This is a genomic window from Lysobacter enzymogenes, from assembly GCF_023617245.1.
Classification (GTDB): Bacteria; Pseudomonadota; Gammaproteobacteria; order Xanthomonadales; family Xanthomonadaceae; genus Lysobacter; species Lysobacter yananisis.
In genome coordinates this window covers 1-112,975 of record NZ_CP067396.1, presented here as the reverse complement: position 1 = coordinate 112,975, position 112,975 = coordinate 1, and the positions used below count along the sequence as shown (strand labels likewise).

The following is a 112,975-nucleotide window of genomic DNA, read 5'->3' as shown; positions in this document are numbered from 1 at the left end:
GGCCGTTGCCGGCGAGCGGGTCGTGCGCGTCTTCGTGGAAGTGCACGCCCGCCAGTTCGCCGCTGCGCAACAGGGCCAGCGCGGTGTCGGCGTCGCCCTCGCGCACGGCGTCGGCCAGCGGCGCCAGCCGCAGGCTGTCGGCCTGGCGATAGCCGCGGCGCAGGTGCACGCGGTTGGCGCTGAGCGGCGTCGGCGCCGGCAACACCGCGACCGCGTCGCCGAGCAGCGGACGCAGCGCCTGCGCCTGCGCCGCGGGCAGGCCGTCGTCGTCGCCGGCGGCATCGACGATCGCGGCGAGCACGTCGCCGGCTTCCACCGACGGCAGCTGGTCGCGGTCGCCGAGCAGGATCAGGCGCGCGCCGTCGGGCACGGCTTCGATCAGCTTGCACATCAGCGGCAGGTCGACCATCGACGCCTCGTCGACCACGACGATGTCGAACGGCAGTGGGTTGCGCGCGTCGTGGCGGAAGCGCGGGCGATCCGGCACCACGCCGAGCAGGCGGTGCAGGGTGCCGGCCTGTTGCGGCAGCGCCTCGAGCAGGCCGGCGTCGAAGCCGTTGCGCGGGTCGGCGTCGGTCTTGTCCGCGGCCTCGCCCGCCTCGGTCGCGAACGCAGGCAGCTCGCGCAGGCGTTCGGCCGCGGCGCGCAGGCTCTCGGCCATGCGCTCGGCGGCGCGGCCGGTCGGCGCGGTCAGCGCGATCCGCGGCGCCGCCACGCCGTCCAGTCGCGCCTGCGCGATCAGCAGCACCAGCAGGCGGGCGATGGTGGTGGTCTTGCCGGTGCCGGGGCCGCCGGTGGCGAGCAGCAGCGATTGCAGCAACGCCAGCGCGGCGGCGCGGGCCTGGCGGTCGTCGTCGCGCGCGTGCGGGAACAGCTGCGCGAACAGCGGCGCCAGCGCGGCGAGGTCGGCCGGCGGCGGCGCGAACGCCTGCAGCCGGCGCAGGCCGGCGGCGAGGCGGCGTTCGTACTCGCGGTAACGACGCAGGTACAGCAAGCCGTGTTCCAGCACCAGCGGCGCGGCGGCATCGGCAGCCGCGCCGGCCGCGGGCGTGGCGACCCAGCGCGACTGCGCCAGCGCGTCCAGCCACGCCTGCGGGTCGGGCCATTCGATCGCCGCCTCGCTCAGCGACTGCGGCTGGCGCGGGTCGAACGCGGCGTGGCCGCGCGCGATCGCCTGCGAGGCCAGCGCCGCGCCGGCCAGCACCAGGTCGGGCGTGTCGCGGTCGAGCCGGCGCAGCGCCTGCGCCAGCGCATGATCGACGGTGCGCAGCGCGCCGTCGCGGAACAAGGCGTCGAGCAGGCTCATCGCGCCGCTCCGGCGAACAGCGCGTCCATCGCCTCGATCAGCGCGCGCGGCGGCTTGGCCGCATGCACGCCGGCGCCCGGATCGGCGGCGTCGAGGCCGCGGCAGAACAGATAGCGCACGCCGCCGAAGTCGCGTTCGTAGTCGTAGTCCGGGCCGAGGCGGAAGCGCAGCCAGCGGTGCAGGGCGACGGTGTAGATCAGCGATTGCAGGTCGTACTCGCTTTCGGCCATGGCGCGCTCGACCTGTGCGGCGTCGAAGCCGGGCAGGCGGTTGGTCTTGTAGTCGAGCACGTAATAGCGGCCCTCGTGCGCATAGACCAGGTCGATCTTGCCGGTCATCAGGCCTTCCAGGCGCCGGCGCGAACCGAAGCCGCGGCGCTCGCGCACCTGTCCGTGCGCGTGCAGCACCGCCAGCAGCGCGTCCACCGGCGCGGCGTCGAGGCCGAAGTGGAACTCCATTTCGCTGCGCCGGGCCGGCTCGGGCACGTCGCACAGGCGCGCGCCCTCGGGCAGCGGCGCGACCAGGGTGCGACCGACCAGCGAGGCGAGCAACGCCAGGCCGTCGTCGATGTCGGCTTCGGCGTAGCCCTCGCTGCGCATGGCCGCGGCCAGCGCCTCGTCCTGGCCCGGCGGCGGCGCATCGCCGTCGCGCCAATCGCGCCACGCGGCGAAGTCCACGCGTTCGAGCGCGCTGTGCACGACGTTGCCGAAGCGGCTGCCGCCGAAGCGCGCGTCGCCGGGCAGCGGCGCGGCCGCGGCGAGGTCGGGCGCCGCCTGCGGTTCGTCCTCGGCGCCGCGCTCGTCCTGCGCGGCCGGGTCGAAACCGCTGTCTTCGTTGGTCAGCTGGGTGAAGCTGTAGACCCACCAGTCGCGCGCGGCGCGCGCGCGCGCCTCGCGCGCCGGCGGCACCGCGCCGGCCGCGGCCGGCGGCAGCGGCCGCGGCGGCGGCTCGATCGCGGCGGCGTCGATCGCCACGCCGGGCTCGCGCGCCAGCGCCGCGGGATCGGCCAGCATCGGCTGCAGCGGCGACAGCGCGGCGTGGTACAGCGGCCCGGTCGCGATCCACAGCGCATGGCGCGCGCGGGTCAGGCCGACGTAGAGCAGGCGCGCGTCCTCGGCGCGGGCTTCCTGCGCGGCGCGCTCGCTGGCGTCCTGCCACTGCGGCGCGTCCGGATCGAATACGTCGCTTTGCAGCTGCATCACCCGGCCGTGCTCGGGATCGGGGTATTCGCACCAGCGTCCGCTGCGCGGCTCGCGGCCCAGCGCCACGAACGGCAGGAACACCAGGCCGAACTCCAGGCCCTTGCTCTTGTGCAGGGTCAGGATCTGCACCCGGTGCGCGTCGGATTCCAGCCGCAGCTGCTGCTTCTCGTCGCTGTCGTCGGCCTCGGCGATGCGCAGGCGCAGCCAGTCGCGCAGGCCGTGCAGGCCGAGCGCGCGGCGGTCGGCTTCCTGCAGGGTCTCGGCCAGTTGCAGCAGATTGGTCAAGCGGCGCTCGCCGTCGCCCAGCGCCAGCAGCCGCGGCGCCTGTTGCGCGCACAGGTCGGCGAGCAGGGCCAGCGGGCCGTGGCGCTGCCAGCGCTCGCGCCATTGCAGCGCCTGCGCCTGCCAGCGCGCCTGTTCGGCTTCGTCGGCGGCGACGCGGGCGACCGCGGCGCCGTCCAGGCCGAGCAGCGGCGTCGCCAGCGCCGCGCGCAGGCGGCCGCTGTCGCCGGGATGCAGTAGCGCGTCGAACAGGGTCAGCGTTTCCATCGCCTGCTCGGTCGCGAACAGGCTGCGGCGGCCGGCGGCGACCGCGGCAATGCCGGCCGCGCCGAGCGCGCGCTGGATCGATGCGGCTTCTTCGTGGCTGCGCACCAGCACCGCGATGTCGGCCGGGCGCAGCGGCCGGCCCTGGATCGTGGCGCGGCCGTCGCGCGCGTCGGCGAGCCAGCCGTGGATCGCGGCGATGCAAGCGCGCGCGGCCAGCTCGCGCGATTCCGGCGAGCTCCACACCGGCGTCTTGCGCCCGTCGTCCGGCGCCGGCAGCGCGCGCAATACCAGCGCCGGCGCGGTCGCGCCGGCGCGCTGCAGGTCTTCGTCGGCGACCGCGCCGCCGGCCTCGACCTCGCGGAAGCGGATGCGCGGATCGATGAAGGCCGCCTCGCCGGCCTGGGCGTACAGCGCGGCGATCGCGCGCAGCAGCGACGGCCGCGAGCGGAAGTTGTGGTCCAGCGGCGGCGCCGCCTCGGCCTGCGCGGCGGCGCTGAGGTAGGTGTGCACGTCGCCGCCGCGGAAGCCGTAGATGGCCTGCTTGGGGTCGCCGATCAGGAACAGCCCGGCGCCTGCGGGCGAATCGTCCTCGCGCGCGGCTTCGCCGAACACCCGGCGGAAGATCGCCCACTGGCGCGGATCGGTGTCCTGGAACTCGTCGACCAGGGCCACCGCGTACTGCTCGCGCAGGCGCCGCGCCAGCGCCTCGCCGTGCGGCCCCTCCAGCGCGCTGGCGACATCGGCGATGAGGTCGTCGAAGCTCTGCACCCGCCGTACGCGCTTGAGCTCGGCCAGGCGCTGCGCCGCCGCCGCGCGGATGCGGTGCACCAGCGCCAGGCGCTGCCCCGCCAGCCACTGCTCGCGCTGCTGCGCGGCGTCGAGGTAGCGCGCGACCGCGTCGAACAGCGGCGAGGCCGGCACCTGCGCTTCCTTGCCCTTGTTGGCTTTCGACGCCAGCGCGGACGGCGCGAGCTTGGCCGCGCGCTCGTCCAGCGGCTGCGACCAGTCGCCGTTGGCGCACCAGGCCCGCAACTGCGCGCGCAGTTCGTCGGGCAGATGGGCGCGGTAGCTGTTGCCGTTGAGCGCCTTGCCGGCGATGGCCGCGGCCAGCGCGGCGAAGGCGTCGTCGGCGTGCGCGGCGAACGCGTCGCGCAGCGCGGCGCCGGCGCGGTCGAGTTCGGCCAGCGGGTCCTGGCTCGAAGCCGGCGCGGCCGGCAGCAGCAGCGGCGTGCGCAGCAACGCGCCCAGGTCGGCGGCCAGCGACGGCGGCCCGCCCGGCCATTGCAACGCCAGCAGTTCGGCTTCGCCGGCGTCGTTGCCGAACGCGCGCCACAGGTCCACCGCGATCTCGTCGAGCAGCTCGCGCTCGCTGCCGATCAGCTCGGGCGCGGCGAACGGCTGGCCGGTTTCCAGCGCGTGCTCGGCCAGCACGCGCGCGCAGAAGCCGTGGATGGTGACCACCGCGGCCAGATCGATCTCGCGCGCGGCGCGCTGCAGCCGCGCGCGCAGCGCCGCTTCGCCTTCGATGTCGGCCTGCGCGCGCACCAGCGCGCGGGTCAGCGCGCGCTCGGCATCGTCGTCGGCTTCGGCCAGCGCCGGATCGTCCGCGGCGATGCGCGCGGCCAGCAGCAGGCGCCGGCGCAGGCGTTCGCGCAGTTCCTGGGTGGCCGCGTCGGTGAACGTCACCGCCAGGATCCGGCTCACGCCGAGGCCGCGCTCGATCACCAGCCGCGCCACCAACGTGGCCAGGGTGTAGGTCTTGCCGGTGCCGGCGCTGGCCTCGATCAGGCGCAGGCCGTCGAGCGGCAGGTCGAGGAAGGGATCGCGCGCGGCGGGTTCGTGCTTGCCGGATTCGTGCTTGGAGGATTCGTGCTTGGAGGATTCGGACGCGCTCATGCGGCGTCCTCGTCGCGGCCCAGCACCACCGCATCGAACACGCGCTTGGCGATCGCGCGGAATTCCTCGCCTAGGTCGGCGTCGGCGAACGGATCGCGCCCGCGCAGCGCCAGGCGCACGCCGGGCTGGCCGCCTTCGCCCCAGTGGCGCGGGCCGCCGTGCCACTGCGCTTCGGCGCGGCTCCAGCCGTCCTTGTCCTGCATCGCCGCCTCGTACCACAGCCAGCCCGCGCGCGGCAGGAACGGCAGCGGCAGGCGCAGGCCGTAGTCGCGCAGGCGCAGCAGCGCGGCCAGCGCGGCGCGCGCCTGGCGCGGCGGCAGCGCGGCGCGCACGTGCGGGCCGGGGCCGTCGCTGGCCTGGGCGAATTGCGCCAGCGGGCGGCCGTCGTCGAGCGCCGACAGCACCAGCCAGTCCAGGCCGTGGGCGATCTGCGCGGGGCCGTGCAAGGTGTCGAAGCGCAGCCGCGCCAGGCCGCTGGGATACAACTCGTCGAGCTTGCCGAGCAGGCGGGTGCCGTCGACCTCGAGTTCGAACGGCCGGGTCTGCGCCGCGCCCTCGCGCCAGCGCGCGAACGCGTCGGCGTACGGCCGCACCTGGCCGAGCAGCGCGTCGAGCTGGCGCCGCCCCAGCGGCCCCGACGGCAGCAAGGCGCGCGCGCGCAGCGAGGCCTGCAGGCGCTCGCGATCGACCGCGCCGCCGCCGGCGATCAGGTCATCGAACACCGCGCGCTGCAGTTGCTGGCGCAGCAGGCCGCGGCCGGGCAGCACCAGCGGCTCGACGTCCTGCGCGGTCTCGATCTCCTCGGGCAGGCGCAGGCCCAGGCGCTGGCGCAGGAACGCGCTCGGCGGATCGCGCAGGAAACTGCGCAGGTCCTGGTAGTTCAGGCGCCGCTCGCCGCCGTCGTCCGGCAACGGCGGCAGCGGGTCCTGCAGCCACGGCCCCAACTCGCCGCGGCGCGCGGCGCCGGCGTCGACCGCCGGCCGCCATTCGCTGCGGTAGCTGAAACGGCGCGGCTCGGCCGCCTCGCCCGCATCGCCGCCGAACGCGGCCGGCGCGAACGGCTGCAGCGGCTGGCGCACCACGAACTGCGCGCGCGCGGCGGCCGGATCGGCGTGGTAGCGGGCGATCGCGTCGAGCAGTTCCGACACCAGCGGCGAGGGTTCGCGCTGGCTGCCGTCGCGCGGATCGGCGCCGAGGTAGCTCAGGTAGAACGCGTCCGACGCCGCGCCGAACAGCTGCAGGAACAGGAAACGGTCGTCGTCGCGCAGCGAGCGGTCGCCGTGGCGGCGCGCGCCTGTGCCGAGTTCCGCGGCGAGGCGGTTGAGGCCGCCGGCCGGGTCGCGGCGCGGGTAGTCGCCGTCGTTCATGCCGAGCAGGCAGATCGCGCGGAACGGGATCAGCCGCATCGGCACCATGCGGCCGAAGCTGACCCCGCCGGTCAGCAGCGGCGCGCGCGTGTCGGCCTCGGCCAGCGCGGCGCGGAAATGCGCGCGCACCACTTCCGGCGCGACGGCGCCGTCGAAGCCGGCCGCCGCGGCGTCGCCGGCGAAGGCTTCCACCAGCGAGCGCAGGCGTTCGAGCGTGCGCTGGTCGGCGCTGTCGCGCGGGCGCTCGGGCAGCAGCGCGCGCAGCAGGCCGAGCAGGCGCTGCGACCACTGCGCCGGGCTCAGCTCGGCGGCGAGGCCGCGCTCGAACCGCGCCAGCACCCGCAGCAGCCGGATCAGCGCGTCGAGCGCGTCGAGCGCGGCGCCTTCGAGTTCGGCGTACGGCGCCACGCCGGCGACCAGGGCGCCGTCGTCGTCGTCGCCGCCCGCGGCGTGGCCGATCAGCAGGCGGTCGAGCGCGAACGCCCAGGTGTAGGCGTCGTCGCCGGGCGCGTCGTGGCGGCCGCGATGGGCCGCGTCGATGCCCCAGCGCGCGCCGGCTTCGCCCAGCCACACCCGCAGCCGGTCGAGGCCGTCGCCGTCGAGGCCGGCCTGTTCGGCGATCGCCGGGGTCGCCAGCAGGTCGAGGATTTCGCTGAGGCCGAAGCGCGACACCGGCAGCGCCAGCAGGCGCAGGAACACTTCGGCCAGCGGTTCGGCGGCGAGCGGGCTGACGTCGGCCAGCGCGTAGGGAATGAAGCCCGGCCGCCCGGCCAGGCCGCCGAACACCGCGGCGATGTGCGGCGCATACGGATCGATGTCGGGCGCGAGCACGGCGATGTCGCGCGGTTGCAGCGGCGGGTCGAAGCGGCGGCCCTGCTCGGATTGCGGATCCAGCAGTCCCTGCAGCTGGTCGTGCAGCACCTGCACTTCGCGCAGGCGGGTGTGGCAGGCGTGGACCTGCACGCTGGCGTCGAGCCGGTCGATCTGCGCGCGCCACGGCTGCGCCGGCAGCGCGCGCCGGTGCAGCAGGTCGCGCTGCAGGCGCTGCAGCAGGCTGTCGCGCGCGGGGTCGTCGTGGCGGCTGTCTTCCGGGTCGGCGTAGGCGGCGATCTCGCCGGAGGGGTGCACCACTTCGTAGCCGCCGAGCACCGCCATGAAGTCGCGCCCGGCCGCGCCCCAGGCCTGCAGCAGCGGGTTGTCGTCCTCGCCGAACGCGGCGGCGTCGCCCTGGCGCAGGCGCTCGGCCAGGGTGCCCAGGTCGCCCCAGTACTTGCGCGTCGGCGTCGGCAGGTAGAAATGCAGGGTGCCGGCGCGGGCCTGGGTGGCGATCACCCGCAGCACGTCGGGCGAGATGTTGAGGGTGGCGAACGCGAACAGGCGCGGCGGCAGCCCGCGCGGGGCGTCGTCGCGCGCGCCGTCGCCGCCGGCATCCCCGCCGAATCGGTGCAGGTATTCGTCGATCCGGCGCGCGCGGTAGCGGCGGCCGCCGGCGACCTTGCGCCACAGCGCGGCCTGCGGGTCGCCGCGCTCGTGGCCGGCGTCCCAGGCCAGCAGCCAGTCGCGGCGCCAGGCCTGGTATTTCTCGAACAGGCCGGCGAGCTCGCCGGCCAGCGACCAGGCCTTGAGCGGGTCGTCGCCGTCGAGGTAGCCGCGCAGCGGCGCCAGCGCCGGTTCGCGCAGTTGCGTCGGCTGGGCCAGTTGCGCGTACAGCCGCCAGCGCAGCGCGGCGGCGTCGAGGTCGTCCTCGCCGCCGGCGACGTTGGCGCCGAGCGCGCGCTGGACGAATTCGCCCGGGGTCAGGAACTCCAGGTTCGCGGCGATGCCGTGCGCCTGCGCCAGGGTCGCCTGCAGCCAGCGCCGCATCGCCACCTGCGGGATCAGGATGGTGTCCGGTGCGAGCAGCGGCTGCCCCGGCGCCGGCGTGCGCAGCTCCTGCGCGAGCAGGCCGGCGAGCACATCCAGCGCATTGGAATGGTAGAGGCGGAAATCGGGACGCGCCGGCATAGGGCGCCATCTTGCCGTACCGCGGCGCGGCGCGCGCGCAGCGGATCGGGCGTGTGCGCCGGCGCGGCGCGCACATGACGCGCCGCCGTCGCGCCGCCGTTACGCGCGGTTACCGCGCGCCGCCCGGCCGGCGCCTGCGCTTCGTTGCGGTTCGCCGGCCGCCGCCGCGCAGCGGCCGGACCGGCCTTAAAAGGCGCTTAATCGTTGCAGGCTCGAATAGCGCTCGAGCACCGGCGTCGGCGCCGGCAACGCGCCGATCCGGTGCCGAACGAGCGCCGATCTCGCATCGAACCGCGGCGGTCAAGCAACTGATGCGGCGACGACGGCGCCCGTCACCGGCTAAGCTGCGACAATGTCTTGCGCTCCACCCCCGTTCAGGCGGGCTGGGCCAAGCTGCGCCGTTTTGTAGACGTCCGCCTTCCGCCCCACCGGATTGCCGCCCCCGCATGTCGAAGCAAACGCCCATCGTCCGCCTCACCGACCTGCGCCTGGACCGCGGCGGCCGCAGCGTGCTGCGCGGGATCAACCTCAGCGTGCCGCGCGGCAGCATCGTCGCCGTGCTCGGCCCGTCCGGCAGCGGCAAGTCGACCCTGTTGTCGGCGCTGACCGGCGAACTGGCGCCGGCCTCGGGCACGGTCGAAGTGTTCGGCCGGCCGGTGCCGCAGAACCCGCGCGAGCTGCTGGAACTGCGCAAGGGCATCGGCGTGCTGCTGCAGGGCAACGGCCTGCTGACCGACCTGACCGCGGCCGAGAACGTGGCCCTGCCGCTGCGCGCGCACACCAGGCTGCCGAACCCGGTGATCCGCCGGCTGGTGCTGATGAAGCTGCACGCGGTCGGCCTCAGCGCGGCCGCCGACGCGTATCCGCGCGAACTGTCCGGCGGCATGGCCCGGCGCGTGGCGCTGGCGCGCGCGCTGGCGCTGGACCCGCCGCTGATGATCTACGACGAACCGCTGACCGGCCTGGACCCGATCGCCTCGGGCGTGGTCATGAGCCTGGTGCGCCGGCTCAACGACACCCTCGGCCTGACCAGCATCGTGGTGACCCACCACGTCCACGAAACCCTGCCGGTGGCCGACCACGCCATCGTCATCGCCAACGGCGGCATCGTCTTCTCCGGCACCCCGGCCGAGCTGGAGCACAGCGACGACCCCTTGGTGCGCCAGTTCCTGCGCGGCGAGCCCGACGGCCCGATCGGCTTCGACGCCGCGCCGCGCAATTCGGAGGCCGCGTAATGGCGTTGTTCGATGTCGTCCGCTCGCTGGGCCGCGCCGGCCTGTTCTCGCTGTCGGTGTTCCGCGCGTCCAAGCCGACGGCCGACTTTTTCCGCGAGTTGATCCGCGAAATCTACAAGATCGGCGCGCGTTCGCTGCCGATCATCGCCGTTGGCGGCGCGTTCGTGGGCTTGTCGGTGACCTTGCTGGGCTACCGCGCGCTCGACACCTACGGCGCCGCCAACCAGGTCAGCGCCATGCTCGGCCTGGGCCTGTACCGCGAGCTCGGCCCGGTGCTGACCGCGCTGCTGTTCATCGGCCGCGCCGGCAGCTCGATCGCCGCCGAACTGGGCCTGATGCGCGCGACCGACCAGATCACCGCGCTCGGCCTGATGGCGATCGACCCGGTCGGCAAGGCGGTGGCGCCGCGGTTCTGGGCGGCGGTGCTGTGCGTGCCGCTGCTGACCGGCTTCTTCTGCAGCCTGGCGATCAGCGCGAGCTATTTCGAATCGGTGCACGTGATCGGCCTGGAGCCCGGGATCTTCTGGCAGGTGCTCAAGGACAGCGTGGATTTCTTCGACGACTTCCTCATGGCGTTCGTGAAGTCGGCCGTATTCGGCGGCACCGCGGCGCTGGTGGCGGCCTACGTGGGCTACCACGCCGAGCCGACCATCGAGGGCACCTCGGTGGCGACGACGCAGGCGGTGGTCAACGCCTCGCTGCTGGTGCTGATGTTCAACTTCGTGATGTCGGCGTTCTTGTTCAAGTAACGATGTCCCTTCTCCCGCTGGCGGGAGAAGGTGCCCCGCAGGGGCGGATGAGGGCACGCGGGTGATCGGAGCGGCGCGCTGCGCGCGGCCCTCACCCCAACCTCTCTCCCGCACGCGGGAGAGGGGCTTCAAGACGTTCGCTGTTGCCGTAGCAGACAAACCGTTTCCCCAGCCGCGTTGAACCGCGCGGGCTTTATCCCCAAGGTGGTGCCCATGTCCGTCCGCAGTCCCCGCATCGAATTCGCCGTCGGCGCGTTCCTGCTGCTCGCCCTGGCCTCGCTGCTGGTGTTGGCGATCGCCTCCACCAACGGCAAGTTCGGCTTCGGCCGCGACAATTACGAGGTCACCGCCAAGTTCACCAGCATCGGCGCGCTGCGCCCGAACGCGCCGGTGAAGATCGGCGGCGTCAACGTCGGCCAGGTCGCCGACATTTCGCTGGACCCGAAGAGCTACGCCTCGGTGGTCACCCTGTCCATCGACAAGCGCTACAACAAGCTCTCCGCCGACACCTCGGCCGGCATCTTCACCAGCGGCCTGCTCGGCGAGAGCTATATCGGCCTGACCCCGGGCGGCGACCCGGAAGACCTCAAGCCGGGCGACGAGATCTACCTGACCCAGCCGGCGATCGATCTGATCCAGTTGGTCGGCAAGTACATGTTCAGCGGCGGTGGCGCACAAGGCGGGGGCAACGGCACTGGCGCCGAACCCGCCAAGCCCGCCGACGCCGGCACCCCCGATTACCTCAAGGGCGAGCAACCCGCCCCCTCCAGCGAGAGCAAGCCATGAAGCGCATCCTGACCGCCTCCGTCCTCGCCTGCGCCCTGTTCGCAGGCGTCCCGTCCCTGGCCCTGGCCCAGGCCACCGCCGCCGCGGGCACCGCGCCGGCCGCCGGCACGCCGAGCGCGATGGTGCTGGGCAACACCACCCGCATCCTGTCGACCCTGGAATCGCGCCGCGCCGAGTTCAGCAAGAACCGCGCCGCGCTGAGCCAGTTCGTCACCACCGAGTTCAACCAGCTGTTCGACCGCGACTACGCCGCGCGCCTGGTCCTGGGCACCCACGGCCGCGGCGCGGCCGACGCCGACGTGGCGCTGTTCTCCGACGCGCTGACCAGCAGCCTGATGCAGCGCTACGGCTCGGCCCTGCTCGACTTCAACACCCGCCTGCAGGTGCGGATCAAGTCCGAGACCCCGCTGCGCGGCGGCGCCATCGTCAAGGTGTCGAGCGAGTTCCTGCGCCAGGGCGGCGAGCCGGTGCCGGTCGACTACCTGCTGCGCAAGACCGGCAACCAGTGGAAGGTGTTCGACGTGATGGTGGAAGGCGTCAGCTTCGTGCAGACCTTCCGCAACCAGTTCGACGCGCCGCTGAGCCAGAAGTCGATCGCCCAGGTCGCCGCCGACATCAAGGCCGGCAAGCTGCAGGCGCAGGCGAGCGGCAACAAGTGAGCCCGGCTCCGGCCAGCGTGCGGCGCGACGGCGAGACGCTGGCGTTCGCCGGCGTCCTCGACCGCGCCGCGGCGGCCGCGCTGTGGCCGCAGGCGCGGCCGCTCGCGCCCGGCGCGCGCCGGTTCGACCTGACCGGCGTGGCCTCGGTCGACAGCGCCGGCCTGGCGCTGCTGGCCGAACTGGCCGCGCAGGCGCCGGGCGTGGCCGTGGTCGGCGAGCCGACCGGGCTGGCCGAGTTGCGCGCCGCCTACCGCCTGGACGATTCGCTCGGCTTCGGCCGCTGAGGACCGCGCCGCCGGAACGCTTTCGCTGCATGCATCTCATCGTTGCGGTCGCCGACGCCCACGGACGTGGCCTGGCCGCCCCCACCGTTGTCCCGGAAGACTAGACTGCAACCATGCGCCCCCACGCACTCCCCCTCGCGCTGGCCTTGGCCCTGGCCGCGCACACCGTCCCGGCCGCGGCGCAGGACGCCGCCCCGGTCCTGCCGGGCGATCCGTCCGCGCTGACCATCGACACCGCGGCGCTGGCCGCGGCCGCGCAGGCCGACGCCGCGACCCAGGCGACCGACACCGGCGCACCGGTGCTGACCGACTCGGCGCGCGCGCTGGATGCGGCCGTTGCCGCGACCGACGCCGCCCAGGCCGAAGCCCTGGCCGGCGCGTCCGCCAGCGCCGACGCGCAGCCCGCGCCGGACGTCTCGCTCGACTACGCCCTCGCCCAGGTCGACCCGACCGCCGCGACGCCGCCGCCGGCCGAGCCGGCCGCGGCCGCCGACGACCCGCGCACCCAGGCCGAGCGCGACTTCGACGCGCTCTACGGCAACCCGCAAGGCGAGTACAACCCGGTCGCCGATCCCACCCTGCCGGCGCCGGCCAACGTGCCCGGCGGCTACGACCCGTGGGAGAAGTACAACCGCAAGATGCACCGCTTCAACAACGCGGTCGACCGCGGTGTGGCCAAGCCGCTGGCACGCGCCTACACCAAGGTGGTGCCGCGGCCGATCCGCCTGGGCGTCAGCAACTTCTTCAACAACCTCGGCCAGCCGGTGTCGATGGTCAACGCGCTGCTGCAGGGCAAGCCCAAGCAGGCGGCGCAGTCGCTGGGCCGGTTCGCGCTGAACACCACGCTGGGCATCGGCGGCATCTTCGACCCGGCCACCGCGGCCAAGCTGCCGAACCGCAGCGAGGACTTCGGCCAAACGCTGGGCGTGTGGGGCTGGAAGCGCTCGCGTTACTTCGAATTGCCGTTCTTCGGCCCGCGCACCGTGCGCGACGCGTTCGGCGCGGTCGGCGACGCCCCGTTGAGCCCGTTGCGCCGGATCGAACGCGACCGCATCCGCATCGGCCTGCAGGGCCTGCAGCTGGTCGACATCCGCGCCCAGCTGCTGCCGCTGGACAACCTGCGCGAAGGCGCCGAGGACGAATACGCGCTGGTGCGCGACTCGTGGATGCAGCGCCGCGACTACCAGATCTTCGGCGACCGCCTGGAGAAGAACGGCGACACCGCGTTGCCGGACTACCTGCAGGACGACAGCAACCCCAGCGTGCCGGCGAACGCGATGCCGGTGATGCCGACCGACGGCGCCGGCGTGCGCTGAGGCGACGCGACAGCGGATATGCGAACGGCCCGGATGCGAATCCGGGCCGTTTTGTTTTTGCGCGCCGCGGTGGAAGCGATGCGCGCAGCGACCGCATCAGCGCAACTACGATGAAACGTTCGCCGTTACCGTATTGGCGCGGTCGCGGCTCGCGCCGCTCCTACAGGGGCTTCGGCCGCTGGCGATGCGACCCATCGCCATCGTTCCGGCGAAAGCCAACCGAAGCGACGCGGCCACGCCGCCGCATTCTGAAGCGGCAAAACCCCAAACTCGTCATTCCGGCGAAAGCCGGAATCCATTTTGATGTTGCCGTTGCCGTTGCCGTTGTCCTTGGCTTGGACGCAACCTCGCCCGAGGCCCACGCCCCGCAGCCCCGGAGGGCGTGCGCATGGATGCGCACGCGCGCCATGGGGCAGGATGCCCCTTATGGCGCGGCCCCGCGCCCCTTTCGAGCCCTAGTGGCTCTTGATCCGAAAAAGAACAGGCCTTTTCTTTGGTTGCTGGTCTCTAACCTCAAGTGCATCACCTCAGTGAGGCACTGTGAATGGGTCAGCAGTATTCGCATCTGAGCGCAGAAGAGCGCGGGGCCATCATGGTCTTGATCGCCCAAGGGGCGAGCGGACGGCAAATCGCCCAGACGTTGGGTCGGGCGCAAAGCACAATTGCTCGCGAGTTGCGCCGTAATGGGTTTCGGTCCCATTCGGGGCCGCCGCTGCGCGGACGCCCTCGTTTCGACCCTGGCTACGATGCGACCCGGGCGGGCCGGCGGGCCCAGCGACTGCGGCGACGGGCGCGGGTGCGCCGCAAGCTGCGACGCGACACCGTGCTGTGGCGACGCGTGCGCTATTGGCTGGAACGGTGCTGGTCGCCGCAACAGATTGCCGACAAACTGCGGGATCTGTACCCGGACCGGCCCTGGCTGCGCGTGTCGCACGAAACGATCTATACCGCGATTTATGCGATGCCGCGCGGCGAATTGCGCCGCCAGGTGACCCGTCTGCTGCGGCAGGGGCGCAAGTCCGGCCGCCGCACGCGCCAGGGAAGCGACGCCCGCGGCCATCTGCCGGATCTGCCCAACATCCGCCTGCGGCCGCCGGCCGCGCATGAGCGCCTGATGCCGGGGCATTGGGAGGGCGACCTGATCGTGGGCGCGCACAACCGCTCGGCGATTGGGGTATTGGTCTGCCGCCGCACCTTGTACGTCAAGCTGGTCAAGCTCGCCGACGCGACCGCGCACACGGTGCTGGAGGCCTTCAGCTCGGCGTTCGAAGGTGTGCCGGAAAGTTTGAAGAAGACCTTGACCTACGACCAGGGCAAGGAAATGGCATCGCATCGGCAGTTGAGCGAACGCACTGGTTTAGCGATCTACTTCGCCGACCCCCATAGCCCGTGGCAACGCGGAACCTGCGAAAACACCAACGGCTTGTTGCGGCAATACTTTCCCAAGGGCACCGATCTGTCGGTGCATTCTGCGCAGCGCCTCAAAGAGGTGGCGTGGGAAATGAACAACCGCCCCCGTCGTAGCCTGGGCAGGCGCTCGCCCGTCGAGGTGCTCTATGAGGAACTCAAAAACCCGCGGGCGCAGGGTGATGCACTTGGACATTGACTCCGCCGCTACTTTCTTTTGTCGCGCTGACAAAAGAAAGTAGCTCGGCCGCTTGCGGACGAAACGCTTTTGATTGCGGCTTGTCGTCACTCGTTGCTTCGATAAGAGCAAGAGCAACAGCAAAGTCAAAATGGGTTCCGGCTTTCGCCGGAATGACGAGCTTGGGAGTTCGCAGCTTCGGGGTGCAGCGGCGGAGCTACGTCGCTTCGGTTGACCCCGACCCATCGCCCCCCGCCACCGCCGCATCATCAGCCACAGGCAAAGCCAGCGGCGCCGAAACGTCTTCGCCGTCGCTTTCATCCTCGTCCAGCGCCAGCTCCACCAGCTTCGCCGGCATCGCCTTGTTCGGCTTGACCCCGAGCTCGCGCAGCATTTCGGCCTGGCGGATCGCATTGCCTTTACCGCGCCCGAGCTTGTCGCGCGCGGCCTCCAGCGTCTTGTGCGCGCCGTCGAGCTGGTTCGCGGCCTTGTCCAGGTCGGCCACGAACGCGGCCAGCTTGTCGTACAACAGCGCGCCGCGCTTGGCGATCTCCTGCGCGTTGCGGCTCTGCGCTTCCTGCCGCCACAGGTGCTTGACCGTGCGCAGCACGAACAATAGCGTCGACGGGCTCACCATCAGCACGTTGCGGTCCCAGCCTTCCATGAACAAGCCGCGGTCGTTGGCGACGGCGAGCATGAACGCCGGTTCGATCGGCACGAACATCAGCACGAAGTCGAGCGAACGCAGCCCGTACAGCTCCTGATAGCGCTTCTCCGACAGGCCGCGCATGTGCTGGCGCATCGATTCGACATGCCGCTTGAGCGCGCGCGCGCGGGTGTCCTCGTCCTCGGCGCTGACGAACTGCTCGTAGGCGACCAGCGACATCTTGGCGTCGACGATCATGTGCCGGTCTTCGGGCAGGTGCACGGTCACGTCCGGGCGGCGCTCGCCGTCCTCGGTGCCGTGGCTCTCCTGCACGTCGTATTCCTCGCCCTTGCGCAGTCCGGCCGACTCCAGCACGCGCTCGAGCACCAGTTCGCCCCAGGCGCCCTGCGCCTTGTTCGAGCCCTTGAGCGCGGTGGTGAGGTTCTTGGCGTCCTCGCTGAGCGACTGGTTCAGCGCCATCAGCTGGCGCACCTGCTCGCCCAGCGCGGTGCGGTCGCGGGTTTCGTTGTCGTAGACGGTCTCGACCCGCGCCTGGAACTCGCTCAGCTTCTGCTGCAGCGGATCGAGCAGCTGGCCCAGGTGGCTGCGGTTCTGCTCGGTGAAGCGGCGGCTCTTCTCTTCCAGGATCTCGTTGGCGAGGTTGCGGAACTGCACGCTGAGTTCGTCGCGCACCTCGCGCAGCTGGGCGATCTTCTCCTGCGCCTGGTTGCGCTCGGCCTCCAGCTGGGTGCCGACGCGGCCGAGTTCGACCGTGCGCCGGTTGAGGTCGCCGGCCAGCGCGTCGCGTTCGCGTTCGAGCTGCTCGAATTCCACGCGCAGGCGCTGCAGGGCCTGCTGTTCCTTGTCGAGTTCGGCGCCGCTGCGGCCGATGGCCTCGCGCAGCAGGCCGCTGTCGCGCACCAGCTGGCCGCGCTGGGCCTCGAGGTCGTCGAGCCGCGCCTGCAGCTCGGGAATGCGCGCGCAGCGCTCGGCCAGTTGCGCGCGCTCGGTATTGGCGGCATCGAGCCGGTCGCCCAGCTCGGCGCGCGCGGCCGCGTGCGCGCGCGCGGCGCCGGCGCGGGCCAGCAGCCAGGCCAGCGCGGCCCCGAACAGGGCGGCGACGAGAATGGCGGCGGCGGCGAGGGTCGGGGACATCGGGACTCGAGGCGGGGGCGGGGGCGGGCGGAAAGAGGGGGGAGCGGGCCGTCCGTGCCCGGGCCAGCGCGCGGCGGCGGTGGCGGCAGGCACCCACGGGGCGCCTAGTCTAAAGGCCAGTCTAAACGGGTGAGTCTCAGGTCCTGCGACCGGCGCCGGCGTCGCGCGGCGTCGCATCGACTGCGATTTCGGTCACAAATAATCAGCAAGATCCACATTCGATATTCCATACGGAACAGCATTGCCGCCCGCGCCTGTGCCAATCTTGGCCGCAGCCGCCGGGTCGCCGCAGGCCCGTTCCGCACAAGCGAAGGCCCGCCCATGGACCCGCGAGACCCCCGACTGTACGCCGACCCGCGCGGCGTCTGGCGCGACGACGGCGCCGGCCGCGTGCACGGCATCCGCTGGCGCGACATCGACGGCATCGACGGCTACGCGATCGACGCCGCCGACCGCCGCCTGGTCTACCTCGCACTGGGCACCGCCAGCGGCGAGCGGCTGGAACTGCGCACCGACTGGCCCGGCTACCAGGACGTGACCCGCGCGCTCAGCGCGCACCTGCCGGGCCTGGACGTGGACGCGCTGCGGCGGCTGGATCAGGCGCGCCCGGAGGATCCGCCGGCGATCCTGTGGTGGCGCGATTGAGCGGACACGGCCGAGGCGGCGCGTTCGAAACGACGCTACCGACGCCGCGGGTCCGATCCGCCGCGCCTCAGTCCAGCACGCGGCAGAACACCGCCTTGAGGTAGCGCGACTCCGGCACCTGCGCCAGCCACGGGTGATCGGCGCCGGCGCCGGCCACGCGCAGCACCTGCACGGTGCGGCCGGCATAGAACGCGGCGCGGCGCAGCATGTCGAGGAACTGGTCCTCGCTGACCAGGCCGGTGCACGAGAACGTCGCGAACAAACCGCCGGGCTTGACCACGCTCAGCGCCAGCTTGTTCATGTCGAGGTACTTCTTCAGCGCCGGAATGACCTGCTCGCGGTCGCGGGTCATCTTGGCCGGGTCGAGGATGACCACGTCGAAGCGCTCGCCGGCATTCCCCATGTCGCGCAGGTACGGAAAGATGTCGGCCTGGACGAACTTGACGTGGGCGCCGTTGAGCTTGGCGTTGCCCTTGGCGATGTTGATCACGTCGGCGTCGATGTCCACGCCGATCACTTCCTCGGCGCCGCGCGCCTTGGCGTAGACGCCGAAACCGCCGGTGTTGCAGCACAGGTCGAGCACGCGCTTGCCGGCGACCTGCTGCGACAGCCATTCTCGGTTCTCGCGCTGGTCGGCGAAGAAACCGGTCTTGTGCGCGCCGGCCGGGTCGGCGCGGAACTTGATGCCGTATTCGGTGATGACCGCCGGCGGGACCGCCTCGGTGCCGCGGAAGTCGAAGCTTTCCTGCTTCTGCACGTGCTCGTCGGCGAAGGCGTAGAAGCGGCAGCCGGGGAACTGCGCGCGCAGCGCGTCGTAGATCCATTCGCGGTGGCGGAACGCGCCGGCGCTGAAGTACTCGACCACCAGCAGGTCGCCGTAGCGGTCCACGACCAGGCCGCTGATGCCGTCGCCCTCGCTGTGGACCACGCGCCAGGCGTCGCTGACCTCGTCGAGCCGGAGCACGTCGCGGCGCAGCGACACCGCCGCGGCGATCTTGCGCGCGAACCAGTCGGCGTCGACCGCCACGTCCGGATCGTTTTCGAGCATGCGCAGGGCGATGCGCGAGTGGCCGTTGTAGAAGCCGCGGCCGATCCATTCGCCGTCCACGCCGATCACCTCGACGATGCTGCCGGGCTTGGGGCGCTGGGCCGGCTTGTCGACCAGGCGCTGGAAGATCCAGGGGTGGGTGGATTTCCAGGCGTTCTTGAGGCGTACGGTGGGGAGTTCGGTAGTCATCGCGCCATTCTACCGGGCCCGGCGCCCCGGGCCGGAATGCGAACGGCGGCCCAATCCCGCCGGCGGGACAATGAAGCCCACCGCGGCCGGCTTGTTTTGCCCGCCGCCGGTGCCAATCTGGTTCCCATGCACCTGCCCACCGACGCCCCGATCCCCGACACCCCGGCGCAGCGCAAGACCGACCGCGCGCGGCTGACCCGGGCCCTCAACGCCAGCCTGGCCTTCGTGCTGGCGCTGGCGGCGGTGTACGCCGCCCAGGGCAGTTTCGACATCCGCCCGTTCACGGTTTCGCCGTGGACCGCCGAGGGCCTGCTGGGCCTGCTGACCGCGCCGCTGCTGCACGGCTCGATCGAGCACCTGGCCGCGAACGCGACCTCGCTGCTGTTGCTGGGCACCCTGGCCGGCGCGGTCTATCCCAAGGCCACGCTGCGCGCGCTGCCGGTGGTGTGGCTGGGCTCGGGGCTGGGGGCATGGCTGCTGGGCGAGCCGGGCAGCCATCACTTGGGCGCCAGCGGCCTGACCCATGGCCTGATGTTCCTGGTCATGACCCTGGGCCTGCTGCGCCGCGACCGCCCGTCCATCGCCGCGGCGATGATCGCCTTCCTGCTCTACGGCGGCATGCTGCTGACGGTGCTGCCGCGCGAGGCCGGCGTCTCCTGGCAGGCCCACCTGGGCGGCGCCGTGGCCGGCGTGGCCTCGGCGTTCGCCTTCCGCCTGCGCGACCCGCTGCCGCCGCGCAAGCGCTACAGCTGGGAAGACGAAGAAGACGCCGAGCTGGTTCCGGTCAACGACGAACTGGAACCGCCGAGCCCGCGCAACGTGCCGGTGCTGTGGAACCGGCCGGATCCGGGCGACGTGCACAGCGGCGTGGTGCTGGAGTTTCCGCGGCGCGATCCGCCGGCGGGGCCGCAGTGAGGGCGATGCGCGGCTGACGACGCAGGCACGGCCCGCGTTGTCGTAGCGGTGCCCGGCGGATTGGATGCCGATGCGCGCTCGCGTCGTCGGCTCAGCGCGCCGGCGGCGGTTGCGATTGTCTTGGCGGGATAAACCTTCGAATCAACCTGGATTCCGGCTTGCGCCGGAACGACGGTGGCTGAGCGAATTCGCAGCCACTCGCCCGCGACGAGGTCCCGCGCAGCGCTCACACCGGCGCGACCTCATCCTCCATCCGCACCACATACCGCACCGCCTCCACCCGCACCGCGCGCAGCGGCGCTTCCAGCTCGCGCGCGGCCTCGCTCCACTGCGGCGACTGGCACTGCAGGTTCAGGCAGCCGAAGCGGCGCGCCGCGTCCAGCGCCTGGCCCAGCAGCGCGGTCTCCACCCCGCGTTCGAGCCACGGCTCGCGCACGTAGGGATCGTCGAGCTGCAGGCAGTAGGCGCGCTCGAGCATGGAGAAGCTGGCGGTGGCGCTGGCGTAGCCGATCACCTCGCCGTCGGCTTCGGCCAGCCAGGCCCAGGCGCCGAACGGCGGTTCGAACAGCACCTCCATCAGCTCCAGCGCGTCCGCGCGCGGCGGGCCGTAGGGGCGGCGTTCGAGCGCGCGGCGGTCGCTGTGCTCCTGGCACAGCGCGATCAGGGTCGGCGCGTCGGCGCGGGTCACCGCGCGCACGCTCAGGCCGGCGGGCGCGGCGAGGGAGGGTTCGGAACGGGTCACGGCGAGCTGGGGGTTCATCGCGGGTTTCCGGTAAGCGGCGGAGGGGGGAGCGCGGCGACGCGGTAGCATCGGCGCGGAACACCGCGGACGCGGCGGCCTGCGCTGCGGGCGCGGCCATCCTGCGCGCCGGCTTTTAAGAACTTTTTAATCGTGCCGGCGCACAGTGGCTGCGGACGATGCGGCAGATCGCCGCAACCCCCTTGCCGCGTCACCCATTCGAGCGACACCCATCCGAGCGACACCCATCCGAGCGACACCGAGACACGACCGGGCGATGAACATCCTGCTGGTGGAAGACGACGCGATGCTGGCCGAGGCCGTGCGCACGGGCCTGGGTCACGACGGCTGGCGGGTCGACTGGGTGGCCGATGCGCCGCTGGCCAAGACCGCGCTGGTCGATCACGACTTCGACGCGGTGGTGCTCGACCTCGGCCTGCCCGGCGGCTCCGGCCTGGGCGTGCTCGGCGCGCTGCGCAACCGCTACGACGCCACTCCGGTGCTGATCGTGACCGCGCGCGACAAGCTCAGCGAGCGCATCGCCGGGCTCGACGCCGGCGCCGACGACTACATCGTCAAACCCTTCCAGCTCGACGAACTGTGCGCGCGCCTGCGCGCGGTGATGCGGCGCAGCCAGGGCCGGGTCTCGCCGGTGCTCAGCTGCGGCGCGGTGGTGCTGGACCCGGCGCGGCGCCTGGTCACCCGCGACGGCGAGCCGGTCACCCTCAGCGGCCACGAGTTCCGCACCCTGACCCTGCTGCTCGAACGCCAGGGCCGGGTGGTCACCCGCGAACAATTGGAGGAAGCCGTCTACGGCAGCTCCGGCACGATCGAGAGCAACACCATCGCGGTGTACGTGCACCAGCTGCGGCGCAAGCTCGGCGAGCAGTTGATCGTGACCGTGCACGGCTACGGCTACCGCGTCGGCGGCGGGCCGAACTGACATGGCCGCCGTGCGCACGCGTCTGCGCCCGCAACTGCGCGCCCGTCCGCGCGCGGCCTCGGCGCGTGCGTCCGCGCCGCGCGGCGGCCGCCGATGAGCGCGATCGACGGCCGCGATGCCGGCACCGGCGACGGCGAGCGCGAAGCGCGCTGGCGCGAGCGCGAACGCCAGCTCAACAGCTGGCGCGAACGCTGCCGCCAGTCGCGCGAGTTCCCGGCCGGCCGCTCGCTGCGCTGGAAGCTCACCTGGGTGCTGTTCAAGGCGGTGCTGCTGGCCTGGTTCGTGTGGCTGAGCTGCCAGATCTGGCAACTCGGCCGCGAGCACACCGGCATGCTCGACAACTCCCTGCGCGAGATCGCCGAACAAGTGCTCGGCTCGATGCCCGAGGGCCTGGACCGCCTGCCCTCGCGCGATCCCGCCCGCGCCACCGTGCCGGTCGATGCCGACCGCAAGATGAGCTTCCAGGTCTGGGCCAACGGCCGCAACGTGGTGTACTCCGCGGCCGCGCCGCTGCAACCGCTCAATCCCGAATTCAAGGACGGCTTCGCCCGCCGCGTCATCGACGGCGAACGCTGGCAGGTCTACACCCTCACCGACAAGCCGCGCGGCCTGGTGGTGCAGGTCGGCCGGACCAAGCGCATGGCGATCGAGGAACTGCAGAACTGGATCGTCGGCAGCCTGCTGGCCGCGGCGCTGATCCTGGTGCTGTTCGCGCTGGCGACCTGGCTGGTGATAGGGCGCTCGCTGCGGCCGATCACCGCGTTGCGGCGGATTCTGCAGGAACGCCAGCCGCTCGACCTGACCCCGCTGCCGACCCATCCGCTGCCCTCGGAATTCCATCCGCTGGTGGAGGCCTTCAACGGCCAGCTCGAACGCGTCGACGCGGCCGTGCAGCACGAGCGCCGTTTCATCTCCGACGCCGCCCACGAGCTGCGCACGCCGCTGGCGGTGCTGAGCACCCACGCCGAACTGGCGTTGCGCGCGACCACGCTGGAAGCCAAGAACGCCGCACTGCAAAAGCTCAACGCCGGCGTGCAGCGCAGCGCGCGGCTGTCGGAACAGTTGCTCGACCTGGCCCGGCTCGACGCCGGCGAGGAAAGCGTGCGGCTGGCGCCGCTGGACCTGTCCGACCTGATCGTGCTGGTGATCCGCGACTTCGAGACCCTGGCGCGCGAGCGCCGCCAGCGCATCAGCCTGCGCGCCGAACCGACCCGCCTGCTCGGCGACGTCGACCAGCTCGGCATCCTGCTGCGCAACCTGATCGACAACGCGGTGCGCCATGCCGGCGCCGACGGCCAGGTGGCGGTGAGCTGCTCGGCCGAGGCCGGCGGCGCGGTGCTGCGCGTGGCCGACAACGGCCCCGGCGTGGCGACGGACGATTGCGAACGCATCTTCGATCGCTTCTACCGCGCGCCGGGCAGCCCCGACGGCGGCAGCGGCATCGGCCTGTCGCTGGTCGCGCGCATCGCCCAGACCCACGGCGCCAGGATCGAATGCGGCCAGGGCCTGGAGCGCGGCGGCGACGACCCGCGCGGCCCGGGCCGCGGCTTCGAAGTCTGCGTCCGGTTCCCGCCGGTGCCGGCGTGACCGGCCCCTAACCCCCTGTAGCAGCGGCGCAAGCCGCGACCGCGATAGCGCGGATACGACGCCGGCCCTGTAGACCTTACGCACCCGTGGGCTAACAGCGCCGGACATCGCAGCGGCGCGACCGCGGCTTGCGCCGCTCCTGCGCGGGCTACCGCTGCTGCCAAGGCGTTGGCAGCAGCCCCTGCGCATCCTGACCCGGTTTCCACGCCCCGGGACTGCGATGAACCACGACGGCCGCCACGACTTCGACTTCCTCCACGGCCACTGGCAGGTGCGCAACGAACGCCTGCGCGAGCGCCTGGCCGGCGGCGACGACTGGGAGATCTTCCACGCCACCCAGAGCTGCGAACCGGTGCTCGGCGGCTTGGGCAACGTCGACGCCTTTCTCAGCGACTGGCGCCGCGACGGCGGCGAGGACACCTTCCAGGGCATGACCCTGCGCCTGTTCGACCTGCAGCGCAGGCGCTGGAACATCTGGTGGGCCGGCAGCCACGACGGCGTGCTGGAGCCGCCGGTGAGCGGCGGCTTCGCCGACGGCGTCGGCGTGTTCGAAGGCGAACTCGAACACCACGGCCGGCCGGTGCGCGCACGCTTCGTTTGGAGCGCGATCGGCGCCAACACCGCGCATTGGCACCAGCAGTTCTCGATCGACGGCGGCGCCAGCTGGGAAACCAACTGGCACATGTGGCTGCGCCGACGCGACGCGGGCGGGCGCCTGCCGCACGAGGACGCGGTGATCGAACTGCGCCGCTACACCCTTAAGCCCGGCCGCCGCGACGAATTGATCGAACTGTTCGAACGCGAGTTGATCGAGCCGCAGGAAGCGGTGGGCATGCACGTGATCGGCCAGTTCCGCGAACTCGACGAACCCGACCGCTACACCTGGGTGCGCGGCTTTCCCGGCCATGCCGCGCGGGTCGAGGCCTTGCAGGGGTTCTACGGCGGCCCGACCTGGAAGCGCCATCGCGACGCCGCGAATGCGACCATGATCGACAGCGACGACGTGCGCCTGCTCAAGCCAGCGCGGCCGCGCTCGGCGCTGCCCGCGGCGCAACGCGAGCGCGCGCCGGTCGGCGCGTCGGCGGACGCGGACGGCATCGTCTGCATCGGCGTGTGCGAGCTGGACGCGCCGGCGCAGGCCGGTTTCCTCAAGCGCTTCGAACGCGACTTCGCCCCGTTGTTCGAACCGGCCGGGCTGTCGCTGCTCGGCGTCTACGTCAGCGACGACACGCCCAACGGCTTCCCGCGCCTGCCGGTGCGCGAGGGCGAACCGGCGCTGGTCTGGTTCGCGCGTTGCGCCGACGCGCAGGCGCCGCGACGGCTGGCCGAGACGCCGCAGTGGCGCGCCGCGGTCGCCGACGCGCTGCGGGCCGGACTCCGGCGCGCGCCGCAGCTGCTGCGGCTGGCGCCGACCGCGCGCTCGGAACTGCGCGGATGAAGCGGTATCCCGACGTTGGCGCGCTTGAGCGCGACGGCGCGACGCGGGATCATGCGGCATGCGCCGCGCCGACCGCCTGTTCCTGCTGATCCATGCCCTGCGCGGCCGCCGCCAGGCCATCACCGCCCAGCAGCTGGCGCAGACGCTGGAAGTCTCGCTGCGCACCGTCTACCGCGACGTCGCCGACCTGCAGCGTTCGGGCGTGCCGATCGAGGGCGAGGCCGGCGTCGGTTACGTGCTGCGCAAGGGCGCGGACATTCCGCCGCTGATGTTCAGTCCCGACGAACTCGAAGCGCTGGTGGTCGGCACCCGCTTCGTGCGCGCCTTCGGCGGCGAGCGCCTCGGCCGCGGCGCCACCGCGGCCTTACTGAAGATCGAAGCGGTGCTGCCGCCGGAACTGCGCGAGCGCGCCGCCCGCACCCGCATCTTCGCCCCCGAGCTGGCCGGCCGGATCGAATCCAGCGGCCTGATCGACGCACTCTACGCCGCGGTCCAGGAGCATCGGGTGCTGCGCCTGACGTACCGCGACAGCGGCGCGCGCGCCAGCGAGCGCGAGATCGAACCCTTGTGCCTGTCGTTCTGGGGCGGCAGCTGGACGCTGGGCGCATGGTGTCGCCTGCGCGAGGATTTCCGCAGCTTCCGTCCGGACCGCATCGCGACTCATGCGGCGACCGGGGAGGTCTTCGCGGCGGACGAACGGCGCGGGCTGCAGGCGTATCTGCGTTCGGTGGGCGGGGCGCTGCCCGATCGTTGGAAGCGGTGAGAACGGGGTGTTGGAGCCTGTGCTGCCAATCCTCGTAGAACCCGGATCTTCGACCGTCATTTCAGCGAAAGCTGGAATCCACTCTGTTGTTGTTGCTGCTGTTGCCGTTCGCCTGGACGCAACCCCAAGCGAAGCACACGTCCCGCAGCCCCAGAGGGCGCGCGCATGGATGCGCGCGCGCGCCATGGGGCAGGATGCCCCTTATGGCGCGGCCCCGCGCCGGGTGCTGGACTTAGTGGCTTGTGACCTTAAACAAGCGTTTTTCTTTGGCTACTTTCTTTTGTCGCGCTGACAAAAGAAAGTAGCTCGGCCGCTTGCGGACGAAAGCTCTTGATGGTGGCTTGTCGTCGCGCGACACATCGGTAGCGGCGAAAGCAGCAGCAACGTCAACATGGGTTCCGGCTTTCGCCGGAATGACGGCCGTAGGGTTGCGTATCCGACTGTACGAGCGGCGCAAGCCGCGACCGCGCCACGGCAGACACAGTGAAAGTTTCGGCGTAGTTGCGTTGTCGCGGTCGCGGCTCGCGCCGCTCCTACAGTCGGATACGTAGCTCAAACGACAGAGCCGAAACCCACCTCGCCAACGCCTAGCCCCTCACTTCGCCGGCAACGGCAACGCCTTGAACTCCTTCACCGTCCGCAACACCAGACTGGAGTTGATGTCCGCGCCCCCCGCCTGATTGAGCAGACGATCCAGCAAAAAGCGCGAGAGATGCTCCAGATCGCGCACCACGATCTGCAGCAGATAATCCATGTCGCCGGTCAGCGCGTAACACGCCACCACCTCGTCCCAGTCGCCGACGAATTCGGCGAACGCCGCCACCGCCTCGCTGTCGTGGCGGCCCAGGCGTACGCGCACGAACGCCTGCAGGCCCAGGCCCAGCCGCGCCGCGTCGACCTCGGCGCGGTAGCCGCGGATCACCCCCTCGCGCTCCAGCCGCTGCACCCGGCGCAGGCAGGCCGAGGCCGACAGGTGCACGCGCTCGGCCAGTTCGGCGTTGGTCAGGCGGCCGTCGCGCTGCAGCTCGGCCAGCAGGACGATGTCGGTGCGGTCCAACTCGATGGTGGCCATTTTCGGCGGCTCCGGGGCGATACACGCAAGGATGTTGCGCCAAACCGGGTTTCAGGCGCAACAACGCAAACCTATTGCGCCCGGGCGCGGCTAAAGTCGTCGTATCGGTCCGATCCGGGCCGGCCATGAGGACGTCGGCCCGATCCAGGCCGGCCCAGGAGCGAGTCGGTATGAACACCACCCCGCAACGCGTCGAACACCAGCTCACCGACAAGGGCTACGTGCCGGTCTACACCACCGCCGTGGTCGAACAGCCGTGGAGCTCGTATTCCAGCGACGACCATGCGGTGTGGGCGCAGCTGTTCGAGCGCCAGCAGAAAGTGCTGGTCGGCCGCGCCAGCGACGAGTTCCTGACCGCCCAGCGCGCCATGCACATGACGCCGGACCGCATCCCCAAGTTCGACGACCTCAACCGCACCCTGCGCGCGCACACCGGCTGGGAGCTGATCGGCGTGGAAGGCCTGCTGCCGGAGCTGACCTTCTTCGACCACCTCGCCAACCGCCGTTTCCCGGTGACCTGGTGGATCCGCAAGCCCGAGCAGATCGACTACCTGTCCGAGCCGGACCTGTTCCACGACCTGTTCGGCCACGTGCCGCTGCTGATGAACCCGGTGTTCGCCGACTACATGCAGGCCTACGGCAAGGGCGGAGTGAAGGCGCACGGGATCGATCCCGATGCGCTGGTGCACCTGACCCGGTTGTACTGGTACACGGTGGAATTCGGCCTCATCAAGCAGGCCGACGGACTGCGCATCTACGGCAGCGGCATCGTTTCGTCGAAGAGCGAATCGATCTACAGCCTGGAGTCGAACGCGCCCAACCGGATCGGTTTCGATCTGGAGCGGGTCATGCGCACGCGCTACCGCATCGACACCTTCCAGAAGACCTACTTCGTCATCGACAGCTTCGAACAGCTGATGCGCGCGACCGAGCCGGACTTCACCCCGATCTACCAGCGCCTGCGCAAGCACGACTCGATCCCGGCCGGCGACGTGCTGGCGAGCGACGCGGTGTTCAACCGCGGCACCGGCGAGGGCTGGCTGACCGACGGCGACGTCTGATCCGCAAAATCGCGATTCGCCCGCATCCCTTCCTGGAGGAGCGACGCGAGTCGCGACCGCGACACCGCGCCGACGACGCGAACCTCGCCGCCCATCCGTCACGAGCGGCGCCGCCGTCGTCTTCGAAAGCCGCGCGCTACACTCGCGGCCGATGAACGACGAAAACCCGAGCCAGACCCCGCACATGGGTGCGGGCCGCGACGCCGCCGCGCAGACCTCCAGCGGCGTTCCCTATCGCCAGATCCGCGCCGTTTACGACGACGCCACGATCCGCGTCTACCAGGCCTTCAACGACCCGATCGCCGACGCCGCGCTCGCCGCCGGCCGCTTCGTCGCGCCGTTCTCGCGCTCGCGCATGACCTGGATCAAGCCCTCGTTCCGCTGGATGCTGTACCGCGCCGGCTGGGGCTTCAAAGACGACAACCAGCGCCGCATCCTCGCCATCGACATCGCACGCGACGGGTTCGAGTGGGCGCTGGCGAACAGTTGCTCCTCGCATCCGGATCCGGCGATGACGCCGGCGCAATGGCAGCGCCATCGCGGTGCCACACCGGTGCGGATCCAGTGGGACCCCGAGCGCAGCCTGCGGCTGGGGCCGCTGGACCATCGCTCGATCCAGATCGGCCTGGGCGGCGAAGCGGTGCCGCGTTACATCGACGAATGGACGCAGCGGATCGAAGACGTCACGCCGCTCGCGCATCGCGTGCACGATCTGGTCCAGGCGGATCGGTTGGACGAGGCCGCGGCGCTGTTGCCGGCGGAGCGGCCGTACGTTCCCAACACCGTGGTCTGAGCGGGCGCGGCGTTCGTAGGAGGGCCTTCAGGCCCGATGCTGTTCGCTCCGCGCACCGCGACCTGAGCCGGAAGCATCGGGCCTGAAGGCCCTCCCACCACAAACAGGCCGCAACTCAGGCCGATGCCAGGTCGGTCTGCGGCGCGCGCCGCTGGCCGGCGAGGAAGCGCGCGGCCCAGCCGACGAAGTAGCCGGCGCTGAAGCCCGACACGACCAGGTCCCAGCCCATCGCGCTGTCGCGCAGCTGCGGGTGGGTCGCGGCGAACACCTGCAGGAGGTAGTGGGCGCCGAAGATGCCCAGGTTGCGCAGCAGCGGCAGCGCGCTGCCGGGCTGGCGCACCAGCCGGCGCTGGTGATCGAAGGCGAGCGCGGCCGGGTCCAGCGACCACAGCCCGAGCACGCCGCCGACCGCCGCGCCGGCGATCCAGTGCAGCAGGTTCGTCGGCGCCGCGCCCAGGTGCACGACCAGGCCGTACAGGCCCCAGGCGATGAAGATCGCCGGCACCGCCCACACCCGCGCCAGCGATTGCACTCCGGTGCGCAGGCGGCGCAGGCCGAGCGCCAGCAGCACGGCGAACAGGACGAACACCCAGGTCGGGGTGGCTTGCAGCAGGTGGCTCAGGTGCATGGCGGCTCTCCGGTCGCAGCGGCGGCGGGCTTGGGCGGACGGTCGCGGGCTCGCGATCCGATGGCGCCCATGCTCGGCCGCGGCGCGGCGCGGGCGCAGTCCCGGCGGTCATCGATGCGGCGTGCCGGAAGTCACTGCGATGCCGACTCCGATGCACCGGACTGGCACCCGACAGGACGGAGTTATTGACCTAAGACGTCACATCGCCCGCGCGCGGATGACGTGCCACGGCGCTTCCCGCCCACCCTGGCGCGGCGGAATTTTTTATGAACCAGTTCACGTTTTAGTATTCGACGATCACGCCGCACTAACAAATCAATCTGCGATGTGAATCACGTTCTGGCATGGATTGTGCGTTGTCTGGCCGGAGCGCCCGGATTCCCCGGCGCCGACTCCCTTCGGACACCATCCATGCGCAAGTTCCCGACCGCTCTCCTGGCCGCTTCGCTGCTGGCCGGCCTGCCGCTGCTGGCCCAGGCCGAGTCGCAGTACTCCACCGGTACCGCGTCGCCGATCACCGCCACCGCCCGCCTCGATTTCCAGATCACCGTGCCGAAGATCCTGTTCCTGCGCGTGGGCGCCGGCGCGGACTACAGCAACACCGCCACCATCAACCAGATCGCCTTCGCCGTGCCGGCCGCCAACCTCGGCAGCGGCGCCGCCGTCGCCGCCACCGCGGCCTCCGGCGACCTCGGCAACGGCGGCGTCACCGCCAAGCTGGTCGGCAACAACGGCACCATCACCCTGTCGTCGTCGACCGTCGGCGCGCTCGGCAACGGCGCCGGCGACAGCATTTCCTATAGCCAGATCCAGACCTCGGTGGCGACCAACACCACCGCCACCGCGCTGCCCGCGCCGGCCCTGGCCGACGGCGCCGTCACCAGCAGCACCGTCGCGCCCGGCGCCGGCGGCAAGGTGGTCAACCTCGACGCCAAGTGGACCTACGCCTACCTCAACGGCGCGGTGGTCGCGCCGGGCACCTACGGCGGCGTCAACGCCAACAACAGCCGCGTCACCTACACCGCGTCGATGCCGTAAGCCGCATGCCGGCCGCGCGCCGGCCGCACCACCAACCGATGCGCCCCGCGCCGATCCGGCGCGGATCCGGCGCCGCCGACCGCGGCGGCGCCTTCCCCGGAGACTTCGCCATGACCGCACGCCTGCGCGGCTGGGCCCTGCTGCTGTCCGCCGCCGCGTTCGCGCCCGCCGCGGGCGCGTTCACCGCGACGATCAATCCCGGTTCGCGCGGCATCTACCTGCGCGTCGGCGACGGCATCTACACCGGCACCTACACCGGCAACGGCACGCCCGGCAACGGCGGCGGCGTCGATGTGGTGTCGACGACGGTGCCGGCGGCGGCGCTCGGCAACGGCGTCGATCAGGTCATGACCACCACCGCCTCCTCGGGCGTGAGCAACTACGACGGCTACGCGTTCTGCAACGTGCCGGCGCAGATCTACGTCGGCGGTTTCTATCGCCGCAGCGGCAGCGGCGGCGCGGCCACTCTGACCGCGACCGTGCCGGCCGGCCTCACCAACGCGCAGGGCCAGAGCATCGCGTTCTCGCAGATTTCCTGGACCAGCAGCGGCAACGGCGACACCGGCGGGCAGCCGATCCCGGCCGGCACCTTCCAGCCCGGCACCCAGGCGCTGGCCAGTTTTCAGATCAACACCTGGCGCGAGAGCTGCCACACTTTCCGCTACGCCAACGATGCCGTGGTCGGCGCCGGCACCTACACGGGCAGGGTGGTCTACACCTTGAGCGCGCCGTGAGCGCGCGCGGGTGGCGGCGGCTGGCTGTAGGAGCGGCGCGAGCCGCGACCGCGGCGGTCGGCCTGCGGCGGAAGTTGCGCGGCGAGCGTGAAGTTTCGCGGTCGCGGCTTGCGCCGCTCCTACAGGGGGCGGCCGTGGCCACGCTGTGGCTTGCGGCGACGGCCGCGTCGGCGGCGACCCATCGCGTCGACGACAGCGGCAGCCAGGTGATGAACCCGAACGTGCAGATGCGCTGGGACGCGAACGTGCCCGGCGCGCGCGGCCGCGGCGTCGCCGGCGCGCTCGAGGTCGCCCTGCGCCTGGACGTGGCGGCCTGGCGCGGCCGCAACGGCCGCATCTACATGACCCTGCCGGCCTCGCCCTCGGGCCCGCTGCAGGTCGCCTGGACCACCCAGGGGCGCTTGCTGCCGGGCCGGCTGGTCAGCGGCGAGCGCGCCCTGGTCTACGCCGGCCCGATCGGCGAAGACGCGCTGCGCGACCGCCTGCGCCTGGACCTGCAGGCCGACGGCCAGCGCCTGGACCGCGCGCAAACCCTGACCTTCTCCTTCGAAATCGACCTGGACGAACCCTGATGCGCTCGCTCGTGCGCCGTTTCGCTGTGCTCTGCCTTCCGCTCGCGCTGCTGCCGGCCGCCGCCGGCGCGCAGGGCTTCTCCGCGCTGGTCTCGCCGCCGCGCTTCGAAGACCGGGCCAAGCCCGGCAGCGTCTATCGCAACGTGGTGGAGATCACCAACGTCTCCGCGCGCGCGGCGCGCTACACGCTCAAGACCGCGGACTGGACGATGGACGCCCACGGCGCGGTGGCGTTCGACACCGCGCTGGCGCCGGGCAGCTGCCGGCCGTGGGTGGGACTGGAAGCGGCGCAGATCGACATCGCCGCCAACGGCAAGCGCCGCTACCGCTTCGAAGTGGCGGTGCCGGCCGACGCCCCGGCCGGCGAGTGCCGCTTCGCGATCCTGCTGGAAGGCGAGCCCGAAAGCGCCGGCGGCGCGCTCGCGCTGCCGGTGTCCGGGCGCATCGGCATCATCGTCTACCTCGCCGTCGGCGAGGCCGCGGCGCGGCTGCGCGTGGTCGAGACGACCACCGCGCAGGTCGACGGCCAGCGCGTGCCGGTGCTGCGCGTGCGCAACGAGGGCAATGCGCACACCCGCCTGGAAGGCCTGATCGACGGCATCGACGCCGGCGGTCGCCGTTACGGCCTGCAGCCTTCGAGCCTGCCGATCCTGCCCGGCGAAACCCGCACCCTGGCGCTGACGCCGCAGGCCGACGACGCCGATTCGGCGCCGCCGGCGCTGGCCTATCCGCTGCAGCTCAAGGGCGCGCTGGAGTGGGACCGGCAGACCCTGCCGCTCGACCTGCGCCTGACGCCTTGAGCCGCGCGCGATGACCGCCCGCGCCCGTCCGCCGCGACCGCGCCGCCTCGCCGTGGCGCTCGCGCTCGCCCTGTGCGCCTGCGCCGCGCCGGCCGCGGCGCAGGACGGCGCGGCCGCGGCCGACTACCGCGACCGCATCATCGCCCCGCAGGCGCTGGCGCCGCTGCCGCCGGACCCGGAGGACGCGCTCGACGACAGCGGCCTGCCGCGCTCGCTGCGGCTGAGCCTGGACTACGCCCGCAACGAACGCGGCGGCGAGGCCTACGACGAACGCGGCCTCAGCCTCGGCGGCTATTGGGAAACCGCGGACTGGGGCGCGTTCTCGCTCGACGCCGCCGCGCTGCGCAGCGACCGCGACGGCGGCCGCGACTGGGGCGGCGCGGCCACGCTGTGGCAGCGCGGCGTGTACCTGGAAGGCGGCTGGCGCGGCGACAACGGCCTGGGCGTGATCGCCACGCCGGCGCCGGAGTTGCAGCGCAACCAGTACCGCTTCTTCCTGCCGACCGTGGCGATGGCCGGCGCCAGCAGCCAATGGACGCGCGCGGACGACGGCCGCAGCGTCTACGTCGCGTTCGGACGCGCCGGCGTGTTCGCCGGCACCCGCACGGTCGGTTTCGAACTGGCCGACGGCGACGTCGCGGCGCTGGGCGCGCAATGGCGGCCGGCGCCGGGCTGGACCGCCTCGGCGGCGTTGCTGGGCAGCGACGGCCGGATCGCGCCGGACGCGCGCGGCGACGCCGCCTACCTCGCCGGCGCGACCCGAGCCGGACACTGGGCCGCGCGCTGGAGTTCGGGCGCCGACTCGGTCCAGTTCAACCTGCTCAACAGCCACGGCCGCGACGGCAACGCCAGCGGCGGCTGGATCGACGCCAGCGCGCGGCGCGGGCGCTTCCGCCACGACGCCGGCGTGTTCTCGCTCGACCCCGGCCTGGCCTGGGGCGCGCTGCCGATCAACCAGGACGTGCGCGGCGGCTATTACCGGCTGGGCTACCAATACGGGCGCTGGCTGTGGAACGCGAGCCTGGACGAGATCCGTTCGATCCGCGGCGGCGGCTTCGACGGCCGCTACGCCACCGCGTTCGCGCGCTACCAGGCCAGCACCCGGCTCGGCTACGGCGCCAGCGCCAGCCTGCGCCAGGCCGAGCGCGGCGGCGACGCGTATTCGCTGCAGGCCTTCGCCGACTGGCGCAGCGACTGGGGCCAGACCCGGCTGCAGCTCGACCGCGCCGACGCCGGCGGCGGCGAGCGCAGCTGGCAGGCCAGCCTCGACCAGGCACTGCCGCTGCCGGAAGGCCAGCACCTGTCGCTGTCGCTGGCCTATGCCGAACTCGGCCAGCGCGCGCGCCAGGCCACCCGCAGCGCCAGCCTGTCGCTGTACGGCGGCCTGCGCCTGGGCCAGCGCTGGAACCTCGACGGCAACGCGCGCTGGACCGACGGCGACGGCCCCAGCGCGCTGCGCGGCGGCGACGTCAACCTGAGCCTGACCGGCCAACTCGCGCGCGGCTGGTCGCTGAGCGCGGCGCTGTTCCAAAGCCGCGGCTCGCAGCGCTCGCCGTTCCTGCTCGACCCGCTGGCCCTGGATTCGCCGTTCCAGCGCCTGCCGCGCGAACGCTCCGCCTTGCTGACCCTGCGCTACGACTGGCAGGCCGGCCGCCCGCTGCCGGTGCTCGGCGCCGCGCCGGACGCCGCCAGCGGCGACATCGCCGGCGTGGTGTACCTGGACGACAACGGCGACGGCGTGCGCGCCGCGTCCGAACGTCCGGCCGCCAACGTCACCGTCCTCCTCGACGGCCGCTGGGCCGCGCGCACCGACAGCAGCGGCGCATTCGCCTTCGCCCGGGTGAGCGTGGGCGAACACCGGATCCAGGTCCTCGCCGACAACCTGCCGCTGCCGTGGACGCTCGACGAAGCCCCGACCGCCGTGCGGGTGTCGGTGCGCGACGCCGCGCGCGTGGACATCGGCGCGACCCGGCCGCGTTGAGGCGGCGCGAGCGCGACCGATCGCGACTCGCGTCGCTCCTACACCGGGATACCGACCTGCGCAGCGCTCGACGAAACCGGCCGAAGCCTCTGTAGGAGCTGCGCAAGCTGCGACCGCGAAAACCGGCCTGCGGCGACAGCCCCGCCGCGAGCGTGAGAGTCGGCGGTCGCGACTCGCGTCGCTCCTGCAAGGCGACGCCGAAGCTACGCCGTCGCCAGCACCGGCCGGTTGCGCGCTACCGCCGCGGTCGACAACAGCCGCCCGGCGAGATCGCGCGCGGCGACGCGCAGTTCCGGCACCGCGGTGATCTCCCACAGCTGCGCCCGCAACAACGGCCCGATCGCGTACAAGCCGCGCACGGCCACGTCCTTATGGTCGAGCACTTCGAACCGCGCCGAGGCGCGCAGCCCCAGGCCCAGCGGATCGGCCGCGACCAGCCCCGATTCGCGCAGATGCGCGATCAAGGGGTGGGTGGTGCGCTCCACATCGGTGTCCAGGCCGGTCGCGCGGATCAGCACGTCGAAGCGTTCGCTGCGCAGTTGCTGGCCGCCGCGCTCGCGGATCAGCGCCTCGACCGCGTCGTCGCCGCGGCGCGCGCGCAGCAGGCGGCCGGCGCGGATCTGCAACTGCCCGGATTCGCGCAGCGCCTGCAGTTCCTCGGCCAGTTGCGGCGCGATGCGGTGGCGCAGCGCTTCCCAGTACGAGCGCAGGTGGCGCAGGAAACCGCCGCGCTGCGCGGCCGGCATCCCGGCCCAGAAACCCTGCAGGTAAGGACGCAGCGCATCGACCAGGCTGCGCCAGTCGTCGATCACCGGCGCCAGGTTGCGCAACGCGCGCAGCAGTTCGCGCGGCGCGTGGCTGTCGAGCGCGTGCAGCACCGCCGGCGGCAGCGCCACCGGCGCCGGCGCCGCGTCCTCGTGCGCGCGCGGCAGCAGGCCGTGGCGCGACAACGCCACGATCGGGCCGCGATGGCCGCGCTTGCGCAGCGTGGTCACCACGTCGGCCATGGTCAGGCCGGTACCGACGATCAGCAGGCGCGCGTCGGGCGCGATCGCGTCGATGGCGCCGTCCTGCCACGGCCAGCCGATGTAGCTGGGATGCACCGCCAAACGCGGGCCGACCCCGGCCAGCGGTTGCGGCGGCAACGCCCCGACCGCGAGCACGACTTTATCGGTCAGGAAGTCGCTGCCGTCGGCCAGGTGCACGCGAAAGCCCGCCGAGGCGCGCTCCACCGCGATCGCCTCGTGGCGGATCTGGCTGAAAGCGGCGGTGCTGCCGGCCACCGCGGCCTGCAGCTGCGCGTGCAGGTATTCGCCGAACAGCAACCGCGGCAGATAGCTGCCGCGCGCGCGGTCGATGAGGTTCAGCCAGTCGGCGAAACCGCCCGGCGCCTCGGGCGTCGCGCCCAGGTCGCTGGCGCGCACGTTGAGCAAATGCTCCGGCCGCGCCTCGCCGTAGGCGATGCCGCGGCCGTAGCTTTCCGGCTGCCCGACCAGGCACAGCTCCACGCCGGGACCGGCGTTGCGGGCCAGTTCGCTGGCCAAGGCGCTGCCGCTGAAACCCGCGCCGACGATGGTGATGCGCATGGGGCTGCTCCTGCATTGAAGTGAGGAGCAGACGTTCTAGTGGATTGCGTGCGCGCAGGTGTAAAGCGACGGTTACCGGTTCGTAAAGCGCGGGGCACGATGCGGAAGATCGTCATGACGATTCGCCATCACCGCGGTCGTCAAACTGCAATGTGCGTCGCATGCGCGCCGGGAACTCGGCAATTTCCGCTCCGCAGCGGGAATTGCGACGCGGGCGGATCGGACAGCGTCGGGCCTGAAGGCCCTCCCACAACAGCCACGTGCGCTTGAGCGGATCGCTCCTGTGGGAGGGACTTCAGTTCCGACACTTTTGTTTCAGAAGCGATCAACATCCGACGCGGGCGGATCGGACAGCGTCGGGCCTGAAGGCCCTCCCACGACAGCTGCACGCGCTTGAGCGGATCGCTCTTGTGGGAGGGACTTCAGTCCGGACGCTTTTGTTTCAGCGGCGATCGACATCAGACACACGCGGACCGGAGAGCGTCGGGCCTGAAGGCCCTCCCACGACAGCCGCATGCGCTTGAGCGGATCGCTCCTGTGGGAGGGACTTCAGTCCCGACGCTTTTGTTTCAGCGGCGATCAACATCCGACGCGGGCGGACCGGAAAGCATCGGGCCCGAAGGCCCTCCCACAACAGCCGCGTGCGCTTGAGCGGATCGCTCCTGTGGGAGGGACTTCAGTCCCGACGCTTTTGTTTCAGCGGCGATCGACATCAGACACACGCGGACCGGAGAGCGTCGGGCCCGAAGGCCCTCCCACAACGGCCGTCACTTCGGCCCGGCCAACTGCTTGGCCGTGCCGTACGGCCAACCGTCGAGCGTGCCGCGCTTGATCCAGTCCAGCAGCATGCGCAGATAACCGTCGGCGGTGCGCGTGTGCTGGCGCTCGCCCTGCGCGTTCTTCGATTCGTATTCCAGGATGCCGTGATCGGCCTGCGGGAACACCACGCTAGTGATCGGGCGGCCGGCGCGGCCGAGCGCGGTCAGGCGCTTTTGCGTTTCCCCGGACGGCGCCTCGATGTCGTCGCCGCCGAGCACCCACAGCTGCGGAGTCTTGAGCGTGCGCAGCACCGGCATCGGGTCGTAGTCCCAGCTGACTTCGTAGTCGTATTTCTTGAATTCGGCCATGACCTCGTCGCGCGTGTGGGTCGCGACCAGGCCGCTGTACTCGCCCTTGACCGCTTTCCACCACGGCTGCGTTTCGTACTTCTTGCGCACCGTCGCCAGCTCGGTCCAGCCGCGCTGGCCGCTGCTGGACGCGATCAGGCCGGTGGCGTCGGTGAGTTCGCGCGCCTTGCGCAAGGTCGCCGCGTCGCCGAAACCGGCCGCGCGCAGGTCCAGCACGACCTGGTCGCGGTCCTCGGCCAGCACGCCGTCGGCCAGGCCGAAGCCGACTTCGACGAACTGCGCCTGCGCCGTCTTGCTCGCCGCCAGCGGCGCGATCCAGCCGCCCTGGCTGCCGCCGAGGTAGCCGATCCGGCCGACCCGCTCGCCGCCCACGCGCAGCGCCTCGCGCAGCGCGGCGACGGCGTCGTCGGAGAGCTCGTGGAAGTTCTGCGTGTACTTGCCGCTGGAACCGCCGGTGCCGCGCTTGTCGTAGACGAACACGCCCACGCCTTCGCTCGGGAACAGATACTGCTGGTAGTACAGATCCACGCCGGAGTAGTTCTCCGAGCCGTGCACCATGACCACCACCGGCACCTTGTCCTGGCCGGCCGGCAGCACCAGCCTGCCGCGCAGTTTCACGCCGGCGCCTTCGAAAGTGGTGTCGACGACATCGAGCTCGACCGGCTCGCCGCGATGGCCGTCGAACACCACGCCTTCGCCGCAGCGGCCCAGTTCGACCTTCACCGTATCGGCGCGGTCGCTCCAGCCGACGGTGGCGACCAGCGCGCCGTCCTTGCGGGCGAGCTTGCCGGTGCGGCCGTCGAGCAGGCGCCAGCGCAGCGCCGAGGGTTCGTCGATGCGGCCCAGCGTCAGCGAGCGGCCGTCGTCGAGGCGATAGGCGCCGACGTGGCAGCCCAGATCCGGGCCCGCGGCGGCGGGCGCCGGCGCGGCGGCGTGGACGGCGGCGGCCGCGGACAGCGCGGCGGTCAGCGTGGCGAAGCGCAGGGCGGACGGGATCATGATGCGTGGCCGTGAATGAGGAAGTCATCGGGTGTGATGCATCCACCCTGGCCGCGGTTGCAACGCGGCGGCCGTCTTCGCCCTCAACGCTGTGCACTTTCCTTTTTCGCCGCGTTGTGCTGTGCGCCCCAGCGCCGGTCGGCCCACAGCTTGGCCGCCAGCGCCACGGCCAGCGGCCCGAACCAGGCTAGCTGCTGCAGGGTGGCGCCGCCGAGCATCGGCAGCAACCGCGGCAGCCCGATGCCGAGGAAGGCGATGTGCACGGCCACGCCGTTGCCGATCATCGCGTTGTAGTGCTCGATCATCCACCAGCGCGGCCGCGCCGCCAGCGCGTCGCGATTGCGGCGCTTGCGCAGCATGCTCGCGCCGATGCCCAGGCCGATCGCGGAGAACCCGATCGGCAGCGGATGGCCCTTGGCCAGGCCGAGCGCGAGCATGGCCGCGCCGCTGGCGAACGACAGCGCCGCCAGCGCCACGAACACCGGGCCGGTGTAGGCGCGCACGTCGCGCTTGTCGGCGATCGCGCGCCAGCCGCTCCACACGCCGGTGGCGGTGATCACCAGCAGGTACGCCAGGAACGCGGCGGTGACCGGGTGGCCGCGGTGCAGCGCATAGCCGGCCATCGGCACGCCGGTGACGATGATGCCGGCCATCGCCAGCGCGAACGCCTGGCCGGCGCGGCGATGCAGCGCGCCGCCCTTGCGGCTCAAACCGGCGCCCCAGAATCCGCCGAGCGCGATCGCGCCCAGGCCGATGTGCAGCCACTTCACCACCGCGTACGCGTCCGCCAGTTCCATCCTCGCCGCTCCTGCCGGCGCACCGGGCCGGAATGGCGCCATGCTCGGCGCGCGTCGCCGTGCGCGCAGCGCCCGGCGGTCATCGATGCGCCGTGCCGGAAGTCACTTTCGGCGCCGGCCCCGTTGCCACCGCGGCGCGCGCCGCGCAGCATGGCCGCATGCCGATGCCCCCGCCGCTGCGCACGCTGTTGCAACCCCTGAACCTGCCGGCGGTGCTGAGCTGGCTCGGGGTCGGCCTGTCGCTGCCGTACGACCGCGCCACCCAGGGCCCGCTGGTGTGGACGGTAATGGCCGTGTTCCTGTTCGCCTTCCTCGGCGACGAACTGGTCGGCACCGCGCGCGCGCGCCGCGGCTTCTGGTTTTCGCTGCAGGCGATCACCGCGCTGGCGATCTGCTACCTGGCCCCGCGCGGCGGCGCGGCGCCGGCGCTGCTGGTGATCCTGGTCGCGCAGTTGGCGATGAGCTATCCGCTGCGGCGGGTGGTCGCGATGACCGCGGCGCTCAACCTCGCCCTGTACCTGATCCTGTCCACCGCCGGCAACCGCGGCGCGCTGATCATCACCCTGTGCTTCATCGGCTTCCAGGGCTTCGCCGTGCTGGTCGCGCACTACGCGCGCGGCGCCGAACAGGCGCGCGACCGCCTGGCCCTGGTCAACGCCGACCTGCTCGCCACCCGCGCCCTGCTCGCCGACAGCGCCCGCGACGCCGAACGCCTGCGCATGGCGCGCGAGCTGCACGACGTCGCCGGGCACAAGCTCACCGCGATGATGCTGAACCTGCGCGCGCTCGCCGCCGAGCCGGACCTGGCCGAACGCCGCGAAGTGCAGGTGGCGCAGCAACTGGCCGGCGAACTGCTCGGCGACATCCGCAGCGTGGTCCAGGCCTTGCGCGATGCGCGCGGCCTCGACCTGGCCACCGCGCTGCGCGCGCTGGCCGCGCCGCTGCCGCGGCCGGCGCTGGAGCTCGATCTCGACGACGAACTCAACCTCACCGATCCCGCCCTGGCCGAAACCCTGCTGCGCGTGGTCCAGGAAGCGCTGACCAACGCCGCCCGCCACGCCGACGCCACGCGCCTGCGGGTCGCCCTGCACCGCGATGGCGCCGCGCTGGAACTGCGCATCGCCGACGACGGCCGGGTGCGCGCGCCGCTGCGCGAAGGCAACGGCCTGTCGGGCATGCGCGAACGCGTGGCCGCGGCCGGCGGCGAACTCGATTTTTCCCTCAGTCCCGAAGGCGCCATGCGCATCCACGCCCGCTTCCCCTTGCAACGGCCCTTGCCCGGACCCCGTGCGCCGACCGCGGCGACGCCGGCATGAGCGCCGCGCCGATCCGCATCGCCCTGGCCGACGACCAGGCCCTGGTCCGCGCCGGCCTGCGCGCGCTGCTCGAACGCCTGGGCCTGCAGATCGCGTTCGAGGCCGACGACGGCCGGGCCCTGCTCGAGCAACTGGCGCAGACGCCGGTGGACGTGGTGCTCAGCGACATCCGCATGCCCGGCATGGACGGCATCGACGCGCTGCTGGCCCTGCGCGAACGCGGCGACCGCACCCCGGTGCTGCTGCTGACCACCTTCGACGACAGCGAACTGCTGCTGCGCGCCACCGAAGCCGGCGCGCAGGGGTTCCTGCTCAAGGACGCCGCGCCGGAAGACCTGCGCGAGGCGATCGCCAGCGTCGCCGCGGGCGCGACCCTGCTGCAGCCGGTCAGCACCGAACCGGTGCGCGCGCGCTACCGCTACCACGCCGACGACGCGCCGCGCGCCTTGTTCACCGAGCGCGAGGTCGCGGTGCTGCGGCTGATGGCCGGCGGCTACTCCAACAAGGAAATCGCGCGGGCGATGTTCCTGGCCGAGGGCACGGTCAAGAACTACGTGTCGGTGATCCTGGAAAAACTCGATACGCGCGACCGCACCCGGGCGGTGTTGAAGGCGATCACGTTGCGGGTGATCTGAGCGGCGGGTCGCGCCGGCCGGCGCGGGTTCGCGGACGCGGCTCGCGCCGCTCCTACAGCCGGATACGAAGCCGCCGAAGCCCCTGTAGGAGCAGCGCGAGCCGCGACCGCGACGCCGCACCTACGACGCAAACCGCTCCCGACAAGAAAATCCGTCGCCCATGTCACGCCGCCCCCGGCTGGATCGTCGAACCCGATGTAAGCCCCTTACATCCACCAGGACGATCCCCATGAGCACCCCCGAAGCGATCAAGTTCGAACGCGAAATCCCCCAGGTCCTGAGCCAGTTCGGCGCCGCCCACGGCGCGGTCCAGGCCGCCGCGGACGCCAGCGGCCTGCCGCGCGCGATCTACCACCTGATCCAGTTGCGCGCCTCGCAGATCAACGGCTGCGCGTTCTGCGTCAAGATGCACACCCGCGAGGCGCGCCAGGACGGCGAGAGCGACGACCGCCTGGACCGGCTGGTGGTGTGGCGCCACGTCGCCGACTTCAGCCCGGCCGAGCGCGCCGCGCTGGCCTGGACCGAGGCGCTGACCCGGGTCGAGGACGACACCGACTACGGCGCGCTGCGCGCCGCGTTGCGCGCGCACTACGACGAAGGGCAACTCGCCGCGATCGCCTCGCTCGCGGCGATGATCAACCTGTGGAACCGCCTGCAGGTATCCAAGCACTGACGCCTCCGCCCGGCAGTGCAGCGACGCCGTTATCCTGGCGCCGGCCCCACCTTCGCTTTCGCATCGACGCGCCATGACCGCCGCCCACGACGACCGACTCTTCGCCCAGCACGCACCGATGCTGACCGGCCTGGCTTACCGCATCCTCGGCTCGCGCGCCGACGCCGAGGATGCGGTCCAGGACACCTACCTCAAGTGGCGCGAAGCCGGGCGCGAGGCGATCGACAACCCCGCCGCGTGGCTGACCACCGCCTGCACCCGCCGTTGCATCGACCTGCTGCGCGCGGCCCACCGCACCCGCGTGGACTACGTCGGCTCGTGGCTGCCCGAACCGATCCAGGCCGAGTTCGCCGAGGCCGGCGGCGACGGCGGACCGGAAGCGCACTGGACCCTGGCCTCGTCGTTGTCGACCGCGTTCTTGCTGTTGCTGGAGCGGCTGACGCCGAAGGAGCGCGCGGCCTACCTGCTGCACGAGATCTTCGATCAGCCCTATGCCGAGGTGGCGTCGATCCTGGAGATCGAGGAAGCCGCCTGCCGCAAGCTGGTGCAGCGCGCGCGCGGCAACATCGAGCAGGCCAAGGTCCGCCACGTCACCCCCGCCGAGCAACAGGACCGGTTGCTGGCCGCGTTCGAGACCGCGATCGTGCAGGGCCGCACCGCGCCGCTGGCCTCATTGTTGTCGCAACAGATCGCCCTGCACGCCGACGGCGGCGGCAAGGCCACCGCGGCGGCGCAAGCGATCCACGGGGCCGACGCGGTGCTGGGTTTCATCGCCTCGGTGCTGCACCCGGCATGCCGCGAAGATCGCTGGACCTTCGTCGACCTCAACGGCTCGCGCGGGGTGATCCTGGAGCGGGCCGGACGGATCGAGGCGGCGATCAGCTTCGGTTACGAGGAAGGCGGGGCGTTGCGGGATATTTTCATCATGCGCAATCCCGACAAGCTGGCGCGGTTGGAGGCGGTGCGGATTCGGTGAGGGTGGTGGACGAGCGGGGCGGTATGAATCGGCGAAGGATCAGCGAAGGATCGGAGGGAGTCTGGCTTGCTTTGGCTTTGGCTTCGATCTTTGCTTTAGCTCTAGCCGCTGCCGTTGCCGTTGCTCTCGCTCTTGGCTTGGACGCGATCCCGAACGAGGCCATGGTTCCGCAGCCCCGAAGGGCGCGCGCATGGATGCGCGCGCGCGCCATGGGACAGGATGTCCCTTATGGCGCGGCCCCGCGCCGGGTGCTGGACTTAGTGGCTTGTGACCTTAAACAAGCGTTTTTCTTTGGCTACTTTCTTTTGTCGCGCTGACAAAAGAAAGTAGCTCGGCCGCTTGCGGACGAAAGCTTTTGACGGTGGCTTGTCGTCGCGCGACACATCGGTAACGGCGGAAGCAACAGCAAAATCAAAATGGGTTCCGGCTTTCGCCGGAATGACGGGCGTAGGGTTGCGTATCCGACTGTAGGAGCGGCGCGAGCCGCGACCGCGGCAACGCAACTACGACGAAACCTTCACTGTGTTTGCGATGGCGCGGTCGCGGCTTGCGCCGCTCCTACAGGGGGCGTGCCGCGGTGGGCTCTGCGTTTGCGTGTTCGTTCGGGTGACGACAAGCGAAGATCAAGAGCTTCCGTCCGCAAGCGGCCGGGTCACTTTCTTTGTCTTAAGCCACAAAGAAAGTAACCAAAGAAAAGGCCTTGTTTTTTCGGATCAAGAGCCACTATGGCTCGCAGCGGCGCGGGGCCGCGCCATAAGGGGCATCCTGCCCCATGGCGCGCGCGCGCATCCATGCGCGCGCCCTCCGGGGCTGCGGTGCTGCGACTCGGCGTATCGGCGTATCGGCGTATCGGCGTATCGGCGTATCGGCGTATCGGGGAGCACCCGCAACGGCAAAAGCGAAAGCCGGGGCAAACGTAAGGCAAAAACCGAGGCGAGGGTTGGTTCCGACGCTCGGCGGAATCCAGTTCATCGCCTCGCTTCGCAACCGATCCGCGCTTCAAGCCGCCGCGGATTCCTCAGCGGGAGCCTCTGGGTCGCTTTCTTCTTCGGGCGTCGACTCGTCCGGCGCCGAGCGCTCCGGCGATGCCGCTTCCGGCGCGGCGTCGGGTGCGGCATCGGCGCCGAGCAGGTCGATGCGCCGCTCGCTGCCGTCGATGGCAACTTCGATCAAGCGGTAGCTCCAACGGTCGGCCTCGCGCGTGCCTTTGACGTAGATCCGGCCGCTGCCCTTGGGGCCCTTGATCGGCAGCGACAGGTCGGCCTCGCCGCTGTCGTTGTTGGTGGTCAGCGAGCCCTGGAAGCCCATGCCGGTCTCCAGCGGTTCGCCGAACGCGGCGCGTACGTCGGGGTTGGCCTTGGCCAGGTCCATCGCGTGGCGCACCGGTTCGCTGCCGCTCATCAGCCCCGATACGCCCTTGATGCCCAGCCCGATCAGGCCGGCCAGCGCCAGCGCGGCGAACAGCAGCACGCTGAGGCAGCCGGTCGGCACGAACCATTTCCAGTTGCGGCCGAACCAGCCGGGATTGGGACGATCGTTCATTGCGCACTCCTTTCGCAGTGGAAGCCGTAGTGTCGCCCGCCGCCGCGGCCGGCACCACCCGGCGCCGGTCAGGCCTGGCCGATCGACGCCAGCGCCGCGGCGCGCGCATGCAGCGCGGTGGTGTCGAACAACGGCAGGTCGACGTCGTCCGCGCCGAGCAACAAGCCGATCTCGGTGCAGCCCAGGATCACGGCCTGCGCGCCGCGCGCGGCCAGGCCGTCGACGATGCGGCGATAGCCCTCGCGCGAAGCGTCGCGGATCTGCCCGACGCACAGCTCGTCGTAGATCACCCGATGGACGAAGTCGCGCCCGTCCGGTTCGGGCACCAGCACCTCCAGCCCGTGACGTTCGACCAGGCGCCGGCGATAGAAGTCCTGCTCCATGGTGAAACGCGTGCCGAGCAGGCCGACGCGGCTCAGGCCGGCGGCGCGGATCGCCTCGCCGGTGGGATCGGCGATGTGCAGCAGCGGCAATTGCGCAGCCTGCTCCACCGCGTCGGCGACCTTGTGCATGGTGTTGGTGCAGATCACCAGCAACTGCGCGCCGCCGTCGCGCAGCGCGCAGGCGGCGCGGCCGAGCAGGGCGCCGGCGGCGTCCCAGTCGCCGGCGTGCTGCAGGCGCTCGACCTGGGCGAAGTCGACGCTGTACAGCAGCAGGTGCGCCGAATGCAGGCCGCCGAGGCGCTCGCGCACGGTCTGGTTGATCAGCCGGTAGTACGGCAGGGTCGATTCCCAGCTCATGCCGCCGAGCAGGCCGAGGGTGCGCAGGTGGGGTTCGCTCATGCGGCGAGTATAGGCGGGGGTGTCGCGGGTCGGGCGGAAAGCGTCGGGCCTGAAGGCCCTCCCACAAAAGCGGGCCCTCGGGCTGCGCAGGCTGTTGTGGGAGGGCCTTCAGGCCCGAGGCTTTTCTATCGGCCGCGCAAAACCCTTCAAGGCTTAGCCGCCGCGCCGAACGTCTCGACGAAGAAATTCCCGCGATTCCACGCCGGCCGCGCATCCTCGCCGGCGATCGCTTCGCCGATGCGCGCGTTGAGCCGCGCCAGCCGCGCCGCGTCGGCGTACTGGATCGGCTGCGAGGCGTCGTCGCCGGGCTGGTGATAGTCGCCGCGCAGGAACGCGCCGAGCTGGCCCCGGGCCGCCTCGCTGCCCGACAGGCCGCCGATCAGGTACACCGCCGGCACGCCGCGGCGGATGAAGGCGTACTGGTCGCTGCGGATGAAGATGCTTTCTTCCGGCATCGGGTCGGCCGACAGCGCCACCCCGGTCTGCGCGGCCGCGCGCTGCAGCACCGCCTGCAGCGTGGAATGCTCCACGCCGATCGCGATCGCATCGCTGGTCGGCGCCAGCAGCACCGGCATGTCCATGTTGACGTTGGCCACCAGGGCCGCGCCGGCCGGGGTGGGATGGCCGGCGAACCAGTGCGCGCCGAGCAGGCCCTTCTCTTCGCCGGTCAGCGCCACGAACAGCAGCGAACGCTTGCGCGGCGCCGCGCCGCGCTGCAGCTGCCGCGCCGCCTCCAGCATCACCGCCACGCCCAGCGCGTTGTCGAGCGCGCCGTTGTAGATCGCATCGCCGCCTACCGGCGCGCCGATGCCGAGGTGGTCCAGGTGCGCGGTGAACACGACATGCTCGTCGGCCAGCGCCGGTTCGCGTCCGCGCAGGCGCCCGACCACGTTGCGCGAACTAGCCGGTTCGAGCCGGTTGCGCACCGCCAGGCTCAGCGTGCCGGGCAGGTCGTAGCCGCGCAGCCGGCCGCCGCGGGCCTGGCGGAACAGCTCGGCGGCGCTGCGGTCGCCGGCATCGAGCACGGCACCGGCGCGCGCGGCGGCGACCTGGGCGACCACGCGCAGCTGCGGGAAGGTGTCGAGCGCGCCGCCGTCGGCGCCGCGCAGGCGCATGCCGGGCTTGTCCCACTGGCGCGCGCTGCGCTGCCACGGGTAGCGCTTTTCCTCTTCGTCGGTGGACACCATCACCGCGCCGACCGCGCCGCGCCGCGCCACCGCGGCGAGCTTCTCGCGGGTAGAGCTGTAGAACGCGCGGCGGTCGCGGTCGAAGCGCGCCGGCGCGCCGTTGAAGAACACCGCGATCTTGCCGCGCAGGTCGATGCCGGCGAAGTCGTCCTGCTCCAGTTCGGGCGCGTAGACCGCCTGGCCGACGAACGCAGCCGGCGCGGTCACTTCGGCCTGGCCGCTGGCGAAGTCCGGCAGCGGCAGGTAGTCCTCGCGAAAACGCAGTTCGACCGTGCCGAGCGCGCGCTCGATCCGGAACGCGCCGCCGCCGTCGATGCGCTGCGCGCGCAGCAGCGGCACCGCCTGGAAATAGCTGCCGTCCTCGCCGCCGGGCTCCACCCCCATCGCGCGCAGGCGCTGGGCCACGTACAGCGCGGCCAGATCGTAGCCGCGGGTGCCGGTTTCGCGGCCTTCCAGCAGGTCGTCGGCGAGGAAGCGCACATCGGCTTCGATCCGGCGCGCCTGCGCGTGCTGGCCTTCGTCGGCGGACGCGGCCGCCGGAGCCGCCGGCGCGGCGGCGCGCTGGCATCCGGCCAGGGCGAGCAGGGCGCAACCGCACAACGCAACGAGACGGCGCATCGGGCCTCCGGCGACGGCGCGACGGGCGCGCACTGCCGGCGACGCTAGCACCCGCCGCGGCGCGCCGCCACGCCGGCCGCGGCGCGTTCACCGACGTGGCGGAGCGCCAAGCCGGTCGCACAACCGCGCATGCGCGCCGCAACCGTGGCAGTTCCGGCGGCCGCGCCGCGTTGGTACAAGCACCTTCCCGCTTCGGAGCCGCGCCATGAACCTGCTGCCCTCGCCCATCGTCGCCGCCTACTGCCAAGGATTCTTCGGCGCCGACGGCCCGGCCTATGTCGAGCGGGTGAAGCGCTCGGGCTTCAACACCGTCGTGCTGGCGCTGGGCCACGTGCATTACCGCGACAGCAAGCCCGACACGTACTACGGCGATGTCTACTACAACAACACCGAGATCGTCGCCAACGGCAGCTACGTCGGCCCCGCCGGCTGGGCCGGACTGATCGGGCAGCTCAAGCAGGGGCCCGACGCGGTCGAGCGCGTGCTGTTCTCGATCGGCGGCTGGGGCGTGGGCGATTTCGCCAACATCGAGCGCCTGATCGCCGAATTCGGCACCGGGCCGCAGAGCCCGCTGTACCGGAATTTCCTGGCGCTCAGGCAACTGTTCCCGGCCATCGACGCGATCGACCTGGACAATGAGGAAGGCCTCGACCAGGCCAGCATGGTCGCGTTCTGCCGCATGCTCGGCGCGATCGGTTTCCAGGTCACCTTCTGCCCCTACAACGATCAGGCCGGCTGGATCGACTGCCTGGCCGAACTCGAATCCAGCGACCCGGGCCTGGTCGTCGGCTTCAATCTGCAGTGCTACGCCGGCGGCGGCGGCAACGATCCGGCCGACTGGATCCGCGCCTTGCGCGCGCGCCTGGGCAACGGCTTCCCGGCGAGCTTCGTGATCCCCGGCGTCGACACCGGCGGCGGCCCGGCGCAGGTGCGCGCGCAATTCGCCGGCTGGGCCGGCGACGGCATCGGCGGCGGCTTCCTGTGGACGTTCGAAGGCGCCGGCCCGCAGCCGCGCGACTATGCCCGCGCCATCGCCGCCGGGCTCGGCGCCGACGCCTCGGTGGCGGCCTGAGCGCCGGCGCGGCTCAGACCCGCAGCACGTAGAGCGCGAACAGACCGGCCAGCAGGCTCAGCCACAGCAACGCGCCCAGGACCAGCCAGACGTAGTTGAGCGCGCTCAGGCGGCGGTTGCCGTCGCCGTCCGGGTCGCCGCAGGCGAGATTGGCCGCGCGCTGCAGGCGCAGCAGGCTCAGGCCGACCGGCGCCAGCAGCACCAGGCTGGCGACGTCGGTGAACGGCGAGCCGATCTCGCGCGAGCTCAGCCGGTCGAGCGCGCTGCTGGCGATCTGCGAGACGACGTAGATCGTCGCCACCGCGCCGGGCGCCCAGTCGTGGCGCTCGCCGCGCGCGCGCACGGCCGCGTCGATGCGGCCGGCCAGGGCGTGGGCGAAGAAGATCGAGAAGATCGCCCGCGCCACCGGCCACAGGGTTTCGCCGGGATGGCGGCGGCGGTAGCGCGCCCACTGCATGTAGAACCAATACAGCTGGTAGAGGCCCAGGGTGAAGAAGAACAGCAGGCAGAACTTGAGCGGCGCGACCACGTAGAACTCGTTGCCTTGCCCGCTCGGCGCGGGCACGACCACGTCGCTGGCGGGCGGGGCGTAGACGTTGTCTTGCATGCGGCGGCGCTCAAGGGGACAGGCGCCAGGATAGCGCGGCGGCGCAGCGCGCACGCCGCGCGCGCGCCGGTCGCGGCGGAATCAGTCGAAGAAGATCGACACGCCGATGCCGCCCTGCCAGTCCGGCGCGGCGTCGTTGAGCCCGGCGTCGAGCGAGGCGTCGAGCTGGATCGTCGGCGTGGCCATGAACGTCACTCCGGCGCCGGCCACGCCGGTGTCGGGCGCGCGTTCGGTGCGGGTCCAGCCGGCCTCGACATAGCCGCCCCAACGCGCGCCGAACGCGCGGCTCAGGCTCGGCGAGAACGTCCACGCGTCGGCGCCGCCGCTGCGTTCGACATTGAGGTACAGCGAACCGGAGGTGGCGTCGTCGAAGTCGTAGGCGACCGTGGCGCCGAGCGCGTACTGGTCGCGACCGTCGCTGAAGTCGCGGTCGCCGGTCGCGACCGCGGCGCTGCCGATTAAGCCCCAGCTGAATTTTTCGTGGCGCGACGGCAGCGCCAGCTTCAGCGCCAGCGCGGTGTCGCCGGCGCCGCGCGCGCTGTCGCGCTGGCCGCCGCCGCGCTGGCGCGCGTAGTTGTACGGCGAACCCGACAGCTGCAGTTCCAGCCGGTCGGTCAGGCCCAGGCGCAAGGTGGTGGCGGCGCTGTAGCCGGTGCTGCGCACGCCGCCGCTGCGGTCGCGCTCGAAGTCCGGCAGGCCCTGTTCCCAGGCGAAACCGCCGCGCGGCAGGGTGCCGGTGGAGAACGCGATGCCGGGCCGGTCGAACGCGGGCGTGTCGGTTTGCGCCTGCGCCAGCGCGGGCGCGACCAGCGCCGTCGCCAGCCACGCCAGCGCCGCGCGCCGCGGACTCAAGGCTTGATCCACTGGCCGCCCTGCATCTGGCAGGCCTGTTGCACCGTCGCCAGTTCCTGCGCCGAGCGCTTGTAGTAATAAATCCGCGCCTGCGTGCCCCTGGGGTTCTCGCACACGCCGCCGGCGCCGGTGGGGCAGGCCGCGACCACGCGCGCATCGGCCTGGCCGCCGACTTCCGCCAGGCCCGGCACCTCGCCGTTGCACTGCTGCTTGAGCTGATCGGCGGCGACGTTCTGGTCGGTCTCGGTGCACTCGTTGATGACCATGCCGCCGACTTGGCCCTGGATATGGCAGGCGCTCTTGGCCTGCGCGAGGGTCGGCAGCGAGGCGATCGCCAGCGCGGCGAGAACAAGGCAAAGACGTTGCATGGCGGGCTCCGGTCGCAAGGGGAGACCACGACGACGCGACGGCGGAGGCCGCGGCCGCGCTGCGTGGACGCGGCGCCACTGTAGCGCGGGACGGCGGCGGCCGGCATGGCGCCGCGCGCGAACCGCCGAGCGCGCCGCGCTCAGGGTTCGACCGGCTTGGGCTTGGCGTACCACAGCGCGTTGACGATGACCCAGCGCTCGCCGAACTTGCCGAGATGGAAGAAGTCCACGAACCACGGCGTTTCCGCGCGCGCGACCGCGACGTTGCCGGCGACGTCGAGCGCGGCGCAGCTGCGGTTCCACTGCGCCTTCGGGGTTTTCAGCGCGCCCTGGCGGGTCAGTTCGACCAGTTCGTCCTTGCTCATCCGGCGCAGGCCGAGCGTCTCGTCGGCGGTTGCGCCGAGCACGCGGCGCTTGGCCAGGTCGGGATGCAGCGAGCGCGCCACGCGCGCGGGATCGCCTTCGAGCTGGCCGTCGAGGTAATCGAAACAGGTGGCCTCGATGGCCGCGCGGGTGGCCGGATCGATGCCGGCGGACGCGGCATCGGCGGGCGCGGCGAACGCGGCGGCCAGGACGGCGACGGCGGCGAGGTGGCGCAACGGAGCGTATGCGGTCATGGACGAGTGCCTGTTCGCGGCGCGACCCGGCCGATCCGGCGCGTCGCGGCGCCACGCTGACGCGACGCCGGCGAGCATGTCCGCAACGGCGGGCGGATGCATATGCCGTTGGTTATCCCCGGCGGATGGTCGGGAAGCGGCGTTCGCGCCCGCTCAATCCTCCAGACCCGCCTCGCCGGCGGCGAACGAATCCATCCCCGCGTCCAGCTCGAACCCCGCCGCGAACAGATCCGACTGCGCCAGCGCCTCGCCTTCCTCGGCGAATCCCGACAATCCCACGCCCACCAACCGGTACAGCGTGTCCGCCGGCAACTCGACCCGCAGCCGCAATGCGCTGGCGATGTCGGCCAGCTCGCGCTCGCTCGCCGGCGGCTGCGGCGGGGTCAGGCTGCGGGTCAGGATGCGGAAGTCGGAGGTCTTGAGCTTGAGCACCACGGTCCGGGCGATGCGTCCGGGCCGGCGCTGCAGTTCGCGCCGGTAGCCGGCCCAGGTCTTGCCGGCCAGCGCGCGGATCTCATCGCCGGTGCGCTCCAGCGGCACGTCGCGCTCGAAGGTGTCTTCCGAGGAAATCTGCAGGGTCGGCCGCTCGGGCTCGACCGGGTGATCGTCCAGGCCGTAAGCCAGTTCGTGCAAACGCCGGCCCCAGCGGCCGAAGCGCTGTTCCAGCGCCTCGCCGCCGAGCGCGCGCAGGTCGGCGACGGTGGCCACGCCCACGTCCGCGAGCTTGCGCTCCATCACCTTGCCCACGCCGGGCAGGCGTCCGACCGGCAGCGGCGCCAGGAACGCCTCGACCTGGTGCGGCTTGACCACGAACAGGCCGTCGGGCTTGTTCCAGTCCGAGGCGATCTTGGCCAGGAACTTGTTCGGCGCGACGCCCGCCGAAGCGGTCAGTTCGGTTTCCTCGCGGATCGCGGCGCGGATCGCTTGCGCGGTGGCGGTGGCCGAGGGCAGGCCGGTCTTGGTCGCGGTGACGTCGAGGTAGGCCTCGTCCAGCGACAAAGGTTCGATCAGGTCGGTGTGGCGGGCGAAGATTTCGCGCACCTGGCGCGAGACCGCCTTGTAGCGCACGAAGTCCGGCGGCACGAACACCGCCTGCGGACACAGCCGCTCGGCGCGCACCGCCGGCATCGCCGAGCGCACCCCGAACACCCGCGCCTCGTAGCTGGCCGCGCACACCACCGAGCGCGCGCCGCGCCAGGCCACCACCACCGGACGGCCGCGCAGCGAGGGCTCGTCGCGCTGCTCGACCGACGCGTAGAACGCGTCCATGTCGATGTGCAGGACCTTGCGCGGAGGGACGGACACGGGCGGAGACGGGCGCGGGCGAAATGGCGTGGCGTGCGGATGTGCGCATGGTAGCCGGTCCGCCCGCGTCCGCCGCCGCGCGCGGCTCAGTAGGTCGGTTCCAGCACATCGCCGTCGTTGAGCCCGGCGCCGTACTGGCCGTTGCCGAAGGAGTACACAGTCGGATCGTCGAGCGCGGCGAGCAGGTCCTGGTAGGCCTGCGGCACCGAGGCCTCCCAGGCCGAGGTCTGGCCGAGCACGATCACCGTGTCGATGTCGTAGTTCCAGTCCTGCAGGATCGTGGTCACGGTGGCGACATCGGCGCTCGCGAACTGCGTGCCGTCCTGGTCGGTCACCGACAGGTGGATGCCGATCACCTCGGTGCCGTCGTTGTTGCGCGCGCAGATGCCGATGCAGGAACTGAAGGCGGTGAACTGCACGGTGGGCTGGGTCTCCTCGCCGACCGGCGCCACGTTGGCGTTCGCGCTCCAGCGGCGTTCGGGAATCGCCAGCGGGGTGGTGCAGGGTTCGATCTGGTAAGCCATGACACGCTCCGGTAACCGCGGCGGGATCGCCGCGCACCGACGCTGGACGCCGGCGCGGCGCCGCGCCATGCGGGCCGGGTCCGCAGGCGGCGGCCGCGGGCGCGCGCATTCACGTGGCCGGCGCAGCGGCGTTCATCGCAGACATGGACCTGCATGCCACGCCGCTTCCGCCCGCCGCCGCCGCCGCCGCGGCCGCCCCGCCTTGTTTCGCCGGACTGCCGACGCCGGACGGGGAAAACTTCCATGCGCTGTGCGAGTTCTGCCAACGCCACCGGGTGCAGACGCTGGCCGCGTTGCCGTGGGCGGCGGCGGAAATCGCCGAATCCTGCGGTTTCGCCGCGATGCTGCGCCTGGTCCATCGCCACGGCGGCCGCCGCGTCTACCTGCCGCGCGGCCGCGGCGCCTGCGCCTCGCGCCTGGGTCTGGACGCGGAGTTGGACGCGGCCGTGCACCGCCGCCTGCTCGACCGCGCCAGCGCCGCCGGCACCATCGAAATCCCCTCGGCCTGGGGCGTGTTCGTGGCCTTGCGCCGGGTCGCGATCCGCGCCGCGGTGCGCGCCGGCTGCGACCAGCGCGAGATCGCCCACGCGTTCGGAGTCACCGAGCGGCATCTGCGCCGCGAGGTCGACGCGCTGCGGGCTTGAAGCGCGCGCGCGGACGGCCGTCGGGAGACACGCGGTCTGCACGCCCCGCGTCGCTGTCGCCCGGCGCCGGCCGCTGTCTCCCAAGCTGAACAGCGACGCGCGCGCACCACGCCCGGTCACCGACTTCGGCGACAATGGCGCCCCCTCGCCGCCAGCGCCCGAGAGCCATGTCCGCCGTACCCACTCCCAGCTCCGCCATCTCCCTGACCCGCTACCTGATCGAAGAACAGCGCGCCGGCCGCATCAACGCCGACCTGCGCCTGCTGATCGAAGTGGTCGCGCGCGCCTGCAAGTCGATCTCCATCGCGGTGGGCAAGGGCGCCCTCGGCGGCGTGCTCGGCGATGCCGGCACCCCCGGCTCGGCCAGCATGAACATCCAGGGCGAAGCGCAGAAGAAGCTCGACGTGCTCAGCAACGAGATCCTGCTCGAAGCCAACGCCTGGGGCGGCCACCTCGCCGGCCTGGCCTCGGAGGAAATGGACACCTCGCACCCGATTCCCGACGTCTACCCGCGCGGCAACTACCTGCTGCTGTTCGATCCCCTCGACGGCTCGTCCAACATCGACGTCAACATCTCGGTCGGCACGATCTTCTCGGTGCTGCGCGCGCCCGACGGCGTGACCCAGGCCGAAGACAAGGACTTCCTGCAGCCGGGCACCGCGCAGGTCTGCGCCGGCTACACCACCTACGGCCCCAGCACCATGCTGGTGCTCACCATCGGCCACGGCACCCACGCCTTCACCCTCGACCGCGAGGTCGGCAGCTTCGTGCTGACCACGCGCGACATGCAGATTCCGGCGGACACCCAGGAATTCGCGGTCAACATGTCCAACCAGCGCCATTGGCAGCCGCCGATGCAGCGCTACGTCGGCGACCTGCTCAGCGGCAAGCAGGGCCCGCGCGGCAAGGACTTCAACATGCGCTGGGTGGCCTCGATGGTCGCCGACGTGCACCGCATCCTGACCCGCGGCGGCATCTTCAGCTATCCGCTCGACGCCAAGTGCGCCGACAAGGGCGGCAAGCTGCGGCTGATGTACGAAGCCAACCCGATGGCGATGCTGGTCGAACAGGCCGGCGGCGCGGCCAGCACCGGACGCCAGCGCATGTTGGAAGTGCAGCCCACCGGCCTGCACCAGCGCGTGCCGGTGTTCCTGGGCAGCAAGCGCGAAGTCGAGACCGCGGTGCGCTACCACCACGAGTTCGACGCCGAGCAACCGTAACGTTTCGCGCAAACCGCGGCGGCCGGCGTCCGCCGCCGCGGTTGCGTCGCCCTTCGCGCGACCGATGCGCTGCGAATTTCGCGATCCCGGCCGCCGCGCCTGCCACGATCCAATGCGCCCGCCGCGCACCCGCGCCACTACCTGTAGCTATCGCAGCCGCCGCGCTGCGAACACTCCGCCGAAAACGCACTAGGACGAGACGACCGGCCGTCGGTGGCCGGCTTTCGCGAGCCACTGCGTTGGAGTAAACAACAGGGAATGTTTGCGCGTTTTTTTTGCGCCCGCGGGGACAGATCATCATGGCCAACGGTATCCACAGCGAGCGGGCGCAGCGCTACGCCGCGCCTGCGCTAAACGTCGCCAAATCTCCCGCGAGACGCGGCGAGCCCGCGCGCGAGCTGCTCTACCTCAGCCCCGGCGGCGCCGGCCGCATGCACGCCCTGGCGCCGCTGCAGAGCCTGGGCTGGAACCTGCGCCGCGCCAACGACGCCCGTGCCGCGCTGCGCCAGCTGCAATCGAGCCCGCGCCTGCCGCACGCGGTGCTGATCGATTTGCGCGAAGGCTTCCAGGCGCGCGATCTCGACGAACTCGGCCCGGCCCTGGCCGCGCACAACGCCGGCTGGATCGCCGGCATCGCCGCCGCCCAGCTCGAACACGAAGCCACCCGCCGGCTGATCCGCGACTACTGCTACGACTACGTCACCCTGCCGTGTCCCGAGGCGGTGCTGCACACCGTCATCGGCCACGCCTACGGCATGGCCGCGCTGGCCTGCGGCGCCGGCGGCCACGGCGCGGACGGCATCGGCGTGGACGGCATGATCGGCCAGAGCGAACCGATCCGCGCGCTGTGCCGCAGCCTGCACAAGGTCGCCGGCACCGACGCGCCGGTGTTCATCGCCGGCGAGACCGGCACCGGCAAGGAACTCGCGGCGATGGCCGTGCACCGGCACTCGCCGCGCGCGCGCCAGCCGTTCGTGGCGATCAACTGCGGCGCGATCCCGCAACACCTGGTGCAGTCGGAACTGTTCGGCTACGAGCGCGGCGCCTTCACCGGCGCGCAGCAACGCAAGCTCGGCCGGATCGAGATGGCCCACGGCGGCACTTTGTTCCTCGACGAGATCGGCGACCTGCCGCTGGACAGCCAGGCCTCGCTGCTGCGCTTCCTGCAACAGGGCACGATCGAGCGCCTCGGCGGCCACGAACCGGTGCCGGTCGACGTGCGCATCGTCTCGGCCACCCACCACGATCTCGACCGCGCCGTCGTCGACGGCGGTTTCCGCGCCGACCTCTACCACCGCCTGTGCGTGCTGCGCCTGCAACAGCCGCCGCTGCGCGAGCGCGGCGGCGACATCGACCTGCTCGCCGACCACGCGCTGCAGCGCTACGCCCAGGAGACCTCGCGCGGGATCAAGGGCTTCTCGCCGTGCGCGCGCCAGGCCATGCACCGCCATCCCTGGCCCGGCAACGTGCGCGAACTGATCAACCGGGTGCGCCAGGCCGTGGTCATGGCCGAAGGCCGCTACCTCACCGCCACCGACCTGCACATCGGCGACGCCTGCGGCGGCGCGCCGGTGACCCTGGAACAGGCGCGCGACACCGCCACGCGCGAAGCGATCGAACGCGCGCTGCAGCGCAACCGCGGACGGCTGGGCGAATCGGCGCGCGAATTGGATGTGTCGCGGGTGACGCTGTACCGGCTGATGCAGCGGTTGGGCATGCGCGGGGCCGAGGAAGTCGCAGGCGAAGAGACGGCCGCCGGCTAAGCTGTGTCGGTGCAATCACCGACACAGGGAACAGGATGGATCCTCGCATCTCGGTCAACAAACTCGGCGAATACATGACGGCCACGCCGGCCCGGCGGCGGCAGATCGTCAGGGACCAAAAGCACGTACCGGCGGTCAAGGCCGTGCGCTACCAACATGCGCGCGAGGCCATCTCCGGCCTGATCGCGTCCGGCCTGGCCGACGGCGCGCGCGCGCACGGCATCGCCCAGGCGCTCAGGCGCGAGGCCGGCGGCTCGGAGTTCGAAACCCAGGACCGCGCCCATTCCGCCGACGCCATCGACTCCTTCGTCGAACTCAGCGCCGGGTTCGACCTCGATTCGCTGGTTCCGGTCGCGGCCGATGCGCGGTGCGCGGACGGGATCGAGCTGGCCGGCGTGCGCGTCGTCGCCCGCCCCGATGCGCTGCTGCTCGATCCGCAGTCGGGCGAAGCGGTCGGATGCGTCAAGCTGCACTTTTCCAAGAGCCAGCCCCTGAACGAGACCGGCGCGAACTACGTCGCCGCCGCGCTGCAGGCGCACCTGGAACGCAAGCTGTCCGCTCCCGGCGTGGTGCGGCCTTCGCGCTGTTACGTGGTGGACATCGCCACCCGCAGGATCTACACCGCGCCCAAGGCCAGCAAGCGCCGGCTCGACGGCCTGACCGCCGCCTGCGCGGAAATCAAGGACCGCTGGGACAGCCTGTGAGGTAAAAAACGGGGCGGAAACCCTCCGCCCCGTCCCCGGGCACCGTGCGACGTCATGGCCCGCAAGCGAAACCGCGCGGCGCGCTCAGAACGAGCGCGATCCGCGCAGCGAGAACACGAAGTTCGGCGCGTCCGGGGTCAGCCCCGCGGCGAGCTGGCCGTTGAAGGTCCAGCCCGAAGGCAACACGTAGCTGGCGCCGATGTTGAAGGTGGTGGAGTTGCTGGAACTGCCGGCCACGCGCCGCTTGCGCGCGCCCGGCGCGGTGGTGTGGGTGGCGCCGGTGGTGGCGCTGGCGACGCTGAAGCTCACCGCCGAGCGATCGTTGAGCGCGATCGCCAGGCCGCCGCTGAGCTGCACCGTGTTGCCCAGCGCGACCCGCGCCGGCGAGACCTGTTCGGCCACCGGCGAGATGTCGTCGAAATCGCGCGGCTGGTTGTAGGTGTAGCCGAGGTTGCCGAACAGGATCACCGGATCGTAGGTGCGCAGCGCCGAGACGTTGAACGTCGCCGCCCACACCCCCGAGCCGGTCGGCAGGTCCTCGGGGATGTTGAGGTTGTTGTTGTCGGCGTCGGGCTGGACCAGCTTGAGCCCGAACGGATCGCGCCCGGTCGGCGCGCGCACGCGCAGGCTGGTGACGATGTCGGGCCAGCGCTGGGATTCCTTCACCCACTGGTAGTACGCCGCCACGCTGGCGTCGCCGAGCCCCTGCGAGCGCATGCGCACTTCGCTGACCACGCTCGACGCGCCGCCGGCGCCGCCGCTGACGAAACGCGAATCGCGATACACGTAAGGCAGGCTGGCCTCGACGCTGAGCCGGTCGCTGAGGCCGTAGCGGCCGCTGAGTTCGACCGTGCCGATGCTGGCCTTGGTCTGGTCGAGGTTGATGCTGCCGAGGAAGATCGCGTCCAGCGCCAGGAAGCCGCTGAGCGCGAGTTGGCGCCGATCGTAATAGCTGTAGCTGATGCCCGCGTCGAAGGTGAAGCGGCGTTCGAACAGCGGCGCATGCTCGCGCACCACCAGCGCCTTTTCCTGTTCGCGGCGCTGCGCGTCCTCGTCGCGCTGGGCCTGGCCGATCTGCACCGGCGCGGCGCCGTCGCCGCTGTTGCCCGGGTCGGCCTGGTCTTCGCCGCGCGCATCGTCGGCCGCCTTGCGCCGCGCGTCCTGCGCCAACTCGCGCGCATCGCGCGGCGCGCCCTGCTGCGCGCCGTCGGGCGCCGCGGTCTGCGTCGGGCCCAGGCCGCGACCGCGGCCGGCCAGTTCCAGTTCGTCGACCTCGCCGCGCAGGCGCTCGATTTCGGCGCGTTGCGCGGCCAGTTCGCGGCTCATCTCGAGCATGCGCTGGTGCAGCGACGCGAACGGAGGCGGCGACGACGATGGGTCGGATGCGGCTTCGCCGGACGGGGCTCCGTCGGACGCAGACGCGCCGGCGGCATGGGCCGGCGCGGCGAGCGTCGCGGCCAGGATGAGGGACAGCGGTGCGGCGCGCATGATCGGGCCTCCTTGCATGCCGGCGTCGAGGGGATTCAGCGCGGCACGCCGCGCAGGCCGGCGAGCGCCTGCAGCAAGCCGAGTTCGCGCCCCAATTGCGGGGTCATCGGCGCGGTCGCGATCTGCAGCTGCAGGCGGTTGCCCGCGGCCACGCCGTCGCCGGCGATGCGGCCGCTCTGGGCGATCCCGCCCAGGCCGCCGTCGAGGCGTTGTTGCAGCGACACTCCCGGCGCCTGCACGCCGACCGCGGCGGCGCCGTCGAGGAAGGTCACCTGCGCGCGCAGCGCGCCGGCGGCGCTGTCGCTGTGGGTGCGGCCGTTGAAGCCGCCGGCGTCGGCGGCCAGGCCGGCGGCATCGACGAATTCGATCGCGGCCAGGTTCGACAGGCGATTGCCGTCGCCGGCGATCTGGGCGAGCTGGCCGATGCCATGCATGCGCACCGACTCCGCGCCGCTCGCGGCGGCCGCCGACGCGTCCGCGCCGACGCCGGCCGCGGCTTCGCTGCGCGCGTCGCTGCGCACGCTGAAGCCGGCGCCGTCGCGCAGCACCAGCAGCGAGCCGCTGGCCATCGCCGCGCCCTGTTGCGGCGTGGCCACGCTGGAGATCAGGTCCACGCGCAGGCCGACCAGCATCTGCGCATCGAAATAGCGGCCGTTGAGCGCGGCCAGGGTGGCGTCGTCGACGAGGTCCGCGCGCAGCGGCGGCAGCGCCGCAGCGGGTGGGGTCGCGGCCGCGAGGGCCAACAGCAAGGAAAGTCGGAGCGATGGACGTTTCATCGGGCACCTCAACAAATCGCTGGACATCAGAACCAGTCGGACAGGGTCAGCGCGTATTCGGCGGCGCGCGGTGCGGCGGTGGCGCGTTCGAGCGCGTCGCCGCGTCGTCGCAGCGCCGGCGAACTGCGGTCGCCGACCAGATAGGAATCCGCGCGCATCGGCCGGTCGCCGACCACGGCCAGGACGATGCCGTTCCAGCCGCGCTCGAATTCGGCCTGCGGCATCACCCGGTGGCCCAGCGCGGGATCGGCGACGAACACGCGTCCGCCGGCCGCGCCCTTGATCACGACGAAGTGGCGGTAGCCGCGCAGGTCGAGCAGGGCGATCACCGGCATCTGCAGCCGGTACAGCGCCTCGGCGTCGATGCGGAAGCCGTGCGCGCGCATGCCGATGCCTTCGACGTAGCGCTTCATGTCCAGCATCGAGAAACCGTTGCGCACCACTTCGCGCGGGTCCGCGCCGGCCATCATCTTTTCGATCAGCGCCGGTTCGTCGACGTCCAGGCCGTAGCCGTAGTGCAGCAGGCTGGCCAGCGCGGCCGAGCCGCAGCTGAAGTCGTAGCGCTGGCGCAGCAGTTCGCGGTAGCGCAGATCGCGCAGGCTGCGCATCGGTTTGCGCAGCGGCGTCGCGGTGGCGCCGGTGAGCCGGGTGAGATCGACCGCGCTGTAGCGCTCGCCGGGCGCGGCGGACGGCTGCGCCGGCGCGGCGCCGGCATGGGCGAGCGCAAGGGCGATAACGAACGAAGCGGCGCGGGCAGGGGAGGCGGACATGGCGGGGCATCGACGGGAAAACGGCGGCAAGGCCGCGATGGCCGTCGCGCGGCCATCGCGGTGCGGCGGGGGGAGGTCAGTCGCCGCAACTGGTGCAGCTCGGCGGCGGCGGCGGCGGCGGAGCGCAGGCGCCGCAGGACGCGGTCGCGATCGCCAGGCCGTTGTGCTGCAGATTGCCGACGCCGGAGGCCACGTTGACGCCGATGTTGCCCTGCGCGCCGGACAGCGCATTGCCGCCGAGCGAGGCGTACAGGTCCAGGCTGAGGCGACGGCCGTCGCTGTCGAGGACGTTGGCCAGCGAACGCTGCTCGCTGTCGGAGGTCGCCAGCGCCACCGTGCCGGAACTGTTGACCGAGGCGGCCATGCCGTTGCCCTGGACGTTGCCGACGCCGGCGGCGACGTTGACGCCGATGTTGCCCTTGGCGTTCGACAGCGCGTTGCCGTCGAGGGTGGCGCGGTAGAACGTGTCGTCGGTGTTGGTGGCGGCGAAGTTGCCGAGCGCGCTCTGCGCGCCGAACACCATCGCCGAGGCGAACACCTTCTCGCCGTCCACCGCCGACAGCGCGGTGTCGTTGCTCTGCGCGTTGCCGACGCCGGCGGCGACGTTGGCGCCGATGTTGCCCTGGGCGTTGGACAGCGCGCTGTCGCCCAGGCGCGCGTCGTGGTCGCCGTCGCCGAGCGAGCCGTTGCTCAGGGTGTGCTGGTCCTGGTCCACGGTCGCGGCCGATTCGGACGCGACCCGGATCTGGCCCTTGACCGCGACGCGGCCGCCGACCTGGATGCGGTTGCTTACCGAGGTGTCGCTGTGGATGCGGGCGTCGTCGCCCTCGGCGAAGGCCGGCGAGGCCAGCGCCGCGAGCGCGAGTGCGAGCAGGGAATGCATGAGTTTCATCGGGGTTCTCCGTCGGGAGCGCGGCCGCGGCGGCGCGTGCCGCCGCGGCCGCGCGCGCGTCATTGGCAGCTGCCGCAGGACGCGGTAGCGATGGACAGGCCGTTGTGCTGGGCGTTGCCGACGCCGGCGGCGACGTTGGCGCCGATGTTGCCCTGCGCGCCCGACAGCGCGCTGCCGGCGAGGGTGGCGAAGGTGTCCAGGTCGCAGGCCGCGGCCAGTTCGTTGAGCCAGGTGTGCTGCTCGCTGTCGGAGGCGGCCTTGGCGATCGTGCCGGAGCTGTTGACCGAGGCGGCCATGCCGTTGCTCTGCGCGTTGCCGACGCCGGCGCCGACGTTGACGCCGATGCTGCCCTTGGCGCTGGACAGCGCGCTGCCGTCCAGGGTGGCGTCGTAGTAGGTGTCCTGCTGGCTGGAGGTCGCGTAGTTGAACGCGGTCTTCTGGTCGTTGAACACCATCGCCGAGGCGAACACCTTCTGCCCGTCCACCGCCGACAGCGCGGTGTCGTTGCTCTGCGCGTTGCCGACGCCGGCGGCGACGTTGGCGCCGATGTTGCCCTGGGCGTTGGACAGCGCGCTGCCGCCGAGGTGGGCGTCGTGGTCGCCGTCGCCGAGCGAGCTGTTGCCCACGGCGTTCTGGTCCTGGTCGACGGTCGCGGCCGATTCGGACGCGACCCGGATCTTGCCGCGCACGCCGACGTGGCCGCCGACATGGATGCGGTTGCTCACCGAGGTGTCGCTGTGGATGCGGGCGTCGTCGCCTTCGGCGTACGCGGGCGCGGCGACGGCCAAAGCGAGGGCGAGCAGGGTCAGTTGCGCTTTCATGATCTCTCTCCTGAAGGGTGGTGGGTGTCGCGACTGCGTTCCGCCGTTGTGGTTGTTATGGAGCGCTCCCCGGCAGTCGGAGCACGATGGCGTTGACCGACGCGTTGCCGGTCCCCGCCGTCTGGTTGAGTTGCAGCACGCCCTGGCCGCCGCGCAGGGCGTCCGCGGCGATGTCGGCCTGGCGCGCGCCGGGCGCGGCGCGGGTGGGCGCTGCCTCGGCCGGCGGGCCGGCGACGGCGGCGAGCGCGGCATCGTCGAGCGCGCTCGCGGCGCCGCGCGCGAGCGCGAACCGGTTGAGCTGGGCGTTGCCGGCGCCGGCGGCCTGGTTGAGCTGGAGCAGGCCGTGGGCGCCGTCGAAGGCGCCGGCGCCGATGCGCGCCTGCGCGTCGCGCGACAGCGCCGCGGGGCCGGGACGTTCGACCCGCTGTCCGGCGCTTGCCGAAGCGATGGCCAGTCCACCGGGCGACAGCGACAGCGCGGCCTGGTTGGCCTGGGCGTTGCCGGCGCCGGCGGCCTGGTTGATCGCCGCGCGGCCGTCGAGGCCGCGGCCGGCCGCGCCGACCTCGGCGCGGTCCAGCGGCGCGCCCTGCGCGCGGCCGTCGCCGGCGATCGCGGTCGCCAGCAGGCAGCCGGCGAGCCACAGCGGCGCGTGGCGCAACGGGCGGTGGCGCGCGTTCACCGCCCGCTCCCGGGCGGCGGTGCCAGCGCCTGCATGACCGCGCCGGTGAGGGTGTCGCCGAGACCGGCGGTGGCGCCGACCACCGCACCGCCGACGCTGGCGCTGGCGCCGAGCGGCGCCGACGCGCCCGGCCCGGCGAACGTCGCGCCCGCGCCGGTGGCGGCCGCGGGCACCAGCATCGCGCTCGCCGCATCGGCGGCCGCGGCGACGCCGAGGCCGCCGGAGCCGTGCTGGCCGAGTGCGGCATCGTCGAGCGGCGCCAGCGAACGCGTCAGGGTGGCGTGGAACACCTGGCCCGGGAACGTGGTCGCCTCGGTGCGCACCGGATTGTCCTGCGCCGGCAGCGCGCGATAGGCGATGCGCGGGTGGACGGTGCGGGCGATCACCACGGTGGGGTCGGCGCCCGGTGTGGGGTCGGCGCCGGGCCCGGCCGCGCGCACGCCGGGCAGGGCGGCGGCGAGGACCAGCGCGGCCAGCGCCGAAGCGTGGCGGTGGCGGCGGGCGGCGCGGATTGCGGCGACGCGGGGGACGGACGGATACATGGCGGACTCCGAGACGGGGGATGCTCGAAACGCCGGAAGCGGGGCAGTCGCGGCCGGCGAGAGGTCCTACGCCAGACCCGTGCCAACTTTGCAAACGATTGAATCGAAAGCGCTTTTGCGCGCGGGGCCGACACCGGGCCGGCGCCGCGCGGGCAAAGCGTTGCGCCGGCGCAACGCGCCGCGGCCGCGCCGACGCGCGGTTTTCCCCGGTCAGCTTCGGCGCGCGCGACCGCGCAGCGCAGGCGCAGCGGGCCTTTCGTCGCGTGCGTGCGGTCGCAACATCGCGGCCGCTCGGGCGACGTTGCGTTTCCGCAACCTCGCGCGCACGTGCGAGGATCGGGACTTCGCTTGCCTTCGCCCGCCCACGCCATGTCATCGCCCGCCGACGCCGTCCACGAACCGCTGCCCGCCGCCGCCGCCGGCGGCGACGATTTCATCGAGGTCTATCCCGAGGCGCTGACGCGCGAGCAGTGCGAGCAGTTGGTGCGCCGCTTCGACGCCAGCCGCGACAGCGAGCCCGGCCGCGTCGGCGGCGGGGTGATGCCCGACCTCAAGGACAGCCGCGACCTCACCATCACCGGCCGCGACGGCTGGAAGGACGTCGAGCAGACCTTGAACCTGGCGGTGTTCCGCGGCCTGCTGCAATACCTGCGCCGCTATCCGCACACCATGATCGCGCCGCTGATGCTGGAAACGCCGGGCGCCGACGGCAAGCGCCACCGCATCACCGCCGAGCGCATGGCGCAGATGGACGACAACGCGCTGTCGCCGGTGGCGCAGACCGTGTTCCGTCCCGGCGCGATCAACCTGCAGCGCTACACCGCCAACCGCGGCGGCTATCCCTACTGGCACTGCGAGCTGTACCCGCGCGACCCGCACGCCGACACCCTGCACCGCCACGTGCTGTGGACGATCTACCTCAACGACGGCTTCGAGGAAGGCGAGACCGAGTTCCTCTACCAGCGCCGCAAGATCGCTCCGCGCGCCGGCGACCTGCTGATCGCGCCGGCGGCCTTCACCCACACCCATCGCGGCAACCGGCCCAAGGGCGGCGACAAGTACATCGCCACCAGTTGGATCCTGTTCCAGCGCGCCGAACGGCTGTACGCCGGCGGCTGAGCATGGCGACGGCGATCGCTCAGCGTCCGCCGCGGCCGAGCGCGGCGTAGACGGCCGGCGCGCGCCGCTTCAGCGCCGCGGCATACGCCGCGCCCAGCAGCACGATCGCCAGCAACGCGATCGCGATGGTCCACGCCGCCGCGCCGCTGCCGCCGGTCAGCAGCGGCAGGTTGGCCAACATGGTCGCCAGCAACGCCGACAGCGCCGCCGCGCTCAGCGCCGGCGCGACCCGCGTCGCCAGCACGCCGCCGTCGCTGCGGGCGCGGAAGAAGCCGATCACCGCCAGGCTGGTGAGGATTTGCGCGCACACCAGCGCGATCGCGCCGAACGCCGAAGTCGCGCCGATGGCGATGCGCAACGGGTCCTGCTCGACGAGACCCAATGCCGACAGCAGCAGCACCGACACCGTCGCCTGCACCAGATTGGCGACGTAGGGGGTTTCCTGCACCGGATGCATCTGCGCCAGCTCGGCGCGGATCGCGCCGTCGCGGCCCAGCGCGTAGAGATAGCGCGACACCACGTTCTGCATGCCGACGATGACGGCGAACAGGCTGGTCAGCAGCAGGCCCGACATCGCCTCGGCCAGGCCCGGCGGGACGAAATGCGGCACCATCGAGAACCACAGCCGGCCCGGATCGCGCAGCGCCGCCTCGACCACCCGGTGCGGGCCGTACGCCGAGATCAGCGCCCACGCCGCCGCCGTCGTGGTCGTCGCGATCGCCAGCACCGCCGCGTACAGCGCGCGCGGCACGGTGCGCTGCGGGGAGCGCGCTTCCTCGGCGTAGACCGCCGCCGTCTCGCAACCGCAGAACGAGGCGATCGCGAACACCATCGACGCGCCGAAGCCGGCCGAGAACACCTGCGACAACGCGAGCGGCTGCGCGCTCAACCCCTCCGGGCCGCCGCCCTGCGCCAGCACCGCGATCACGAACGCGGCCATGATCGCGAACTCCGCCAACGCCAGCAGCCCGAGCAACCAGGCGGCGAACGCCAGATTGCGCTGGCTGCAGAACGGCACCACCGCGCTGACCAGCAAGGCGCAGAACCACCACGGCAGGCCTTCACCCCACAGCCGCTGGCCGAGTTGTTCCATGAAGAAGCCGATCATCGCGTAGCAGCACAACTGCAGCGCCATGTACGCGCTCACCGCGAGCCCGGCCGCGACCAATCCGGCCGACGGCGACAGCCCGCGCGCGACGCAGGCGTAGAACGCGCCCGCATCGACCACGTGCCGCGCCAGCGCGGCGAAGCCGATGTTGAACACCAGGTACACCGCGCCGGCCAACAGGAAACAGCCGACGATGCCGATGCCGTTGCCCAGCGCGAACGCCACCGGCACGCCGCCGAGCAGGCCGACCATCGGTCCGGTGGTGGCGAACACGAAAGCGAGAATCTGGACCCAGCCGACCGCGCCGGCTTTCAAGCGTTGCGTCGATGTATCGCTCATCCGTCCCCCTGGCCGTCCGCGGCGTGCCTGCGCGCGGACCCATCGGACAGCGATCCTCGCGCACGTTGCGTCCGCTAGCCACCATCGACGACGGCGATGAGCAGATGCACTGCATTTATCGTGACTAAGCGACGCTATGCGGACACGCAGTCGGTGTGCGCGGATTTATAAAGGCACCAAAACGCCTCAGAAAAGCATAATTTTTATGCTTTATCGCTGTCCGCAACGACCCGGCCGCGGCATTCGCCGAAACCGATCGGAACGTATCCCGGCGCGCGCGCCGTCGCATTCAGGCTTACCTCGTCGCCATCTTCGAGGAAGCTGCGCAGCTCGCCGTTGGCCAACGTCAGCGGTTGTCGGCCGCCCCGGCTGCGCTCCAGCAGGCTGCCGCACTCGTCCTCGCCCGGGCCGGACACGGTGCCGCTGCCGAGCAGGTCGCCCGGCTGCAGGTTGCAGCCGTTGCTGGTGTGGTGGGCGATCATCTGCGCCGCGGTCCAGTACAGGCGGGCGGCCGCGGTGCGGGTCAGGGTTTGCGCGGGCGCATCGTCGCGGCGCATTCGCGCGGTGCGCAGCGCGATCTCGAGTTCGATGGCATAGCCGCCATGGCTGCGGTCGCCGGGATCGTCGAGGTAAGGCAGCGGCGCCGGATCGCCGTCGGGCCGCGCCGGCGCGGCGACCGCGAACGGCGCCAGCGCCTCGGCGGTGACCACCCACGGCGACACCGTGGTCAGGAAGCTCTTGCCCAGGAACGGCCCCAGCGGCTGGTATTCCCAGGCCTGCAGGTCGCGCGCCGACCAGTCGTTGAGCAGGCACAGCCCGGCGATGTGCGCGTGCGCCTCGGCGATCGGCACCGGCTCGCCGAGGCGGTTGCCGCGGCCGATCCACACGCCCAGTTCCAGCTCGAAGTCCAGCCGCCGGCTCGGCCCGAATTCGGGCTCGGCGTCTGCGGCGGCGAGCCACTGGCCGTGCGGACGCCGCACCGGCGCGCCGCTGGCGCGCACCGAGGACGCGCGGCCGTGGTAGCCGATCGGCAGGTGTTTGTAGTTGGCCAGCAGCGGCCGGTCCGGGCGGAACAGGCGGCCGACGTTTTCGGCGTGATGGATGCCGGCGTAGAAATCGGTGTAGTCGCCGATGCGCATCGGCAACTGCAGCGCGCAGTCGTCGGCGCGATGCAGCCACGGCCGCGCCGCGGCCGCGCAGGCCTCGTCGCTGAGCAGCCGCGACAGCGCCAGCCGCAACGCCGCGCGCGCGGCCGGCGCCAGCGCGAACAGTTCGTTGAGGCTGTCGCCGCGCAACGCCGGCACGGCGTCCGCCGGCAGCGCCCCGGCCGCAGCCGCCGCGCGCAGATCGAGGATGCAGTCGCCGATCGCCGCGCCCGCGCGTGCCGCCTCGCCGGGCGGGGCGAATACGCCGTAGGGCAGGTTCTGGATCGGGAACTGGGCGTGCTCCTGCGCGCCTTCGACCCAGCTGCGCAGCGCGGGATCGTGGCTGGCGTCGATGCGCGGCCGGCTCACGCCGGCACCTGCGCGGGCGCCAGCCGGGCCTTGTCCAGGTCCGACCAGCATTCGTCGTAATCGAGCTGCGACAGCGGCGTGCGCACGGCGAAGCGGGTCGGGCGGATCACCCGCCGGCTCTCGAACATGAAGGCCATCGCGCCGTCGATCTTGTGCGGCGCCAAGTCCGCGGCGATCGCGCGCTCGTAACTGGCCCGGTCCGGGCCGTGGCCGCTCATCTGGTTGTGCAGCGACGCGCCGGCCGGCGCGAAGCCGCCGGCCTTGGCGTCGTACTCGCCGTGGATCAGGCCCATGAATTCGCTCATCACGTTGCGGTGGAACCACGGCGGGCGGAAGCTGCGCTCGGCCACCATCCAGCGCGGCGGGAAGATCACGAAGTCGATGTTGGCCGTGCCGGGCGTGTCGCTGGGCGCGGTCAGCACGGTGAAGATCGACGGGTCGGGATGGTCGAAGCTGACGGTGTTGATCGTATTGAAACGGCGCAGGTCGTAGCGATACGGCGCCAGGTTGCCGTGCCAGGCGACCACGTCGAACGGCGAATGCGGCAATTCCATCGTCCACAACCGGCCCTGGAACTTCTGCACCACCTCGGTCGGCTCGTCGCGGTCTTCGAACCAAGCCAGCGGGGTTTCGAAATCGCGCGGGTTGGCCAGGCCGTTGGCGCCGATCGGGCCGAGCTCGGGCAGCCGCAACGGCGCGCCGTAGTTCTCGCAAACGTAACCACGCGCGCTGCCGTCCAGCGGCTCGACCCGGTAGCGCAGGCCGCGCGGCAGCACCGCGATCTGCTGCGGTTCCAGCTCGATCCGGCCCAGCTCGGTGTCCACCCGCAGGCGTCCCTGCTGCGGCACGATCAGCCATTCGCCGTCGGCACAGGAAAACGCCCGCCCGCGCATCGGCGCATTGATCGCGTACAGGTGGATGCCGATGCCGTCGCCGGCGGCGACATCGCCGTTGCCGCCGTAGCTGACCAGGCCGTCGATGAAATCGGTCGGCGCCTGCGGCAGCGGCAGCGGGTCCCAACGCAGGCGGTTCGGCGAGGCCGGTTCTTCGTCGAACGGGCCCGAACGCAGCAGGGTGTCGCGCGCGTAGGGCACGTACGGCGGATGCTGCGCGGTCGGCCGCAGCCGGTACAGCCAGCTGCGCCGGTTCTCCGCGCGCGGCGCGGTGAACGCGCTGCCGGACCATTGCTCGGCATACAGGCCGAACGGCACCCGCTGCGGCGAGTTCTGCCCGAGCGGCAACGCGCCGGGCACGGCCTCGCTGCTGTGGTGGTTGCCGAAGCCGTTCGCGTAGTTCATGCCGGTTCCTCCTGCGCGGGCCGCGCGACACGGCCGGCCACGGCGATGGCCGCCAGCACGGTGTCGGCGTCGCCGATGTGGTTGATCAGGATCAGCACCAGGCGCGCGTCGGCGCGGCGGCTGGCGGCCTCGTCCAGGCCCTGGTGCAATTCGATGAGGCGCTGGTAGACCTCGTCCGCGCGCGCCAGGTTGGGTTGCAGATTCAATGCGCTCATTGCGGCCTGCCTTGCGCGCGCGCCAGCGCGGCGGCGACCGCGACGCGGTCGGGCCGGCGCCAGCGCGCGCAGACGTAGTGATCGGGACGGATCAGGTAGGCACTGCCGGGCCGCAGCGCATAGCGCGCGCGCAGCGCGTCCAGACCCTCGGCGCGCGCGCCCAGGTCGTACAACTCCACGTCCTGCGGCGGCTCGCCGCGCCAGCCGTCGGCCAGCAAGACGAAACGATCGCCGAGCGCGCGCAGCAGCCAGCCCTCGCCGAGCGGCGCGTCCAACGCCGGCGAACCGGGCGCGACGCCGCCGTCCCAGTCGTCGGCGTCGGCGGTGTTGAGCGGGCTGTCCGGGTAGCTCACCGCGGTCGACAAGCGTCCGGAATTGACCAACGGACGGGCGAACGCGCAGTCGCGCGCCAGTTCCAGCACCGCGTCGCGGTAGGCGCGGCTGGCCGCGCACTTGGGGGTCATGAAGTCGGTCGAGCGCGAGGAGTGGGCGATGTTCTCGTCGGCGGTCAGCACCGCTTCGAAGTCGTAACTGTGCAGCAGCGCCGCATCCGCCGCGCCGCGCAGCACCCGGTCGAGCTTCCAGCCCAGATTGTCGGCGTCGGCCAGGCCGCCGTTGCAGCCGCGCGCGCCGAACGGCGAGACCAGGTGCGCGCTGTCGCCGGCGAACAGCACCCGACCGTGCACGAAGCGCTGCATGCGCCGGCACTGGAACGTGTAGACGCTGTACCACTCGCGGCGGAACTTCGCCCGTGGCCCGAGCATCGCGCGCACGTAGCGCTCGACGTTCTCCGGCTGCGCCGCGGCGGCGCGGTCGATGTCCCAACCGAGCTGGAAGTCCAGGCGCCACACGCCGTCGGGCTGCTTGTGCATCAGCGCCGACTGGCCCGGATTGAACGGCGGGTCGAACCAGAACCAGCGCTCGGCCGGACCCTCGCCTTCGTCCATGCGCACGTCGGCGATGAGGAAGTTGTCCTCGAACACGCGGCCTTCGAAATCCAGGCCGAGCCGGTCGCGCACGGTCGAACGGCTGCCGTCGCACGCGGCCAGCCACTGGCAGCGGATGCGGTATTCCTCGTGCGCGCTGCGCACGGCGATCTCGACCGCATCCTCGCCCTGCGCGACCGCGGTGAGCCGGTGGCCCCAGCGCAGGTCCACGTTCGGCAACCGCTGCAGCGCGTCGATCAGGATGTCCTCGACGTGATACTGCTGCAGGTTGATGAAGCCCGGCCGCTGCTGGTCTTTGACCGGCAGCACGTCGAAGCGGTACACCGGCTCGCTGTCGGCGCCCCAGAACACCTTGCCGACGTTCCAGGTGACGCCGCGATCGACCATGGCCTGGCCGACGCCGAGGCGGTCGAAGATGTCGAGCGAGCGCTTGGAGAAGCAGATCGCCTTGGACCCGGCGGCGACGAAGTCCAACCGCGAGAGCACCACCACGCGATGGCCGCGCCGGCCCAGGTCGAGCGCCAGCGCCAGTCCGACCGGCCCGGCGCCGACCACGACCACCGCGTGCCGCTCGAGCGGTTCGCGGCTGGCGCGCGCGCTGGCGCCGATTTCGCGCCACACCGGAATGCCTGCGACGTTGGCCATGGCGTCAGTCCTGCAGTTGCGCCCAGACCTCGCGGTCGCGCTCCATCGTCCAGATGCGCGGCCAGTCGATGCCGTCGAGTTCGTCCCACACCCGCTGCACGTCGAACGGCAGGCAGTGTTCGAAGATCGGCCAGCGCCCGAACTTCGGCGCGAGCGCATCGTGGGCGGCCGCGAACGCCTCGCGCAGGCCGCCGCCGGCGGCGTGCACGCGGCCGACCTGGGCGATCATCGTGCGCAGGAATTCGCGGGTCTGCTCGATCGCCGCGTCGCAGGCCTCGGTCCCGCGCGCGACCCGGCCGCGGCCGCCGACCAGGATCTGCGCGCGAAACGCCTTGACCCGGTCCAGCGTCGCCCCGCTCCAGTCGAAGTGGAACGCATCGCCGGTGTACAGCGCCGCCTCGGCCTCGACCAGGTCGCCGGCGAACAGGGTCTTGCTCTTGTCGTGCCAGACCACGATGTCGCCGGCGGTGTGGCCGCGGCCGCAGAACTGCAGTTCCAGCGCGCCGCGGTCGCCGCCCAGTTCGATGCGGTGGCGCTCGGCGAAGGTCTGGGTCGGCCAGGTCAGGCCGGGCACGCCTTCGGCTTGCTTGAACAGGCGCGGCATCCGGCCCAGTTCGCTGGCCCAGTCTTGCTCGCCGCGTTCTTCGATCAGCTTGCGCGTGGTCTCGCTGGCGACGATGTGTTCGGCATCGAAGGCGCTGGCACCTAAAACGCGCACTGCGTGGTAGTGGGTGAGCACCAGATAGCGCACCGGCTTGTCGGTGTGCTCGCGCAGGCGCGCCAGCCAGTCGCGCGCCGCCGCGGGCGTGGCGCGCGCTTCGATGCAGACCAGGAAATCCTCGCCCTCGAACGCGCCGACGTTGGGGTCGCCCTCGGCGGTCAGCGCGTAGACGCCGTCGGCGAGGACTTCCAGGGTTTCGGTCTTCGCCGCCAGATCGGTGGACGAGGCGAAAGGCTTGCTCATGGGATCGCTCCGAAGGATTCCGGCGCCGCGCCGGCCTGCGCCGAGGATGCGCGCGCCGCGGCGTGCCGTCTGTCCACAGATCGATGGACAGCGCCGGCGCGGCGCGCTTATCGTCGCCCGGTCTTCCGCCGGCCGGACCGTACATGCGCAGCCGCGATCTCGACGCACCGCTGGACCCGGAACTCGGCGCGAGCGTGCTGGCCGCGGCCGGCGGCGCGCGTTTCGGCGCGGTGCTGCTCGGCTCGGCCCGGCGCCTGGACGCGGTCGAGGAAGTGTTCGCCTATCGCGTCAGCGCCGACGCCGCGCCGCAAGCCCTGCTCTCATGCAGCGACCGCGAGGACGCGCAGGAGCGCGCCCGCGGCTATGCGCAGCGCTACTACCGGCTCGATCCGCTAAACCGCGGCGACGCCGGCCAGGCGCGCGGTTTCGTGCGGGTCGTGCGCGCCGCGCAGATTCCCGCCGGCGACTACCGCGACACCTGCTTTCGCCGGCCCGCGTTCGCCGACAAGGTCTGCTTCGGCTGGCAGCGCGGCGACGAGCGCCTGGTGCTGAATTTCTATCGCGGCCCGCACGCGCGCGGCGAGCCGGCGCGCGCGCTGGCGGCGCTGGGCTCGCTGGCGATGGCCGCGCTCAGCCGGCGCGAGCCGCCGCCGCCCGCGCCGGATCCGCTCGCGCGCCTGGAAGCGCGGCTGCGCGCGGCCTATCCGGCGCTGAGCGCGCGCGAGCGGCAGATCGTCGCGCGCACCCTGAGCGGGCGCAGCGCCGCGCAGATCGGCGCGGAGCTGGCGATCGGCGCGGCCAGCGTGCTGACCTACCGCCAGCGCGCCTACCGCCGCTGCGGCCATGCCGGCGCCGGCGAATTCCTCGCCGCCCTGCTCGACTGAGCGCACGCCGCCGCCGCGCTGGCGCGCAGGGACAGGCGCGCGGGCACGCAAAGGCGAGACCGCCGGCCGCGTCGCCGCGACCATCGGCCCGACACCTTGGCCGACCTGCTGCCGCCGCCGATGCATAGCGACGAAACCCCCACTTACTACACCGCGACCAAGAAATACGACCTGCGCTTCCCGTCGCTGGAACAGGACATCGACGCCGACGTGGTCGTCATCGGCGGCGGCTTCTCCGGCATCAACACCGCGCTGGAACTCGCCGAGCGCGGCGTCACCGACGTGGTGGTGCTGGAAGCGCGCCACCTGGGCTTCGGCGGCACGGGACGCAACGGCGGCCAGATCATGGCCGGCATCGGCCACGACCTCGACGCGATCAAGAAGGACGTCGGCGAAGACGGCGTGCGCGCGATCTTCGCCATCAGCGACCAGGGCGCGGCGATCATCCAGTCGCGCATCCGGCGCTACGGCATCGACGCCGACTTCCACCACGGCTACGGCTACCTCGGCTTCAACGCGCGCCAGGCCAAGACCCTGCGCGCCTGGGAAAAAGAGTTCAAGGCGCTGAGCCCGGACCAGGACATCCGCTACCTGGAAGGCGCGGAAGTCCGCTCGATCATCGGCTCGCAGGCCTACGGCAGCGCGCTGCTGCACATGGGCGGCGGCCACGTCCACTCGCTCAACCTGCTGCTCGGCGAAGCGCAGGCGCTGGCCGGCCACGGCGCGCGCATCTTCGAACACAGCCCGGCGCTGCAGGTCGAGTACGGCGAACGCATCCGCGTGCGCACCGCCAAGGGCTCGGTGCGCGCGCAGAAACTGCTGTGGGCCTGCGACAGCTTCCTCAACGGCCTGGAGCCGGAGCTGCACCGCTCGACCATCAACACCTACGCCTTCCAGCTGATGACCGAACCGCTGCCGGACGAGCTGATCGAACGCATCAGCCCTATCCGCGGCGCCTACAGCGACATCCGCCCGGTCATCGATTATTTCCGCGTGACCCGCGAGAACCGCCTGCTGTTCGGCTCCGCCACGCCGATCGTCGAACACATCCCGCGCGACCTGAAGCAATGGAACCGGCGGCTGATGCTCAAGGTGTTCCCGTACCTCAAGGACGTGGCGATCGACCTGGCCTGGGGCGGGCCGATGGCGCTGTCGCCGAACCTGTTCCCGCAGATCGGCTCGCTGCCGGGTCGGCCGAACGCGTTCTTCGTCCAGGGCTATTCCGGGTTCGGCGTCACCCCCAGCCACATCGTCTGCCAGGTGCTGTCCGAAGGCATCCTCGGCGGTTCGCCGCGCTATGCGCTGCTGAGCTCGGTCTCGCGCGCCAGCGTCCACGCCAAGGACCAGCTGCGTCCGCTGATCTGCACGCTCGGCAAGAGCTGGCACCAGCTGTCGGGCTATTGGAACGGCCGGCGCTGACTTTCTTCTTCACTTCCCGAGGCAATCGCAACATGAGCATGACTCCGATCGAACGCGGCCTGAGCATCGAGGCGCTGGACCCGTGGGGCACCGTCGCCGACCTCGGCTCGCAGCCGCTGGAAGGCGAGGTGCGCGCGTACGGCCGCATGACTTACGGCGCGCCGACCGATGCGCTCAGCGCCGGCTACTTCGGCGCCACCCGCGGCAAGTTCCGCCTGGTCTATCCGTTCGCCGAGCACGCGGTGGTGGTCGCCGGCGAAGTCGCGCTGACCGACGAATCCACCGGCACGACCACCCGCTACCGCGCCGGCGACGGCTGGTTCGTCGCCAAGGGCACCTCGACGGTGTGGGAGATCCTCAGCGACGAGTTCGTCAAGCACTACGTCGCAGTCGCCTGAGATCGCGGCGGCGCGCGCCGGCCGCGCCATCGCGCGCAGTCCCGCGGCGGCCGGACTCCCGGCGCCGCGGGTTCTTCACCTTTCGATTCCTACGAGACGATGCCATGGCCCGACCCGACCTGCTGCCCGAAGTCGCCGCGTTCCTGCAACGCGCGCACGGCCATTTCATCGACGGCCGCGCCGTGCCGGGCGACGGCGCGCGCCTGGCGATCGTCGATCCGGCCACGGCCGAGCCGATCGCCGAAGTCGCCGCCGCCGGCGCGGCCGAGATCGACGCCGCGGTCGCCGCGGCGCAGCGCGCGTTCGCCGGCGACTGGGGCCGCGCGATGCCGGCGCAACGCGCGCACTGCCTGCTGCGGCTGGCCGACCTGATCGAAGCGCACGGCGACGAGCTGGCGCAGATCGAAACCCTGCAGTCGGGCAAGCTGCTGGGGCTGGCGCGCGGGTTCGAGATCGCCCAGGCGGCGGCGTTCCTGCGCCACTACGCCGGCGCGGCCACCCGCCTGCACGGGGAAACCATCGCGCCGTCGATTCCCTCGTTCCACGACGAGCGCTACACCGCCTTCACCCGGCGCGAGCCGGTCGGCGCGGTCGCCGGCATCGTGCCGTGGAACTTCTCGATCCTGATCGCGGTGTGGAAGTTCGCCTCGGCCCTGGCGACCGGCTGCACCAGCGTGATCAAGCCCAGCGAGTTCACCCCGCTGACGATGCTGCGCATCGCCGAGCTCGCGCTCGAAGCCGGCATCCCGCCCGGCGCGCTCAACGTGGTCTGCGGCGGCGGCGACAGCGGGCGCCTGCTGTGCGCGCATCCGGGCATCGCCAAGATCAGCTTCACCGGCTCGGTCGCGACCGGCCTGCAGGTCGGCCGCGCGGCGTTCGACGGGCGCCTGGTGCGCACCACGCTGGAACTGGGCGGCAAGAACCCGGTCGCGTTCCTGCCCGACGTGCCGATCGAACGCATGCTCGGCGGGATCATGGAAGCCGGCTTCCTGCACCAGGGCCAGATCTGCGCCGCGGGCGAGCGCTTCTTCATCCACCGCTCGCGCATCGACGAGACTCTCGAAGCCCTGGCCGCGACCTTGCGCACGCTGCGCATCGGCGACCCGATGGACCCGGCGACCCAGTTCGGCCCGCTCGCCAACCGCCCGCACCTGGACAAGATCGCCGCGCTGTTCCGCCAGGCGCGCGGCGACGGCACCCGGATCGTCTGCGGCGGCGAAACCCTCGACCGGCCCGGCTTCTTCGTCGCCCCGACCGCGCTGCGCGTGGACCGCGCCGACGCGCCGCTGCTGCACCAGGAGACCTTCGGCCCGATCGGCACCTTCCTCGCTTACGACGACGAGGACGAACTGCCGGACCTGCTCAACGGCACGCCGTACGGCCTGGCCGCGAGCGTGTGGACGCAGGACATCGCCAAGGCGCTGCGGCTGGTGCCGCAGGTGCGCGCGGGCACCGTGTGGATCAACATGCACACCCTGCTCGATCCGGCGGTGCCGTTCGGCGGCGCGAAGCAATCCGGCGTCGGCCGCGAATTCGGCGCGGCGTTCGTCGACGACTACACCGAACTCAAGTCGGTGATGATCCGCTACTGAGCCGCGGGCCGCTCGCGCGGCGGCCTCCGTCCCGCCCCGGCGACATAGGACGGGTCAGAAAAACGCGCGCGAAACGGCTGAACATGGCGATTTTGCTGCGTCGCGGTATGCGCGGGCGGCGAGCCTTCTTCTAGGCTCGCAAGGGCCGCATGTTCGCGGCGACGCAGCGGAGACGGCGCGTGTTCCAGCAGGTCTGCAGTACCCACGACATCGATACCTGGAGCCGCTCGCTGCAGGGCGTATGCGGCCTGTTCGAGACCCAGCCCGCGCACGAGCATTCGCTGTTCATCGGCGACCTGCGCTACCGCGATTTCGCCGAACTGCGGCTGGCGCGCATCCGCACCAATGCGGCGCGCCTGCTCTACCGCGCGCCCGGCGGCGACCGCCTCGACGATCGTTACTGCTTCCTGGTCATGCAGACCTACGGCCGCTCGCGCATCCGCCAGGACGGCGAGACCACGGAATTGAGTCCGGGCAGCCTGGCGCTGATCGATCCCACCCGCAGTTGCGAGATCCTGCCGCAAGGCCTGATGGAGCACGCGTCGCTGCACCTGGAGCGCAGCCGCGTGTGCCGCAGCCTGCGGGGCGCGGCGCGCAGCTTCGGCAAGATCGGCGCCGGCAGCCTCAGCGCGCGGCTGTTGCGCGGCCTGGTCGAGCAACTCGCCGACAGCACCCTGCCCGCGCACGCGACCTGCGGCGAGGAAGGCGCCGCGCTGCAGGAAGCCCTGCTGCAGCTGCTCGCGCCGGCCTGGAAAGCGGCGCGCCCGCATGGCGAGGCCGATGCCGAAGCGGGCACTCCGGCGGCGGCGTTGCGCGAACGCGCCTGCCGCCTGATCGACGAATGCCTGCCCGACCCCTGTCTGGGCCCGAAGCTGGTCGCGCGCCAACTCGGCACCTCGCTGCGCCAGCTGCACCGGCTGTTCGAGGAAAGCGACGAAAGCGTCAGCCGCTACATCCTGCACCGGCGGCTGGAACGCGCCGCCAGCAACCTCGGCGATCCGGCCCTGACTTCGCGCTCGATCACCGAGCTGGCCTATCGCTGGGGCTTCACCGACTCCACCCACTTCAGCCGCATCTTCAAACGCCGCTACGACTGCTCGCCGCGCCAGTACCGCAGCCGCGCGCTCGCGGTGGCTGCGGTGTGAGCGGTGTGAGCGCCACGGCGCTCACACCTCCTCGAGCAAGCGCGCCAGCCGCGCGTAACGCTCCGGCCGGTGGCTGCGCAGCCACAGCGCCAGGCCGAGCCCGGCCAGACCGACCCCGAGCATGCCCAGCGGGATCAGCGTGTTGAACACCGATTCGCCGCCGGTCAGCAAATGCATGTTGCGCACGATCAGCGCGACCCCGACCAGCATCGCCGCACCGCTCAGCGCCGGCGCGATCAGGCGCTGCCACAGGTTGGTGTGGCGCGGCTGGCGGCGGAAGAAGCCGATCACCGCCAGCGAGGTCAGCGCCTGCACGGCGAGGATGCCCAGCGCCGCCGGCGCGCTGCCCAGCGGCAGCACCAGGGTCATCGGATCGGCGCCGGCCAACCCGCACAGCAGCAGCAGCGCGACCACCAGCGCGGTCAACGCATAGCCGGCCAGGTGCGGGGTGCGGTGGCGCGCATGGGTGCGCGCGAACGCGGCCGGCATCAGCCCTTCGCGCGCCAACGCGAACAGGTAGCGCGAGAGCGTGTTCTGGAAGCTCAGGATCACCGCGAACAGGCTGGTGATCAGCAACACGTTGATCGCGTCGCCGAGCAGCGGCCCGACCAGCAAGCCGGCGCGGTCGAACCACAGCCCGCCGGGGTCCTTGGCCGCGGCCGCGAGCACCTGCGAGGGCCCGAAACTGACGATCAGCAGCCACGAGGACAGGGTCAGCGTGACCGCGATCAGCACCACCGCGATATAGGTCGCCGCAGGCACCGTGCGCTCGGGCTCGCGCGCTTCTTCGGCGTAGATCGCAGTGGTCTCGAAGCCCATGAACGAGCCGGCGACGAACACGAACGTCGCGCCCAGCCCCGGCACCAGCACGTGCTCGGGCTGGAACGAGGCCAGGCTGAAGCCCTCCGGCCCGCCGTGCGCCAGCACCGCCACGTCGAAGACCACCACCACCGCCAGTTCCGCCAGCATCAGCAGGCCGAGGAAGCGGCCGTTGAACACCACGTTGCGGATGCTGCACAGCTGCACCAGCGCCGCCACCGCCAGCCCCACCACCCACCACGGCAGCGCCAGCCCCCAGCCGGCCAACGCGTTGGCGCCGAAGAAGCCGATCAGGCCGTAGCAGGCGAACTGCAGTCCGGCGTAGGCGACGATGGCCAGGAACGCCGCGGCGGTGCCCAGCGGCCGGCCCAGGCCGTTGGCGACATAGGCGTAGAACGCGCCGGCGTTGCGGATGTAGCGGCCCATGGCGACGAAGCCGACGCTGAAGACCAGGTAGATCGCGCCGGCGATCAGGAACGCCGCCGGCACGCCGATGCCGTTGCCCAGCAGGATCGCGGTGCTGACCACGCCGACCAGCGCGGTCAGCGGGCCGTTGGTGGCGATGACGAAGAACACGATGGTCCACAGGCCGAGCGCGTTCTGGCGCAGGCCGGCGGGAGAGGATGGGGGTGCGGTCATGCGCGGCGGACCTCGCGGGCAGGGGCCGCCGGCGGTCGCGGCGGCGGTGGAACGCAGGCCGCGCGATGCGACGGCGCCACCGATGCTGCGCAGCCGGCGCAACGGCTTCTAGCGTCTGCCTGCCAGCGCAGTTGGCTGCCAGCGCCAACGGCGCGCCGCGCATATCGGCACGGTCGGGCGCCGACGTGCGCGGACGCGTGGGGCAGGCGTGCGGGCCGAGGCTGCGCGCACGCACGCGGGTCGGCGCAGGAGCGCGCGGCCGGGCCGGCCAGGACGCAGGACGCGAACGCAGGAACGCGCAGTCAACTGTCCTGGCGCGCAGACGCAAGAACCCGGCGCGCGGCTTTGGACTAATCGCACGGCGGCCATGTCCGCCGCGTCCGCCGCCGGGAGAATCCGTCATGCCCCACACCTCGCTCCGCCGCGCCGCGCTGCGCTGCGTCGCTTCCCTGGCGCTGTTGTCGTGCGCGCTGCCGGCCGCCGCCGCGGGCCTGCCCGATCCGGGCGACTACGCCGCGCCGCCGCCGGGCGTGCGCATCCTCGCCCTGTACGCCCAGCACAACTGGGCCGACGCGTTCTACGCGCGCGGCGACAAGGCCGTCGACGGCCTGGACCTCGAGCTCGATGTCGCCGTGGCGCGCTACATGCACTATTTCCAGGTCGGCGGCCGCACCGCCGACGTCGAGGTGATCCTGCCCTACGCGCGCCAGCGCATCGGCCTGGACGGCTACCGCGAGCGAGGCCTGGGCAATCCCAGCGTCGGCGCGACCCTGTGGACGCGCGCCGACCAGACCCGCGGCGAATACCTGGGCTGGGCCGCCTACCTGTCGCTGCCGCTGGGCCAGCACCGCGACCGCGGCTTCGCGGTCAGCGAGGACCGCTACGCGTTGGACCTGGAAGTCGGCTATGTGCGCAAGCTCAACGACCGCTGGTCGCTGGACCTGATCGGCCAGGCCGAGTTCTACACCGCCGACCGCAGCACCGACGTGCGCCGGCGGCCGATGCTGCGCGGCATCGGCCACTTGAGCTATCACGTCTCCGACAAGACCCGACTGGCGCTGAGCTTGCGACAGACCTTCGGCATGCGCGAGCGCCTGCACGGCGAGCAGCTCGCCGGCGCGCGCAACGACACCAATGCGATGCTGACCTGGGCCTACCAGGCCAACGACGCCGCGCAGGTGCAGGTGCAGTACGCGCACGACCTGCGCGTGCGCGAAGGCGTGCGCGCCGACGCGCTGCAGGCGCGGCTGGTGCTGGCGTTCTGAGCGCGGCGGCGGCGGGGCGGCTAAGCGGCTCCGGCCGCTCCGCGGCGCCGTCCGGGCCAGCGCACGCGCGGTCGCGCTGAAGCGCGCGGTCGCGCTGAAGGCTTCGGCCCGCGCCCGCGACGGGCGCGGCGGACTCAGGGATTGCGCGGGTGGTTCAGCACCAGCCAGTACAGCCCGACCTGCTTGACCGCCCAGACGAACTGCTCGAAATCCACCGGCTTCTGGATATAGCTGTTGACCCCGAGCGCATAGCTGGCTTCGACGTCGAACGGCTCGGTGCTGGTGGTCAGCACCACCACCGGCAGGGTGCGGGTGGGTTCGTGGGCGCGGATCGCCTGCAGCACTTCGCGGCCGTCGACCTTGGGCAGGTTCAGGTCCAACAGCACGATCGACGGCAGATCGTTGGGATCGCGGTCGGAATAGCGGCCACGGGCGAACAGGTAATCCAGCGCCTCGGCGCCGTCGCCCATCACCACCAGCCTGTTGGCGATCTTGGCCTCGTCGAAGGCGAGCCGGGTCAGCTCGACGTCGTCGGGGTTGTCCTCGACCAGCAGGATCTCCTTATGCATCTGCGTTTTCCTCGCCTCTCGACACGAGCGGCAACTCCACTGTGAACGTACTGCCCTGGCCGGGCTCGGACTGGGCGAGCAGGCGCCCGCGGTGGCGTTCGGCCACCCGTTGCGCGATCGCCAGCCCCAGGCCGTGGCCGCCGCCCTGGTCCGGCCCGTGCAGGCGCTGGAAGGGCTCGAACAGTTTGTGAGCATAGCGCATGTCGAAACCGCTACCGCGGTCACGCACGGTCAGGGCCAGGACCCCGTCGCGCGCCTCGCCGGCGACCTCGATCCGCACCGCCGCGTCGGCGCCGGCCTCCACGCCCGAGAATTTCCAGGCGTTGTGCATGAGCTGGGTCAGCATGACCTTGAGCAGGCGCTCGTCGCCTTCGACCTGCAGCCCGGGCTGGACCTCGATCTGGCCGCGGCGCGCCGGGTCGGCGTCCTGCAGCTCGGCGCCGACCCAGTCGGCGAGCAGGCTCAGGTCCACCGGCGCGATCCGCATCTCCGCGCGGGTCACGTGCGACAGCTCGGTCAGCATCGCCAGCAGCCCGGTCATGCGCGAGGCGGCGGCGCGGATGCGCGCGAGATAGTCGCGGTCGGTGTCGTTCAGCCGCTCGCCGGCGCGGTCGGCCAGCAGCGCGGAAAAGCTTTCGATCGAACGCAGCGGCGCGCGCAGGTCGTGGGCGACCGCGTCGGCGAACAGCTGCAACTGGCGATGCGAGGCGTCGAGCGCGGCGCCGTGCTCGGCCACGCGCGCGCTCAGCGCGATGCCGGCCTCGCGCTCGCCGCGGATGTCGCGCATGTGCGAGATGAAATAGCGCGCCGCGCCGTCTTCGTCGCGCATCACCGCCACGTTCAGCTGCACCCACAGCTCGGAACCGTCGCGGTGCAGGTAGCGCTTGTGTTCGTCCACCGAGGCCAGCTCGCCGCTGACCAGCGCCGCGACCAGGTTCTGGCTGATCGCCAGGTCGTCGGGATGGGTCACTTCGCTGTAATGGTGGCCGCGCAATTCCTCCACGCGGTAGCCCAGCATCGCGCACAGCGCCGGATTGACCTCCAGCCACACGCCGTCGAGCGAGACGATCGCCATGCCGATGTTGGACGCCTTCATCGCCTCGCGGAAACGCCCGTCTGCGGCCGCAAGATCGTCTCCGGCAGGCAGCGTGGGCGGCAGGGGATGCGGCAGATTCATCGGTTTGGAGCGGAGCGTCGGCCATCGGCGGCGAATTGACCGGGAAGTGTAGCCAATGCGGTCGTGATGGCAGGGTAGACGACGCACACGGCGCGGACACGGCCAAGTCCCGCACAATCGCCGCCATGGACTTTTCTCAGATCGCCTTCCTCCTGATCCTGGGCGCCGCCCTGTACCTGTTCGTCAGCGAGCGCCTGCGGGTGGACGTGACCGCCATGCTGACCCTGCTGGCGCTGGTGCTGACCGGGGTGCTCGACGCCAAGCAGGCGCTGTCGGGCTTCGCCAGCGAACCGGCGATCATCGTCGCGGCGGTGTTCGTGATCTCCGGCGGCCTGGCCGCGACCGGCATCACCGAGCGCCTGGGCCAGTGGATCGGCCGCGCCGCCGGCCACAGCGAGGGCCGCGCGATCGCGGTGACGATGCCGGCGGTGGCGGCGCTGTCCTCGTTCACCCACCACGTCATGGTCACGGCGATGATGCTGCCGATCCTGACGAGATTCGCGAAGTCGCGCGGGCTGTCCGCTTCCCGTCTGCTCATGCCCATGTCGTTCGCGGCCTCTTTAGGAACAACCCTGACCTTGGTCAGCGCGCCGGCGTTCCTGCTCGCCGACAACCTGATCGAGCGCACCGGCGCGCCCGGGCTGGGCATCTTCTCGATCACCCCGATCGGCCTGGCGCTGGTGGTGGTCGGCGTGCTGTACATGCTGGCCGCGCGCTGGATCCTGCCCAAGCGCAGCGGCGAACACGGCGACGACGGCTACCTGCGCCTGGACCGCTACCGCACCGAACTGCTGGTGGTGGAAGGCTCGCGCTGGAGCACGCGGCCGCTGGCCGAACTGCAGAAGGCGCTCGGCGACCGCTTCGTGCTGACCGGCTGGCTGCGCGACGGCCTGCGCCGCCAGGACCTGGGCCCGAGCAGCCCGCTGATCAGCGGCGACATCCTGCTGGTGGAAGCCTCGGCCGACGCGCTGGCCTCGCTGCACGACGATCCCGGCCTCGACCTCAACGCGGTCGCGCGCTTCGGCGAACACGCCCAGGGCGACGGCGAGGCGCAGCTGGTGCAGGCGCTGGTCGCGCCGGGCTCGGAGTTCGTCGGCCGCAGCGTGCGCGAGCTCGACTTCGCCCGCCAGTTCAACGCGGTGATCGCCGGGCTGTGGCGGCGCCAGGGCGCGGTCGCTCCGCGGCTGGCCGACGCGCGCCTGCGCGAAGGCGACCTGCTGGTGCTGTGGGGCCGGCCGGCGCGCTTCGCCGAACTCGCCGCGCACCACGGCTTCCTGATGCTGGTGCCGTTCGCCGGCGAAGCGCGGCGACGGCTGCGCGCGCCGATCGCGCTGGCGATCCTAGCCGCGACCGTGGTCGCCGCGGCGACCGAATGGCTGCCCGCGCCGCTGGCGTTCCTGCTCGGCGCGGTAGCGATGGTCGCCACCCGCTGCGTCGACGTCGAACAGGCCTATCGCGAGATCGACGTGCGCATCTTCGTGATGATCGCCGGGGTGATCCCGCTCGGCGTGGCGATGGAGCAGACCGGCACCGCGCAGTTGCTGGCGCAGGGCATGCTGCACGTGATCGCCGGCTGGCCGCCGCTGGCGATCCTGCTGGTGATGTTCACCGTCGCCGCCTTGCTGACCCAGATCCTTTCCGACGCGGCGACGACGGTGTTGTTGGGGCCGATCGCGATTTCGCTGGCGCAGTCGCTGGGGCTGCCGGCGACGCCGTTCGTGGTGTGCACGGCGTTGGGCGCGGTGGTGGCGTTCCTGACCCCGATCGGTCACCACGGCAACCTTCTGATCCTCGGCCCGGGCCAGTACCGCTTCAGCGACTTCCTGCGCATCGGCTTGCCCTTGACCGTGCTCATCGCCTTGGTCAGCGCCTGGATGGCGCGCTGGCTCTGGCTCGGCGGTCCGTTCTGGCCGGGCGGCTGAGGCAGCGCCCGCGGGTCGATCTCGCCGGCGACCAGGCTGACCGTGCCCGCGCCGGTCGCGGCCTGCGCCGCGACGCAGGCCAGCAGCAGGGCCAGGGCCAGCCAGCGCCCGCGTCGTGGCGAGCGGGTTGGGGCTGCGACCGAGGTCCTGGCGATGGCGGGCATGCGCATTCCTTGGCAGCCGCCCTGGCGCGGCAACGGCCACGTTAGGGGCGCTCGCGGCACGGTTGATCCGTCTAAAGTCGTGGTGGCGATAACGGTTACAGCCGGCGTTCATCGAATCGGCGCAGCGGTGGCGCGACGGCGAGGGCGCCCCACACGGGTGCGGCGCCGGAGGGCTCGACTATCGTCCGGTGCGCGGCGCGGACGGACGCGTCGCCCGGAGCGGCGCCCATGCCCACGACTCGCCCGCCGCGGGCCGGACCCGCGTCGCGAGCGTTTGGTCAGAAATTTCCTACAGCGCGCCTCGTGTTCCCCCGAGGGTAAACAACTGCGCCATGCGTCACTTTATGCGCGCCCCGGCAGCACGATCCATGCGCCGCTAACGGACGCCGCTCACCACCGCTGTCGCTCGCGCGATCAGCCACACGATGGATCGCCGCCCTGAGCACGCGGCGAAGCTGGGCCGGGGCCTTTTCGTTCGCCATCCACGCGGGGCGTCATGATCTTCACGGTGCAACTCAACGAATCCACCTACCACGGCCGCACGCTGTCGTGCGACGTCGCCGACGAGCGCTTCGCCGATGCGGCCTCGGCGTCCGCGGCGGCCAAGGCCGAGGCGTTCGATCTGTCGATGCAACTGCGCGTGGCGGTGGCGATCCGGATCTTCGAAGACAGCCGCATCTACCTGTCGCACATCATGCCCGCGCCGCCGCGCTGACGCGCCGTACAGGTTTCGTCCACAGGCAGTTCCTGTGGGAGGGACTTCAGTCCCGACGCTCTTCGCTCCGCTCGCCGCGCATCCGCAATGCGAGCCCGATGCCTCAAGGCTTTGGAATTCTTTCGCGCGATCGCGCTTTGCCGAATTCGCCGAAACGCGCGTCCTGCGCAGCGTGCAACGACTCCGACGCGACATCACAACGCCGCCGCGCCGAACGCGCGCGCACTTAGACGCGCATCCCACTTCATCGACGCCGTCCGCCCGCGAGCCGCGCGCGAGGTGGGGGGGTGCGTGTGCCGCCGCGTTCGCTGCAATGGGGAATAGCTGCAACGGATGTGCCTTCACTCGTCGTAAGACGCATCCGCTGGACACGCTCACGCTCCCTGCCGTTGTGCAGTAACGCCAGGTGCGCGGCCGCGGCCGCGCACCGGCGCTTCGCGTTTCTTTCTCTTTTCGCTTTGCATGACCCGGAGACCCAATCCATGTCCATCAAGCACAAGGTGCTCACCGCATCGATCCTGCTCGCCATCACCGGCACCACCGCGACCGCGCTGGTGACCGCGCAGCGCGACCGCGACGCCGGCAACGCCGCCGCGGGCGCCAACGCGCAGGCCGCGGCCACTGCCGCCGCCGCGCGCAACGCCGCGCATGCGCCGGCCGCGCGCGCCAACCTCGAACATCCCTTCGCCGACGCCGCGGCGCGCTCGGGCGCGACGCCGGCGGCGCAACTGGAACGCCACCCCGCGGTCGAGCGCGCGCGCGAACTGCTGCAGGCCGACAAGGCGCGCAATGCCGCCGCCCGCGGTCTGTCCGGCGCCGGCGCCGACACCGCGCTGGCCGCGGAGCGCTACCAGCCGCGCGATGTGATCGTCGAAGCCGACGGCAGCGAACACGTGCGCTTCCAGCGCGACTACCAGGGCCTGCCGGTGATCGGCGGCGACCTGGTCACCCATGCGCGCAACGGCCTGCTGACCTCGATCAGCAAGACCCTCGACCTCACCCTCGGCGACGGCGGCGCCGCGCCGAAGCCGAAGCTGTCCTCGGCGCAGGCCATCGCCGATGCCGGCGTGCATTTCGCCGGCCGCTTCCTCGAACAGCCCAAGTCGCGCATGGTCTATTTCGCCAAGGACAACCAGCCGACGCTGGCCTTCGAGGTGACCTTCCGCGGCCTCAACAAGGCCCAGCGCCCGGTCCACGAACTGCTCTACGTCGATGCCGGCAACGGCGACCTGCTCGGCCGCGACAGCCGCATCTACAGCGCCGAATCCACCGAGGCCGAGGGCTACACCATCACCCGCGGCAAGGTCACCATCACCACCGCCAAGGTCGGCGCCGAGGAAAGCGACGGCCGCGGCGCGGGTTATCTGCTGCGCGACGACAAGCGCGGCGGCGGCACCACCCACAACACCGGCGGCACCGTGGTCGACCTGATCTTCGGCGGCGGCGACTTCAGCGCGCCGGCGATGTTCGATGCCGACAACATCTGGGGCAACGAGCAGATGACCAACATCGAGCGCACCGGGGTCGAGGCGCACTACGGCGTGGCGCGCACCTGGGACTACTACAAGAAGTTCTACGACCGCGTCGGCATCTTCGGCGACGGCGTCGGCGTGCAGAGCTTCGTCAACGTCACCTTCAGCTATTTCGGCATCTTCGACCTGGGCGGCACCAACGCGTTCTGGGACGGCGACGCCAAGCGCATGGTTTACGGCAACGGCGACTTCGGCGTGTCGAATCCGGTGGTGGCGATCGACGTGGCCGGCCACGAGATGTCGCACGGCGTGACCCAGGCGACCTCGGGCCTGCTGTACTCCGGCGACGCCGGCGGCCTCAACGAAGCCACCTCCGACATCCACGGCACCCTGGTCGAGTTCTTCGACAACAGCCCGAAGGACCCGCCGGATTACCTGATCGGCGAGAACGTGAACCTCGACGGCACGCCACTGCGCTACATGTTCAAGCCGAGCCTGGACACCGACGCCGCCGGCAACGGTTCGTTCGACTGCTACCCGGCCGCGGGTTTCACCGAGGAAGATCCGCACTACACCTCGGGCGTGGGCAACCACTTCTTCTACCTGCTCGCCGAAGGCCAGAAGGTGCCGAAGTCGCACCGCAAGACCGTGCTGGCCTCCGACCTGGTGTGCAACGGCGCGACCGGGCTCAAGGGCCTGACCCCGACCGTGGCCGGGCAGATCTGGTACCGCGCCAACACCTTGTACCTGACCTCGCAGTCGAGCTACCCGGATGCGCGCGTGGCGACCCAGACCGCGGCCCAGGACCTGGTCGACCGCGGCCTGCTCAAGGCCAGCGCGGTCAAGACCGTGGCCTGCGCGTGGGAAGCGGTGAACGTCGGCCTGCCGGAAGGTTCGGACGCGGCGCGCTGCAAGCAGTAAGCGACGGCGCCGGAGCTACGCGATCCGGCGCTTCGTCGGTGAGTGGGATCGAAAACGCGAGCGCCGGGACGTTTCCGTCCCGGCGCTTTTTTCGCACGCCAGCCCCTGTAGGAGCGGCGCGAGCCGCGACCGCGAATCGCGGACGGCGACGCAAGCCCGATGCCATGCGGTCGCGGCTTGCGCCGCTCCTACCGGCAGACTTCGCGCCGTCTCTCGATCAACGCTGCCGCGGCATGGATTGGAAGTACCAGCCGTCGAACGAGCCGTTGTGGCCGCAGAATTCCGACGCGGGATGCGGCTGGCCGCGGACGTCGAGTTCCTGCACGCGCAAGGCGTTGCCGATGCGGGTCAGTTGCAGGCCGGTGCCGTCGGCATCGCCCTCGGCGCGCGCGAGCACGCGTTCGTCGCTGCCGCTGCCGCGGAGGTCCGCGTCGCACACCCAGCGTCCGTCGATCGGATGGGCCGCGTTGCCGCGCACCCGGTACACGCCCTGCGCGTCGCGACTGATTTCCAGGCCGCCGGCGAAGTTGTTCCAGTCGCCGACCAGACCCTTGCGCGGGAATTCGCGGATGCGCTGCAGGTCCTTGAGCCGGCTGTCGAGCTGCTCGCGCAGCACCTTCGCGCGTTCGCCGCGCTCGGCCTGTTCGTAGGCCGCGTCGCGCACGCCGACGAACCAGCGCTGGTCCTCGCGCAAGCCCTTGACCGCGTCGCCGCTGAAGCGCGGCAGCAGCTTGGCGTAGAGGTGGGCGATCGCCGAATCGGTGCGCGCGGCGGCCGGATCGGCGCAGATGCCGCGCTCGACCGGGGTCTTGGCCTTGGCGCAGTCGAACGAGGGATGCGCCTTGCCGTCGTCGAAATACGCCTGGGCGGAGAAGTCCACCGTATCGACCTGGTCGCGCGCGACCCGGCGGTAGCGCGAGCCGTCGTCGATCTTGGCGTTGCACGCCGTCATCCGCGCGTCGCCCCATTGCAGCTCGGCGCCGCATTGCAGCAGGTAGCTCGGTTGTTTCGACGGCGTGCGCGGTTCGCAACCGTTCGCGCCGATCGAGCAGCCTTCCGGATCGAACTCGACCCGGCCGTCGACCACCCGGCCCTTGAACAGGTTGGTGCCGCCGGTGTTGCTGGCGCGCCAGTTCCACGCGCCGCGGATCTGCGCGCCGCGCTGCTCCAGTTGCAGGCTCTGGCACCACAGCTCGCCGTCGTAGCGCTGGCAGGCCTGCCAGGTGCCGTCGAACGACGCCGGTGCGGCCGGCGCGGCCTGGGACAAGGCCGGCGCGGCGAACAGCGCGGCGACGGCGGCGATGCGGAACAACGAAATCGTCATGGAGCGTCCTGCCTCAGGAATAGAACGGAATGCGCTGCAGCTTGTACACGCCATCCACGCGCTTGAACACGCGCTGGCCGTGGAGGTCGTCGTTCTCCAGCAGGTACTCGCCCTGCTCGATCGCGCCCGGCGCCTGCACTTCGCCGTTCTCGTCCTCGCCCGAATCGCGCTTGCGCGAATACGCGCGCACGCGGTTGGCCTTGAGCGCGGCGCGCACCGAGGCGGTAAGGATGCGGTCGTACTTGGCCGCCACCTCGGCCGCGTCGCGCGCGCTGGCCGACTGCTGGCGCTGCTGCGCGTCGCAGGGGTCGTTGCCGGGCAGGCAGCTGCTGCCATGGCTGAAGTCTGCGAACGGGCGCGCGGTCATCTTCGCCACCGCAGCGCGGTCGTCGGCGGCCACCGCCTTGCGGAAGTCGGCGATGAAGATCTTGAAGTCGCCGTGGCGGTCGTAGCGGTAGGCGTTCTTGTCCTTGGCCGGCGCGGCCGGCGGCGGGGCCTGCTGCGGCAACGCCTGCGCCCAGTCGCGGCGCATCTGCGCGATGCGCTGCTGGTAGGCGCTGCGGATGCAGGCCGGATCGCGGCATTCGTTGCGGCCTTCGAGCCAGCGCGCGTTCTCGGCCGCGATCGGATCGAGCTGCTTGCCGGTCTCGCCGTCGACGCCGCGGGTCTCGGCGCGGATCTGCCGGTAGAGCTCGTTCATTTCGCTGTCCAGGCGCGACAGCTCGGCGTCGGCGCAGATCGTCTTTTCGACCTGGGTGCGCGCGCGGCGGCAATCGAAACCGGCGGCCTGGCTCAGGCCGGCGACGGCGAGCAGGGCCAGCGCCGCACCGGCGCGCAAAGCGTGGGATCGGAACATGCGGAATCCTTGCAGGGGAAGGGAAACGCGAACGGCCCGGCGCGATCCGCCGTGGCGGGCATCGCGCAGGCGGGCGGCGGGCGGTCGGGCGGAAGACGGCGGCGGCGTGGGCATCCTTGCGGGGGCGTCCTTACGAAAGCGTTCTCGGCCGGTGCGCCTTCGCTGGCGCGCTGTGGATAAGCGAGGACTCGGCGAATGCGGCGGAGAACCCCGTGCTGTGGATAAGCCCCGCTGCTGTGGATAAGCCCGGCACTGTGGATAAACACGTCCCCGGCCGATGCGCTGTCGTCGCCTGCGTCGCCAACCAGACCCGGCGGTCGCGGATCGGCCGCCGCGCCCGGTCCGCGGCGCGCAGCCGCATTGTCGGCCACGCCGCGCGCGGGTGCCAGCGCGCGGGCGCTGCGGCCAGAGTCGGCCACATGCCACGGCGCGACCGCCGCACGCTCACGCGATCGGCTGGTACTGGAACAATCGCTCGCCGATGAAGTCCAGGAACACCCGCAGCTTCGGCGACACGTGCCGGTGCGCCGGCCACAGCGCCCAGAACTGTCCGCGCTGGGTCTCGAATCCCGGCAGCACCCGCTGCAAGCGGCCGGCGGCGAGATGCTCGCGGACCAGGAAATCCACCGAGTAGACGATGCCCAGCCCGTGCACCGCCGCCTGCACCGCCGCTTCGCTGTTGTTGCACACCAGCGCCGCCGGCAGGTGCGGCGCGGTCTCGCCGGGCGCCAGCCGCAGCGACCATTCCTGCAACTTGCCGCTGTTGGCGAAGCGGAAATGGATGCAGTCGTGGCCGGCCAGGTCGGCCGGCGCGCGCGGCTCGCCGCGCCGGGCCAGGTAGTCGGGCGCGGCGCACAACATGAAGCAGAACGGGCCGAGCCGGCGCGCGCGCAGGCGCGAGTCGGGCATGTCGCCGCTGCGGATGGCGGCGTCGAAACCGCCGTCGATCACATCGACGATCTGGTCGTTGAAGTCCAGCTCCAGTTCGACCTCGGGATAACGCTGGCGGAACTCGCCCAGCACCGGCATCAGGAAGCGATAGCCCACGGTCGGCAGGCCGATGCGCAGGCGCCCGCGCGGCGCCTGCATGGCGTGGGTCAGCGCGGCCTCGGCGTCTTCGAGTTCGTCCAGCAGCGGCTTGCAGCGCTCGTAGAACTGGCGGCCTTCCTCGGTCAGCTGGACGTTGCGGGTGTTGCGCTGGAGCAGGCGCACGCCGAGCTGCTGTTCCAGCCGAGCCACGCTCTTGCCCACCGCCGAGGACGAGACCCCGAGCTGGCGCGCGGCGGCGACGAAGCTGCGCGCATGGGCGGTGCGGACGAAGGCGAGCAGGCTGCCGAGCTTGTCCATGCGGCGATTCTCGACGGGTGGGGTGGCGGCCATTATGTCCGTTCGCTCCGCAAAGCTTGAACCGGAGCGGTGTTTTTCGCCGATTGCGGCCTGCCTAAGCTGTGGCACCGCCCCCACGGCCCAGTCCCATGCCTTCATCGAATCCCGCCGCCGCGCCCGCGCGCGGCCGCCACGACCGTTTCTGGATCCTCGGCGCGATCTGCCTGGCCGGGCTGGTCCTGCCGCTGAGCTTCACCGCCCCGCCGGTGGCGATCCCGGCCATCGCCGCCGAACTCGGCGGCAGCCCGGTGGCGCTGAACTGGATGACCAACGCCTTCATGCTGGCGTTCGGCAGCTGCCTGATGGCGGCCGGCACGCTCGCCGACACCTACGGCCGTAAGCGCGTGTTCGCCACCGGCATCGTCGCCTTCGCCGCGGTCTCGCTGCTGCTGGCGCTGGCGCCGAGCTTGGCCGCGTTGAATGCGCTGCGAGTGCTGCAGGGCGTCGCCGCGGCGCTGGCGCTGGCCGGCGGCAACGCCGCGCTGTCGCAGGAATTCCACGGCCCGGCGCGGATCCGCGCCTTCAGCCTGCTCGGCACCGCGTTCGGCCTGGGGCTGGCGTTCGGGCCGAGCCTGGCCGGCTGGCTGGTGCAGGCGCAGGGCTGGCGTTCGGTGTTCCTGTCGAGCCTGGCGATCGCGGTGCTGGCGACCGTGTTCGGCCTGCCGCGCATGCGCGAGTCGCGCGATCCCGACGCCGGCGGCCTGGACTGGCGCGGCAGCCTGAGCTCGACCGCGATGCTGGCGCTGTTGACCATCGGCGTGTTGGAAGCGCCCGAACGCGGCTGGGGCGATCCGTGGGTGCTGGCGACGCTGGTCGCTTCGGCGCTGTCGCTGGCGTGGTTCGTGCGGATCGAAACCACGCTCGCACGCGGCGGCGCCATGCGACCGATGCTCGACCTGAGTCTGCTGCGCTACCCGCGCTTCGTCGGCGCGCAGCTGCTGCCGATCGGCACCGGGCTTTGTTATCTGGCCCTGATCGTGCTGCTGCCGGTGCGGCTGATCGGCATCCACGGCCTCGGCACGCTCGAGGCCGGATTGATGATGATCGCGCTGTCGGCGCCGATGCTGGTGGTGCCGATGCTGGCCGCGGTGCTGAACCACCGCGTCGCCGCCTCGACCCTGTGCGCGGCTGGCCTGTTGCTGGCCGCGGCCGGCTTGGCGTGGCTGGGCTGGGCCGCCGGTCGCGGCGAGGTCGCCGGGCTGATCGCGCCGATGCTGTTGATCGGCACCGGCTCGGCGATTCCGTGGGGCCTGATGGACGGCCTGGCGATCAGCGTGGTGCCGAAGGAGCGCGCCGGCATGGCCGCCGGCGTGTTCGGCGCCAGCCGGGTCTCGGGCGAGGGCATCGCCCTGGCGATCGTGGCCGCGGCGCTGGCCGGGCTGCTGCAGTGGCGGCTCGGCCAGGGCGGCGCGGCCGCCGGCGAAGCGCTCAACCAGGCCGCGCAACGGCTGGCCACCGGCGACGCCGGACGCGCGCAGGCGCTGTTGCCGCAATTCGCGCCGGCGGCCTTGCGCGCGGCCTACGACAGCGCGTTCGCGTGGCTGATGTATGCCTTGGCCGGCGCGACCGCAGTGGTGGCGTGGGTGGTGTATGCGTTGCTGGGGCCGGTGGCGGAACCGGCCGCGCAGATGGCGGCGTCGGCGGAAGCCCTGTGCGAGGACGGCGCGCGCTGAAGCTGCTGGCGGTCTGACAAGAAAGCGTCGGGGCTGAAGCCCCTCCCACAGCAGCGGCCCCAGCCACGGCGGCGGCCCCAGCCACGGTGGCTGCTGTTGTGGGAGGGGCTTCAGCCCCGACGCTCTTGTTCCCGGTCGCGACGATCGCGGCCCTCAGAACAACTCCATCTGCGGCGTAGGCTTGCGCGGCGCGACGAACCGGCTGGTGTCCAACGCCGGCAAGCGCCCGAACCCGTGCCGCTTCCACGCCTTCTGGAAACGCTGCTCGATCAGCTGCGCGAACGGCCCGTGCCCGCGCATGCGGTGGCCGAAGCGGCTGTCGTAGTCCTTGCCGCCGCTCATCTGCTGGATCAGGCTCATCACGTGCTCGGCGCGGTCGGGGTAGTGCAGGCGCAGCCAGTCGCGCCAGACCTGCTTGAGTTCGTGCGGCAGCCGCAGCAGCACGTAGCCGGCGGCGCGCGCGCCGGCCTCGTGCGCGGCCTCGAGGATGCGCTCGATCTCGCCGTCGTTGATCATCGCGATCACCGGCGCCACCATCACGCCCACCGGCACCCCGGCCTGGGCCAGCGTGCGCATCGCCTTGAGCCGCGCATGCGGCGCCGAGGCGCGCGGCTCCATCCGCGCCGAGAGCTGGTTGTCGAGCGTGGTCACCGAGAAATACACCGACACTAGGCCGCGCTGCGCCATCGACGCCAGCACCTCGACGTCGCGCACGATCGAGGCGTTCTTGGTGATCAGGCTGAAGGGATGCGAGCAGGCGTCGAGCACCTCGATCACCCCGCGGGTGATGCGGAAGCGGCGCTCGATCGGCTGGTAGGAATCGGTGTTGATGCCGAGCGCGATCGGCGCGCACTGGTAGCCCGGACGCGCGAGTTCGTTCTGCAGGCGCTCGGCGGCATTGGTCTTGGCGAACAGCCGGGTCTCGAAGTCCAGGCCCGGCGACAGTTCCAGGTAGGCGTGCGAGGGCCGGGCGAAGCAGTAGACGCAGCCGTGCTCGCAGCCGCGGTACGGGTTCACCGACTGGCCGAAGGCGATATCGGGCGAGTCGTTGCGGCTGATGATGCTGCGCGCGGTTTCCTCGGTCACGATGGTGTCCGGGCGCGGGGCGAGGTCGGCGTCCTCGTAGACCGAGCCCCAGCCGTCGTCCTCGCCGTGGGCGGTGCGCATCGCGAAGCGGCCGTCGACGAAGCTGGCCGCGCCGCGGCCCTTGATCGCTGTCGGCTGCATCGACAGCCGCGCTTGGGAGAGCTGGGTTTTGCGCGCCGAATCCATGCGTCCCAGGCTACGCCGGCGGCGTCGCAGCGGACGCGACAGGAAAGCTCGGGCGCTGAACCGCTCAGGCGGGCCTGTGGATAAACATTCGGGTCGGGGTTGTGGACAACTCGGCCCGCAAATAAACGCATTCAGCCTTATCGACAGCAGTTATCCCCAGCCGGCCCCGTTCAGGAAAACCCGCGCCAGCCATCGCTTTGCGCAGGTTTGCGCACAGCGCTGCCCACTACTTATCCCCAAGCTTGCCGGTGTTCTGTTTCTCGCGCCGCGACGCGACGCTGGTGGAGTTTCGAGCCTTGATGCGGGAGCGGCGCAAGCCGCGACCGCGAGGCTGCGGACTCGCGGCGGTGGTCGCGGTCCGCTAGGTTTTGCGCGGCGAAGCGGGAGCCAAGCAAAGCTTGCGGCGTTTGTGTGGTGTCGCGGTCGCGGCTCGCGCCGCTCCTACAAAAGCGGCGGCCGCAGGGGCTCAGTCGATCGCGAAGGTCGCGTTGACCGTGGCGTTGACGCTGATCTGGCCCACCGCCAGCGCCCCGCCCTCGCCGCCGCCTTCGCCGCCACCGCCGCCGCTCTGCTGGACCACGTTCTGCAGCGCCTGCCCGCCGAGGTTGCCCCAGCCGCCGCCGCGCCACCAGCCGCCGGAATAGGACTCCGAGGCGCTGTAGACCACGCCGCGGCGCACGCCCAGCTCGCGCGCCAGGGCATCGGCCTTGTCCTGCGCGGCGCGGATCGCCAGCGCGCGCGCCGCGTCGCGATGCTTGCGCAGTTGCGAGGTGCGGAACTCGATCCCGTGCACGTGCTGCACGCCGTTGGCCAGCAGCCCGGCCAGCACCGGTTCGAACGCATCGACCTTGGCCAGGCGCACGCCGATGCTCTTGCGCACGATGTAGAACTGCGGCCGCAGCTTGCTGGCCAGGTCGCGCTCGTAGCTGTATTGCGGCTCGATGTTGAGGTAGTCGGTCTGCACGTCCTTGTCGGCCACGCCGTGCGCGCGCAGGAACGCCAGCGCCTTGGCCACATCCTTGTCGTTCTCGCGCCGGGCCTCGTCCAGGCCGGCGGCGCGCGACTCCACGCCCACGCTCAGCAACACTTCGTCCGGCGGCACCTTGACCTCGGCCGAACCGGACACGCTGATCAGGCGCGCCTGCGACCCGGGCGCCGCCGGGTACGCAGCAGGTACGGCGGCGGCAGGCACGCCGGCGGCCGATATGGCGGCGGCCGGTATCGCGGTGAGCAGGGCGGACAACAACAACCAGCGGGCGAGACGCGGCATGGGCTTGGTCCAGGTGGATGGCAGGGTCGGTCATGGGCCAACGCATGCAGGGCGGCGGCGGGGTCGAGGCAGGGCGGGGCGAGCCGGATGGTGACGGCGTATGGGCGGTGTCGCGGTCGCGGCTTGCGCCGCTCCTACAGGGGGAAACGTAGCTCGCGCTGGCTCTCTGTAGGAGCGGCGCAAGCCGCGACTGCGAACCCGCAAGCTCGCGCCGGCCGCCGCGATCCGCCCAGCGCCTTTGCGCCAACCCGAAACATCCCCGATCGCCGGGGCCCAGCCAGACCCGCCCCAGCGTCACGCCCGGATCGCCCGCGCGCATGCCGCGAACACCGCCCGAATCCACACTTCCGGGTTCCACGCCGCCGGGCTAGCCTAGCCCGGCGCCGGCCGCGGCCGCGCCACCGTCCGATGGAGCTCCCCGTGCCCGACTCGCTGACCGCTGTGTGGCAGGACCTGATCCACATTCCCCACATCGGTTTCTACCTCACCGCCGGCTGGGCGGTGTACCTGGTCTGGCTGGGCACCTGGATCGTGCTGCAGAAGCGCGAGCCGGTCGCGACCCTGAGCTGGTTGTTCAGCCTGGCCCTGCTGCCCTACATCGGCTTCCTGATCTATTTCTTCTTCGGCCCGCAGCGCATCCACCGCCAGCGCCTGCGCCGGGTGCGCGCGCGCGCCGCGCTGCCGCCGCCGCCGCCCGGGCTGACGCCGTCGCCGGAAGCGATCGAACTCTCGCGCCTGGGCCAGGCCACCACCGGCCTGCCGCCGACCACCGCCACCGACGCGCGCCTGCTGATCGACGGCGGCGCCAAGTACGCATCGCTGCTGGCCGACATCGCCCAGGCGCGCGAGCACATCCACCTGGAGTACTACATCTACCAGCCCGACGGCATCGGCACCGCGCTGCGCGACGCGCTGGTCGAACGCGCCCGCGCCGGGGTCAAGGTGCGCCTGCTGCTCGACGCGGTCGGTTCGGGCAGCACCTCCCAACGCTTCCTGCGCCCGTTGATCGACGCCGGCGGCGAGGCGGCCTGGTTCCATCCGATGAAGCTGCGCTGGTTCTGGCACCGGCCGTGGCTCAACCTGCGCACCCATCGCAAGATCGTCGTCATCGACGGCCGCGTCGGCTACACCGGCGGCATCAACATCACCGACGAGGAAGACGAACGCGCGCGCAAGGACGCCTACCGCGACCTGCACCTGCGCCTGGAAGGCGACGTGGTGCGCGAGCTGGAACTGGTGTTCATCGAGGACTGGTGCTACGCCACCGGCCAGCCGCCGCTGAAGCAACTGCACCTGGCGCCGCAACCGGGCACGATCGCCGCGCAGGTGGTCAGCTCGGGGCCGGACTCGAACTGGGAAGCGATCCACCGCGTCCACGTCGGCGCGATCCACGCCGCGCGTCGGCGGGTGTGGCTGGTGACCCCGTACTTCGTCCCCGGCGAAGCCGCGCGCATGGCCCTGACCTCGGCCGCGCTCGGCGGCCTGGACGTGCGCCTGCTGGTGCCCAAGCTCAGCGACAGCCGCCTGGTCACCTATGCCGCGCGCTCCTACTTCGACGAGTTGCTCGAAGCCGGGGTCAAGATCCACGAATACGGTCCGCGCATGCTGCACACCAAGGCGCTGCTGTGCGACGACGAGAGCGTCATCATCGGCTCGGCCAACTTCGACCACCGCAGCTTCCGGCTCAACTTCGAGATCTCGGTGATGTTCTACAACGCCGACGTCGCCGGCCGGCTGGCCGCGCTGATCGAACAGGAATGCTCGCGCGCCCCGCGCGTGCGCAACGACCGCAATCGCTCGCTGTGGCGCGTGCGCCTGCCCGAAGCGCTGGCGCGGCTGGTGTCGCCGCTGCTTTGAGCGGCAGGTTGCGCGGCGGCGGCCTTCGGGCGGCGGCTGGGCGGGCGACGGGACCTCACCCTCGCGCCGACGATTGAGGGAACGCGGTCGCGGCCTGCGCCGCCGCTACCGTCGGGTCGCGCGGCATCGCCTGCTCCGGCCGTGCGCGATGCCACGCCCGCGCCCTGTAGGAGCGGCGCAAGCGGCGACCGCGCCGCCCCGATCTCGCGCCGCCTCCCGCTCCCGCCGCCCCTCGTCCACCGCGCCCCAACCGCCACTCCACCCCGATGTGCCGACGGTCGCAGCCGCGCCTCGCCCCGGCTGTCGCCTGCATCGGCCCGCGCTACACTCGACCCGGGCCCGTCCGAGGCCCCGGCCGGACGCGAGCCAGCGACCGGCCCGGACAGGGGAACGCCGATTTCGTCAGGGAGCACGCCGTAATGCCTTGGGTTTATCTGTTGCTGGCCATCGCCGCCTTCGGGCTGGCGCTCAAGACCACGTCGCCCGGGCTGATGGCGATCGGCCTGATGGCCGCGCTGGGGCTGTTGATCGTCGGGGTCATGGGCCTGCTGGCGCGGCGCCTGGACAACAGCAGCCGCGACGTATCCTCGATGATCGACCCGGCCGAACTGCGCCGCCTGCGCGAGCAGGCCGAGGCGCGCAAGCTCGCCGCCAGCCAGTCCGAGCCGCCGGCGCGCTGAGCCGCGCCACGGCCGGTTCCTCTTCCACGCGCCGCGCCGGCCCGCGCCGACGGCGGCCAGATTGCGTACTCGCCGCGCTCCGCGGCGCGCGCTAGGCTTTGGCCATGACCGTCCTGAGCGTCAACGTCAACAAGATCGCCGTGCTGCGCAACTCGCGCGGCGGCGCCGAGCCCGATGTGGTCCGCGCCGCGCGCGCCTGCCTGGACGCCGGCGCCCACGGCATCACCGTGCACCCGCGTCCCGACGCGCGCCACATCCGCGACTACGACGTGTACGCGCTGGCCGAACTGGCCCATGCGCGCGGCGTCGAATTCAACATCGAAGGCAATCCGTTCGCGCCGCCGCGCGCGGGCTATCCCGGCCTGTTCGAACTGTGCCGGCAGACGCGCCCGGCCCAGGCCACCCTGGTGCCCGACGGCGACGACCAGCTCACCTCCGACCACGGCTTCGACTTCCAGCGCGACGCCGACGCGTTGCGCCCGCGCATCGCCGAACTGCGCGAACTGGGCTGCCGCATCAGCGTGTTCGCCGACGCCGACCGCGACGGCATCGAACGCGCGGCCGAACTCGGCGCGCAGCGGGTCGAGTTGTACACAGGTCCGTATGCCGAAGCCTTCGCCGCCGGCGATGCCGACGCGGCGCTGGCCGCCTTCGCCGACGCGGCGCGCCGCGCCCAGGCCGCCGGCCTCGGGGTGAACGCCGGCCACGATCTCAGCCAGGCCAACCTCGGCGCGTTCCTGCGCGCGGTGCCGGACGTGCTGGAGGTGTCGATCGGTCACGCGCTGATCGGCGAGGCCTTGTACGACGGCCTGGACGCGACCGTGCGCGGCTACCTGGCGGTGATCGCCGGCGCTCGCTGAGCGATTCGCATCGGGGCCAGGTTCGGCGATCGCCCTGTCGGTTTCTCGTTGTGTCGTTCGCGAGCGCGTGTGGATAAGCGTGCGGCGCTTCGGTGCGACATTGTTTTTCGTCGCGGCAGTTGGCGTCCGCGGTGGTTCGGATCGGCGACGTGCGGTCTGTGGATAGCTTCGGATCCGGTCCGAGGTCGCGACAGAAACCTGGGCCGTTCGCTTGCGCGGCCTGTGGACAAGCCCGATAGAGCGCAGCGGTCGCGGACGGCGAGGCCGATACACGCTCGGGAAATCGCAATCTCATCCACCGTTCTCGGCGGGAACCAGTTCGAATCCGTCGCGCTCGGGCGACGCGAATCGCTTCGGCGAATCTCGCCTTGTGGACAAGTCTGGAGCGCACGCGCGTCGCACGCGATGGCTGCGATGTTGCCGGTAGGCGTCCGGTGCTTGTGGATAAGCGCCGGCACTCGTCGCGGGCGTCGATGAAGATTGCGCGTCTGCGCGCCGTCGCAAGCCCGGTCAAGCGACCTGTGGACAAGCACGTATCCAACCGAGCAACCGCAGCGATGTTTCGCGCGGCCATCGGCCTGCCGCACCTACTGCGCGAACGCCTGCGACTCGCGGCGGCATAGCGAAGCCGCCCACGTCGGCGACACGGTGATGCAGACCGTGCAGAGCCCTGTGGACAACCGCACCCGACATCGCGCACACCCTCGAGCGAGAGCCGGGGCCATCGCGGTCACGCCAGATTCGGACAAGTGTCGCCTGCGAGTTGCGATACCCCGCTCACGTCGCAGCCCGGCGCGCTTCGTCCACAGGCGTTCGGGTTCGTGGCGTCTTGTGGACAACTCTTGTCATAAGTTTTCCAGGCCGTTCATGAAAATGCTTAATTCCAGGCATTTCTCTGGCCTATCCGTACGCTTGGATCGATGTGGACAACTGCGTGGGTTGCGCGCGGGGATGCGCGCCATCGACAGATCGATGAGATCGAAGCCGCGACGCCATACGTCCATGTGTGGACAACTCGCCTCTGTCGCTGCGGCGGCACTGGCCCGGATCGCCGTTCGCCGCGTTTCCATCCGCGCACATCGGGCGTGAACCCCGACGTTGGCGCCGATCTTCAACGATGCCGATCTTGTCGCCGATTCGAGGTTTTCCACGGCGATGCTCGGTCGGCGCTGTGGACAACTGTCGGTGGCAGTTCAGAGCGTCTGGCATGCCCGGTCGCAGGTCTTTCTCCATGACAAATCCATTGCGAGCGTGTCGCGCGACACATCGTGCTTGTGGAAAACCGGTTTGCGGCGGTGGCGGCGACGGCGGGCGTCGCGCGAGGAGCGCTGTTGCTCCGCGTTATCCCTGCAGACGCCATGTGTGCCACGACCGCGCGATTGCGAGCTTGCGTCGTTGGTCGGGGTTCGTGGTCGCGGCTTGCGCCGCTCCTACAACGACTCCATGCGGATTCTTTGCGGCTTGAGTGGCGAACGGAAGCGCGTGGTGGAGCGTTCGTGCATGTCGCTGCCGCGCCCATGCCGCCGCGAAGCATGTGGATAAGAGCGCCTCGCGATGCGAGCCGCCTTAGCGCATGCGAATCTTCGGCAATCTCTGGAACGCGCGGATCGGACATCGCTCGCCGGTATCGCATGCGCGACGGTGGACGCACCCGTTCGTGCGGCGCATTCGCGCTGTGCATAAATCTCGCAGGCGCACACTCGATGCCGCACCGCGAGGGCTGTGGATATCGACTGTGGACAATTACAGCGACGCGGCGTCGATCCAATGCCCGCTGCAAGCGCTCGGCATCCGCTCCTTCGCTGTGGATAAACCGCAACGTCGACAAAAGAAAACGGCCGCCTTTCGGCAGCCGTTTTCCCTAACGCCGACGCAGCGCGCGCTCGGCGCCGCGCAGGTGGGCGACTACTTGGTCGAAAGATTACGGATCCCGGCCTCGTCGGCCGCCGCCAGCGCCTGGGCAAAGGCCTGGTAGTCGGCATCGGCGTTGGCATCCACGGTCAGCACGGTTTCGGGGTTCTCCGCGGCGAGGGCGGTCAGCGCTGTGGACAACTGCGCCCGGGTCAGCGCGCGTCCGTCCAGGACGAAGCTGCCGTCCTGCTGCACGTTCAACTCGGCTTTCGGCGACGTCCGTTCGGGAGCCGGGGTGGGCACCGGCAGGCTGAGCTTGAGCTGCCCGGTCACCGCCGGCGCGGTCACCATGAAGATGATCAGCAACACCAGCATAACGTCGACGAGCGGGGTCACGTTGATTTCGGCCACGGTGTCGCTGCCGAAGCGACCAGCGGGGGAATACGCGGTAACGGCCATGAGCTACCTCCATCCTTGGGGCGGGATACCCGGCTCCACGTTAGGCCCGGCGCCGGGCGGCGCGCAAGCACGAGGCGAGGGCGGGGAGGCAGAACCGCGCCGACGAGGTTTATCCACAGACGGCGGAGTTATCCCCAGCCCGGGCCGCGTTAGTTGACCGTCAGCGCGAACGAGGTCGCCTCAAGGCCGCCGGCCATCCTTCCGCTTCCGACTTATCCACATGTCGCGGCTTATCCCCAGCCAGGCCGGCTCAGCCTTCTCGGCAATAGGTTTCACGTTTATCCGCGCCCGCTCCCGGACCCGGCTTATCCACAAACCTGCCGCGACTTTCCGCCGGCCGATGCAGAAAAAAAACGCCGCCCAGACGGGCGGCGTTTCACGACGGTAAGCGTCGGTTCCGAACGGATTACTTCTGGACGAAACCGATCTTTTTCATGTCTGCGTTTTTGGCGTAAGCCAGCACCTTGGCGAGGACGCCGTATTCGGCGTCGTCGTTGGTGTCGATTTCTAGCAGAGGTTGGTTGGTGGGATCGCGCTGCACCGTTTCGTTCATCAGCCCCGGGATCGCCGTGAGCGGCGTGGGGTTGTTGTTCCAGAACACCTGGCCGGTCGCGTCGATGCGCAAGGCGATCGGCGGCGGCGGCTCGGAGGTCTGCGGCGGCGGGTTGAGCGTCGGCTGCGGCAAGTTGACGTCGATCGGATAGGACACCGTCGGCGCCGTGACCATGAAGATGATCAGCAGCACCAGCAGCACGTCCACGAGGGGCGTGACGTTGATGTCCGAAATCGCGCCGCTATCGGAGGAGTTGTTGCTGAAAGCCATGTTTCCAGTCTCCGATTAGCGTTCTTTGATCGCGACGAAGCCGACCTTACGCATGCCTTGCTTCTGCGCGATGGTCACCACGTTGTTGATCGTGCGGTACTTGGTGGTGCGGTCCCCGCGGACGTTGATCGACGGCTGCGGGGTTTTCTGCGCTTCGACCGAAAGACGGCTCTCAAGCTGGTCGGCGGTGATCGGCTCGTCGTTCCAGTAGATGTGTCCGTCTTCTTGAATCGACAGCGTGATCGGCGGCGTCTTCGGCGCTTCCTCGACCTTCTTCAGCGTGGCCTCGGGCAGCTTGATTTCGACCTTATGCGTCATCAACGGCGCCGTGATCATGAAGATGATCAGCAGCACCAGCATCACGTCCACGAGGGGCGTGACATTGATTGTGGCCATCGGGCCGCCGGTGTCGCCTGAACTAAAGGCCATGTCCGAACTCCAGGAGCTACGCTAAAGGGGAGACGTGTTGCGGATTAGCGCTTGTTCGACACTTCGCCGACGCGCGAGCCGGTGGCGAAGAAGTCGTGCAGATCGTGCGCGAAGGTGTCGAACTTGTTGTTCGTCACGCGGTTCAGACGCACGAAGAAGTTGTACGCGAGCACGGCCGGGATCGCGACGAACAGACCGATCGCGGTCATGATCAGCGCCTCGCCCACCGGGCCGGCGACGGCCTGGATCGACGATTCGCCCGAGGCGCCCAAGCGCAGCAGGGCGTGGTAGATGCCCCACACGGTGCCGAGCAGACCGACGAACGGAGCGGTCGAACCGACGGTGGCGAGCACGGTCAGGCCGGCTTCCAGACGCGAGCTTTCGCGGGTCACGGCCTGACGCAGGGCGCGATCGACGAACTCGGAACGGTTCAGCGACTCGACCAGGCGCGAACCTTCGTGGCGCTGGTGGTGAGCGGCGGCCTGGGCGGCGTCCAGGGCGATCTTGGAGAACGGCTCGCTGCGCGGCTGCTCTTCCATGTAGCGGATCGCGTCCTGCGCGTTCGGGGTTTCCCAGAAGGTGCTGACGACGCGGTCGGAGGAACCGCGCAGGCGCAGGTTCTTGACGAAGTTGATGACGATCCAATAGACCGACAGAACCGACATCAGCGTGAGCGTGATGAACACGATCCAGCCGACGAGGTCGAAGTTCTGCAACAGATGCGAGAAGCTCATCTGCTGGAGCGCTTCAGCGTTGGAGCCTCCGGCGGCGGCGGTGGTGGTTTGCTGCAGCATGACGCTTACCTTTGAATGTCGTGGAAAGGAAGAAAGGTTTTACGCGGAACGAACGGCACAACTAGCAACTAGCGATCCAGCCGAACCCGATCAGTTCGGCGGGACGAAATCGACGGGGACGCGGACGCGGCTGGCGACCGGCTGACCGTTTTTCATCTCGGGGTTGAAGCGCCACTTGCGTGCGGCATCCATGGCCGCGCGGTCCAGATTGCGGTTACGGCTGGACTTTTCGACCTGCACGTCCAGCACGTTGCCCTGGCCGTCGATGCTGATCACGAGGACTACGGTACCGCCCACGCCCTGGCGGGCTTCGGTCGGCGGATACTTCGGCGGGTTCAGGCGGCGCGAGGACGGGTCCACGCTGGAACCGATGTCGCTGGCGGCCGTCGGCGGCGCGGGCGGCGCCGGCGGCGGAGCCGGCGGATCGACCGGGCTCGGATCGAGGTTCTCGATCGGCGGCTGTTCCGGCGGCGGCGGCGTCGGGGTCGGACGCGGCGGCGACAGTTCCTTCGGAGGCTGCTTGATCTCCTTCGGCGGCTCCGGCGGCGGGGGCGGCGGCGGGGGCGGCGGCGGCGGCGGCTTGATGATGTTCACCATCGTCACCTCCTCCTTGTCCTGCTGCTGGGCAGGCGGAGTCATCGGGGCCAGCAACAACAGCAACGCCGCAGCATGCACGGCGATCGCGCAGGTGATACCGGCAATACGTGCCCAGTTCAAACCTTCGCGGTCGTCATCTTTCCTAACTTGGAGTTCGAGGTCTTGCGTCATGCCGTCAGCTCGGGAGGTGTTACCGGACGCCTGGGCGCCTCGGGCCATCGTTCGGTTCCTGCAACCGTTTCCAGTCGCGGGAACCTCCTAGCATATACCAAACCGCGTCACAGGTTTACAAGCGCGGATGGGCCTGCACGCTGAAATTACTTGCCTTTCAGCGCGAGAATCTTTTTGGCGTCGTCGGGCTTTTTCACGCCCTTCGCGATCGCCTGCTTGGCGGCTTCCTTTGCCTCGGGAATGCGGTCTTCCTGCCACAGCACGCGGGCGAGATTCAGGTACGTCTCACCGTCGGGCGCGAGCGGAGCCGCTTTCTTGTATGCGTCGATCGACTTATTGGCTTGCTCGGAGAAGTAATAGGACTGGGCCAGGGCCACGTAGGCCTGGTAATCCGGCTTGAGGACGCCCTTCTCCAGGCCCTCGTTGATGACGTTCGCCGCTTCCTTCTCCTTACCGTCGAGATTCAGGTAGGTGGAGTAGAGCTGGCGGTAGTCCTTGTCTTCGGTGAACTGCCCGGCGGCGCGCATCTTCTCGAGCACGGTCGCGGCCTTGTCGAGCATGTCCGACTGCGAATAGACCGCGGCGACGTTCATCTGCGCGCGCTTGTCGTTCGGGTTCTTGGCGGCGATCTGCTCGGCGATCTTGGCCGCTTCGGCGCCCTGGTTGTTCTCGACGTAGGTCGCCATCAGCAGCTGCAGCCATTCCGGCTTCGCTTCCGGGCTGCCGTCGACGGCCTGCTTGATGACCTTGGACGCGTCGGCGTAGCGCTCCAGGCGGTACAGCGCGTTGCCCTTGACGATCAGGTGCTCGGGCTTGGTGCTCTTGGACTCGTTGAGGAAACGGTCCATGGTCGCCAGCGACTCGGCGTACTGGTCTTCCTGCAGCTGCAGCTGGGCCAGCACGAACATGCGGTCGAAGTGGCTGTTGTTGTCGAGGCCGTTGGTCTCGATGGCCTTCTTCAGGTAGTCCATCGCCGCCTTGTTGTCGTCGGCGTCGTAGGCCACCTGGAAGCCGATCTGCGCGGCGAAGGAGCGTTCGTAGGCGTTGAGACCGGTGTCGGCGATGATCGCGTCGGCCTGGGCGCGGGCCTCCGGGAACTTCTCCTTGTCGTACGCGTCCATCATCTTCTGCAGCTTGGCGCCGCCCTTGGACGAGGCCTTGGCTTCCGGCGAGGTGCGGGTCGCGTTCGGGTACTGGTTCTCGGCCGGCTTGGCCTTGCCGCCGCTTTCCTTGGCCGCGCGGCGCTGGGCGCTGCGCTCGGAGGCGCTCTGGGCATTGACCTGGGTGACGGCACCGAACGCCAGCACCGCACCGATGGCGGCGGCGAGCAGGGTGGTGCTGCGTCGGGTGGGTTGCTTGCTCATGGACTCACCTTGAAGGGTTCAGCGGCCGCAGACGGGGCCTCGCGGCGGACCGGCGCAAGGCCAAGGGGCCGCCAACCTAACAGAAATTCGGGGCTGCGCGATACGGGTTCGGCCCGCCTTTTTCACCCCGTCATCATCCACACCTGGGCGTACGGCCGGCCGCGCGCGCCTGTTCGTAGACCGGGATCAGGGCGCCGGCGCGGGCGTTGAGTTCGTGGATGCGGGCCTGCGGGTCGGGGTGGGTCGACAGCCACTGCGGCGGCCGCGAGCTGCTGGCCGAGATCATGTTTTCCCATAGATTCACCGCCTGCCGCGGGTCGTAGCCCGCCTGTGCCATAAGTCGTTGACCCACCACGTCCGCCTCGCTCTCCTGGGTGCGCGAGCCGGGCAGCAGGAACGCGGTCTGCAGGGCCGCGCCACCGAGCTGGCTGGTGGCGCTGGCGGCGCCTTCGCCGTAACGCGCGCCGAGCAGGCTGCCGAGGATGTTGAGCGCGGTCTGGCTGCCCATCTGGCGGGTGATGCGTTCGTCGTGGTGGCGCGAGACCACGTGGCCGATCTCGTGCGAGATCACCGCCGCGAGCTGGTCCTGGTTCTTGGCGACGGTGAAAATTCCCGTGTTTACGCCAACCTTTCCGCCAGGAAGGGCAAAGGCGTTGGGGGAACTATCCACGAACACGGCCACTTCCCAATTGGCCTGCCAACCCGCCGGCAGTTCGCGGGTGATCGAGCTCACCACGCAGCGCACGTAGGCGTTCTGGCGCGCGTCGGTGCTGATGCGCTCTTTCTTCTTGGTCTCGGCGAAGGCCTGTTCGCCCATCTGGTCGAGCTGCGCCTGCGAGACCGCGCCGACCCGCTGGGTGCGGCCGGTCGGCGAGGTAGTGGTGGCGCAGGCGGCGACCGCAGCGGCGATCGTCAGCCCGAGCAGGATGCGTTTCATACCGGTTTTCCCCGAAGCGATGGCCGTTTGTAGCCCCGCGCGGATTAACGGCCCGTCAATGGCCGCGACGGCGGCGGGCCGGCCGCGGTCAGCCGGCCGCGAGCAGGGGCAAGGTGGCCAGCAGGTTGTTGCCGGCGTGGGCCAGATAGGGCACCCACAGGCTGCCGCTGCGGCGGTAGATCCAGGCAAAAACCGCGCCCATCAGGGTGTATACCGTCCACAACACCAGCACCCCGGCGCCACGGCCGGCGCCCAGGCCGGGCGGTTCGTGGACCAGGGCGAAGGCGACCGAGCTCAGGACCAGGCCGAGCCAGGGCCGTCCCGCCGCCCACAGCCGTCCGAACAGCACCCGCCGGAACAGCAGTTCCTCGTAGGCCGGAGCGATCAGCACGGCGAAGGTCAGCCACAACGCCGGCTGGGCGCGGATGGCCGGGCCCAGGATCTGGTTGGTCGGGGTTACGTCCAGGCCCTGCGCCTGCGCTGCCGCAACGATCAACGTCGAGCACGTTACGAGCACGATCGGCGCTATTGCGATCCAACCCCAGCTCGATGGCCGCCACAGCGCCCGCCACGAGGCGGCCCGCTCGACCGCGTTCGCATTTCGACGAAAGTAGTAGACCGCCAGGGCCGAAATCGCCGTCGCCGAGAGCGCGATCAGCATCGTCGCGGTCAGCCCGGGCGCGGCCTGCGCGCCATCGAGGCCACGCAGGCCCTGCGCGAATCCCCAGCCGAGGGTGCCGAGCACGCTCAGCCCGGCGAGCAGGGCCAGTGCCAGCAGCAGGTCGATGGCGAAGGCGCCGAGCAACGGCGCCAGCGGGGCGGCGCGATGCGCGAATGCGGCGTTGGCGAGCGGCGGTGCGGCGATGGCCGGCGTCGGTCCAGGGGAACCGGGCGCGGGATCGGCGTGGGCGGAAGCAACGTCGCTGGAGCGGGCCAGCCTCGAGCCGGCCTGCAGGGAACCCGACGCCACGGCGTCGGAGTCCGCGGTGGCAGTCAGACCGGACGCGGGCAGGCCCGCGCCGGCGGAATCGGGCTCCTCGGGCGGCTCGCCCGCGGCGACGGCGGCGGCAGCCGGACCGTCGCTCGGGGCGTCCGGCCCGGGCTCAGACATCGAGGTTGGCGACCTTGAGCGCGTTGTCCTCGATGAACTCGCGGCGCGGTTCGACCACGTCGCCCATCAGGGTGCTGAAGATCTGGTCGGCGGCGACCGCGTCCTCGATCCGCACCTGCAGCAGGCGGCGGGTTTCCGGATTGACCGTGGTGTCCCACAGCTGCTCGGGATTCATCTCGCCCAGGCCCTTGAAGCGCTGGATCTGGCGGCCCTTCTTGGCTTCCTCCATCAGCCAGGCCTGCGCCTGGCCGAAGCTGGACACGACCTGCGCGCGGTTGCCGCGCACGATCTGCGCGCCGTCGCGCACCAACCCGTGCAGCAGCGCCGCGGCTTCGCGCAGCGCGCGCAGCTCGCCGCTGTCGAACGACGCCAGCGGCAGCACCTGGGTGAGCTCCTGGCCCATGTGGACGCGCTTGACCAGCAGCGCGGCCTGACGCGTTTCGTTGGCCCGGTGCAGGGTCAGCGAGTAGCGCGGACGGCCGAGGCCGGCCTCGTTGAGGCGCGCTTCCAGCGCGGCGAAGTCCGGCGTCTGGTTGAGCAGATGCTCGCTGTCGAGGCGGGTGAAATCGATCAGCGCCGAGAGCACGTTCGGATCGTAGCGATGCGCGCTGCGGGCGATGGTGTCCTTCGCTTGCGCGTAGGCCAGCAGCAGCTTCTCCAGCGCCGTGCCTTCGATCGGCGGTTCGCCGTCGGCCGGAATCAGGCCGGCGCCCTCGACCGCGTTGCCGGCGAGGTAGGCGTCGAGCGCCGCGTCGTCCTTGAGGTAGATCTCGTTCTTGCCCTGCTTGATCTTGTACAGCGGCGGCAGGCCGATGTAGATGTGGCCGCGCTCGATCAGCTCCGGCATCTGCCGGTAGAAGAACGTCAGCAGCAAGGTGCGGATGTGCGAGCCGTCGACGTCGGCGTCGGTCATCAGGATGATGCGGTGGTAGCGCAGCTTGTCCGGGTTGTACTCGTCCTTGCCGATGCCGGTGCCCAGCGCGGTGATCAGCGTGCCGACTTCGGCGCTGCCGAGCATGCGGTCGAAACGCGCGCGTTCGACGTTGAGGATCTTGCCCTTCAGCGGCAGGATCGCCTGGGTCTTGCGGTTGCGGCCTTGCTTGGCCGAGCCGCCCGCGGAGTCGCCCTCGACGATGAACAGTTCGCTCAGCGCCGGGTCTTTTTCCTGGCAGTCGGCGAGCTTGCCGGGCAGGCCGGCGATGTCGAGCGCGCCCTTGCGGCGGGTCAGGTCGCGCGCCTTGCGCGCGGCTTCGCGCGCGCGCGCGGCGTCGATGATCTTGCCGGTGATCGCGCGCGCTTCGTTCGGGTGTTCCTGCAGGAACTCTTCCAGGCGCGCGCCGAAGGTGCTTTCCACCACCGGGCGCACTTCCGAGCTGACCAGCTTTTCCTTGGTCTGCGAGGAGAAGCTCGGATCGGGCACCTTCACCGACAGCACCGCGATCATGCCTTCGCGCATGTCGTCGCCGGACAGCGAGATCTTCGCCTGCTTGGCGATGCCGCTCTGCTCGATGTAGTTGGTCAGCGTGCGCGTCAGCGCGGCGCGGAAGCCGATCAGGTGGGTGCCGCCGTCCTTCTGCGGGATGTTGTTGGTGAAGCAGAACATCGTTTCCTGGTAGGCGTCGGTCCACTGCAACGCCACTTCCACGGTGATGCCGTTCTGCTCGCCCGACACCGAGATCACGTGCGGATGCAGCGGCGTCTTGACCTGCGCGAGGTGCTCGACGAACGAGCGGATGCCGCCCTCGTACTGGAACACGTCGCGGCGGCCTTCGCCGCGTTCGTCGATCAGGGTGATCTTGACGCCGGAGTTGAGGAACGACAGCTCGCGCAGGCGGCGGGCGAGGATGTCGTAGTGGAACTCGATGTCGGTGAAGATCTCCGCCGCCGGCAGGAAGCGCAGCAGGGTGCCGCGCTTGTCGGAGGCGTCGAGCTGCTTGAGCGGATACACCGGCTCGCCCAGCGCGTACTCCTGCTGGTGGTGGTGGCCGTCGCGCCAGATGTCCAGCCACAGGTGCGAGGACAGCGCGTTGACCACCGACACGCCGACGCCGTGCAGGCCGCCGGAGACTTTGTAGCTGTTGTCGTCGAACTTGCCGCCGGCGTGCAGCACGGTGAGGATCACCTCGGCCGCCGACACGCCTTCTTCCTTGTGGATGTCCACCGGAATGCCGCGGCCGTTGTCGTAGACCGACACCGAGCCGTCGGTGAGCAGGGTGACGACGACATCGTCGGCGTGGCCGGCGAGCGCTTCGTCGATCGCGTTGTCGACGACTTCGAACACCATGTGATGCAGGCCGGTGCCGTCGTGCACGTCGCCGATGTACATGCCGGGCCGCTTGCGCACGGCCTCCAGGCCGCGCAGCACGGTGATCTTGCTGGAGTCGTAGTTGGTCGTGGGCGGAGTCGGAACAGTATCGTCGGTCATTCGCTTCGGGTCGGCTGCAAAGGCTGGCGTGGCCGGGTCGGAAGTACGGCGCCCGGCCAGACATTAGCTATTGGGTTCCAGAGCGGAATTATAGCACTTCGCGCCCCTCCCCCTCTGGGTCCCCAGCCGCGCGTGCGGCGGCGGCCTCTCAGCGCGTCCCAGGCGCCAGCAGCGCCCCGACGTCGACCACGTCCACGTCGTGCATCTGCCGCAGGTAGGCGTCGAGGTAGGCCTTGTGCGATGCGCCGACGATGTCGAGCACACGCGCGCCCGGGCGGTTGCCGAAGGCCTCGCGCAGGTTGGCGGCCATGCGCAGATTGCGGGTCTCCCACCAGGCCACGTACTGGCGGCCGTAACGCTCGGGCGAGGCCTCGCGCAGGGCTGCGCCGAAGTCCGCGGCGATCGCGGCCTGCTGCGCTTGCGGGGTGTTCATCAGCCGATACAGGCCGATCAGGTCGCCGCGGTCGATGAGCGCCTTTTCGCGCGCGGTGTAGGGGTTGTCGTAGCCCGCCCAGACCGCCTTGATCGCCGCTTCGTAGCCCTTGCCGGCGTCGCCGGTGATGCGGTCGGCGCTGTGGTCGTCGACGGAATGGACCCGCTGCAGCCCCAGGCGCGCGGCCAGGACGGCGCCGATGCGGTAGTTCTCGTTGCGTCCGTGGGTTTCCAGCCGCTGCAGCTGCGCCGCCAGGGCCGGGTCCAGGCCGTCGCCGGCGCGACGCTCGGCCGCCGGCAGCTGCAGCCACTGGGCCAGGGCCGAGGCGCGGTCGTTGGCCGCCAACAGCACGCTGGCCAGTGAGCGGCGCTGGGCCGGGGTCGGCCGCGCCGGCCAGTCGGCATAACGCTTGCGCGCCCCGACCACGGCGGCGTGGACGTCCAGGCCGGTGGCCTTGCGCGCGGGCTCGGTATCGGCGCAGTAGCTCTCGGCGGCGCCATCGAACAGCTCGCGGTAACGGGTCAAGTGATCGCAGCCTTCGCCGGAGACCGCCTCGATCGCGATCACGTCGGGCTTGAACGCCGCCAGCCGTTCCAACACGGGTTCCAGGGCCTTGAGGTCGTAGTCCTTGGGCAGCCCGCTGAGATGGGTCGTCGCGAGCACGGCGACCTGGGTGCGCGGGCCGGCGCTGCCGCGGCTCAGCGCGTCGAGGTCGACCTGGGCGAGGGCGGGCGCGGCCTGGGCGGCGAGATACAGGCCGAACATGGCGCAAACGATGGCTCTCAAGCGGTTCCCCTGGTGTGGTTCGTCTCCAGGGGATGCGGTCTGGACGCGTTCGGTTTACACGCGACGCGGCGCCTGTTCCACGTGGAACATCGCTTGTGTGGAGCATTCGGGGCGTTTCACGCGCTTTGGTTAGGTTCCACGCCGGCCGTGGAGCCTTCCGGCCCCAAGCGTCCATGTTCCACGTGGAACCGAGCGATCTCGACGTCCATCTCAGCCAAGGCCGGCGGTGCTTCGGTCCCGGTGATGAAAACCTGGGCCCGGCTGGCGATAAGGCGCTCCAGCACCCGGCGTTGATGGCGGCGATCCAGCTCGGACGCCAGATCGTCCAGGGCGATGACCGGCCATTCGCCTTGCACCTGCGCGTGCTGTTCGGCCTGGGCCAGCAGCGCGACCAACGCGACCAGCTTTGCCTGGCCGCGCGACAGGGCTTCCCGGCCCGGGATCGCGCCGTAGCCGATGCGCCAGTCGGCCCGATGCGGGCCAACCGAGGTAAAGCCTTGCTGCTGGTCGCGTTCGCGGGCCAAAAGCAGGGCGTCGGCCAGCGGGAACTCCTCGCGGCGCCAGCCTGGGACGTAGTCCAGACGGATCGAACCCAGGCCGGGCGCCAGTTCGGCGGCGAGCGCGGCGAACCGCGGCTGCAGTTCGTCCAGATACTGCTGGCGGCGCCGGCTCAGGGGTTCGCCGGCCTCGGACAGCTCGCGATCCCAGGCATCGAGCTGGCCGTCGCGGGCCCGCGCCTTCAGCAGGGCATTGCGCTGCTTGAGCGCCCGGGTATAGCGGCGCCACAGCGGAGTGAAGTCGTGTTCCACGTGGAACAAGCCCCAGTCGAGGTAGCGCCGGCGGATTTCGCCGGGCCCGGTGATCAGGGAATGGCTACCCGGCTCGAAACTGACCACCGCCAGCGCCGCGCACAACTCGCCGAGCTGCGACACCGAGGCGCCATCGAGCCGGCCGACCCAATCCTGGCCGCTGTGCCGCAGTCCGGCCTTGCGGCGTTGGTCGCGGCGCAGTTCCTGCCATTCGACGAACACCTCCAGGGCCGGATCGCCCGAGCGGATCAGGCCATCGCGGACCCGGCCTCGAAAACTGCGGCCGTAGGCCATCAAGTGCAGAGCTTCGAGCAGGCTGGTCTTGCCCGCGCCGTTCTCGCCCGTGATCAGGTTGATCCCGGGCGCCGGCAGCAGGCTTACGTCGGCGAAGCGGCGCAGGCCGCGGGCGTCCAGGCGGGTGACGTGCATCGGGAAATGATCGCAGATTGGGTGGGTGCGAGGCAGACGGAGCGGGGGCGAACGGCCGATGTCGTCGCATGGGCTCCCTGTAGGAGCGGCGCGAGCCGCGACACCCGAAGCGGTGGACGAAAGCGGACCGCCCCAAGCCGAAAACCCGACGGCTCCGGGCTTTACCGATTGAAAATCAACAACTTCCGTAAGCGCGTGGAAGCCAAGCTGTTCGAACTATCGCGGCTCCCGCAGCACCGACAACGGGCTCTGCAAGCATTCTCCGAGGCCTGAAAGCCCGCTTCGGCCGGCAAAACGAACACGCCCGGCAGAAGCCGGGCGTGTGTTTGTTCCACGTGGAACCGAATCGAACCGGCGTGGATCAGAGCCGCAGCGGCATCACCACGTGGCGGCAACGCTCGTTCGAGGCCTCGCGCACCAGCGCCGACGAGTTAGCGTCGCGCAGCGCCAGGACCACGTGCTCGTCGCGCAGCGCGGTCAGGGCGTCGAGCAGGTAGTTGACGTTGAAGCCCACGGCCAGGTCGTCGACCTTGGTGTCGGCTTCGACTTCTTCCTGCGCTTCTTCCTGTTCCGGGTTGTGCGCGCTGATCTTGAGCTGACCCGGCGACACTTCGATGCGCACGCCGCGGTACTTCTCGTTCGACAGGATCGCCGCGCGTTGCAGCGAGGCGCGCAGGATCTCGCGCTCGATCCGCACTTCGCGGTCGGCGCCGATCGGGATCACCGCTTCGTAGTCCGGGAAACGGCCGTCGATCAGCTTGCTGGTGAAGGTCACATCGTCGCGCTTGATGCGGATGTGGCCGCGGCCCATCTCCAACTCGACTTCGCGATCGCCGCCTTCGAGCAAGCGCTGCAGTTCCTGCACGCCCTTGCGCGGAACGATGATCTGGCGCTTGGTCTGGGCGCCGCCTTCGTACGCGGCCTCGCACAGGGCCAGGCGATGACCGTCGGTGGCCACACAGCGCAGGCTGGTTTCGCGCAGATCGAACAACAGGCCGTTGAGGTAATAGCGCACGTCCTGCTGGGCCATCGCGAACGCGGTGCGTTCGATCAGCTCCTTCAGCGCGGCTTCCGGCACGCGCACGCGCTCGGTGGCTTCGACTTCGTCGATCGACGGGAAGTCGTTGGCCGGCAGGCTCGACAGGGTGAAGCGCGAACGTCCGGCCTGGACGGTGATCTTCTCGGCCGTCTGGCTCACGGTGACCTTGCTGCCGTCGGGCAGGGCGCGAACGATCTCGAACAGCTTGCGCGCCGGAATCGTGGTCTCGCCGTCCTTCGCATCGTCGACGTTGACGCGCGAAATCATCTCGACTTCCAGGTCGGTACCGGTCAGCGACAGCTGGCCGTCCTTGACCTGCACCAACAGGTTGGCGAGGACCGGCAACGTCTGCCGGCGTTCGACGACATTGACCACTTGGGCCAACGGCTTGAGAAAAACTTCGCGTTGCAGGCTGAAACGCATGCGGACCCCTTGGCCGGTCGGTGGGCGCAAGCCCAATTACAAAAGAGATGTATAAATCAAAAGCTTAGTGGCGGTGGAGCGGCGAAAAACGGTTGAGAACCGACTTAAACCTATGATTTACAAGTGTTTTTAGCTACTTCAAACGCGGGTAGAACTGGCCCTGGAGGGCAGGTAGAACCTGTGGATAACATCGGCGCGGTAGCGCGGTCTGAACTTTATCCACAGCTTGTACGGGTCTAGTCCCCGAACTTATGCCTTTCGTATCAGCTACTTAGCGACTACCTTGTGTCCACCGGCGGCGCGGTGTCCTTTTCGGACCCCAGCCGCCGGACCCGACCTGGACCGACCGGATCGCCGAGCGCCCGCGCCTGTTGCGTGCGCTTTCGCGACCGCCGGCCGCGGCCGGAACCTGCGATACCGCCAACGACGAAACACCCGCCCGGCCCTGCAGCCGCGGTCCTGCGATCTCTACGGATGAGCGCGGACGGCAGCGCGGCGACCGGAGGGCCGTGGAGCTGCGTTGCGCTCGTCGTCGTCGATGCCGGCAGGAGCCGCCCTACGCGAACGAGCCGCTGGCCCGTTCGCCTGGCGAGGATCGCGCGGCCGGTTCGCCGGCCCGGGGGGCCGGAATGCGGTGCCGGCTGGGCGTAGGCGGCGCGACGCGGCCGCCAGCGCGATGTCGGGATCGCGCCGTCGGCGCTGCCGCGCATCCCAGGCCGAGGCCGGCGCCCGCGCAACGGGCGCTGCGGATCACTCGCTGAGCTTGCGGATCAGCTTGTCCCAGTCTTCCCGCAGCTTGCCGTCGGTTTCCATCAGGGTGCGGATCTGACGGCAGGCATGCAGGACGGTCGTGTGGTCGCGACCGGCGAACGCGTCGCCGATCTCCGGCAGCGAGTGTTCGGTCAGCTCCTTGGTCAGCGCCATGGCCACCTGGCGCGGACGGGCGAGCGAACGCGTACGCCGCTTGGACAACAAGTCCTTGATCTGGAGGCCGTAGTAGTCTGCCACGGTCTTTTGGATGTTGGGGATGCCGATCGCCTGCTGCTGGGCGCGCAGCAGGTCGCGCAGGGTTTCCTGGGCGAACTCGGCGGTGATCGCGCGGCCGGTGAAGTTGGCGCGCGCGGTCAGGGTGTTGAGCGCGCCTTCCAGGTCGCGCACGTTCGAACGCATCTTCTTGGCCAGCAGGAAGGCGACTTCCTCGGGGATCGCGGCGCCGCGCTCCTTGGCCTTGGAGATCACGATCTGGGCGCGGGTCTCGAAGTCCGGCGGCTCGATCGCCACCGACAGGCCCCAGGCCAAGCGCGACTTCAGCCGCGGCTCCAGGCCCTCGACCTCGCGCGGGTAGCGGTCGCAGGTCAGGATGATCTGTTGCTTGCCGTCGAACAGCGCGTTGAAGGTGTGGAAGAACTCTTCCTGGGTGCGGTCCTTGCCGGCGAAGAACTGGATGTCGTCGATCAGCAGCGCGTCGACGCGCTGGAACTGGCGCTTGAACGCATCCATGGTCTTGTCCTGCAGCGCCTTCATCATCGCGCTGAAGAACTGCTCCGAACGCAGGTACATCACCCGCATCGCCGGATTGGCGTCGCGCATGGCGTTGCCGGCGGCGAACATCAGATGGGTCTTGCCCAGGCCGGTGCCCCCGTACAGCAGCAGCGGGTTGTGAGCGCGCTCGCCCGGCTTCTGCGCGGCCTGCCACGCGGCGGCGCGGCCGAGCTGGTTGCTGCGGCCTTCGACGAAATTGTCGAAGGTGTAATGGGTATCGAGGTTGCCCTGGAACGGCTCGACCGGCGCGGCGACCGCGGCCGGCGCCTGGCGCACGACACTGGTGGTTTCCAGCGGCAGCGGCTGGGTGCTCGCCGGCGAACGCGGCAGCGAACCCACTTCCAGGCTCACGTCCTCGCTGCCGGCGAAGTACGACAGCAGTTCGCGGATGCGCGCGAGGTAACGTTCGCGCACGTGTTCGACCACGAACGCATTGGGCGCGTAGAGCACGGTCTTGCTGTCGCGCTGCGTGGCCTGCAGCGGCTTCAACCAGGTATGCACGTCCTCGACCGGGAATTCGGCTTCGAGGCGTTCGAGGCAGCGGGGCCAGGCTTCCAT

General features: G+C 71.0%; 100 protein-coding genes and 1 pseudogene (1 of these 101 cut by a window edge). 45 read left to right on the top strand and 56 right to left on the bottom strand.

Translation table 11 applies throughout. From position 1 onward, the window contains the following. The 3 genes in view from recD to recC are tightly spaced (each overlapping or abutting the next) and all read right to left on the bottom strand, a layout consistent with a single transcriptional unit that may run on beyond the window. A protein-coding gene (recD, locus tag JHW41_RS00490; protein WP_250448625.1) for an exodeoxyribonuclease V subunit alpha crosses the window boundary here: on the bottom strand, window positions 1-1,306 show its 5' portion. Its footprint begins 593 nt before the window's first position; 1,306 of the gene's 1,899 nt are visible here — the first part of the coding sequence; its start codon is at window positions 1,304-1,306; the stop codon falls past the left edge of the window. After that, window positions 1,303-4,953: an exodeoxyribonuclease V subunit beta gene (gene recB / locus JHW41_RS00485; protein ID WP_250448623.1), complete on the bottom strand. Its 3,651-nt coding sequence runs from the start codon at window positions 4,951-4,953 to the stop codon at window positions 1,303-1,305. Before recB ends, recD begins: the two co-directional genes overlap by 4 nt. After that, complete coding sequence (gene recC, locus JHW41_RS00480) at window positions 4,950-8,324, bottom strand: exodeoxyribonuclease V subunit gamma (protein ID WP_250448621.1); 3,375 nt, start codon at window positions 8,322-8,324, stop codon at window positions 4,950-4,952. The genes recB and recC overlap by 4 nt, the downstream gene beginning before the upstream one ends. Window positions 8,325-8,770: 446 nt before the next feature. Here recC and JHW41_RS00475 point away from each other — a divergent pair, with 446 nt between their 5' ends. The 7 genes from JHW41_RS00475 to JHW41_RS00445 all read left to right on the top strand — a co-directional run bounded on the left by JHW41_RS00475 (window position 8,771) and on the right by JHW41_RS00445 (window position 14,959). Further along, on the top strand, window positions 8,771-9,559 hold the full coding sequence (locus tag JHW41_RS00475) for an ABC transporter ATP-binding protein (protein ID WP_250448619.1): 789 nt from the start codon (window positions 8,771-8,773) through the stop codon (window positions 9,557-9,559). Beyond that, entirely contained in the window at window positions 9,559-10,308 is a 750-nt protein-coding gene (locus JHW41_RS00470; RefSeq protein WP_057949653.1) for an MlaE family lipid ABC transporter permease subunit, read from the top strand. Before JHW41_RS00475 ends, JHW41_RS00470 begins: the two co-directional genes overlap by 1 nt. A gap of 213 nt (window positions 10,309-10,521) precedes the next feature. Then, window positions 10,522-11,094 carry an outer membrane lipid asymmetry maintenance protein MlaD gene (mlaD, locus tag JHW41_RS00465; protein WP_078999929.1) on the top strand — a complete coding sequence of 191 codons (573 nt, stop codon included), beginning with the start codon at window positions 10,522-10,524 and terminating at the stop codon, window positions 11,092-11,094. Next, the gene (locus JHW41_RS00460; RefSeq protein WP_078999930.1) at window positions 11,091-11,753 is read left to right on the top strand and encodes an MlaC/ttg2D family ABC transporter substrate-binding protein; all 663 of its coding nucleotides are present in this window, start codon (window positions 11,091-11,093) and stop codon (window positions 11,751-11,753) included. Before mlaD ends, JHW41_RS00460 begins: the two co-directional genes overlap by 4 nt. Further along, a complete protein-coding gene (locus JHW41_RS00455) occupies window positions 11,750-12,037 on the top strand; it encodes an STAS domain-containing protein (RefSeq protein WP_231783906.1) in 288 nt (95 codons plus the stop codon). The genes JHW41_RS00460 and JHW41_RS00455 overlap by 4 nt, the downstream gene beginning before the upstream one ends. 113 nt (window positions 12,038-12,150) lie before the next feature. Continuing rightward, window positions 12,151-13,353 carry an MlaA family lipoprotein gene (locus JHW41_RS00450; protein WP_250448617.1) on the top strand — a complete coding sequence of 401 codons (1,203 nt, stop codon included), beginning with the start codon at window positions 12,151-12,153 and terminating at the stop codon, window positions 13,351-13,353. Window positions 13,354-13,897: 544 nt separating this feature from the next. After that, entirely contained in the window at window positions 13,898-14,959 is a 1,062-nt protein-coding gene (locus JHW41_RS00445; RefSeq protein WP_057945874.1) for an IS30 family transposase, read from the top strand. A 196-nt stretch (window positions 14,960-15,155) separates the two neighbouring features. On the opposite strand, the gene rmuC is transcribed toward JHW41_RS00445, so the two are convergent. After that, a complete protein-coding gene (rmuC, locus tag JHW41_RS00440) occupies window positions 15,156-16,739 on the bottom strand; it encodes a DNA recombination protein RmuC (protein ID WP_250448615.1) in 1,584 nt (527 codons plus the stop codon). A gap of 321 nt (window positions 16,740-17,060) precedes the next feature. Between rmuC and JHW41_RS00435 the strand changes: the two genes are divergently transcribed. Next, the gene (locus JHW41_RS00435) at window positions 17,061-17,384 is read left to right on the top strand and encodes a hypothetical protein (RefSeq protein WP_057949658.1); all 324 of its coding nucleotides are present in this window, start codon (window positions 17,061-17,063) and stop codon (window positions 17,382-17,384) included. A gap of 67 nt (window positions 17,385-17,451) precedes the next feature. Here JHW41_RS00435 and JHW41_RS00430 read toward each other — a convergent pair whose 3' ends face one another. Further along, window positions 17,452-18,621, bottom strand: a complete 1,170-nt coding sequence (locus tag JHW41_RS00430) for a class I SAM-dependent rRNA methyltransferase (protein ID WP_057949660.1) — start codon at window positions 18,619-18,621, stop codon at window positions 17,452-17,454. A gap of 126 nt (window positions 18,622-18,747) precedes the next feature. Between JHW41_RS00430 and JHW41_RS00425 the strand changes: the two genes are divergently transcribed. Then, window positions 18,748-19,536, top strand: coding sequence for a rhomboid family intramembrane serine protease (locus tag JHW41_RS00425; protein ID WP_057949661.1), 789 nt, complete (start codon window positions 18,748-18,750; stop codon window positions 19,534-19,536). Between the two features lie 226 nt (window positions 19,537-19,762). Here JHW41_RS00425 and JHW41_RS00420 read toward each other — a convergent pair whose 3' ends face one another. Next, window positions 19,763-20,296 carry a GNAT family N-acetyltransferase gene (locus JHW41_RS00420; protein ID WP_250448613.1) on the bottom strand — a complete coding sequence of 178 codons (534 nt, stop codon included), beginning with the start codon at window positions 20,294-20,296 and terminating at the stop codon, window positions 19,763-19,765. Window positions 20,297-20,552: 256 nt separating this feature from the next. On the opposite strand from JHW41_RS00420, the gene JHW41_RS00415 reads away from it, so the two are divergent. From JHW41_RS00415 to JHW41_RS00400, 4 genes are all read left to right on the top strand, one after another. Next, window positions 20,553-21,218 (top strand): response regulator transcription factor, encoded by a 666-nt coding sequence (locus tag JHW41_RS00415; protein ID WP_057949663.1) that lies wholly within the window; start codon window positions 20,553-20,555, stop codon window positions 21,216-21,218. 93 nt (window positions 21,219-21,311) lie between these two features. Further along, entirely contained in the window at window positions 21,312-22,805 is a 1,494-nt protein-coding gene (locus tag JHW41_RS00410) for an ATP-binding protein (protein WP_078999924.1), read from the top strand. A 220-nt stretch (window positions 22,806-23,025) separates the two neighbouring features. Continuing rightward, window positions 23,026-24,243, top strand: coding sequence for an NIPSNAP family protein (locus JHW41_RS00405; RefSeq protein ID WP_250448611.1), 1,218 nt, complete (start codon window positions 23,026-23,028; stop codon window positions 24,241-24,243). 58 nt (window positions 24,244-24,301) lie between these two features. Further along, window positions 24,302-25,006, top strand: coding sequence for a helix-turn-helix transcriptional regulator (locus JHW41_RS00400; RefSeq protein ID WP_078999925.1), 705 nt, complete (start codon window positions 24,302-24,304; stop codon window positions 25,004-25,006). 595 nt (window positions 25,007-25,601) lie between these two features. On the opposite strand, the gene JHW41_RS00395 is transcribed toward JHW41_RS00400, so the two are convergent. Then, entirely contained in the window at window positions 25,602-26,078 is a 477-nt protein-coding gene (locus JHW41_RS00395; protein WP_057949667.1) for an Lrp/AsnC family transcriptional regulator, read from the bottom strand. Between the two features lie 170 nt (window positions 26,079-26,248). On the opposite strand from JHW41_RS00395, the gene phhA reads away from it, so the two are divergent. Continuing rightward, window positions 26,249-27,139: a phenylalanine 4-monooxygenase gene (gene phhA / locus JHW41_RS00390; RefSeq protein WP_250448609.1), complete on the top strand. Its 891-nt coding sequence runs from the start codon at window positions 26,249-26,251 to the stop codon at window positions 27,137-27,139. 184 nt (window positions 27,140-27,323) lie between these two features. Continuing rightward, on the top strand, window positions 27,324-27,932 hold the full coding sequence (locus JHW41_RS00385; RefSeq protein ID WP_250451303.1) for a DUF4291 domain-containing protein: 609 nt from the start codon (window positions 27,324-27,326) through the stop codon (window positions 27,930-27,932). 11 nt (window positions 27,933-27,943) lie between these two features. On the opposite strand, the pseudogene JHW41_RS26115 reads toward JHW41_RS00385, so the two are convergent. Beyond that, window positions 27,944-28,030, bottom strand: a pseudogene (locus JHW41_RS26115) (DUF6053 domain-containing protein); the annotation flags it as partial. Between the two features lie 17 nt (window positions 28,031-28,047). Then, a complete protein-coding gene (locus JHW41_RS00380; RefSeq protein WP_250448606.1) occupies window positions 28,048-28,560 on the bottom strand; it encodes a DUF6622 family protein in 513 nt (170 codons plus the stop codon). 411 nt (window positions 28,561-28,971) lie between these two features. Between JHW41_RS00380 and JHW41_RS00375 the strand changes: the two genes are divergently transcribed. The 5 genes from JHW41_RS00375 (at window position 28,972) to JHW41_RS00355 (ending at window position 33,685) form a co-directional block, all read left to right on the top strand. Beyond that, window positions 28,972-29,598 carry a hypothetical protein gene (locus tag JHW41_RS00375; protein ID WP_057949670.1) on the top strand — a complete coding sequence of 209 codons (627 nt, stop codon included), beginning with the start codon at window positions 28,972-28,974 and terminating at the stop codon, window positions 29,596-29,598. 110 nt (window positions 29,599-29,708) lie between these two features. After that, window positions 29,709-30,332, top strand: coding sequence for a hypothetical protein (locus JHW41_RS00370; protein ID WP_250448604.1), 624 nt, complete (start codon window positions 29,709-29,711; stop codon window positions 30,330-30,332). Between the two features lie 134 nt (window positions 30,333-30,466). After that, window positions 30,467-30,904, top strand: a complete 438-nt coding sequence (locus tag JHW41_RS00365) for a hypothetical protein (RefSeq protein ID WP_250448603.1) — start codon at window positions 30,467-30,469, stop codon at window positions 30,902-30,904. An 11-nt stretch (window positions 30,905-30,915) separates the two neighbouring features. Beyond that, window positions 30,916-31,704, top strand: a complete 789-nt coding sequence (locus JHW41_RS00360; RefSeq protein WP_250448601.1) for a hypothetical protein — start codon at window positions 30,916-30,918, stop codon at window positions 31,702-31,704. 10 nt (window positions 31,705-31,714) lie between these two features. Further along, complete coding sequence (locus tag JHW41_RS00355) at window positions 31,715-33,685, top strand: carboxypeptidase-like regulatory domain-containing protein (RefSeq protein ID WP_250448599.1); 1,971 nt, start codon at window positions 31,715-31,717, stop codon at window positions 33,683-33,685. 203 nt (window positions 33,686-33,888) lie between these two features. Here the strand turns inward: JHW41_RS00355 and JHW41_RS00350 are convergent, their stop codons facing one another. After that, window positions 33,889-35,271: an FAD/NAD(P)-binding protein gene (locus tag JHW41_RS00350; RefSeq protein WP_250448597.1), complete on the bottom strand. Its 1,383-nt coding sequence runs from the start codon at window positions 35,269-35,271 to the stop codon at window positions 33,889-33,891. 283 nt (window positions 35,272-35,554) lie between these two features. Here JHW41_RS00350 and JHW41_RS26110 point away from each other — a divergent pair, with 283 nt between their 5' ends. Next, window positions 35,555-35,668, top strand: coding sequence for a DUF6053 domain-containing protein (locus tag JHW41_RS26110; protein WP_428995437.1), 114 nt, complete (start codon window positions 35,555-35,557; stop codon window positions 35,666-35,668). 140 nt (window positions 35,669-35,808) lie between these two features. Beyond that, entirely contained in the window at window positions 35,809-35,922 is a 114-nt protein-coding gene (locus JHW41_RS26105) for a DUF6053 domain-containing protein (protein WP_428995604.1), read from the top strand. A gap of 116 nt (window positions 35,923-36,038) precedes the next feature. Here JHW41_RS26105 and JHW41_RS00345 read toward each other — a convergent pair whose 3' ends face one another. Together JHW41_RS00345 and JHW41_RS00340 are read right to left on the bottom strand one after the other, a co-directional pair. Beyond that, window positions 36,039-37,397, bottom strand: a complete 1,359-nt coding sequence (locus JHW41_RS00345; RefSeq protein ID WP_250448595.1) for an alpha/beta hydrolase family protein — start codon at window positions 37,395-37,397, stop codon at window positions 36,039-36,041. A gap of 83 nt (window positions 37,398-37,480) precedes the next feature. After that, complete coding sequence (locus JHW41_RS00340) at window positions 37,481-38,194, bottom strand: hypothetical protein (protein ID WP_250448593.1); 714 nt, start codon at window positions 38,192-38,194, stop codon at window positions 37,481-37,483. 32 nt (window positions 38,195-38,226) lie between these two features. Between JHW41_RS00340 and JHW41_RS00335 the strand changes: the two genes are divergently transcribed. The 4 genes from JHW41_RS00335 (at window position 38,227) to sigJ (ending at window position 41,794) form a co-directional block, all read left to right on the top strand. Continuing rightward, on the top strand, window positions 38,227-39,510 hold the full coding sequence (locus JHW41_RS00335; protein ID WP_250448592.1) for a sensor histidine kinase: 1,284 nt from the start codon (window positions 38,227-38,229) through the stop codon (window positions 39,508-39,510). Continuing rightward, window positions 39,507-40,145, top strand: a complete 639-nt coding sequence (locus JHW41_RS00330; protein ID WP_057949679.1) for a response regulator — start codon at window positions 39,507-39,509, stop codon at window positions 40,143-40,145. Before JHW41_RS00335 ends, JHW41_RS00330 begins: the two co-directional genes overlap by 4 nt. A 229-nt stretch (window positions 40,146-40,374) precedes the next feature. Then, window positions 40,375-40,818 (top strand): carboxymuconolactone decarboxylase family protein, encoded by a 444-nt coding sequence (locus JHW41_RS00325; protein WP_250448589.1) that lies wholly within the window; start codon window positions 40,375-40,377, stop codon window positions 40,816-40,818. Window positions 40,819-40,891: 73 nt separating this feature from the next. Next, on the top strand, window positions 40,892-41,794 hold the full coding sequence (sigJ, locus tag JHW41_RS00320; protein WP_078999761.1) for an RNA polymerase sigma factor SigJ: 903 nt from the start codon (window positions 40,892-40,894) through the stop codon (window positions 41,792-41,794). Window positions 41,795-42,793: 999 nt separating this feature from the next. Here the strand turns inward: sigJ and JHW41_RS00315 are convergent. The 3 genes from JHW41_RS00315 to JHW41_RS00305 form a co-directional block, all read right to left on the bottom strand. After that, the gene (locus JHW41_RS00315; RefSeq protein WP_057949682.1) at window positions 42,794-43,336 is read right to left on the bottom strand and encodes a cytochrome c oxidase assembly factor Coa1 family protein; all 543 of its coding nucleotides are present in this window, start codon (window positions 43,334-43,336) and stop codon (window positions 42,794-42,796) included. Window positions 43,337-43,404: 68 nt separating this feature from the next. After that, on the bottom strand, window positions 43,405-44,118 hold the full coding sequence (locus JHW41_RS00310) for an aspartate/glutamate racemase family protein (RefSeq protein WP_250448587.1): 714 nt from the start codon (window positions 44,116-44,118) through the stop codon (window positions 43,405-43,407). Window positions 44,119-44,264: 146 nt separating this feature from the next. Next, complete coding sequence (locus JHW41_RS00305) at window positions 44,265-45,923, bottom strand: M28 family peptidase (protein ID WP_250448585.1); 1,659 nt, start codon at window positions 45,921-45,923, stop codon at window positions 44,265-44,267. Between the two features lie 205 nt (window positions 45,924-46,128). On the opposite strand from JHW41_RS00305, the gene JHW41_RS00300 reads away from it, so the two are divergent. Beyond that, window positions 46,129-46,995: a hypothetical protein gene (locus JHW41_RS00300; RefSeq protein ID WP_250448583.1), complete on the top strand. Its 867-nt coding sequence runs from the start codon at window positions 46,129-46,131 to the stop codon at window positions 46,993-46,995. 13 nt (window positions 46,996-47,008) lie between these two features. Here the strand turns inward: JHW41_RS00300 and JHW41_RS00295 are convergent, their stop codons facing one another. The 6 genes from JHW41_RS00295 to JHW41_RS00270 form a co-directional block, all read right to left on the bottom strand. Beyond that, window positions 47,009-47,602: a hypothetical protein gene (locus tag JHW41_RS00295; protein WP_250448581.1), complete on the bottom strand. Its 594-nt coding sequence runs from the start codon at window positions 47,600-47,602 to the stop codon at window positions 47,009-47,011. A gap of 81 nt (window positions 47,603-47,683) precedes the next feature. Further along, window positions 47,684-48,454: a transporter gene (locus tag JHW41_RS00290; RefSeq protein ID WP_250448579.1), complete on the bottom strand. Its 771-nt coding sequence runs from the start codon at window positions 48,452-48,454 to the stop codon at window positions 47,684-47,686. Continuing rightward, window positions 48,451-48,822, bottom strand: a complete 372-nt coding sequence (locus JHW41_RS00285) for a hypothetical protein (protein WP_078996071.1) — start codon at window positions 48,820-48,822, stop codon at window positions 48,451-48,453. The genes JHW41_RS00290 and JHW41_RS00285 overlap by 4 nt, the downstream gene beginning before the upstream one ends. A gap of 140 nt (window positions 48,823-48,962) precedes the next feature. Continuing rightward, a complete protein-coding gene (locus JHW41_RS00280) occupies window positions 48,963-49,439 on the bottom strand; it encodes a nuclear transport factor 2 family protein (RefSeq protein WP_250448577.1) in 477 nt (158 codons plus the stop codon). 153 nt (window positions 49,440-49,592) lie between these two features. Continuing rightward, window positions 49,593-50,708, bottom strand: coding sequence for a DNA polymerase IV (dinB, locus tag JHW41_RS00275; protein WP_250451301.1), 1,116 nt, complete (start codon window positions 50,706-50,708; stop codon window positions 49,593-49,595). A 122-nt stretch (window positions 50,709-50,830) separates the two neighbouring features. Next, the gene (locus JHW41_RS00270) at window positions 50,831-51,268 is read right to left on the bottom strand and encodes a hypothetical protein (protein WP_250448575.1); all 438 of its coding nucleotides are present in this window, start codon (window positions 51,266-51,268) and stop codon (window positions 50,831-50,833) included. Between the two features lie 143 nt (window positions 51,269-51,411). Between JHW41_RS00270 and JHW41_RS00265 the strand changes: the two genes are divergently transcribed. The 4 genes from JHW41_RS00265 (at window position 51,412) to JHW41_RS00250 (ending at window position 55,599) form a co-directional block, all read left to right on the top strand. Continuing rightward, entirely contained in the window at window positions 51,412-51,912 is a 501-nt protein-coding gene (locus tag JHW41_RS00265; RefSeq protein ID WP_057949689.1) for a hypothetical protein, read from the top strand. Between the two features lie 167 nt (window positions 51,913-52,079). Then, a complete protein-coding gene (locus JHW41_RS00260; protein ID WP_250448573.1) occupies window positions 52,080-53,132 on the top strand; it encodes a class 1 fructose-bisphosphatase in 1,053 nt (350 codons plus the stop codon). Between the two features lie 299 nt (window positions 53,133-53,431). Further along, window positions 53,432-54,895 (top strand): sigma-54 dependent transcriptional regulator, encoded by a 1,464-nt coding sequence (locus JHW41_RS00255; protein ID WP_250448571.1) that lies wholly within the window; start codon window positions 53,432-53,434, stop codon window positions 54,893-54,895. Window positions 54,896-54,930: 35 nt separating this feature from the next. After that, window positions 54,931-55,599: a hypothetical protein gene (locus JHW41_RS00250; protein ID WP_057949691.1), complete on the top strand. Its 669-nt coding sequence runs from the start codon at window positions 54,931-54,933 to the stop codon at window positions 55,597-55,599. 84 nt (window positions 55,600-55,683) lie between these two features. On the opposite strand, the gene JHW41_RS00245 is transcribed toward JHW41_RS00250, so the two are convergent. From JHW41_RS00245 to JHW41_RS00215, 7 genes are all read right to left on the bottom strand, one after another. Further along, window positions 55,684-57,087 (bottom strand): transporter, encoded by a 1,404-nt coding sequence (locus JHW41_RS00245; protein ID WP_250448569.1) that lies wholly within the window; start codon window positions 57,085-57,087, stop codon window positions 55,684-55,686. Window positions 57,088-57,122: 35 nt separating this feature from the next. Beyond that, window positions 57,123-57,836, bottom strand: coding sequence for a hypothetical protein (locus JHW41_RS00240; protein ID WP_250448567.1), 714 nt, complete (start codon window positions 57,834-57,836; stop codon window positions 57,123-57,125). Window positions 57,837-57,889: 53 nt separating this feature from the next. Next, on the bottom strand, window positions 57,890-58,633 hold the full coding sequence (locus JHW41_RS00235; protein WP_250448565.1) for a C39 family peptidase: 744 nt from the start codon (window positions 58,631-58,633) through the stop codon (window positions 57,890-57,892). 76 nt (window positions 58,634-58,709) lie between these two features. After that, window positions 58,710-59,525 carry a hypothetical protein gene (locus JHW41_RS00230; RefSeq protein WP_250448563.1) on the bottom strand — a complete coding sequence of 272 codons (816 nt, stop codon included), beginning with the start codon at window positions 59,523-59,525 and terminating at the stop codon, window positions 58,710-58,712. Between the two features lie 59 nt (window positions 59,526-59,584). Further along, window positions 59,585-60,346, bottom strand: coding sequence for a hypothetical protein (locus JHW41_RS00225; RefSeq protein WP_250448561.1), 762 nt, complete (start codon window positions 60,344-60,346; stop codon window positions 59,585-59,587). Between the two features lie 55 nt (window positions 60,347-60,401). After that, window positions 60,402-61,025: a hypothetical protein gene (locus tag JHW41_RS00220; RefSeq protein ID WP_250448560.1), complete on the bottom strand. Its 624-nt coding sequence runs from the start codon at window positions 61,023-61,025 to the stop codon at window positions 60,402-60,404. Continuing rightward, a complete protein-coding gene (locus tag JHW41_RS00215) occupies window positions 61,022-61,567 on the bottom strand; it encodes a hypothetical protein (protein ID WP_250448558.1) in 546 nt (181 codons plus the stop codon). Before JHW41_RS00215 ends, JHW41_RS00220 begins: the two co-directional genes overlap by 4 nt. Window positions 61,568-61,936: 369 nt before the next feature. Between JHW41_RS00215 and JHW41_RS00210 the strand changes: the two genes are divergently transcribed. Beyond that, a complete protein-coding gene (locus tag JHW41_RS00210; protein ID WP_250448556.1) occupies window positions 61,937-62,686 on the top strand; it encodes a 2OG-Fe(II) oxygenase in 750 nt (249 codons plus the stop codon). Window positions 62,687-62,705: 19 nt separating this feature from the next. Here the strand turns inward: JHW41_RS00210 and JHW41_RS00205 are convergent, their stop codons facing one another. The 6 genes from JHW41_RS00205 to JHW41_RS00180 all read right to left on the bottom strand — a co-directional run bounded on the left by JHW41_RS00205 (window position 62,706) and on the right by JHW41_RS00180 (window position 69,716). Continuing rightward, on the bottom strand, window positions 62,706-64,133 hold the full coding sequence (locus tag JHW41_RS00205) for an APC family permease (RefSeq protein ID WP_250448554.1): 1,428 nt from the start codon (window positions 64,131-64,133) through the stop codon (window positions 62,706-62,708). 203 nt (window positions 64,134-64,336) lie between these two features. Further along, a complete protein-coding gene (gene fahA / locus JHW41_RS00200) occupies window positions 64,337-65,647 on the bottom strand; it encodes a fumarylacetoacetase (RefSeq protein ID WP_250448552.1) in 1,311 nt (436 codons plus the stop codon). Beyond that, the gene (gene hmgA / locus JHW41_RS00195; protein ID WP_250448550.1) at window positions 65,644-66,945 is read right to left on the bottom strand and encodes a homogentisate 1,2-dioxygenase; all 1,302 of its coding nucleotides are present in this window, start codon (window positions 66,943-66,945) and stop codon (window positions 65,644-65,646) included. Before hmgA ends, fahA begins: the two co-directional genes overlap by 4 nt. Then, a complete protein-coding gene (locus JHW41_RS00190) occupies window positions 66,942-67,160 on the bottom strand; it encodes a DUF2783 domain-containing protein (protein ID WP_057949702.1) in 219 nt (72 codons plus the stop codon). The genes hmgA and JHW41_RS00190 overlap by 4 nt, the downstream gene beginning before the upstream one ends. Further along, window positions 67,157-68,752 carry an FAD-dependent oxidoreductase gene (locus JHW41_RS00185; RefSeq protein WP_250448549.1) on the bottom strand — a complete coding sequence of 532 codons (1,596 nt, stop codon included), beginning with the start codon at window positions 68,750-68,752 and terminating at the stop codon, window positions 67,157-67,159. Before JHW41_RS00185 ends, JHW41_RS00190 begins: the two co-directional genes overlap by 4 nt. A gap of 4 nt (window positions 68,753-68,756) precedes the next feature. After that, complete coding sequence (locus JHW41_RS00180; RefSeq protein WP_078996090.1) at window positions 68,757-69,716, bottom strand: MBL fold metallo-hydrolase; 960 nt, start codon at window positions 69,714-69,716, stop codon at window positions 68,757-68,759. Window positions 69,717-69,859: 143 nt separating this feature from the next. Between JHW41_RS00180 and JHW41_RS00175 the strand changes: the two genes are divergently transcribed. The 5 genes from JHW41_RS00175 to feaR all read left to right on the top strand — a co-directional run bounded on the left by JHW41_RS00175 (window position 69,860) and on the right by feaR (window position 75,154). Then, window positions 69,860-70,600 carry a LuxR C-terminal-related transcriptional regulator gene (locus JHW41_RS00175; protein WP_198944557.1) on the top strand — a complete coding sequence of 247 codons (741 nt, stop codon included), beginning with the start codon at window positions 69,860-69,862 and terminating at the stop codon, window positions 70,598-70,600. A 96-nt stretch (window positions 70,601-70,696) separates the two neighbouring features. After that, the gene (locus JHW41_RS00170) at window positions 70,697-72,019 is read left to right on the top strand and encodes an NAD(P)/FAD-dependent oxidoreductase (RefSeq protein ID WP_250448547.1); all 1,323 of its coding nucleotides are present in this window, start codon (window positions 70,697-70,699) and stop codon (window positions 72,017-72,019) included. A gap of 32 nt (window positions 72,020-72,051) precedes the next feature. Beyond that, window positions 72,052-72,417, top strand: a complete 366-nt coding sequence (locus tag JHW41_RS00165) for a cupin domain-containing protein (RefSeq protein ID WP_057950363.1) — start codon at window positions 72,052-72,054, stop codon at window positions 72,415-72,417. A 104-nt stretch (window positions 72,418-72,521) separates the two neighbouring features. Then, on the top strand, window positions 72,522-74,009 hold the full coding sequence (locus tag JHW41_RS00160; protein ID WP_250448545.1) for an aldehyde dehydrogenase family protein: 1,488 nt from the start codon (window positions 72,522-72,524) through the stop codon (window positions 74,007-74,009). A gap of 179 nt (window positions 74,010-74,188) precedes the next feature. Further along, window positions 74,189-75,154 (top strand): transcriptional regulator FeaR, encoded by a 966-nt coding sequence (feaR, locus tag JHW41_RS00155; RefSeq protein ID WP_250448543.1) that lies wholly within the window; start codon window positions 74,189-74,191, stop codon window positions 75,152-75,154. Window positions 75,155-75,175: 21 nt separating this feature from the next. Here the strand turns inward: feaR and JHW41_RS00150 are convergent, their stop codons facing one another. Continuing rightward, complete coding sequence (locus tag JHW41_RS00150; protein WP_250448541.1) at window positions 75,176-76,612, bottom strand: APC family permease; 1,437 nt, start codon at window positions 76,610-76,612, stop codon at window positions 75,176-75,178. 401 nt (window positions 76,613-77,013) lie between these two features. Here JHW41_RS00150 and JHW41_RS00145 point away from each other — a divergent pair, with 401 nt between their 5' ends. Then, window positions 77,014-77,877, top strand: coding sequence for a transporter (locus JHW41_RS00145; RefSeq protein WP_250448539.1), 864 nt, complete (start codon window positions 77,014-77,016; stop codon window positions 77,875-77,877). A 134-nt stretch (window positions 77,878-78,011) separates the two neighbouring features. Here JHW41_RS00145 and JHW41_RS00140 read toward each other — a convergent pair whose 3' ends face one another. Further along, entirely contained in the window at window positions 78,012-78,446 is a 435-nt protein-coding gene (locus JHW41_RS00140) for a response regulator (RefSeq protein WP_031374300.1), read from the bottom strand. Further along, window positions 78,439-79,542, bottom strand: coding sequence for a sensor histidine kinase (locus JHW41_RS00135; RefSeq protein WP_250448537.1), 1,104 nt, complete (start codon window positions 79,540-79,542; stop codon window positions 78,439-78,441). The genes JHW41_RS00140 and JHW41_RS00135 overlap by 8 nt, the downstream gene beginning before the upstream one ends. A gap of 206 nt (window positions 79,543-79,748) precedes the next feature. Between JHW41_RS00135 and JHW41_RS00130 the strand changes: the two genes are divergently transcribed. From JHW41_RS00130 to JHW41_RS00120, 3 genes are all read left to right on the top strand, one after another. Further along, entirely contained in the window at window positions 79,749-81,545 is a 1,797-nt protein-coding gene (locus JHW41_RS00130; protein WP_057949710.1) for an SLC13 family permease, read from the top strand. Window positions 81,546-82,205: 660 nt separating this feature from the next. After that, window positions 82,206-82,424 carry a hypothetical protein gene (locus tag JHW41_RS00125; RefSeq protein WP_057949711.1) on the top strand — a complete coding sequence of 73 codons (219 nt, stop codon included), beginning with the start codon at window positions 82,206-82,208 and terminating at the stop codon, window positions 82,422-82,424. Between the two features lie 482 nt (window positions 82,425-82,906). After that, window positions 82,907-84,817 carry a M4 family metallopeptidase gene (locus JHW41_RS00120; RefSeq protein ID WP_250448535.1) on the top strand — a complete coding sequence of 637 codons (1,911 nt, stop codon included), beginning with the start codon at window positions 82,907-82,909 and terminating at the stop codon, window positions 84,815-84,817. A gap of 217 nt (window positions 84,818-85,034) precedes the next feature. Here JHW41_RS00120 and JHW41_RS00115 read toward each other — a convergent pair whose 3' ends face one another. The 3 genes from JHW41_RS00115 to JHW41_RS00105 all read right to left on the bottom strand — a co-directional run bounded on the left by JHW41_RS00115 (window position 85,035) and on the right by JHW41_RS00105 (window position 88,344). Further along, a complete protein-coding gene (locus tag JHW41_RS00115; RefSeq protein WP_250448534.1) occupies window positions 85,035-86,141 on the bottom strand; it encodes a lysozyme inhibitor LprI family protein in 1,107 nt (368 codons plus the stop codon). A gap of 13 nt (window positions 86,142-86,154) precedes the next feature. Continuing rightward, complete coding sequence (locus JHW41_RS00110; RefSeq protein WP_250448532.1) at window positions 86,155-86,997, bottom strand: lysozyme inhibitor LprI family protein; 843 nt, start codon at window positions 86,995-86,997, stop codon at window positions 86,155-86,157. A gap of 444 nt (window positions 86,998-87,441) precedes the next feature. Then, window positions 87,442-88,344 (bottom strand): LysR family transcriptional regulator, encoded by a 903-nt coding sequence (locus JHW41_RS00105; protein ID WP_057949715.1) that lies wholly within the window; start codon window positions 88,342-88,344, stop codon window positions 87,442-87,444. Window positions 88,345-88,472: 128 nt separating this feature from the next. On the opposite strand from JHW41_RS00105, the gene JHW41_RS00100 reads away from it, so the two are divergent. Then, window positions 88,473-90,056 carry an MFS transporter gene (locus JHW41_RS00100; protein WP_250448530.1) on the top strand — a complete coding sequence of 528 codons (1,584 nt, stop codon included), beginning with the start codon at window positions 88,473-88,475 and terminating at the stop codon, window positions 90,054-90,056. 153 nt (window positions 90,057-90,209) lie between these two features. Here JHW41_RS00100 and JHW41_RS00095 read toward each other — a convergent pair whose 3' ends face one another. Further along, window positions 90,210-91,328: a PA0069 family radical SAM protein gene (locus tag JHW41_RS00095; protein WP_250448528.1), complete on the bottom strand. Its 1,119-nt coding sequence runs from the start codon at window positions 91,326-91,328 to the stop codon at window positions 90,210-90,212. 466 nt (window positions 91,329-91,794) lie between these two features. After that, entirely contained in the window at window positions 91,795-92,598 is an 804-nt protein-coding gene (locus JHW41_RS00090) for an SIMPL domain-containing protein (protein WP_250448526.1), read from the bottom strand. A gap of 408 nt (window positions 92,599-93,006) precedes the next feature. On the opposite strand from JHW41_RS00090, the gene cls reads away from it, so the two are divergent. From cls to JHW41_RS00075, 3 genes are all read left to right on the top strand, one after another. Beyond that, the gene (gene cls / locus JHW41_RS00085; protein ID WP_428995436.1) at window positions 93,007-94,455 is read left to right on the top strand and encodes a cardiolipin synthase; all 1,449 of its coding nucleotides are present in this window, start codon (window positions 93,007-93,009) and stop codon (window positions 94,453-94,455) included. A 419-nt stretch (window positions 94,456-94,874) separates the two neighbouring features. Further along, entirely contained in the window at window positions 94,875-95,135 is a 261-nt protein-coding gene (locus JHW41_RS00080; protein ID WP_250448522.1) for a hypothetical protein, read from the top strand. A gap of 104 nt (window positions 95,136-95,239) precedes the next feature. Further along, on the top strand, window positions 95,240-95,995 hold the full coding sequence (locus tag JHW41_RS00075; protein ID WP_250448520.1) for a pyridoxine 5'-phosphate synthase: 756 nt from the start codon (window positions 95,240-95,242) through the stop codon (window positions 95,993-95,995). An 845-nt stretch (window positions 95,996-96,840) separates the two neighbouring features. On the opposite strand, the gene JHW41_RS00070 is transcribed toward JHW41_RS00075, so the two are convergent. The 14 genes from JHW41_RS00070 to dnaA form a co-directional block, all read right to left on the bottom strand. Then, window positions 96,841-97,146, bottom strand: a complete 306-nt coding sequence (locus JHW41_RS00070) for a hypothetical protein (RefSeq protein WP_250448518.1) — start codon at window positions 97,144-97,146, stop codon at window positions 96,841-96,843. A 754-nt stretch (window positions 97,147-97,900) separates the two neighbouring features. Further along, complete coding sequence (locus JHW41_RS00065) at window positions 97,901-98,305, bottom strand: ExbD/TolR family protein (protein WP_250448516.1); 405 nt, start codon at window positions 98,303-98,305, stop codon at window positions 97,901-97,903. 406 nt (window positions 98,306-98,711) lie between these two features. Continuing rightward, on the bottom strand, window positions 98,712-99,128 hold the full coding sequence (locus JHW41_RS00060; protein ID WP_057949723.1) for an ExbD/TolR family protein: 417 nt from the start codon (window positions 99,126-99,128) through the stop codon (window positions 98,712-98,714). Between the two features lie 15 nt (window positions 99,129-99,143). Continuing rightward, entirely contained in the window at window positions 99,144-99,557 is a 414-nt protein-coding gene (locus JHW41_RS00055; protein ID WP_057949724.1) for an ExbD/TolR family protein, read from the bottom strand. 44 nt (window positions 99,558-99,601) lie between these two features. Then, window positions 99,602-100,351, bottom strand: coding sequence for a MotA/TolQ/ExbB proton channel family protein (locus tag JHW41_RS00050; RefSeq protein WP_057949725.1), 750 nt, complete (start codon window positions 100,349-100,351; stop codon window positions 99,602-99,604). Window positions 100,352-100,441: 90 nt separating this feature from the next. After that, window positions 100,442-101,119 carry an energy transducer TonB gene (locus JHW41_RS00045; RefSeq protein ID WP_057949726.1) on the bottom strand — a complete coding sequence of 226 codons (678 nt, stop codon included), beginning with the start codon at window positions 101,117-101,119 and terminating at the stop codon, window positions 100,442-100,444. Between the two features lie 146 nt (window positions 101,120-101,265). Beyond that, window positions 101,266-102,483, bottom strand: a complete 1,218-nt coding sequence (locus JHW41_RS00040) for a tetratricopeptide repeat protein (RefSeq protein ID WP_057949727.1) — start codon at window positions 102,481-102,483, stop codon at window positions 101,266-101,268. A 133-nt stretch (window positions 102,484-102,616) separates the two neighbouring features. Continuing rightward, the gene (locus JHW41_RS00035; protein WP_250448514.1) at window positions 102,617-103,420 is read right to left on the bottom strand and encodes a M48 family metallopeptidase; all 804 of its coding nucleotides are present in this window, start codon (window positions 103,418-103,420) and stop codon (window positions 102,617-102,619) included. A gap of 88 nt (window positions 103,421-103,508) precedes the next feature. Continuing rightward, window positions 103,509-104,390: a CPBP family intramembrane glutamic endopeptidase gene (locus JHW41_RS00030; RefSeq protein ID WP_343226578.1), complete on the bottom strand. Its 882-nt coding sequence runs from the start codon at window positions 104,388-104,390 to the stop codon at window positions 103,509-103,511. A 133-nt stretch (window positions 104,391-104,523) separates the two neighbouring features. Further along, window positions 104,524-106,956, bottom strand: a complete 2,433-nt coding sequence (gene gyrB, locus JHW41_RS00025) for a DNA topoisomerase (ATP-hydrolyzing) subunit B (protein WP_250448512.1) — start codon at window positions 106,954-106,956, stop codon at window positions 104,524-104,526. Window positions 106,957-107,104: 148 nt separating this feature from the next. Then, on the bottom strand, window positions 107,105-108,175 hold the full coding sequence (locus JHW41_RS00020; RefSeq protein WP_250448510.1) for a DUF5694 domain-containing protein: 1,071 nt from the start codon (window positions 108,173-108,175) through the stop codon (window positions 107,105-107,107). A gap of 116 nt (window positions 108,176-108,291) precedes the next feature. Continuing rightward, window positions 108,292-109,413, bottom strand: a complete 1,122-nt coding sequence (gene recF / locus JHW41_RS00015; protein ID WP_250448509.1) for a DNA replication/repair protein RecF — start codon at window positions 109,411-109,413, stop codon at window positions 108,292-108,294. A gap of 361 nt (window positions 109,414-109,774) precedes the next feature. Then, window positions 109,775-110,875: a DNA polymerase III subunit beta gene (gene dnaN / locus JHW41_RS00010; RefSeq protein WP_057949732.1), complete on the bottom strand. Its 1,101-nt coding sequence runs from the start codon at window positions 110,873-110,875 to the stop codon at window positions 109,775-109,777. Window positions 110,876-111,625: 750 nt separating this feature from the next. Beyond that, complete coding sequence (gene dnaA, locus JHW41_RS00005) at window positions 111,626-112,975, bottom strand: chromosomal replication initiator protein DnaA (RefSeq protein WP_057949733.1); 1,350 nt, start codon at window positions 112,973-112,975, stop codon at window positions 111,626-111,628.

Coding starts and splice junctions, on each gene's coding strand:
- JHW41_RS00055 (WP_057949724.1), bottom strand. CDS start 99,557: ATGGCCTTTAGTTCAGGCGACACCGGCGGCCCGATGGCCACAATCAAT.
- JHW41_RS00135 (WP_250448537.1), bottom strand. CDS start 79,542: ATGAAGGCGTCCAACATCGGCATGGCGATCGTCTCGCTCGACGGCGTG.
- JHW41_RS00105 (WP_057949715.1), bottom strand. CDS start 88,344: ATGGACAAGCTCGGCAGCCTGCTCGCCTTCGTCCGCACCGCCCATGCG.
- JHW41_RS00190 (WP_057949702.1), bottom strand. CDS start 67,160: ATGAGCGCATTGAATCTGCAACCCAACCTGGCGCGCGCGGACGAGGTC.
- JHW41_RS00265 (WP_057949689.1), top strand. CDS start 51,412: ATGGACCTGCATGCCACGCCGCTTCCGCCCGCCGCCGCCGCCGCCGCG.
- JHW41_RS00285 (WP_078996071.1), bottom strand. CDS start 48,822: ATGCAACGTCTTTGCCTTGTTCTCGCCGCGCTGGCGATCGCCTCGCTG.
- JHW41_RS00325 (WP_250448589.1), top strand. CDS start 40,375: ATGAGCACCCCCGAAGCGATCAAGTTCGAACGCGAAATCCCCCAGGTC.
- JHW41_RS00425 (WP_057949661.1), top strand. CDS start 18,748: ATGCACCTGCCCACCGACGCCCCGATCCCCGACACCCCGGCGCAGCGC.
- JHW41_RS00065 (WP_250448516.1), bottom strand. CDS start 98,305: ATGGCCGTTACCGCGTATTCCCCCGCTGGTCGCTTCGGCAGCGACACC.
- JHW41_RS00115 (WP_250448534.1), bottom strand. CDS start 86,141: ATGACGATTTCGTTGTTCCGCATCGCCGCCGTCGCCGCGCTGTTCGCC.
- JHW41_RS00260 (WP_250448573.1), top strand. CDS start 52,080: ATGTCCGCCGTACCCACTCCCAGCTCCGCCATCTCCCTGACCCGCTAC.
- JHW41_RS00160 (WP_250448545.1), top strand. CDS start 72,522: ATGGCCCGACCCGACCTGCTGCCCGAAGTCGCCGCGTTCCTGCAACGC.
- JHW41_RS00035 (WP_250448514.1), bottom strand. CDS start 103,420: ATGAAACGCATCCTGCTCGGGCTGACGATCGCCGCTGCGGTCGCCGCC.
- JHW41_RS00385 (WP_250451303.1), top strand. CDS start 27,324: ATGGGTGCGGGCCGCGACGCCGCCGCGCAGACCTCCAGCGGCGTTCCC.
- JHW41_RS00145 (WP_250448539.1), top strand. CDS start 77,014: ATGCCCCACACCTCGCTCCGCCGCGCCGCGCTGCGCTGCGTCGCTTCC.
- JHW41_RS00310 (WP_250448587.1), bottom strand. CDS start 44,118: ATGAGCGAACCCCACCTGCGCACCCTCGGCCTGCTCGGCGGCATGAGC.
- JHW41_RS00335 (WP_250448592.1), top strand. CDS start 38,227: ATGGCGCCATGCTCGGCGCGCGTCGCCGTGCGCGCAGCGCCCGGCGGT.
- hmgA (WP_250448550.1), bottom strand. CDS start 66,945: ATGAACTACGCGAACGGCTTCGGCAACCACCACAGCAGCGAGGCCGTG.
- JHW41_RS00185 (WP_250448549.1), bottom strand. CDS start 68,752: ATGGCCAACGTCGCAGGCATTCCGGTGTGGCGCGAAATCGGCGCCAGC.
- JHW41_RS00150 (WP_250448541.1), bottom strand. CDS start 76,612: ATGACCGCACCCCCATCCTCTCCCGCCGGCCTGCGCCAGAACGCGCTC.
- JHW41_RS00100 (WP_250448530.1), top strand. CDS start 88,473: ATGCCTTCATCGAATCCCGCCGCCGCGCCCGCGCGCGGCCGCCACGAC.
- JHW41_RS00255 (WP_250448571.1), top strand. CDS start 53,432: ATGGCCAACGGTATCCACAGCGAGCGGGCGCAGCGCTACGCCGCGCCT.
- sigJ (WP_078999761.1), top strand. CDS start 40,892: ATGACCGCCGCCCACGACGACCGACTCTTCGCCCAGCACGCACCGATG.
- JHW41_RS00470 (WP_057949653.1), top strand. CDS start 9,559: ATGGCGTTGTTCGATGTCGTCCGCTCGCTGGGCCGCGCCGGCCTGTTC.
- JHW41_RS00345 (WP_250448595.1), bottom strand. CDS start 37,397: ATGATCCCGTCCGCCCTGCGCTTCGCCACGCTGACCGCCGCGCTGTCC.
- JHW41_RS00395 (WP_057949667.1), bottom strand. CDS start 26,078: ATGGCCACCATCGAGTTGGACCGCACCGACATCGTCCTGCTGGCCGAG.
- JHW41_RS00330 (WP_057949679.1), top strand. CDS start 39,507: ATGAGCGCCGCGCCGATCCGCATCGCCCTGGCCGACGACCAGGCCCTG.
- JHW41_RS00340 (WP_250448593.1), bottom strand. CDS start 38,194: ATGGAACTGGCGGACGCGTACGCGGTGGTGAAGTGGCTGCACATCGGC.
- JHW41_RS00095 (WP_250448528.1), bottom strand. CDS start 91,328: ATGGATTCGGCGCGCAAAACCCAGCTCTCCCAAGCGCGGCTGTCGATG.
- dinB (WP_250451301.1), bottom strand. CDS start 50,708: ATGGACGCGTTCTACGCGTCGGTCGAGCAGCGCGACGAGCCCTCGCTG.
- JHW41_RS00060 (WP_057949723.1), bottom strand. CDS start 99,128: ATGGCTTTCAGCAACAACTCCTCCGATAGCGGCGCGATTTCGGACATC.
- JHW41_RS00040 (WP_057949727.1), bottom strand. CDS start 102,483: ATGAGCAAGCAACCCACCCGACGCAGCACCACCCTGCTCGCCGCCGCC.
- phhA (WP_250448609.1), top strand. CDS start 26,249: ATGAACACCACCCCGCAACGCGTCGAACACCAGCTCACCGACAAGGGC.
- JHW41_RS00210 (WP_250448556.1), top strand. CDS start 61,937: ATGTCATCGCCCGCCGACGCCGTCCACGAACCGCTGCCCGCCGCCGCC.
- JHW41_RS00380 (WP_250448606.1), bottom strand. CDS start 28,560: ATGCACCTGAGCCACCTGCTGCAAGCCACCCCGACCTGGGTGTTCGTC.
- JHW41_RS00250 (WP_057949691.1), top strand. CDS start 54,931: ATGGATCCTCGCATCTCGGTCAACAAACTCGGCGAATACATGACGGCC.
- JHW41_RS00445 (WP_057945874.1), top strand. CDS start 13,898: ATGGGTCAGCAGTATTCGCATCTGAGCGCAGAAGAGCGCGGGGCCATC.
- JHW41_RS00375 (WP_057949670.1), top strand. CDS start 28,972: ATGCGCAAGTTCCCGACCGCTCTCCTGGCCGCTTCGCTGCTGGCCGGC.
- JHW41_RS00045 (WP_057949726.1), bottom strand. CDS start 101,119: ATGACGCAAGACCTCGAACTCCAAGTTAGGAAAGATGACGACCGCGAA.
- JHW41_RS00460 (WP_078999930.1), top strand. CDS start 11,091: ATGAAGCGCATCCTGACCGCCTCCGTCCTCGCCTGCGCCCTGTTCGCA.
- JHW41_RS00295 (WP_250448581.1), bottom strand. CDS start 47,602: ATGCAAGACAACGTCTACGCCCCGCCCGCCAGCGACGTGGTCGTGCCC.
- mlaD (WP_078999929.1), top strand. CDS start 10,522: ATGTCCGTCCGCAGTCCCCGCATCGAATTCGCCGTCGGCGCGTTCCTG.
- JHW41_RS00075 (WP_250448520.1), top strand. CDS start 95,240: ATGACCGTCCTGAGCGTCAACGTCAACAAGATCGCCGTGCTGCGCAAC.
- cls (WP_428995436.1), top strand. CDS start 93,007: ATGGAGCTCCCCGTGCCCGACTCGCTGACCGCTGTGTGGCAGGACCTG.
- rmuC (WP_250448615.1), bottom strand. CDS start 16,739: ATGTCCCCGACCCTCGCCGCCGCCGCCATTCTCGTCGCCGCCCTGTTC.
- JHW41_RS00140 (WP_031374300.1), bottom strand. CDS start 78,446: ATGCATAAGGAGATCCTGCTGGTCGAGGACAACCCCGACGACGTCGAG.
- JHW41_RS00350 (WP_250448597.1), bottom strand. CDS start 35,271: ATGCGCATCACCATCGTCGGCGCGGGTTTCAGCGGCAGCGCCTTGGCC.
- JHW41_RS00410 (WP_078999924.1), top strand. CDS start 21,312: ATGAGCGCGATCGACGGCCGCGATGCCGGCACCGGCGACGGCGAGCGC.
- JHW41_RS00120 (WP_250448535.1), top strand. CDS start 82,907: ATGTCCATCAAGCACAAGGTGCTCACCGCATCGATCCTGCTCGCCATC.
- dnaN (WP_057949732.1), bottom strand. CDS start 110,875: ATGCGTTTCAGCCTGCAACGCGAAGTTTTTCTCAAGCCGTTGGCCCAA.
- JHW41_RS00165 (WP_057950363.1), top strand. CDS start 72,052: ATGAGCATGACTCCGATCGAACGCGGCCTGAGCATCGAGGCGCTGGAC.
- JHW41_RS00180 (WP_078996090.1), bottom strand. CDS start 69,716: ATGAGCAAGCCTTTCGCCTCGTCCACCGATCTGGCGGCGAAGACCGAA.
- JHW41_RS00405 (WP_250448611.1), top strand. CDS start 23,026: ATGAACCACGACGGCCGCCACGACTTCGACTTCCTCCACGGCCACTGG.
- recC (WP_250448621.1), bottom strand. CDS start 8,324: ATGCCGGCGCGTCCCGATTTCCGCCTCTACCATTCCAATGCGCTGGAT.
- JHW41_RS00245 (WP_250448569.1), bottom strand. CDS start 57,087: ATGCGCGCCGCACCGCTGTCCCTCATCCTGGCCGCGACGCTCGCCGCG.
- JHW41_RS00435 (WP_057949658.1), top strand. CDS start 17,061: ATGGACCCGCGAGACCCCCGACTGTACGCCGACCCGCGCGGCGTCTGG.
- JHW41_RS00475 (WP_250448619.1), top strand. CDS start 8,771: ATGTCGAAGCAAACGCCCATCGTCCGCCTCACCGACCTGCGCCTGGAC.
- JHW41_RS00130 (WP_057949710.1), top strand. CDS start 79,749: ATGGACTTTTCTCAGATCGCCTTCCTCCTGATCCTGGGCGCCGCCCTG.
- JHW41_RS00370 (WP_250448604.1), top strand. CDS start 29,709: ATGACCGCACGCCTGCGCGGCTGGGCCCTGCTGCTGTCCGCCGCCGCG.
- dnaA (WP_057949733.1), bottom strand. CDS start 112,975: ATGGAAGCCTGGCCCCGCTGCCTCGAACGCCTCGAAGCCGAATTCCCG.
- JHW41_RS00215 (WP_250448558.1), bottom strand. CDS start 61,567: ATGTATCCGTCCGTCCCCCGCGTCGCCGCAATCCGCGCCGCCCGCCGC.
- JHW41_RS00205 (WP_250448554.1), bottom strand. CDS start 64,133: ATGAGCGATACATCGACGCAACGCTTGAAAGCCGGCGCGGTCGGCTGG.
- JHW41_RS00315 (WP_057949682.1), bottom strand. CDS start 43,336: ATGAACGATCGTCCCAATCCCGGCTGGTTCGGCCGCAACTGGAAATGG.
- JHW41_RS00300 (WP_250448583.1), top strand. CDS start 46,129: ATGAACCTGCTGCCCTCGCCCATCGTCGCCGCCTACTGCCAAGGATTC.
- gyrB (WP_250448512.1), bottom strand. CDS start 106,956: ATGACCGACGATACTGTTCCGACTCCGCCCACGACCAACTACGACTCC.
- JHW41_RS00280 (WP_250448577.1), bottom strand. CDS start 49,439: ATGACCGCATACGCTCCGTTGCGCCACCTCGCCGCCGTCGCCGTCCTG.
- JHW41_RS00225 (WP_250448561.1), bottom strand. CDS start 60,346: ATGAAAGCGCAACTGACCCTGCTCGCCCTCGCTTTGGCCGTCGCCGCG.
- JHW41_RS00400 (WP_078999925.1), top strand. CDS start 24,302: ATGCGCCGCGCCGACCGCCTGTTCCTGCTGATCCATGCCCTGCGCGGC.
- JHW41_RS00415 (WP_057949663.1), top strand. CDS start 20,553: ATGAACATCCTGCTGGTGGAAGACGACGCGATGCTGGCCGAGGCCGTG.
- JHW41_RS00430 (WP_057949660.1), bottom strand. CDS start 18,621: ATGACTACCGAACTCCCCACCGTACGCCTCAAGAACGCCTGGAAATCC.
- JHW41_RS00125 (WP_057949711.1), top strand. CDS start 82,206: ATGATCTTCACGGTGCAACTCAACGAATCCACCTACCACGGCCGCACG.
- JHW41_RS00110 (WP_250448532.1), bottom strand. CDS start 86,997: ATGTTCCGATCCCACGCTTTGCGCGCCGGTGCGGCGCTGGCCCTGCTC.
- JHW41_RS00175 (WP_198944557.1), top strand. CDS start 69,860: ATGCGCAGCCGCGATCTCGACGCACCGCTGGACCCGGAACTCGGCGCG.
- JHW41_RS00090 (WP_250448526.1), bottom strand. CDS start 92,598: ATGCCGCGTCTCGCCCGCTGGTTGTTGTTGTCCGCCCTGCTCACCGCG.
- recF (WP_250448509.1), bottom strand. CDS start 109,413: ATGCACGTCACCCGCCTGGACGCCCGCGGCCTGCGCCGCTTCGCCGAC.
- JHW41_RS00050 (WP_057949725.1), bottom strand. CDS start 100,351: ATGCTGCAGCAAACCACCACCGCCGCCGCCGGAGGCTCCAACGCTGAA.
- JHW41_RS00235 (WP_250448565.1), bottom strand. CDS start 58,633: ATGTCCGCCTCCCCTGCCCGCGCCGCTTCGTTCGTTATCGCCCTTGCG.
- JHW41_RS00450 (WP_250448617.1), top strand. CDS start 12,151: ATGCGCCCCCACGCACTCCCCCTCGCGCTGGCCTTGGCCCTGGCCGCG.
- JHW41_RS00355 (WP_250448599.1), top strand. CDS start 31,715: ATGACCGCCCGCGCCCGTCCGCCGCGACCGCGCCGCCTCGCCGTGGCG.
- JHW41_RS00080 (WP_250448522.1), top strand. CDS start 94,875: ATGCCTTGGGTTTATCTGTTGCTGGCCATCGCCGCCTTCGGGCTGGCG.
- recB (WP_250448623.1), bottom strand. CDS start 4,953: ATGAGCGCGTCCGAATCCTCCAAGCACGAATCCTCCAAGCACGAATCC.
- JHW41_RS00305 (WP_250448585.1), bottom strand. CDS start 45,923: ATGCGCCGTCTCGTTGCGTTGTGCGGTTGCGCCCTGCTCGCCCTGGCC.
- JHW41_RS00230 (WP_250448563.1), bottom strand. CDS start 59,525: ATGAAACTCATGCATTCCCTGCTCGCACTCGCGCTCGCGGCGCTGGCC.
- JHW41_RS00270 (WP_250448575.1), bottom strand. CDS start 51,268: ATGGCTTACCAGATCGAACCCTGCACCACCCCGCTGGCGATTCCCGAA.
- JHW41_RS00420 (WP_250448613.1), bottom strand. CDS start 20,296: ATGAACCCCCAGCTCGCCGTGACCCGTTCCGAACCCTCCCTCGCCGCG.